Source organism: Mycolicibacterium arcueilense, assembly GCF_058536225.1.
This window is the reverse complement of sequence record NZ_JBZTYL010000005.1, coordinates 112834-221769: the sequence shown is the minus strand read 5'-3', so window position 1 is coordinate 221769 and position 108936 is coordinate 112834. Positions and strand designations below refer to the sequence as shown.

Annotated in this window: 118 protein-coding genes, 4 tRNA genes and 1 pseudogene (2 of these 123 cut by a window edge); 55 read left to right on the top strand and 68 right to left on the bottom strand. The window is 66.9% G+C overall.

What is annotated here, in order from left to right; genetic code table 11:
• Both AC4LGL_RS02115 and AC4LGL_RS02110 read left to right on the top strand, forming a co-directional pair.
• Positions 1 to 486: the 3' portion of a DNA repair helicase XPB gene (locus AC4LGL_RS02115; protein WP_491837399.1), read on the top strand. 1164 nt of this gene lie to the left of the window's left edge; only the last 486 of its 1650 coding nucleotides appear in the window; the start codon falls outside the window, past its left edge; it ends in the stop codon at positions 484 to 486.
• The gene (locus AC4LGL_RS02110) at positions 483 to 830 is read left to right on the top strand and encodes a VOC family protein (protein WP_491837398.1); all 348 of its coding nucleotides are present in this window, start codon (positions 483 to 485) and stop codon (positions 828 to 830) included. Before AC4LGL_RS02115 ends, AC4LGL_RS02110 begins: the two co-directional genes overlap by 4 nt.
• 1 nt (position 831) lies before the next feature.
• Here the strand turns inward: AC4LGL_RS02110 and AC4LGL_RS02105 are convergent, their stop codons facing one another.
• The 5 genes from AC4LGL_RS02105 to AC4LGL_RS02085 all read right to left on the bottom strand — a co-directional run bounded on the left by AC4LGL_RS02105 (position 832) and on the right by AC4LGL_RS02085 (position 5477).
• A complete protein-coding gene (locus AC4LGL_RS02105) occupies positions 832 to 1176 on the bottom strand; it encodes a cupin domain-containing protein (RefSeq protein WP_064885597.1) in 345 nt (114 codons plus the stop codon).
• A 65-nt stretch (positions 1177 to 1241) separates the two neighbouring features.
• Positions 1242 to 2189 carry an LLM class flavin-dependent oxidoreductase gene (locus AC4LGL_RS02100; protein WP_491837397.1) on the bottom strand — a complete coding sequence of 316 codons (948 nt, stop codon included), beginning with the start codon at positions 2187 to 2189 and terminating at the stop codon, positions 1242 to 1244.
• A 3-nt stretch (positions 2190 to 2192) separates the two neighbouring features.
• Positions 2193 to 2942 carry an SDR family NAD(P)-dependent oxidoreductase gene (locus tag AC4LGL_RS02095; RefSeq protein ID WP_491837396.1) on the bottom strand — a complete coding sequence of 250 codons (750 nt, stop codon included), beginning with the start codon at positions 2940 to 2942 and terminating at the stop codon, positions 2193 to 2195.
• Positions 2939 to 4201 carry an MBL fold metallo-hydrolase gene (locus tag AC4LGL_RS02090; RefSeq protein ID WP_491837395.1) on the bottom strand — a complete coding sequence of 421 codons (1263 nt, stop codon included), beginning with the start codon at positions 4199 to 4201 and terminating at the stop codon, positions 2939 to 2941. Before AC4LGL_RS02090 ends, AC4LGL_RS02095 begins: the two co-directional genes overlap by 4 nt.
• A gap of 13 nt (positions 4202 to 4214) precedes the next feature.
• A complete protein-coding gene (locus AC4LGL_RS02085) occupies positions 4215 to 5477 on the bottom strand; it encodes a sulfotransferase family protein (protein WP_491837394.1) in 1263 nt (420 codons plus the stop codon).
• A 58-nt stretch (positions 5478 to 5535) separates the two neighbouring features.
• Here AC4LGL_RS02085 and AC4LGL_RS02080 point away from each other — a divergent pair, with 58 nt between their 5' ends.
• The gene (locus AC4LGL_RS02080; protein WP_491837393.1) at positions 5536 to 6435 is read left to right on the top strand and encodes an IclR family transcriptional regulator; all 900 of its coding nucleotides are present in this window, start codon (positions 5536 to 5538) and stop codon (positions 6433 to 6435) included.
• On the top strand, positions 6432 to 7442 hold the full coding sequence (locus tag AC4LGL_RS02075) for a zinc-dependent alcohol dehydrogenase (protein WP_491837392.1): 1011 nt from the start codon (positions 6432 to 6434) through the stop codon (positions 7440 to 7442). Before AC4LGL_RS02080 ends, AC4LGL_RS02075 begins: the two co-directional genes overlap by 4 nt.
• A gap of 43 nt (positions 7443 to 7485) precedes the next feature.
• Here the strand turns inward: AC4LGL_RS02075 and AC4LGL_RS02070 are convergent, their stop codons facing one another.
• A complete protein-coding gene (locus AC4LGL_RS02070) occupies positions 7486 to 7836 on the bottom strand; it encodes a hypothetical protein (protein WP_491837391.1) in 351 nt (116 codons plus the stop codon).
• 243 nt (positions 7837 to 8079) lie between these two features.
• Between AC4LGL_RS02070 and AC4LGL_RS02065 the strand changes: the two are divergent.
• A pseudogene (locus AC4LGL_RS02065) lies at positions 8080 to 9111 on the top strand (YbfB/YjiJ family MFS transporter); the annotation flags it as partial.
• A gap of 45 nt (positions 9112 to 9156) precedes the next feature.
• On the opposite strand, the gene AC4LGL_RS02060 reads toward AC4LGL_RS02065, so the two are convergent.
• Together AC4LGL_RS02060 and AC4LGL_RS02055 are read right to left on the bottom strand one after the other, a co-directional pair.
• A complete protein-coding gene (locus tag AC4LGL_RS02060) occupies positions 9157 to 10089 on the bottom strand; it encodes a LysR family transcriptional regulator (RefSeq protein ID WP_491837390.1) in 933 nt (310 codons plus the stop codon).
• 64 nt (positions 10090 to 10153) lie between these two features.
• Positions 10154 to 11143: an LLM class F420-dependent oxidoreductase gene (locus AC4LGL_RS02055; protein WP_491837389.1), complete on the bottom strand. Its 990-nt coding sequence runs from the start codon at positions 11141 to 11143 to the stop codon at positions 10154 to 10156.
• A gap of 148 nt (positions 11144 to 11291) precedes the next feature.
• Between AC4LGL_RS02055 and AC4LGL_RS02050 the strand changes: the two genes are divergently transcribed.
• The 6 genes from AC4LGL_RS02050 to AC4LGL_RS02025 all read left to right on the top strand — a co-directional run bounded on the left by AC4LGL_RS02050 (position 11292) and on the right by AC4LGL_RS02025 (position 16150).
• On the top strand, positions 11292 to 11717 hold the full coding sequence (locus AC4LGL_RS02050) for a pyridoxamine 5'-phosphate oxidase family protein (protein ID WP_491837388.1): 426 nt from the start codon (positions 11292 to 11294) through the stop codon (positions 11715 to 11717).
• A gap of 4 nt (positions 11718 to 11721) precedes the next feature.
• Positions 11722 to 12318, top strand: coding sequence for a class I SAM-dependent methyltransferase (locus AC4LGL_RS02045; protein WP_491837387.1), 597 nt, complete (start codon positions 11722 to 11724; stop codon positions 12316 to 12318).
• A gap of 141 nt (positions 12319 to 12459) precedes the next feature.
• Entirely contained in the window at positions 12460 to 13284 is an 825-nt protein-coding gene (locus AC4LGL_RS02040; protein ID WP_491837386.1) for a type VII secretion target, read from the top strand.
• An 18-nt stretch (positions 13285 to 13302) separates the two neighbouring features.
• On the top strand, positions 13303 to 14064 hold the full coding sequence (locus AC4LGL_RS02035) for a hypothetical protein (protein ID WP_491837385.1): 762 nt from the start codon (positions 13303 to 13305) through the stop codon (positions 14062 to 14064).
• 12 nt (positions 14065 to 14076) lie between these two features.
• Positions 14077 to 15420 (top strand): bifunctional WXG100 family type VII secretion target/C40 family peptidase, encoded by a 1344-nt coding sequence (locus AC4LGL_RS02030; protein ID WP_491837384.1) that lies wholly within the window; start codon positions 14077 to 14079, stop codon positions 15418 to 15420.
• 103 nt (positions 15421 to 15523) lie between these two features.
• The gene (locus tag AC4LGL_RS02025) at positions 15524 to 16150 is read left to right on the top strand and encodes a hypothetical protein (RefSeq protein ID WP_491837383.1); all 627 of its coding nucleotides are present in this window, start codon (positions 15524 to 15526) and stop codon (positions 16148 to 16150) included.
• 1 nt (position 16151) lies between these two features.
• On the opposite strand, the gene AC4LGL_RS02020 is transcribed toward AC4LGL_RS02025, so the two are convergent.
• Positions 16152 to 16697 (bottom strand): TetR/AcrR family transcriptional regulator, encoded by a 546-nt coding sequence (locus tag AC4LGL_RS02020; RefSeq protein ID WP_491837382.1) that lies wholly within the window; start codon positions 16695 to 16697, stop codon positions 16152 to 16154.
• Positions 16698 to 16773: 76 nt separating this feature from the next.
• Here AC4LGL_RS02020 and AC4LGL_RS02015 point away from each other — a divergent pair, with 76 nt between their 5' ends.
• Genes AC4LGL_RS02015 through AC4LGL_RS02005 form a run of 3 tightly spaced genes read left to right on the top strand, consistent with a single transcriptional unit; the run spans position 16774 to position 18886 of the window.
• Positions 16774 to 17979, top strand: coding sequence for an FAD-dependent monooxygenase (locus AC4LGL_RS02015; protein ID WP_491837381.1), 1206 nt, complete (start codon positions 16774 to 16776; stop codon positions 17977 to 17979).
• Positions 17980 to 18005: 26 nt separating this feature from the next.
• Positions 18006 to 18428 carry a PPOX class F420-dependent oxidoreductase gene (locus tag AC4LGL_RS02010; protein ID WP_491837380.1) on the top strand — a complete coding sequence of 141 codons (423 nt, stop codon included), beginning with the start codon at positions 18006 to 18008 and terminating at the stop codon, positions 18426 to 18428.
• 11 nt (positions 18429 to 18439) lie between these two features.
• Positions 18440 to 18886, top strand: coding sequence for a TIGR03618 family F420-dependent PPOX class oxidoreductase (locus AC4LGL_RS02005; protein ID WP_491837379.1), 447 nt, complete (start codon positions 18440 to 18442; stop codon positions 18884 to 18886).
• 13 nt (positions 18887 to 18899) lie between these two features.
• Here AC4LGL_RS02005 and AC4LGL_RS02000 read toward each other — a convergent pair whose 3' ends face one another.
• From AC4LGL_RS02000 to AC4LGL_RS01980, 5 genes are all read right to left on the bottom strand, one after another.
• Positions 18900 to 19007 carry a hypothetical protein gene (locus tag AC4LGL_RS02000; protein WP_491837378.1) on the bottom strand — a complete coding sequence of 36 codons (108 nt, stop codon included), beginning with the start codon at positions 19005 to 19007 and terminating at the stop codon, positions 18900 to 18902.
• The gene (locus AC4LGL_RS01995; protein ID WP_491837377.1) at positions 19000 to 20724 is read right to left on the bottom strand and encodes a S9 family peptidase; all 1725 of its coding nucleotides are present in this window, start codon (positions 20722 to 20724) and stop codon (positions 19000 to 19002) included. Before AC4LGL_RS01995 ends, AC4LGL_RS02000 begins: the two co-directional genes overlap by 8 nt.
• 103 nt (positions 20725 to 20827) lie before the next feature.
• Positions 20828 to 22987, bottom strand: a complete 2160-nt coding sequence (locus AC4LGL_RS01990; RefSeq protein ID WP_491837376.1) for a 3-hydroxyacyl-CoA dehydrogenase NAD-binding domain-containing protein — start codon at positions 22985 to 22987, stop codon at positions 20828 to 20830.
• 15 nt (positions 22988 to 23002) lie between these two features.
• Entirely contained in the window at positions 23003 to 24214 is a 1212-nt protein-coding gene (locus tag AC4LGL_RS01985; RefSeq protein ID WP_491837375.1) for an acetyl-CoA C-acetyltransferase, read from the bottom strand.
• 446 nt (positions 24215 to 24660) lie between these two features.
• A complete protein-coding gene (locus AC4LGL_RS01980) occupies positions 24661 to 25767 on the bottom strand; it encodes an alkene reductase (protein ID WP_491837374.1) in 1107 nt (368 codons plus the stop codon).
• 55 nt (positions 25768 to 25822) lie between these two features.
• On the opposite strand from AC4LGL_RS01980, the gene AC4LGL_RS01975 reads away from it, so the two are divergent.
• The gene (locus tag AC4LGL_RS01975) at positions 25823 to 26989 is read left to right on the top strand and encodes a pyridoxal phosphate-dependent aminotransferase (RefSeq protein ID WP_491837373.1); all 1167 of its coding nucleotides are present in this window, start codon (positions 25823 to 25825) and stop codon (positions 26987 to 26989) included.
• On the opposite strand, the gene AC4LGL_RS01970 is transcribed toward AC4LGL_RS01975, so the two are convergent.
• A complete protein-coding gene (locus AC4LGL_RS01970; RefSeq protein WP_491837372.1) occupies positions 26986 to 27357 on the bottom strand; it encodes a WhiB family transcriptional regulator in 372 nt (123 codons plus the stop codon). The two genes, AC4LGL_RS01975 and AC4LGL_RS01970, sit on opposite strands and share 4 nt — an antisense overlap.
• Positions 27358 to 27606: 249 nt before the next feature.
• On the opposite strand from AC4LGL_RS01970, the gene AC4LGL_RS01965 reads away from it, so the two are divergent.
• A complete protein-coding gene (locus tag AC4LGL_RS01965; RefSeq protein WP_491837371.1) occupies positions 27607 to 27981 on the top strand; it encodes a hypothetical protein in 375 nt (124 codons plus the stop codon).
• Positions 27978 to 29534, top strand: a complete 1557-nt coding sequence (locus tag AC4LGL_RS01960; RefSeq protein WP_491837370.1) for a sensor domain-containing protein — start codon at positions 27978 to 27980, stop codon at positions 29532 to 29534. The genes AC4LGL_RS01965 and AC4LGL_RS01960 overlap by 4 nt, the downstream gene beginning before the upstream one ends.
• On the opposite strand, the gene AC4LGL_RS01955 is transcribed toward AC4LGL_RS01960, so the two are convergent.
• The 5 genes from AC4LGL_RS01955 to AC4LGL_RS01935 form a co-directional block, all read right to left on the bottom strand.
• Positions 29531 to 30448 (bottom strand): LLM class F420-dependent oxidoreductase, encoded by a 918-nt coding sequence (locus AC4LGL_RS01955; protein WP_491837369.1) that lies wholly within the window; start codon positions 30446 to 30448, stop codon positions 29531 to 29533. The two genes, AC4LGL_RS01960 and AC4LGL_RS01955, sit on opposite strands and share 4 nt — an antisense overlap.
• Before the next feature lie 91 nt (positions 30449 to 30539).
• Positions 30540 to 30983 (bottom strand): SRPBCC family protein, encoded by a 444-nt coding sequence (locus AC4LGL_RS01950; RefSeq protein WP_491837368.1) that lies wholly within the window; start codon positions 30981 to 30983, stop codon positions 30540 to 30542.
• 62 nt (positions 30984 to 31045) lie between these two features.
• Positions 31046 to 31921: a universal stress protein gene (locus AC4LGL_RS01945; protein WP_491837367.1), complete on the bottom strand. Its 876-nt coding sequence runs from the start codon at positions 31919 to 31921 to the stop codon at positions 31046 to 31048.
• Positions 31914 to 32813: a universal stress protein gene (locus tag AC4LGL_RS01940; protein WP_491837366.1), complete on the bottom strand. Its 900-nt coding sequence runs from the start codon at positions 32811 to 32813 to the stop codon at positions 31914 to 31916. Before AC4LGL_RS01940 ends, AC4LGL_RS01945 begins: the two co-directional genes overlap by 8 nt.
• Before the next feature lie 59 nt (positions 32814 to 32872).
• Entirely contained in the window at positions 32873 to 33955 is a 1083-nt protein-coding gene (locus tag AC4LGL_RS01935) for a CaiB/BaiF CoA transferase family protein (protein WP_491837365.1), read from the bottom strand.
• A gap of 17 nt (positions 33956 to 33972) precedes the next feature.
• Between AC4LGL_RS01935 and AC4LGL_RS01930 the strand changes: the two genes are divergently transcribed.
• Complete coding sequence (locus AC4LGL_RS01930; RefSeq protein ID WP_491837364.1) at positions 33973 to 35640, top strand: alpha-keto acid decarboxylase family protein; 1668 nt, start codon at positions 33973 to 33975, stop codon at positions 35638 to 35640.
• A 115-nt stretch (positions 35641 to 35755) separates the two neighbouring features.
• Positions 35756 to 36232 (top strand): Hcp family type VI secretion system effector, encoded by a 477-nt coding sequence (locus tag AC4LGL_RS01925; protein WP_491837363.1) that lies wholly within the window; start codon positions 35756 to 35758, stop codon positions 36230 to 36232.
• A gap of 15 nt (positions 36233 to 36247) precedes the next feature.
• On the opposite strand, the gene AC4LGL_RS01920 is transcribed toward AC4LGL_RS01925, so the two are convergent.
• Complete coding sequence (locus AC4LGL_RS01920; RefSeq protein ID WP_077740406.1) at positions 36248 to 36688, bottom strand: SRPBCC family protein; 441 nt, start codon at positions 36686 to 36688, stop codon at positions 36248 to 36250.
• Between the two features lie 33 nt (positions 36689 to 36721).
• Between AC4LGL_RS01920 and AC4LGL_RS01915 the strand changes: the two genes are divergently transcribed.
• Positions 36722 to 37069 carry a UBP-type zinc finger domain-containing protein gene (locus AC4LGL_RS01915; RefSeq protein WP_491837362.1) on the top strand — a complete coding sequence of 116 codons (348 nt, stop codon included), beginning with the start codon at positions 36722 to 36724 and terminating at the stop codon, positions 37067 to 37069.
• On the opposite strand, the gene AC4LGL_RS01910 is transcribed toward AC4LGL_RS01915, so the two are convergent.
• Both AC4LGL_RS01910 and AC4LGL_RS01905 read right to left on the bottom strand, forming a co-directional pair.
• Complete coding sequence (locus AC4LGL_RS01910) at positions 37066 to 38622, bottom strand: phytoene desaturase family protein (protein WP_491837361.1); 1557 nt, start codon at positions 38620 to 38622, stop codon at positions 37066 to 37068. The two genes, AC4LGL_RS01915 and AC4LGL_RS01910, sit on opposite strands and share 4 nt — an antisense overlap.
• 76 nt (positions 38623 to 38698) lie before the next feature.
• On the bottom strand, positions 38699 to 39304 hold the full coding sequence (locus tag AC4LGL_RS01905; protein ID WP_491837360.1) for a TetR/AcrR family transcriptional regulator: 606 nt from the start codon (positions 39302 to 39304) through the stop codon (positions 38699 to 38701).
• Positions 39305 to 39394: 90 nt separating this feature from the next.
• Between AC4LGL_RS01905 and AC4LGL_RS01900 the strand changes: the two genes are divergently transcribed.
• The gene (locus AC4LGL_RS01900) at positions 39395 to 39871 is read left to right on the top strand and encodes a DUF2834 domain-containing protein (RefSeq protein WP_491837359.1); all 477 of its coding nucleotides are present in this window, start codon (positions 39395 to 39397) and stop codon (positions 39869 to 39871) included.
• Here AC4LGL_RS01900 and AC4LGL_RS01895 read toward each other — a convergent pair.
• From AC4LGL_RS01895 to AC4LGL_RS01885, 3 genes are read right to left on the bottom strand one after another with little or no spacing between them, the layout of a single operon-like run.
• On the bottom strand, positions 39864 to 40463 hold the full coding sequence (locus tag AC4LGL_RS01895; RefSeq protein ID WP_064933278.1) for a TetR/AcrR family transcriptional regulator: 600 nt from the start codon (positions 40461 to 40463) through the stop codon (positions 39864 to 39866). The two genes, AC4LGL_RS01900 and AC4LGL_RS01895, sit on opposite strands and share 8 nt — an antisense overlap.
• A 24-nt stretch (positions 40464 to 40487) precedes the next feature.
• Positions 40488 to 40730, bottom strand: a complete 243-nt coding sequence (locus AC4LGL_RS01890) for a hypothetical protein (protein WP_491837358.1) — start codon at positions 40728 to 40730, stop codon at positions 40488 to 40490.
• A 22-nt stretch (positions 40731 to 40752) separates the two neighbouring features.
• Positions 40753 to 41319 (bottom strand): YdcF family protein, encoded by a 567-nt coding sequence (locus AC4LGL_RS01885; protein WP_064884867.1) that lies wholly within the window; start codon positions 41317 to 41319, stop codon positions 40753 to 40755.
• A 334-nt stretch (positions 41320 to 41653) separates the two neighbouring features.
• On the opposite strand from AC4LGL_RS01885, the gene AC4LGL_RS01880 reads away from it, so the two are divergent.
• The 5 genes from AC4LGL_RS01880 to AC4LGL_RS01860 are packed head-to-tail and all read left to right on the top strand — an operon-like array spanning position 41654 to position 45683.
• The gene (locus AC4LGL_RS01880) at positions 41654 to 42571 is read left to right on the top strand and encodes a TIGR04222 domain-containing membrane protein (protein ID WP_491837357.1); all 918 of its coding nucleotides are present in this window, start codon (positions 41654 to 41656) and stop codon (positions 42569 to 42571) included.
• Positions 42568 to 43434: an MbnB/TglH/ChrH family RiPP precursor modification enzyme gene (locus AC4LGL_RS01875; protein ID WP_491837356.1), complete on the top strand. Its 867-nt coding sequence runs from the start codon at positions 42568 to 42570 to the stop codon at positions 43432 to 43434. Before AC4LGL_RS01880 ends, AC4LGL_RS01875 begins: the two co-directional genes overlap by 4 nt.
• A complete protein-coding gene (locus tag AC4LGL_RS01870; RefSeq protein ID WP_491837355.1) occupies positions 43431 to 43613 on the top strand; it encodes an SCO6045 C-terminal-like domain-containing protein in 183 nt (60 codons plus the stop codon). Before AC4LGL_RS01875 ends, AC4LGL_RS01870 begins: the two co-directional genes overlap by 4 nt.
• Before the next feature lie 38 nt (positions 43614 to 43651).
• The gene (locus tag AC4LGL_RS01865; protein ID WP_491837354.1) at positions 43652 to 44470 is read left to right on the top strand and encodes a L,D-transpeptidase; all 819 of its coding nucleotides are present in this window, start codon (positions 43652 to 43654) and stop codon (positions 44468 to 44470) included.
• 55 nt (positions 44471 to 44525) lie between these two features.
• Positions 44526 to 45683 carry a hypothetical protein gene (locus AC4LGL_RS01860; protein WP_491837353.1) on the top strand — a complete coding sequence of 386 codons (1158 nt, stop codon included), beginning with the start codon at positions 44526 to 44528 and terminating at the stop codon, positions 45681 to 45683.
• Positions 45684 to 45699: 16 nt separating this feature from the next.
• Here the strand turns inward: AC4LGL_RS01860 and AC4LGL_RS01855 are convergent, their stop codons facing one another.
• From AC4LGL_RS01855 to AC4LGL_RS01840, 4 genes are all read right to left on the bottom strand, one after another.
• Positions 45700 to 46224 (bottom strand): hypothetical protein, encoded by a 525-nt coding sequence (locus AC4LGL_RS01855; protein WP_491837352.1) that lies wholly within the window; start codon positions 46222 to 46224, stop codon positions 45700 to 45702.
• Between the two features lie 241 nt (positions 46225 to 46465).
• Positions 46466 to 46539: transfer RNA gene (locus tag AC4LGL_RS01850), tRNA-Phe, on the bottom strand.
• A gap of 39 nt (positions 46540 to 46578) precedes the next feature.
• Positions 46579 to 46655 (bottom strand) — tRNA-Asp (locus AC4LGL_RS01845).
• Positions 46656 to 46691: 36 nt separating this feature from the next.
• Positions 46692 to 46764 (bottom strand) — tRNA-Glu (locus tag AC4LGL_RS01840).
• Between the two features lie 133 nt (positions 46765 to 46897).
• Between AC4LGL_RS01840 and AC4LGL_RS01835 the strand changes: the two genes are divergently transcribed.
• A tRNA-Lys gene (locus tag AC4LGL_RS01835) sits at positions 46898 to 46973 on the top strand.
• 32 nt (positions 46974 to 47005) lie between these two features.
• Here the strand turns inward: AC4LGL_RS01835 and AC4LGL_RS01830 are convergent.
• Positions 47006 to 47371 carry a group I truncated hemoglobin gene (locus tag AC4LGL_RS01830; RefSeq protein ID WP_491837351.1) on the bottom strand — a complete coding sequence of 122 codons (366 nt, stop codon included), beginning with the start codon at positions 47369 to 47371 and terminating at the stop codon, positions 47006 to 47008.
• Between the two features lie 262 nt (positions 47372 to 47633).
• Here AC4LGL_RS01830 and AC4LGL_RS01825 point away from each other — a divergent pair, with 262 nt between their 5' ends.
• The gene (locus AC4LGL_RS01825; RefSeq protein ID WP_236734814.1) at positions 47634 to 47960 is read left to right on the top strand and encodes a DUF732 domain-containing protein; all 327 of its coding nucleotides are present in this window, start codon (positions 47634 to 47636) and stop codon (positions 47958 to 47960) included.
• Between the two features lie 10 nt (positions 47961 to 47970).
• Here AC4LGL_RS01825 and AC4LGL_RS01820 read toward each other — a convergent pair whose 3' ends face one another.
• Complete coding sequence (locus AC4LGL_RS01820) at positions 47971 to 48981, bottom strand: oxygenase MpaB family protein (protein ID WP_491837350.1); 1011 nt, start codon at positions 48979 to 48981, stop codon at positions 47971 to 47973.
• A gap of 80 nt (positions 48982 to 49061) precedes the next feature.
• Here AC4LGL_RS01820 and AC4LGL_RS01815 point away from each other — a divergent pair, with 80 nt between their 5' ends.
• Complete coding sequence (locus AC4LGL_RS01815; protein WP_491837349.1) at positions 49062 to 49646, top strand: TetR/AcrR family transcriptional regulator; 585 nt, start codon at positions 49062 to 49064, stop codon at positions 49644 to 49646.
• 21 nt (positions 49647 to 49667) lie between these two features.
• Here AC4LGL_RS01815 and AC4LGL_RS01810 read toward each other — a convergent pair whose 3' ends face one another.
• Positions 49668 to 50108, bottom strand: coding sequence for a hypothetical protein (locus tag AC4LGL_RS01810; protein WP_491837348.1), 441 nt, complete (start codon positions 50106 to 50108; stop codon positions 49668 to 49670).
• A 170-nt stretch (positions 50109 to 50278) separates the two neighbouring features.
• Entirely contained in the window at positions 50279 to 50725 is a 447-nt protein-coding gene (locus AC4LGL_RS01805) for a hypothetical protein (RefSeq protein ID WP_491837560.1), read from the bottom strand.
• A 210-nt stretch (positions 50726 to 50935) separates the two neighbouring features.
• On the opposite strand from AC4LGL_RS01805, the gene AC4LGL_RS01800 reads away from it, so the two are divergent.
• The 4 genes from AC4LGL_RS01800 (at position 50936) to phoU (ending at position 56466) form a co-directional block, all read left to right on the top strand.
• Positions 50936 to 51940 (top strand): acyl-ACP desaturase, encoded by a 1005-nt coding sequence (locus tag AC4LGL_RS01800; RefSeq protein WP_491837347.1) that lies wholly within the window; start codon positions 50936 to 50938, stop codon positions 51938 to 51940.
• 47 nt (positions 51941 to 51987) lie between these two features.
• A complete protein-coding gene (gene dusB / locus AC4LGL_RS01795) occupies positions 51988 to 53121 on the top strand; it encodes a tRNA dihydrouridine synthase DusB (protein WP_491837559.1) in 1134 nt (377 codons plus the stop codon).
• Positions 53122 to 53358: 237 nt separating this feature from the next.
• Positions 53359 to 55716, top strand: a complete 2358-nt coding sequence (locus AC4LGL_RS01790) for an LCP family protein (protein WP_491837346.1) — start codon at positions 53359 to 53361, stop codon at positions 55714 to 55716.
• 84 nt (positions 55717 to 55800) lie between these two features.
• Positions 55801 to 56466, top strand: a complete 666-nt coding sequence (gene phoU / locus AC4LGL_RS01785; protein ID WP_064884804.1) for a phosphate signaling complex protein PhoU — start codon at positions 55801 to 55803, stop codon at positions 56464 to 56466.
• Between the two features lie 3 nt (positions 56467 to 56469).
• Here the strand turns inward: phoU and AC4LGL_RS01780 are convergent, their stop codons facing one another.
• Complete coding sequence (locus AC4LGL_RS01780; protein ID WP_491837345.1) at positions 56470 to 56988, bottom strand: MarR family winged helix-turn-helix transcriptional regulator; 519 nt, start codon at positions 56986 to 56988, stop codon at positions 56470 to 56472.
• Between the two features lie 81 nt (positions 56989 to 57069).
• On the opposite strand from AC4LGL_RS01780, the gene AC4LGL_RS01775 reads away from it, so the two are divergent.
• Complete coding sequence (locus tag AC4LGL_RS01775; RefSeq protein ID WP_491837344.1) at positions 57070 to 58044, top strand: quinone oxidoreductase family protein; 975 nt, start codon at positions 57070 to 57072, stop codon at positions 58042 to 58044.
• A 78-nt stretch (positions 58045 to 58122) separates the two neighbouring features.
• Here the strand turns inward: AC4LGL_RS01775 and pstB are convergent, their stop codons facing one another.
• The 6 genes from pstB to AC4LGL_RS01745 form a co-directional block, all read right to left on the bottom strand.
• A complete protein-coding gene (gene pstB, locus AC4LGL_RS01770) occupies positions 58123 to 58899 on the bottom strand; it encodes a phosphate ABC transporter ATP-binding protein PstB (protein WP_055117691.1) in 777 nt (258 codons plus the stop codon).
• 9 nt (positions 58900 to 58908) lie between these two features.
• Positions 58909 to 59823, bottom strand: a complete 915-nt coding sequence (gene pstA / locus AC4LGL_RS01765) for a phosphate ABC transporter permease PstA (RefSeq protein ID WP_491837343.1) — start codon at positions 59821 to 59823, stop codon at positions 58909 to 58911.
• The gene (pstC, locus tag AC4LGL_RS01760; RefSeq protein WP_491837342.1) at positions 59820 to 60875 is read right to left on the bottom strand and encodes a phosphate ABC transporter permease subunit PstC; all 1056 of its coding nucleotides are present in this window, start codon (positions 60873 to 60875) and stop codon (positions 59820 to 59822) included. Before pstC ends, pstA begins: the two co-directional genes overlap by 4 nt.
• A 54-nt stretch (positions 60876 to 60929) precedes the next feature.
• On the bottom strand, positions 60930 to 62057 hold the full coding sequence (gene pstS, locus AC4LGL_RS01755) for a phosphate ABC transporter substrate-binding protein PstS (RefSeq protein ID WP_491837341.1): 1128 nt from the start codon (positions 62055 to 62057) through the stop codon (positions 60930 to 60932).
• A 121-nt stretch (positions 62058 to 62178) separates the two neighbouring features.
• A complete protein-coding gene (gene mshD / locus AC4LGL_RS01750) occupies positions 62179 to 63057 on the bottom strand; it encodes a mycothiol synthase (protein ID WP_491837340.1) in 879 nt (292 codons plus the stop codon).
• Positions 63054 to 63854 (bottom strand): winged helix-turn-helix transcriptional regulator, encoded by an 801-nt coding sequence (locus AC4LGL_RS01745; RefSeq protein WP_491837339.1) that lies wholly within the window; start codon positions 63852 to 63854, stop codon positions 63054 to 63056. The genes mshD and AC4LGL_RS01745 overlap by 4 nt, the downstream gene beginning before the upstream one ends.
• 165 nt (positions 63855 to 64019) lie before the next feature.
• On the opposite strand from AC4LGL_RS01745, the gene lmeA reads away from it, so the two are divergent.
• The 8 genes from lmeA to AC4LGL_RS01705 all read left to right on the top strand — a co-directional run bounded on the left by lmeA (position 64020) and on the right by AC4LGL_RS01705 (position 68297).
• The gene (gene lmeA, locus AC4LGL_RS01740) at positions 64020 to 64835 is read left to right on the top strand and encodes a mannan chain length control protein LmeA (RefSeq protein WP_491837558.1); all 816 of its coding nucleotides are present in this window, start codon (positions 64020 to 64022) and stop codon (positions 64833 to 64835) included.
• Positions 64832 to 65254 carry a thioredoxin family protein gene (locus AC4LGL_RS01735; protein WP_491837338.1) on the top strand — a complete coding sequence of 141 codons (423 nt, stop codon included), beginning with the start codon at positions 64832 to 64834 and terminating at the stop codon, positions 65252 to 65254. Before lmeA ends, AC4LGL_RS01735 begins: the two co-directional genes overlap by 4 nt.
• A gap of 29 nt (positions 65255 to 65283) precedes the next feature.
• Positions 65284 to 65373 carry an Ms5788A family Cys-rich leader peptide gene (locus AC4LGL_RS01730; RefSeq protein WP_350222965.1) on the top strand — a complete coding sequence of 30 codons (90 nt, stop codon included), beginning with the start codon at positions 65284 to 65286 and terminating at the stop codon, positions 65371 to 65373.
• A 90-nt stretch (positions 65374 to 65463) separates the two neighbouring features.
• A complete protein-coding gene (locus tag AC4LGL_RS01725) occupies positions 65464 to 65946 on the top strand; it encodes a DUF4395 domain-containing protein (protein ID WP_491837337.1) in 483 nt (160 codons plus the stop codon).
• Positions 65947 to 65993: 47 nt separating this feature from the next.
• Complete coding sequence (locus AC4LGL_RS01720; RefSeq protein ID WP_491837336.1) at positions 65994 to 66830, top strand: sulfurtransferase; 837 nt, start codon at positions 65994 to 65996, stop codon at positions 66828 to 66830.
• A 1-nt stretch (position 66831) separates the two neighbouring features.
• Positions 66832 to 67134 carry a DUF1416 domain-containing protein gene (locus AC4LGL_RS01715; RefSeq protein WP_003884652.1) on the top strand — a complete coding sequence of 101 codons (303 nt, stop codon included), beginning with the start codon at positions 66832 to 66834 and terminating at the stop codon, positions 67132 to 67134.
• A gap of 231 nt (positions 67135 to 67365) precedes the next feature.
• Positions 67366 to 68049: a heme-binding beta-barrel domain-containing protein gene (locus tag AC4LGL_RS01710; RefSeq protein WP_491837335.1), complete on the top strand. Its 684-nt coding sequence runs from the start codon at positions 67366 to 67368 to the stop codon at positions 68047 to 68049.
• On the top strand, positions 68049 to 68297 hold the full coding sequence (locus tag AC4LGL_RS01705) for a hypothetical protein (RefSeq protein WP_491837334.1): 249 nt from the start codon (positions 68049 to 68051) through the stop codon (positions 68295 to 68297). The genes AC4LGL_RS01710 and AC4LGL_RS01705 overlap by 1 nt, the downstream gene beginning before the upstream one ends.
• Before the next feature lie 265 nt (positions 68298 to 68562).
• Here AC4LGL_RS01705 and AC4LGL_RS01700 read toward each other — a convergent pair whose 3' ends face one another.
• The gene (locus AC4LGL_RS01700; RefSeq protein ID WP_491837333.1) at positions 68563 to 69441 is read right to left on the bottom strand and encodes an aminodeoxychorismate lyase; all 879 of its coding nucleotides are present in this window, start codon (positions 69439 to 69441) and stop codon (positions 68563 to 68565) included.
• Positions 69442 to 69507: 66 nt separating this feature from the next.
• Between AC4LGL_RS01700 and ygfZ the strand changes: the two genes are divergently transcribed.
• The gene (gene ygfZ / locus AC4LGL_RS01695; RefSeq protein ID WP_491837332.1) at positions 69508 to 70602 is read left to right on the top strand and encodes a CAF17-like 4Fe-4S cluster assembly/insertion protein YgfZ; all 1095 of its coding nucleotides are present in this window, start codon (positions 69508 to 69510) and stop codon (positions 70600 to 70602) included.
• A gap of 263 nt (positions 70603 to 70865) precedes the next feature.
• On the top strand, positions 70866 to 71039 hold the full coding sequence (locus AC4LGL_RS01690; RefSeq protein ID WP_082449106.1) for a DUF3073 domain-containing protein: 174 nt from the start codon (positions 70866 to 70868) through the stop codon (positions 71037 to 71039).
• 83 nt (positions 71040 to 71122) lie between these two features.
• On the opposite strand, the gene purM is transcribed toward AC4LGL_RS01690, so the two are convergent.
• On the bottom strand, positions 71123 to 72214 hold the full coding sequence (purM, locus tag AC4LGL_RS01685) for a phosphoribosylformylglycinamidine cyclo-ligase (protein WP_055117713.1): 1092 nt from the start codon (positions 72212 to 72214) through the stop codon (positions 71123 to 71125).
• A gap of 102 nt (positions 72215 to 72316) precedes the next feature.
• The gene (gene purF / locus AC4LGL_RS01680) at positions 72317 to 73867 is read right to left on the bottom strand and encodes an amidophosphoribosyltransferase (protein ID WP_491837331.1); all 1551 of its coding nucleotides are present in this window, start codon (positions 73865 to 73867) and stop codon (positions 72317 to 72319) included.
• 211 nt (positions 73868 to 74078) lie between these two features.
• Between purF and AC4LGL_RS01675 the strand changes: the two genes are divergently transcribed.
• The gene (locus tag AC4LGL_RS01675; protein WP_491837330.1) at positions 74079 to 75431 is read left to right on the top strand and encodes a DoxX family protein; all 1353 of its coding nucleotides are present in this window, start codon (positions 74079 to 74081) and stop codon (positions 75429 to 75431) included.
• Position 75432: 1 nt separating this feature from the next.
• Here AC4LGL_RS01675 and AC4LGL_RS01670 read toward each other — a convergent pair whose 3' ends face one another.
• On the bottom strand, positions 75433 to 75828 hold the full coding sequence (locus AC4LGL_RS01670) for a sterol carrier family protein (protein ID WP_491837329.1): 396 nt from the start codon (positions 75826 to 75828) through the stop codon (positions 75433 to 75435).
• Between the two features lie 18 nt (positions 75829 to 75846).
• Here AC4LGL_RS01670 and AC4LGL_RS01665 point away from each other — a divergent pair, with 18 nt between their 5' ends.
• Both AC4LGL_RS01665 and AC4LGL_RS01660 read left to right on the top strand, forming a co-directional pair.
• Positions 75847 to 77052: an MCE family protein gene (locus tag AC4LGL_RS01665; RefSeq protein WP_491837328.1), complete on the top strand. Its 1206-nt coding sequence runs from the start codon at positions 75847 to 75849 to the stop codon at positions 77050 to 77052.
• Positions 77053 to 77114: 62 nt separating this feature from the next.
• Positions 77115 to 78380, top strand: coding sequence for a hypothetical protein (locus tag AC4LGL_RS01660; protein ID WP_491837327.1), 1266 nt, complete (start codon positions 77115 to 77117; stop codon positions 78378 to 78380).
• Here the strand turns inward: AC4LGL_RS01660 and AC4LGL_RS01655 are convergent.
• Genes AC4LGL_RS01655 through purL form a run of 3 tightly spaced genes read right to left on the bottom strand, consistent with a single transcriptional unit; the run spans position 78301 to position 82969 of the window.
• Complete coding sequence (locus AC4LGL_RS01655; RefSeq protein WP_055117726.1) at positions 78301 to 78951, bottom strand: Rv0804 family intramembrane glutamic endopeptidase; 651 nt, start codon at positions 78949 to 78951, stop codon at positions 78301 to 78303. The genes AC4LGL_RS01660 and AC4LGL_RS01655 overlap by 80 nt on opposite strands.
• The gene (locus AC4LGL_RS01650; protein WP_491837326.1) at positions 78951 to 80678 is read right to left on the bottom strand and encodes an alpha/beta hydrolase; all 1728 of its coding nucleotides are present in this window, start codon (positions 80676 to 80678) and stop codon (positions 78951 to 78953) included. The genes AC4LGL_RS01655 and AC4LGL_RS01650 overlap by 1 nt, the downstream gene beginning before the upstream one ends.
• Positions 80675 to 82969 carry a phosphoribosylformylglycinamidine synthase subunit PurL gene (gene purL, locus AC4LGL_RS01645; RefSeq protein WP_491837325.1) on the bottom strand — a complete coding sequence of 765 codons (2295 nt, stop codon included), beginning with the start codon at positions 82967 to 82969 and terminating at the stop codon, positions 80675 to 80677. Before purL ends, AC4LGL_RS01650 begins: the two co-directional genes overlap by 4 nt.
• 91 nt (positions 82970 to 83060) lie before the next feature.
• Between purL and AC4LGL_RS01640 the strand changes: the two genes are divergently transcribed.
• A complete protein-coding gene (locus tag AC4LGL_RS01640) occupies positions 83061 to 84041 on the top strand; it encodes a hypothetical protein (RefSeq protein WP_491837324.1) in 981 nt (326 codons plus the stop codon).
• A gap of 24 nt (positions 84042 to 84065) precedes the next feature.
• Here the strand turns inward: AC4LGL_RS01640 and AC4LGL_RS01635 are convergent, their stop codons facing one another.
• From AC4LGL_RS01635 to AC4LGL_RS01625, 3 genes are read right to left on the bottom strand one after another with little or no spacing between them, the layout of a single operon-like run.
• On the bottom strand, positions 84066 to 85274 hold the full coding sequence (locus AC4LGL_RS01635; protein WP_491837323.1) for a cation:proton antiporter domain-containing protein: 1209 nt from the start codon (positions 85272 to 85274) through the stop codon (positions 84066 to 84068).
• Between the two features lie 27 nt (positions 85275 to 85301).
• On the bottom strand, positions 85302 to 85649 hold the full coding sequence (locus AC4LGL_RS01630) for a VOC family protein (protein ID WP_055117733.1): 348 nt from the start codon (positions 85647 to 85649) through the stop codon (positions 85302 to 85304).
• A 15-nt stretch (positions 85650 to 85664) separates the two neighbouring features.
• Entirely contained in the window at positions 85665 to 86924 is a 1260-nt protein-coding gene (locus AC4LGL_RS01625; RefSeq protein WP_491837322.1) for a M18 family aminopeptidase, read from the bottom strand.
• A gap of 50 nt (positions 86925 to 86974) precedes the next feature.
• Between AC4LGL_RS01625 and AC4LGL_RS01620 the strand changes: the two genes are divergently transcribed.
• Both AC4LGL_RS01620 and AC4LGL_RS01615 read left to right on the top strand, forming a co-directional pair.
• A complete protein-coding gene (locus AC4LGL_RS01620; RefSeq protein ID WP_491837321.1) occupies positions 86975 to 87985 on the top strand; it encodes a Dyp-type peroxidase in 1011 nt (336 codons plus the stop codon).
• Entirely contained in the window at positions 87982 to 88779 is a 798-nt protein-coding gene (locus AC4LGL_RS01615) for a family 1 encapsulin nanocompartment shell protein (protein WP_064884745.1), read from the top strand. Before AC4LGL_RS01620 ends, AC4LGL_RS01615 begins: the two co-directional genes overlap by 4 nt.
• Before the next feature lie 57 nt (positions 88780 to 88836).
• Here AC4LGL_RS01615 and AC4LGL_RS01610 read toward each other — a convergent pair whose 3' ends face one another.
• The 6 genes from AC4LGL_RS01610 to AC4LGL_RS01585 form a co-directional block, all read right to left on the bottom strand.
• On the bottom strand, positions 88837 to 89586 hold the full coding sequence (locus AC4LGL_RS01610) for a hypothetical protein (protein WP_491837320.1): 750 nt from the start codon (positions 89584 to 89586) through the stop codon (positions 88837 to 88839).
• Positions 89574 to 90671, bottom strand: a complete 1098-nt coding sequence (locus AC4LGL_RS01605) for a hypothetical protein (RefSeq protein ID WP_491837319.1) — start codon at positions 90669 to 90671, stop codon at positions 89574 to 89576. The genes AC4LGL_RS01610 and AC4LGL_RS01605 overlap by 13 nt, the downstream gene beginning before the upstream one ends.
• Positions 90672 to 90917: 246 nt before the next feature.
• The gene (locus AC4LGL_RS01600) at positions 90918 to 91205 is read right to left on the bottom strand and encodes a WXG100 family type VII secretion target (RefSeq protein WP_491837318.1); all 288 of its coding nucleotides are present in this window, start codon (positions 91203 to 91205) and stop codon (positions 90918 to 90920) included.
• Between the two features lie 106 nt (positions 91206 to 91311).
• Complete coding sequence (purQ, locus tag AC4LGL_RS01595) at positions 91312 to 91986, bottom strand: phosphoribosylformylglycinamidine synthase subunit PurQ (RefSeq protein ID WP_064884738.1); 675 nt, start codon at positions 91984 to 91986, stop codon at positions 91312 to 91314.
• A complete protein-coding gene (gene purS, locus AC4LGL_RS01590; RefSeq protein ID WP_054603966.1) occupies positions 91983 to 92222 on the bottom strand; it encodes a phosphoribosylformylglycinamidine synthase subunit PurS in 240 nt (79 codons plus the stop codon). Before purS ends, purQ begins: the two co-directional genes overlap by 4 nt.
• Before the next feature lie 10 nt (positions 92223 to 92232).
• Positions 92233 to 92868, bottom strand: a complete 636-nt coding sequence (locus AC4LGL_RS01585; RefSeq protein ID WP_491837557.1) for an ATPase — start codon at positions 92866 to 92868, stop codon at positions 92233 to 92235.
• 46 nt (positions 92869 to 92914) lie between these two features.
• Between AC4LGL_RS01585 and AC4LGL_RS01580 the strand changes: the two genes are divergently transcribed.
• Entirely contained in the window at positions 92915 to 93553 is a 639-nt protein-coding gene (locus tag AC4LGL_RS01580; RefSeq protein WP_491837317.1) for an MBL fold metallo-hydrolase, read from the top strand.
• 10 nt (positions 93554 to 93563) lie between these two features.
• Here the strand turns inward: AC4LGL_RS01580 and AC4LGL_RS01575 are convergent, their stop codons facing one another.
• From AC4LGL_RS01575 to AC4LGL_RS01560, 4 genes are all read right to left on the bottom strand, one after another.
• The gene (locus tag AC4LGL_RS01575) at positions 93564 to 95207 is read right to left on the bottom strand and encodes an FAD-binding dehydrogenase (RefSeq protein WP_491837316.1); all 1644 of its coding nucleotides are present in this window, start codon (positions 95205 to 95207) and stop codon (positions 93564 to 93566) included.
• Between the two features lie 21 nt (positions 95208 to 95228).
• Positions 95229 to 95933: a DUF2334 domain-containing protein gene (locus AC4LGL_RS01570; RefSeq protein WP_491837315.1), complete on the bottom strand. Its 705-nt coding sequence runs from the start codon at positions 95931 to 95933 to the stop codon at positions 95229 to 95231.
• A gap of 79 nt (positions 95934 to 96012) precedes the next feature.
• Positions 96013 to 96501: a glutathione peroxidase gene (locus AC4LGL_RS01565; protein WP_491837314.1), complete on the bottom strand. Its 489-nt coding sequence runs from the start codon at positions 96499 to 96501 to the stop codon at positions 96013 to 96015.
• A 32-nt stretch (positions 96502 to 96533) separates the two neighbouring features.
• Complete coding sequence (locus AC4LGL_RS01560; protein WP_491837313.1) at positions 96534 to 97079, bottom strand: TetR/AcrR family transcriptional regulator; 546 nt, start codon at positions 97077 to 97079, stop codon at positions 96534 to 96536.
• Positions 97080 to 97164: 85 nt separating this feature from the next.
• Here AC4LGL_RS01560 and AC4LGL_RS01555 point away from each other — a divergent pair, with 85 nt between their 5' ends.
• Positions 97165 to 97611, top strand: a complete 447-nt coding sequence (locus AC4LGL_RS01555; protein WP_491837312.1) for a DoxX family protein — start codon at positions 97165 to 97167, stop codon at positions 97609 to 97611.
• On the opposite strand, the gene AC4LGL_RS01550 is transcribed toward AC4LGL_RS01555, so the two are convergent.
• Complete coding sequence (locus AC4LGL_RS01550) at positions 97540 to 99687, bottom strand: S9 family peptidase (protein ID WP_491837311.1); 2148 nt, start codon at positions 99685 to 99687, stop codon at positions 97540 to 97542. The genes AC4LGL_RS01555 and AC4LGL_RS01550 overlap by 72 nt on opposite strands.
• Positions 99684 to 100571 carry a phosphoribosylaminoimidazolesuccinocarboxamide synthase gene (locus AC4LGL_RS01545; RefSeq protein ID WP_491837310.1) on the bottom strand — a complete coding sequence of 296 codons (888 nt, stop codon included), beginning with the start codon at positions 100569 to 100571 and terminating at the stop codon, positions 99684 to 99686. Before AC4LGL_RS01545 ends, AC4LGL_RS01550 begins: the two co-directional genes overlap by 4 nt.
• A 30-nt stretch (positions 100572 to 100601) precedes the next feature.
• On the opposite strand from AC4LGL_RS01545, the gene AC4LGL_RS01540 reads away from it, so the two are divergent.
• Together AC4LGL_RS01540 and AC4LGL_RS01535 are read left to right on the top strand one after the other, a co-directional pair.
• Entirely contained in the window at positions 100602 to 101225 is a 624-nt protein-coding gene (locus tag AC4LGL_RS01540) for a hypothetical protein (RefSeq protein ID WP_491837309.1), read from the top strand.
• A gap of 104 nt (positions 101226 to 101329) precedes the next feature.
• Positions 101330 to 102229: a PDDEXK-like endonuclease domain-containing protein gene (locus AC4LGL_RS01535; RefSeq protein WP_491837308.1), complete on the top strand. Its 900-nt coding sequence runs from the start codon at positions 101330 to 101332 to the stop codon at positions 102227 to 102229.
• On the opposite strand, the gene AC4LGL_RS01530 is transcribed toward AC4LGL_RS01535, so the two are convergent.
• The 4 genes from AC4LGL_RS01530 to purB are packed head-to-tail and all read right to left on the bottom strand — an operon-like array spanning position 102174 to position 106279.
• A complete protein-coding gene (locus AC4LGL_RS01530; protein WP_135358707.1) occupies positions 102174 to 102761 on the bottom strand; it encodes a DUF1707 SHOCT-like domain-containing protein in 588 nt (195 codons plus the stop codon). The genes AC4LGL_RS01535 and AC4LGL_RS01530 overlap by 56 nt on opposite strands.
• Complete coding sequence (locus AC4LGL_RS01525) at positions 102742 to 103656, bottom strand: tellurite resistance/C4-dicarboxylate transporter family protein (RefSeq protein WP_491837307.1); 915 nt, start codon at positions 103654 to 103656, stop codon at positions 102742 to 102744. Before AC4LGL_RS01525 ends, AC4LGL_RS01530 begins: the two co-directional genes overlap by 20 nt.
• Complete coding sequence (locus tag AC4LGL_RS01520; RefSeq protein WP_491837556.1) at positions 103653 to 104858, bottom strand: cytochrome P450; 1206 nt, start codon at positions 104856 to 104858, stop codon at positions 103653 to 103655. The genes AC4LGL_RS01525 and AC4LGL_RS01520 overlap by 4 nt, the downstream gene beginning before the upstream one ends.
• A 2-nt stretch (positions 104859 to 104860) precedes the next feature.
• Positions 104861 to 106279 (bottom strand): adenylosuccinate lyase, encoded by a 1419-nt coding sequence (gene purB, locus AC4LGL_RS01515; RefSeq protein ID WP_491837306.1) that lies wholly within the window; start codon positions 106277 to 106279, stop codon positions 104861 to 104863.
• Between the two features lie 50 nt (positions 106280 to 106329).
• On the opposite strand from purB, the gene relZ reads away from it, so the two are divergent.
• Entirely contained in the window at positions 106330 to 108054 is a 1725-nt protein-coding gene (gene relZ, locus AC4LGL_RS01510) for a bifunctional ribonuclease/(p)ppGpp synthase (RefSeq protein WP_491837305.1), read from the top strand.
• Here relZ and AC4LGL_RS01505 read toward each other — a convergent pair.
• Positions 108051 to 108936, bottom strand: partial view of an APC family permease gene (locus AC4LGL_RS01505; RefSeq protein ID WP_491837304.1) — the 3' portion only. 569 nt of this gene lie beyond the right edge of the window; the window shows 886 of its 1455 coding nt (coding positions 570-1455); its start codon lies beyond the right edge, outside the window; its stop codon occupies positions 108051 to 108053. The two genes, relZ and AC4LGL_RS01505, sit on opposite strands and share 4 nt — an antisense overlap.

The window sequence follows — 108936 nt, the reverse complement described above, 5'->3', positions numbered from 1 at the left end:
CTGTGCTCGACGGTGCACACCAAGATCGCGGTGGTCCGCTCGATCCTGGAACGCCACCCGGGCGAGCCGACCCTGGTGATCGGCGCGTACCTGGATCAGCTGGAGGAACTGGGCGAGGAACTGGACGCGCCGGTGATCCAGGGGTCGACGAAGAACTCCGAGCGCGAGGCCCTGTTCGACGCGTTCCGCCGCGGCGAGATCTCCACGCTGGTGGTCAGCAAGGTGGCGAACTTCTCCATCGACCTGCCGGAAGCCTCTGTCGCCGTTCAGGTTTCAGGCACCTTCGGTTCCCGCCAGGAAGAGGCGCAGCGGTTGGGCCGGTTGCTGAGGCCCAAGGCCAACGGCGGCGGCGCGGTGTTCTACTCCGTGGTGTCACGCGATTCGTTGGACGCGGAGTACGCCGCCCACCGCCAGCGCTTCCTGGCCGAGCAGGGCTACGGCTACGTCATCAAGGACGCCGACGACCTGCTGGGGCCGGCGATATGACCGTGCGGCGGGTGATGCCGGTGCTCACGGTGTCCGACCTCGCCGCGACCGCCGCTGCCTACACCCAGACGCTGGGGCTGACCGAGGTGATGAACCACGGCTGGATCGTCACCCTGGCCGACGCGGAACTCCGTCATCAGGTGAGTCTGATGACCAAGGACGCGACGGCACCGGTCAACCCGTCCGTCTCCATCGAGGTCGACGACGTCGACGCGGCGTATGCCGCCGCGGTCGAGGCCGGCTTGAAGATCGTGCATCCTCTCAGCGACGAGGAGTGGGGTGTACGGCGGTTCTTCTTCGCCGATCAGTCGGGCAACGTGGTCAACGTGCTCAGCCACCGCTGAGTCAGGTGTGCGGCCCCATGGCCTTGACGACGGTCAGCAGCACCACCGAATCGGTGAGCGCATGCAGGCTGTGACGCGTACGCGGGATCACGATGTGATCGCCGGGCGATCCTTCCCAGCTGGCGTCGGAATTGGCCAACTTCACCCGGCCCTCGATCACCTGCAGCGTGGCCTCACCGGGGCTCTCGTGCTCGTCGAGCCCGGTGCCCTCGGTCATCGCGATCAGAGTCTGGCGCAGCTGGTGTTCATGCCCGCCGTAGACGGTGTGTGCACTGCGTCCACTGTTGGCCGTGCGGGCTGAGGCCAACTGCTGACGGGCAATCGCGGTGAGCGAGATCTTCTCCATACCCAAATCGTGCCACCTCCGGCGGTCGCATAGGCGTGGGTCGGGATATGTGATCGGACACGGGATCAGCCGAGCGCGGGCAGCACCTTGTCGGTGAGCAACTCGACCGACTTCCACGCCTCGTCGACGGGCATGCCACCGACCAGCGGGTGCATGACGAGCGGCCCGTACTGGTCGGCGCCGCGGATCTCGGCGATGAGCTGTTCGGGCGTCAGGATCCGGTACCGGCCCGACACCTTGACCTCCTCCAGCGTGCGGACTCCCGGCAGATGCATGAGCGAGCGCTGATCGACCGACCAGCCGCCGTAGGTGACCGCCTCCCACAGGATGTGCTCGCCGAGTTCGGCCCACGCCCGGTCCGGGTCTTCGTGCAGGTAGACCATGCCGCGGTTGACCGGCCCGGGCATCAGGACTGCCGGTTTGACGCCCTGCTGCGCACACAGTTCCCGGTAGTGATCGGCGATGTCGGGCAGGTGGTCGACCAGGCTCAGCGGCAGACCGAATCGCGCCGCCCGCCGCGCGGTGGCCCGCACTCCACCGCCGACGAACAGCGTGGGATGTGGCCGGGTCCAGGTACCCGTTTCGGCCCAGACCGCGAGCATCCGGGTGATCAGGTCGTCCATCAGAGCGCCACGCCCACTGAAATCTACTCCGAGCGCGTCGTATTCGACTTCGCGATAACCGAGGCCCACCGTGGTGAACAGCCGCCCGCGGCTCATGTTGTCCACCAGTGCGATGTCCTCGGCGAGCCGGACCGGATTCCACAGCGGGCCGAGTGCACAGTCCACACTGGCGATCAGCCGCTCGGTACGGGCCAGGAACATCGCGGCCGCCATGATCGGATTGGAGCTCCAGCCATGCCCGGTGGCGTGGTGCTCATCGACGCTGACCGACGTGATGCCTTTGGATTCACCCCACTGCGCCAGTTCCAGCGCGGCCGACAACAGCCGGCTCTGGGTGCGTGGGTCTCCTTGCGGGGAGGCGAAATTGAACCGCAGTACCGTCAGCGCCATGGCTTACGCGCAGTCCGAAGCACCGTCGACGACGAGGACCGTCCCCGAGGTGTAGGCGCTCTGCTCGGTGCACAGGAAGGCGATCGCGGGGGCGATCTCGCCGACGGATCCGAAGCGGTGCAGCGGGATATGGGACAGTTCGGACTCCACCAGTTCCGGGGCGAACTGCATGGGGGCGGTCATCGGGGTGTCGATCGCCCCCGGCGCGACGGCGTTGACCCGGATACCTTTGTCGGCCCACTTGACGGCGAGATTGCGGGTGACGCAGATGATCCCGGCCTTCGCCGCTCCGTAGCCGGGAACCAGCGGCACCGCCCGCAGGGCCGACATGGATGCCAGGTTCACGACACTGGCGCCGCCCGCTGCGGTGGACGCCCTCAGCGCCCGGTACAGCCCTACCGTCAGCCGGTAGGGGCCCGTGAGGTTCACCGCCACCGACGCGTCGAACCCGTCCGGCTTCGACTCGTCCAGTCCCCCGGGAAAATTCGCGCCGGCGTTGTTGACCAGCACGTCGAGGCTCCCGAAGCTCTCGGCCACGGCATCCACCGACTCGTGGTCGGTGATCACCAGTTGCCGGTAGGCCATGCCGGTCAGGTCGGTGTCGTAATCCGTCGCGGCTGCCCTGGTACCGGTGATCGTCACCTCGGCTCCGGAATCGCGGAACAACGTCGCGGTGGCGTGCCCGATCCCGCTGGTGCCGCCGGTGATCAACGCGGTGGTCCCGGTGAAGTCGAAGTTGACGCGTGCGGTCATGAGTTCCTCGCTGTCAGCCGGCTCAGCTGATTTGTGAGCCAGGCGGTTTCCCAGAAGTTCGTGCTCTCGGCCAGCAGGCGTTCATGGGCCTGCCGCAGGACGTCGCGAGCCCCCGGATGGCCCGGTCCGACAAGCTCGGCCAGATGGATGGCATGCACCGGGCGGCCCGCGTCCAGGTGTGTCCGGGCCCGGTCGACCACCGCTTCGGCGCCGGCCAGTTCGACGATGTCCGCGGTGACGGCGTCGAGCCCCACCGGATACAACTCGGTGGTCGAGCGGTGGTGAAACCAGCCCGAGTAGTTCTCCCAGACGGCCCGCACATCCCAGGCGACTTTTCCGTAGCCCTGCCCGACCTCGTACTCGGCGGGCAGCGTGATCTCCCGCATCAGCGTCCCGACGTCCTTGCCTGCGTTCATCCCGGCGACGGTCTCGTCGTGGATGTGCTGGATGGCGCCGCGCAGTCGGGTGAGTTCGGTGTCGATGCGCTCAGCTCCGGCGATCGGGGCGAAGTGGCCAGTGACCAGGAGTTCGGGCTGCAACGCACGCACCGTCTCCACCGACGCGATCGCGGTGAGCGCGTCGCGGTACCGGTCACCGCGCATCGTCACCAGGTTGGGAATGTGCCCGAAGATCGGTCCGAAGGTATTTCCGCACAGGCAGATTCGTTCGTCCGGCAGCCAGACCACCAGCGAGTCGGTGGTCTCTCCGCCGGGCACCGAGATGAGCTCGATCCGGCGCCCGCCGACCTCCAAGGTCAGGGTCTCGTCGAAGTCGATGTCGACGGTGGGCACGCTCTGGGCGGCCAGGCGCTGAGTCCCGAGACGCTGCTGGATCGCCTGGATGCCGGTGGCCAGCTTCTCACTGAAGGCGAAGGCACTACGGCTCGCTCGGTACGGGATCAGCCGCTCGTTGTCGTCCCGCCAGACGGTCCAGTTCGCTTGCGCGACAACCTGAGTGTCCGGGTCGCGCACGCTGTCCAGACCTCCGACGTGGTCCACGTGACCCTGGGTGAAGATGATGTAGCGCACCGGTGAGTGATCGACAGCGTCGAAGTTGGCCCGGTGCACGGGGCCCTCGAAACCCATACCGGTGTTGATGATCACGCGGCCGTCGGCGGTGGTCAGCAGGTAGGAGTTCGACAGGCCCGGAGAACACCACAGCCCGGGCGCGACCTGCTCGGCGGCTGCGGCGGAGGCGGGTGCCATCGCCCCGGCTCCTGGCCTGCTGCGGTAGATCGGTTCGACAGTTTCGCCGCTCATCGTGGACGTCTCCTCAACTCTCGGGCCGCACGTCGAACCGGTCGAAGTAGAAGTCGAAACGGCCCCGCAGGTCCTCGGCCGAGACGCCGAAGTGCCGTTGCAGGTCGTAGCGGATGTGACCGTGCTTGCCGCGCGGATTGCTGTCGAGATACTGCTCGAAGCGTTTGCGCACCTTCGACGTCAGCTCGACTCCCCCGCGGGCGTAAAGCTGTTCCAGCAACGGCAGTTCGTTGCCGCCCAGGTGGTGGAAGGCGACGTCGATGCTGCGGTCGCTCGCCACCAGTTCACGATCGCGCACGCACGCGCTGAGCAGCCGGTGTACGCGATCACTCCAGTAGTCCAGGAGCCAGTCGGGGTCGATGCTGGTGCGGCGCATCCGGTCGCCGTAGGCCATCATCGTGATGGCCGACTGGATCACCGCCACGGGGTCACGGTGCGTGAACGCCACCGTCGCATCCGGGAAGGTCGCCATCAGGGGGCCGAGCTGCTCGCAGTGCTGGGGGCTCTTGAGCACCCAGGTCCGCGGGCCGCGCAGGAATGTCAGTGCCTGCAGCACCTTCTTGAGGTAGGCGTAGTGCCGGGTCTGATCCAGCCCCAGGTAGTAGTCCCGCCAATCCGGCACGCGCGCATGCCATTCCAGGACATACGAAGCCAGGTCGAGGTCGAGGATCTCGACCTCCTCCTCGATCGCCTCCGGATACCTGTCGTGCATGGCGGCCACCAGCGGGGTGCTGGCCATCAGCGCGTCGTGTTCGGCTTTCACCCGGGCATAGCGCGGGTCGACGCCATAGATGTCGGGACCGCGCCCGAGCGCCGGAATCGGCTCCTGGCTCTCCCAGTACGGCAGTGCGCGGCGGCGCGGATCGGCGGCGATGAGGTTCACCAGATGCGTCGTGCCCGACCGCGGCATGCCGACGACGATGAAGGGCTTCTCGATCGGAATCGACTCGATCTCGGGGTATCGCTTGATCAGATCGGTCAGCGACAGCCGGTTGCGCAGCAGGCGAACCACCCTGGCGCGCAAGGTCATCCTGGCCAGCTGGGTCAGGCCGGTGTCGGCCTCGATCGCGGCGACATGGGCGGCCAGTCGGTCACCGAAGCCGTCGGTGTCGTCGAGGTCATCGACTCCGGCCTGCGTCCGCGCCTCGGCCAGCATCGTCGCGATGTCCAGATCGACCGGGCGGGACTCGGTGTAGTCGAGGATCTGCCGCTGCGCCTCGGTGAGCCGCGGCGCCGCCAGGTCGTCGAACTCGATGACATCGGAGGCGCTGCTCATGGATGACTCCCCGGGCGTGACTTGTGCGTGTCGAATATTCGACGTAGCGTTCGAAAATATGACGCTGAACGTAGACCGGCAGAACACCGCCAGTCAAGTGCCGTCGCCGCCGACCGAGCGGGTGATCGCCGTGATGCAGCTGCTGGCTGCCGAGCCCGACCGAACGTTCACCCTCGCCGACATCTCCCGCCGGCTCGACATAAGCCGGGCCACCGGCCATGCCATCCTGACCACCCTCGCCGCACATCGATGGGTCGTGCGCGACGACAACAGTGCGGGCTACTCCTGCGGGCCGGCCATCGCCGCCCTCGGCCGCCCGGCGAATCACCGCGGGTTCCGGCCGGTGCTGCAACACCTCTCCGAATCGGTTGGCGCACAGGTACTTCTGGCCCATCGCGACGGGGCAAACCTGCAGATCGTCGAAACAGTGGGCGAGACGCTCACCGCCCCGCGTATCGGCACCGACTTCCGGATCCCGCTGGTCGCACCGTTCGGGCGCGACTACGTCGCATGGGCCCCCGAGCCGGCTCAGCAGGCCTGGCTGGACGGCGTCGGGCAACCGTCGCCGAGGCTGCGCAAGCGCCTGGCGGCGGTCCTCGGAGAGGTGCGCCGGCGCGGATACGTCGTCGAACGGCTCAGTCCCGAGTACGTCCGGGTCTACTCCGCTCTGCGCGCCCTGGCCGGCGAGGGCGAGCCCGACGCCATCACCAGGCGCCTGGCCTGGTCGTTCGCCGATCTCACCCTCGTCGACTACCTGCCGGGCGAACTCGACGACTCGGGTCCCCACCGCGTCGCCACCATCTCGGCGCCGGTCCGGGACACGGACGGACTGGTGACGATGTCGGTGACCGCAGCGCCGTTCGCCGCGCTCACCGCCGACCAGGTGCATGAACTGGGCGCACGCGTCTGCGACGCCGCGCGCCGAATCGAAGAACGTCTACAAGGAGTGAGCGCATGAAGGTGGCGATGGTGACCGGCCCCGGAACCACGGGTGTCGTCGAGGTGGACCGGCCCGAGGTCGGGCCGCGCGACGTGCTGGTGAAGATCCGTGCGTGCGGGATCTGCGGCAGCGACGCGCTCTACATCGCGATCGGCGGGCTGCCACCGCACCAGGGCCGAATGCCGCTGGGGCATGAACCCGCCGGTGAGGTCATCGCCGCGGGCGCCGACGTCACCGGATTGAAGGTCGGCGACCACGTCGTCGTCGACCCGATGGCCTCTCCCCACGACATCATCGGCAACGGCGGCGGCCGGGGCGCGCTGGCCGAGTATCTGCTCATCACCGACGCCGTGCGGGGAACCCACGTCGAGGTGATCCCCGATCACATCCCGTTCGAGGTGGCCGCGCTCAACGAGCCCATGGCCGTCGCACGTCACGCGGTCAACCGGTGTGCGCCCAAACCCGCCGACAAAGTGCTCATCTTCGGCGCCGGGCCGATCGGGCTCGGAGCCACGCTGGCCTTCAAAGCACTTGGCGTGCAACACATCGTGGTCGCCGACCTCATCGCCGCCCGGCTGGACACCGCACTGGAGATCGGCGCGGACGCCGTCATCCACTCCGGGAAGGAGAACGTGGTCGAGCGCCTCATCGAACTGCACGGGCCGGGCGAAGCCATGTTCGGAGGCAAGTCCGACACCGACATCTACCTCGACGCCGCGGGCGTGCCGGCCGTCATCCAGACCGCGGTGACCGCGGCCAAGAAAGGCGCCACGGTCGGCGTCGTGGCCGTCCACAAAGAGCCGGTGCCCGTCGACTTCCTCTCGGTGATGAGCAACGAGATCACGTTCGTCGGCTCGATGGGCTACCCGGACGAGATCTTCGAGGTGACCAGGGATCTCAGCGCCAACTGGCAGAAGTACGCCCGCATCGTCAGCCACACCATCCCGTTCGACCGCGTCGACGAAGCACTCACCACCGCCTCGACGCCCGGCGCCGCCGACAAGATCGTCGTGACATTCGACTGACCTCGCCGACGGCGCCGGCACGTCCTGAGCGCACCCGCGGAATTCAAATCACGCGGAGTGAATCTCCCTCGTAACCGAACCGGCACCGAAGTTGGACGAGCAACCGCTCGGCCTCGGCGATGCGTCCGTGCAGCCGGACCAGCGCTTCGGGCATCGGCGCCTCGGCCACCCGGCTGCGTTCCCGAAGCCGCCGCCACCGCAGTTCGGTCGCGGCGAGAAGGTCTCGAAGCTCGGCGATTTCGCCGATCAGAATGTCCTCGAACAGGCGCGATTGGGCGACGTCAGCGCTGTGCACGGGCCGGGAACAGTCAATCGGGGTGGCCACGCGGGAAGCCATGCGCGGCAAGGGGTTGAGCACCGCGGCCACATCGGCCCCGACTGTTGGGGCGGACACGCTTCCGCTCCCGAACTCCCGTGATATCAGCGTCACGTGGGGATCATGGAACACATCACGGCGCCGATCCACCGCACGTTTCACCCGACATACCTTTTGCGGCCATCTGCCAGTCACGCGATGTACGTTTGACGACCTTTAAGCGCGGCCGCCGTCAATGGACCAGCAGTGGGAGGTTGGGCCTCACAGCTGTAAGGCGATGACACGTGGCAGGTGCGGCCGCACCTGGGACACCATGAGGCAATGCCCACCGCCCCCTGGATGCACGTCGCCCGTACGGCCGCTGTGCTGGCCGCCGCGATGGGGATCGGACGTTTCGTCTACACCCCGATCCTGCCGCTGATGACCGCGCAGGCCGGACTCAGCCCGCAGACGGCCGGACACCTGGCCACCGCCAACTACATCGGCTATCTGGTGGGTGCGGTCGCCGGAGCGTTCTCGCCCCGGCTGTCCCGTTCGATGTCGGCGTGCCGGGTCTCGCTCATCGTGTTGGTGGTCAGCCTGGCAGCAATGCCGTTGACCGACAATGCCGCCGGCTGGATGGTGCTGCGGCTGGCCGCCGGCGTGGCCAGCGCCCTGGTGTTCGTGATCGCCATCAACACGGTGCTGGACCATCTCCACGGACACCCTGCCCATCTGCCCGGCTGGGCGTTCGGCGGAGTCGGCATCGGGATCGCCCTGTCGGCCGCCCTGGTGTTCGGCCTGCCGCCCCGGGCGGGATGGCAGGGTGCGTGGTGGCTGGCCGCCGGGTGCACCGCGGCGTTGAGCGTGGCCGCGTGGTTCATCCGCCCGGGCACCACCCCGAGCGACGGGAAAGCCCACGCCGACCACCGCAAAACCGCCCGGCGCCCCTTCGCCCTGCTCTTCGGTAGCTACACCTTGGAGGGCATCGGCTACATCATCGCCGGAACTTTTCTGGTGGCTGCCATCTCACAGCACTCGCCGGGCCGGCTGGGCACTGCCGCCTGGCTGGTGGTGGGACTGGCCGCGATACCGTCAGCCGCGTTGTGGGCGCGGCTGAGTTCCCGCTTCTCGCATCCGGTGCTGCTCACCGGGGCATTGCTGTTGCAGGCCGGCGGAATCGGGCTGGCCTGCACCGGAAGCGGCGTCGCGGCCGTCCTCGGTGCGGTTCTGTTCGGCGGGACCTTCATCGGAATCAGCACGCTGGCGCTGGCGGCGGGGCGGCAGCTGCAGTTCCCGGGCGCGGTGGCGCTGCTGACCGCTGGTTACTCCGTCGGCCAGATCCTCGGGCCGGTCGCGGTTTCACCCTTGGTTCACAACGGGTTTCGGGCCGCACTCGGCGTCGGGGCCGTCGTGGGGCTACTCGCCGCGGTGACCGCGATCGCGATACGGGTCGTCGGCGGGCAACCAGACTCCCTGATTGCGGACACCCAAGTCCCCGACGTCGCGGGTGAACGCGTCGATCACGGCCCGGACGGCCGCACTGTCCTCGTCGCGGCGCCAGACCAATGACCACGTCCACAGCGGCACCGGGTCCAGCACCGGACGGCGGACCAGGTCCTTGGGCAGCGTCGCATTCTGCCCCTTGGGGTTGTTGAGCACCGGTCGCCGCAGTTCACGGACGTGTTCGAAGAAGGTCGGCCCGGTCACGCCGCCGTCGTCGGTGCGCATGACGCGCGCCTCGGTGTCGGCAGCGAACTGTTCCCCGTATCGGTTCCACGAGGACCAGCTCGCGGCGTCGGCATCCACCAGCACCAACACGTCGGCGGCGTTCACCGGCGTAACGTCCGATCCGGTGGACAGCGCGTACAGCCGGTCGACACCCATCAACCGGGCATCGAGTCCCAATGCGTCGAGGTCGGAATTCTGCACCCAGCAGATCGCCAGGTCCAGGGTGCCGTCGGCGACCCGCGCTGCCTGCGCATGCGACGGCATCACCCAGGTGTCCACCCGCAACCGGGCCGCCCCGGCGGCTCGCTCGGCCAAATCAGTCGGGCGCCAGTTCACATACCCGATCCGCACCGGCTCGGACATCGCCAAACCTTGTGCCCGCCCGCGTAGTTCGTCGGCCTGCTGGATCAGGTCCCGGGCGCCGGGCAGCAGTGCGACACCGGCCTGGGTCAGCGCAACTGAGCGCCGGTCACGGTCGAACAGCTGCACCTTGAGGTCGCGCTCCAGTGCCTTGATCTGCTGGGACAACGACGGTCCGGCGATGCGCAGCCGCTCGGCGGCACGGCCGAAGTTCAGCTCCTCGGCGACGGTCACGAAGTACCGCAACTGACGCAGTTCCACCGTCCGAGCCTATTAGGCGAAACCTCCCGGCATCGAGCTAACCCGGCACATCGCGTTCCATCAGTCAGCCCAGCGCAGGGATGACCTCACGCTCGAACAACTCGATACCGGACCGGTCGTACGCGGCCTCGGGGAAGTACAGAATGGCGTACTCACACCCGAGGTCGCGCAGCCGCTTGAGCTTCTCGATGACTTGTTCAGGTGTGCCACTTGCCGATTCGGGTGCCGTGACGTTCGCCAGCATGGCGTCGACGACGGCCTCTCCGGCCACCGGGACCTGCCGGGCCCGCAGCCGCGCCACACGTTCGGCTACGTCGGCCTCAGATTCGCCGATGACGGCGTTGAAGTTGGCCGACCGCACGATCGCGGCGTAGTCGGTGCCGACGTCGCGGCAGTGCCCAGCCAGCACCTCGGACTTGTGCGCGAATCCCTCGGGTTCGGAGGTGAAGTTGGTGTACTGCGCATACTTGGCCGCGATGCGCAGCGTGACCTTCTCCCCGCCGCCGGCAATCCACATCGGAATACCGTTGTCCTGCAGTGGCTTCGGGGCCACAATCGCACCGTCGACCTGATAGTGCTTACCGTCGAAGCTGACCCGCCCGTCCCGCCAGGCGTCGCGCATGATCTGCACGCCTTCGTCGAGCCGGCCCAGCCGCACCCCGGCCGACGGGAATCCGTAGCCGTACGCACGCCACTCGTGCTCGTACCAGCCGCCGCCGATACCCATCTGCACACGGCCACCCGAGATGATGTCGGTGGTGGCGGCGACCTTCGCCAGGTAGGCGGGGTTGCGGTAGGACATCGCGGTGCACATCTGGCCGAGTTTGATGCGCGACGTCGTCGCCGCGTACGCAGCCATCAGCGACCAGGCCTCATGGGTGGCCTCGTCGGTCGGTACCGGAACGGTGTGGAAGTGGTCGTACACCCACAGCGAGTCCCAGGCGCCCGCATCGGCGTAGGCGGCCAGGTCACGCATCACCGACCAGTGGTTTTCGGTGGGAATGTCGACGAGATCGAGACGCCAGCCCTGCGGGATGAAGAGTCCAAAGCGCATGGATCCCGACTTTACGACTCCAGGCGCCCAGTGGCCAGTACTCACACGCAATTTGACCAGGACCGGGCAGAAACTGGCCGCCGAGCGTCCGCAATAATCTGAAAACGTTGTCCGGCAAGTTTTTTCAAACTCGGTCTAGGCTGTCACCATGCCCCTTTCCAAGGATGAACGCGAGCAATTTCTGGCCGAACCGCACATCGCCGCCCTGTCGGTGTACGCAGGAGACAAGCGCGGTCCGCTGACCGTCCCGATCTGGTACCAGTACACGCCAGGCGGGCAGCCATGGCTGCTGACCGGTAACGGGTCCCGCAAGCACCGACTGATCGAGGCGGCCGGCCATCTGAGCTTGATGGTCGAGCGGCTCGAGCCGACGGTGCGTTACGTGGCCGTCGACGGTGCCATCGACCGCATCGAGCCCGGCACCGACGAGCAACTCGTCGAGATGACCAAGCGCTACCTGGCCCCGGAGAAGGTGGAGCCGTATCTGGAATTCGCCCGCCGCGAGCAGGGCGACAGCGTGGCAGTGTTCCTCAAGCCCGAGCACTGGCTGTCGTCCGACCTGGGTTCGCTCTAACTCGGTGAGTTCGCGCCAACGCTTGTTCCGGTGGCTGTACCGGGTGGGGTTCACCCCCTGGGACGGCCACCCGTTGGCGCACAGCCTGATGACGATCGTCGAAGGCACCACACACGCGTTGTCGGCTCCCGGGACCGCGCTCGACGTGGGCTGCGGCACCGGGGACAACGCGGTGTACCTGGCCAGACACGGCTGGCGGGTCACCGGTGTCGACTACGTGGCCAAACCGCTGAAGAAAGCACGGGCCAAGGCCGCCGGACTACCTGCGGTCTTCGCCAAAGCCGATGTGACACAACTGAGTTGGTCAGGTATCGGAGGCGGATTCGATCTCATCGTCGACAGTGGCTGTCTGCACGGCATGAACGCCGAGGACCGCGACGCCTACGTCCGGGAGGTCAGTGCAGTGGCCGCCCCCGATGCACAACTGCTGATCGTGGCGTTCATCCCGGGCGCATCCATGGGTGTGCCCGGGATCGGGTTCGATGAAGTGCTCCGGCGCTTCAGCACGGACTGGACGCTGCTGTCCAGCGGGGACGAGCTGGCGATGGACCACAACGGGGCGAACGCAGCGCGGTTCTATCTGTTCCGCCGCACCGCATAAGGTCACCCAAGACCAGACCGCGATACAGCCGGCGGCCACAATCCGCAGCGTTCCGCAGTAAATCCACAGCTACTTCACAGGCGTTCTGCCGCAACGGAATTCGTGTCATAACCGGCCCCGCAGTGCCATTAGGCTTCCGATATGACCTCGCCGCTGCGCGTGAATCCCGCCACTCTCCGATCGGCCGCGAGCGATTTCGACCACCTGGGCACCGACAGCGCCGGCACCGGTACCGATCTGCAATTCTCCGCACTGCCCGCCCAACTTCCCGGTTTGAGCAGCGGTGACGCCTGCCAACAGGCCGGAACCGCCGTTGACACGGCCTGCCGGCGGGTTGCCGACCAGTACGCCAAACTCTCGACCAATCTGAACTCTGCAGCCGACACCTACGAGAAGACCGACGCCGAACTCGGCAAGAAGGTGAAGAAGGCCGGTGAGGGCACGGGTGGGCCGGACGACGGAGGCGACGGCACCACTCCCCCACCGGCGGCCCAACACGGGCCCGAGGCCATTCCGGTGGATCAGGTGACTTACGACAAGGGGTCGTGGCCAGCGGGCCAGGACGCCACCCGCACCTACATCAACCAGGCGTTGGACCAACGCGGCGTCACCGATCCCGCGGCCAGGCAACGCTGGATGGACGCCTACCTGACCTTGACCGAGCACGAATCGTCCTACAACCCGATGTCGGTCAATGACTGGGACGTCAACGCGAAACCGCCGAACTCGACCTACAACGTGTCCGACGGCTACGGCAACGGGTGCTCACGCGGACTCGCCCAATGCGTCCCGGGAACCTTCGCGCAGTACCACCAGCCTGGGACGTCGAACAATATCTACGATCCAGCCGCCAACATCGCCGCGTCGATGAATTATCTGGTCGGGGAGTACGGCGTGAATCCCGACGGATCCGACATCCGGGCGAAGATTCCGCAGACGAATCCCGGCACCCATCAGGGCTACTGACCGATGACAGGAGAATTGGTGAAGCTCACGCGCGCAGTCTCGATCGTCCTGACCGCAGGCGCCATGGTGGCGGGGCTGACGGCATGTCAGAACACCCCGGTCGTCGGTACCCCCAGCGCCGACGGCTCTTCCGCGACCACTGGCATGGCGCACCCTGCGCCGAGTCCTTCGGCCAGTCCGGTGTCGACGACGGCACCGAACGCCACGGCCGCGCCTTCCGCCGCATGGGTCCACTCCAACCGCCTGCCACTCAACGACTCTCAGCACTGGCCGAATCTGGCTGATTCGGCACAACCCCTGGGCAACAACACTTTTCAGATCGACAGCCTCTGCGGGGGCTCACCGGCGCAACTCGGCGGCGGCGACAATGCGCGCTCCCTCATCGATCGTGGCGACAACAACTGGTCGGTTCAACAGGTGATCGTGCACTATCCCGGCGATCCGTGGACCATGGGCCAGACCGCGCACGCGTTGTTCACCACCGTGCAGAACACGCTGGCCGGATGTCAGTCAGCATCGCCGACAGCACAAGTGACCATGACAACTCCGAAGCAGTTCTGCCCCAGCGTGCAACGCGGTGGCTGCAATCAGGTGGCAGCCGAAATTCGCCTGCCGGACAAGCACATAACGGCACATCTGTATCTCGCGGTCGTCGGAAGCACGGTGACCGAACTGAGCCTGTGGTCCACCGGAACACCCACCGCACAGTGGCCGGCATCTGCCGATGAGGACGTGTTCGCCGCCATGAACCCGCAGCTGTGCTCGGTGTGGGAATGCTGAGGAACTGACACCATGACGATGACCATCTCGGGGGTGAGCAATTCTCACCCTGAGCAGTTGATCGACGCCGGGCGCCGTGCGGCGGACTCCGCCGGCAAGGTGTCCCAGCAGATCGCCGAGGGGCACGGCACCCTGAAACGCCTGGACGACGGGTGGAAGGGCTCGGCCGCCGATGCCGCAAATGCCAGCGCAAACCGCACTTTCACCGATCAGCAGAAGGTGGCCGACACGCTGCAGCGGCTGCAATCGGTGCTCGGCGACGGCGGGAGCCAGTTGTCGGGGACCAAGAACAGCGTCACCGCAGGGGTGGACACCCTCAAGCAGCAAGGCTTTCAAATAGCCGACGACGGCACAGTATCCGTCCGGCCCGACAGCGCACTGGACGTGATGTCGAAGAAGAACCCCGTCATCGCGATGCAGCTGCGCCAACTCACCGCCGCCAACTCGGTGAAGCTCAAGACCTTGCTGGCCCAATTCGACAGCCAGGACCGCGAACTCGCCGACGCGATACGCAAGGCCACTGACGGCCTGAACCACGCCGAGGACAAACCCAAGGACCCGAACACCCCGCAGCCACCCCCTCCCGACCAGCCGAAGCCCACGACCGACGACACCAATGGGCCCGTTCCCGGTCCGGACGCCAAACCGGGTGACCCCGGGTACAAGGTGCCCCACGCCCCCGGCGACCCAGCTGACTACCCGCCGGAGCCCGGCTGGAAGACCGATGCGAAGGGTATGACGAACCCGCCCGGGTTCCCGCCCCAACCGCCGGGCGAGGCGCGCGACCAGAACTGGCGTGATTACCTCAACGGTAAGAACGGCGACGGAACCCAACGTCCGTCGGGACAGCCCCCCGCCGCATTCCCGCTGCCTGAGGCGGTCACCGACAAGAAACTCAAGATCGTCGGAGCGGCAGAGAACCAGCAGGGCACCCGCTATGTGTGGGGCGGCGGAAGCAAGGACGGCACGACGCAGGGACAGGATGGCCCGGACGAGGCACACACCCGTCAGGACTGGAAGTACAAGGGATTCGATTGCAGCGGCCTTTCCGAATATGCGATCTACCAGGCCACCGGGTACGACCCCGGCAAAGGCACCTCGGTGCAGTACGGGAACATGACCGAGGGCGCCGGGGCGTTCGGATCAGTGGTGCAGACCGGGCCCAAGCTGGATACCTCACAGCTGCAGCCCGGCGACGTCATCTACTACGACGGCGGCCAGGGTGTCGCGGGCGCGCACGTCGCGATCTACATGGGTAACGGCGTCACGGTGGAGACCAGTGAGTCCGGCACACCCGCACACTCACAGGCAGTGACAACGTCCGACGGCACCGTCCGCGTCGTGCGGCCCAACTGATTTCCCGGACCGCCTCGTTTCAATTAGGTTCAGCACCAACAATACTCGGAAGAGAACCATGAAAACTGTCACCGTTTCCACACTGTGTGCGACCATTCTCTTCATGAGCGCCTGCTCATCGCAGCACCCCTCACCAACGGCGTCATCGGTGTCCACGCCAGGTGCAGCTGTCACGGCGACGCCCGTCGACACCACGACAACCCCGATCAAGCCGGCCGCGCTCGTACTCAGTGTCGACGAAATCAATGCGGTGATACGGCAAGCCGACCCCGACGGAACGCAGTTCAGCAGAGCCGATCCTGCCGAGACCACACCTCGGAATCCAGCGGAATACCCAAGCGGCGCGGATGATCCGTGCAACCGGGTAGCGCCCATCGACTTCGCGGGAGCAGCACCCGTCCCCGTTGACTTCGTGGCGGTGCCGATGTTTGCCCCACGACAGAAGTCGCTGACACAGGCGATCGCCGTCTACGACAGCGCCGCGAGCGCTCAGAAGGTGTTCGTCCGGATCGGCAGCGATATCTCGGCGTGCGCTGGCACCCCGAGTACGGACAAGACCTATGCGCTGATCCCAGGAACATCGAGCGCAGAGACAATCCGATACACCCGAGGGAGCCTGGAAACCACCGAATACCGGCTGGCAGGCGCCGCGATCGTCGGCACTTCCTCGACGGCACCGGCGGCCGTCGTCACCGCAGTCGTCGACAAGCTCGTCGGCAAGCTCGGCTGATTCACAACCCGAGCGCGGCCATCGCCCCGTCGACGGTTGCGGTGCGCAGCTGATCTCCGGGGACGTCGGGGAACTGCAGGCAGCAGTCCTGCAGGCCGCCGAAGGCGATGACTGCGCGGGTGGATTGTTCGAGAGTCGGCTTGCGGCCGAACACCAGCACCCCGAGCCGGGCGCGCCAGGCCAGCAGTTGGTCGATCAATCCCAGATCGACCAACGTGGTCAGCTCGGAAACGATCAGGATGAGATCGGCGCGGTGCCGGTAGTGAAAGTCGAAGTAGCCCTCCAGAAGTTCCCGAGCTGAGGCCCGGGCGGCTCCGCGCTTGCGTTCCTGCTCGGCGATGAAGGCCTCGCCCTCGTCGATGAGGGGCTGCAGAATGCTGCGGACCAGGTCCTCGCGTGACCGGAAGTGGTAGTACAAGGCCGGTTTGGTGATGCCGAGGCGGTCGGCGATGTCCTGCAGACTGGTGCGCACCACGCCCTTCTCGGCGAACAATTCACGCGCCACGTCTTGGATGCGCTGGCGGGTATCCAATGCAGGCTTGGCCACGTAGCCACCCTAACTTACTTAACGATCGGTAAGCTGACGAACGAAGTACTTACCGACCGTTAAGTAAGGAGGCATCGTGAAGGTACTCATCTCCGGCGCCAGCATCGCCGGGCCGGTTCTCGCCTACTGGCTGTCACGGCATGGATTCGACGTCACCGTGGTGGAACGCTCACCCGCGCTGCGCAAAACCGGTGGCCACGCCGTCGACCTGTTCCGGCCCGCCATGGAGATCTCCGAACGCATGGGCGTGCTGTCCGACATCGAGGCGCACGCCACCGGCACCACCGAGATGCTCATCCATCGGCCAGGCACATCGCGCCCCGCCCGTCTGGACTACCTGAAGATCATCGGCGCCATGTCCGACCGGCACGTCGAGATCATGCGGGACGACCTCAGCGAGATCTACTTCAACGCGAGCCGCGACGACGTCGAATACCTCTTCGGCGACACCATCACCTCGATCTCACCCGACGGGAGCGTAACTTTCGAGCACAACGCACCCCGGCGCTTCGACGTGGTGGTGGGAGCCGACGGGCTGCACTCCGGTGTGCGCCGTCTGACGTTCGGCGACAACGTTTCCGAGAGATTCCTCGGCGGCTACCTGTCGGTGGTGTCGGTGCCGAAGGACCTGGCCCGCGACGGCGAGATGACCGGGTATTTCAAGCCCGGCCACATGGCAGGCATCTACACCGCCGACCATCTCGATGATGCCCGCGCGGTGTTCATCTTCCGCCCGGGTCAACGGCTGGATTACGACTACCGCGACGTGGAACGTCAAAAGGCGCAACTTTGCGCCGCATTCGCGCAGACGGCGCCCGAGGTTGACCGCTGGCTCGACGAGGTGCCCCGGACGCCGACGTTCTACTTCGACGCCATCACGCAGCTGCAGATGACGACGTGGTCGCGGGGCCGGGTGACTCTCGTCGGCGATGCGGGTTACTGCCCCGGCCCGGCCGTCGGAGGCAGCACCAGCCTGGCGGTCTACGGCGCCTACGTCCTGGCCGCCGAGATGGTCCGGGCCGGTGACGATTACGCCGCTGCCTTCGCCGCATATGAACGCACGATGCTGGCATCTGTTCAGGGCAGCCGGAAGCTGGCACGCGTCAACGCGAAAACCGTGGTGCCCATGACTGGTCTGGGCATCCGCGCACTGGTGGGTGCCGGGCAGTTGATCTCGCTCCTGCCACTGGGCGTGACCCAGGCGCTGGCCCGGCTCAACGCCAAAGGGGTACGGCTCTACGACACCATGCCGCTGCCTGCCTGGCCGGCCACACTCCCGTAACCAGCAGGCGGGCGTAGCGTGGCCGCATGGGCGAACTTTCCGAGGATGTGATCGCATTTCTGTCCGAAGGCACTCGCACTGCCGTACTGAGCTGGGTGGCAGCTGACGGCCGGCCGTTGTCGGCACCCGTGTGGTTCGTGGTGGACGACGGCGAACTCGTCTTCAACACCGGTAAGAACACCGCCAAGGGACGGGCTCTGGGCCGGGATTCGCGGGTCGTGCTGTTGATCCACGACGACACCCCGCCGTTCGCGTTCGTCCAGGTGCAGGGCGTCGCCGCGGTCAGCGAGGATCCCGACGAGTTGCTCGCCACCGCCACCCGCATCGGCGGCCGCTACATGGGTGCCGACCGCGCCGGGGAATTCGGCCGACGCAACGGGGTCCCAGGAGAACTCGTGGTGCGGGTCAAGCCGACGAAAGTCCATGCCGCATTCGATGTGGCGGACTGAGGGGAGCCAGAGTGACTGAGATAGCCCAGTTCGCCGACATGTTGTCCGGCGATCACGGCCTCTGCGTGCTGAGTACCTTGCGCGGCGACGGCAGCATTCAGTCCTCGATGGTGAATGCCGGCGTGATGGCACACCCCCGGACTGGCGAACCGGTGGTCGCGCTCGTGGCGATCGGCGGAGCGCGCAAGCTGCGGCACCTCCGCGCCGACCCCCGGGCCACCGTCGTCGCCCGCTCAGGCTGGCAGTGGGTGACGGTCGAGGGCACCGCCGAGATCATCGGGCCCGACGACCCGGATCCCGACACCGACGCCGAGGGGTTGCGTCTGCTCCTTCGTGCCATCTTCCAAGCCGCCGGCGGCACCCACGACGACTGGGACACCTACGACCGCGTCATGCGCGAAGAGCGTCGCACCGCGGTATTGATCGCGCCCACCCGGGTGTACTCCAACCCTGGCTGAGATCAGCGCCGCCCTACTCCGCGCGACCACCCAGATGCTTGGCCAGGAAGCGGTCGGCGCGGTGATAGAAGTCCAGCCGGTTCTCGGGCTTGGCGAAGCCGTGCCCCTCGTTCTCATACATCACGTATTTCGTGGTCGATGCCGTGCTCGGCCATCGCCGCGACGATCTGCTCGGATTCAGCCCGCTTGACTCGGGGGTCGTTCTCCCCCTGCGCAATCAGCATCGGGATCTTGATCGCGTCCACCCGGGACAGCGGCGAACGGGACCACAGGAAGTCGGGGTCATCCCCAACTCGCTTGTGCCACAACTGGATCATCGGCTTCCAGTACTCCGGGAACGACGCGATCAGCGTGTTCAGGTTGGACGGACCGACCATCGAGACCGCGCAGGCGAACACGTCGGGCGTGAACGTCGCCCCGATCAGTGCCGCGTAGCCCCCGTAGGAGCCGCCGTAGATGGCGACCCGTGCGGCGTCGATGTAGCCCTTGCCCACCAGATGCGCGACCGCGTCGAGCAGGTCGTCGTGCATCTTGGCGCCCCATTCGCGGTTGCCCGCGTTGAGGAACTCCTTGCCGTAGCCGGCGGAGCCGCGAAAGTTCACCGACACGACGACATAGCCGCGGTTGGCCAGCCACTGCGCCTCAGGGTCGAAGCCCCAGCCGACGCGGGCCCACGGCCCGCCGTGCACCGTGAGCACGGCGGGTAACCCGGAGCGCTCCACGCCGGGCGGGAACGACAGATAGCCGTGCACGGTCAGGCCGTCGCGGCTGGTGAAGCGGAACGGCTCCATCGCCACCAGCGGGTAGTCGTTGAGCTCCGGGCGATGGTCGAACAGGAACGTCGGGGTCTGCGACGTCCGGTCCCAGGAGTAGAACTTCACCGGCCCGGCGTCCTGGTCGAAGGCGACCAGCCAGGTGCCGTCGTCGTGGCTACGGTCGGTGATCGACAGGTCGCCCGGACTCACCCGCATGAGCGCCTCGATGTCGCCGCGGATCGACTCGTCGAAGATGCGGTATTCCAACCGTTCGCCATACACGGTCGCGGCCTGGATTTCACGGGTGTCCGGGTGCAAGACGACATTGCTGACGCCGTACACCGGATCCTCGGCGAGCACCTCGACGGTCCCGGTCGCAATGTCCATCGTGACCAGGCGAGTGGTGTTCGAGCCGACCGACAACAGCAGGTACATCGCCGTGCCGTCACCGTTGAAGGCGAGCGGGGCCGTCGTCTCGGCATCCTCGGGCGCAACGTCCAACAGGGTTCGCCAGTCAGAGTGTTCGTCGTCGCGCACCAGGATCGTCATCCCGCCCTCGGCGGTCGGCTGCATCGCGCCGCGGACCCGCAGATCGTCGTCGACCAGCCAGCCCACGAAACCCGGGTTTTCCACCACCTTGCGCAACTCCCCGGTGGTCAGGTCGAGGTGGTAGACGTCGTGCAGTTGCGGGTTGTCCTTGTTGATCCCGACCAGCACATCGTTGGGAAACTTCTTGGGAAGCCTGATGATTCGGCACTGCACATCGTCGAACGGGGTGAGGTCACGTTCGACGCCGGTTTCCACGTCGACGTCGTAGAGCCGGAAGTTCTCACTGCCGTCGCGGTCGCGCACATAGAGGATGTGCCGATTGTCGTGCGCCCACACATAGTTGGGGACCCCCCGATCGGTGTCGTGCGTGACCGGCCGATCGTCACCCGCCCCGATGACGCCGACGAACACATTGAGCACGCCGTCGAGCGGGGCCACGTACGACAGCCGCGTCCCGTCCGGCGAGATCTGTGCGCCCGCGCGCTCCGGATTGCCGAGCAGCACTTCGAGCGGGATCAACGTCGCGTCCGCCATTACGCCCCCTTGTCGTCGGTATTTCTCAATACTGCCGCACCGTGGGCCGACGACCAGACGCAAAAGCCCCCGACTTGCGCCGGGGGCTTTTGACGTTTGGTGCTTAGGACTCGAGCGAGGCCGGGGGCAGGAAGCGGTCGCCGTAGCGGGCGGCCAGTTCCTTGGCGCGGGCGACGAACGCCGCCTTGCCGACGCCGAGCTCACCCTGGTAGCCGACGATGAACTGGGCCGAACCACCGGTGTACGGCGGGAAGCCGATACCCATGATCGAGCCGATGTTCGCGTCAGCGGTCGAGGTGAGCACACCTTCGTCGATGCACTTCTGGGTCTCCAGTGCCTCGGCGAACAGCATGCGGTCGATCATGTCCTGCAGCGGGATCTGGGCGGATCCGGAGTTGAACGTCTCCTTCAGGCCGGGCCACAGCTGGGTCCGCTTGCCGTCGACGTACTCGTAGAAGCCGGCGCCCTTCAGACGCGACGGGCGGCCGAGCTCGATCATCTTCTCCACGACGGCCTCGGCCGGGTGCGGCACGTGGGTGCCACCGGCGGCCTCGACACCTTCCTTGGTGGCGACGGCGATCTTGTGCATGAGCTCCAGGTTCAGCTCATCCGACAGCTGCAGCGGCGCCGCCGGGTAGCCGGCCTGCGAACCCGCCTGCTCGATCGACGCGGGCTCGACGCCCTCGCCCAGCATGGCCAGCGCCTCGTTGACGAAGGTGCCGATCACGCGGCTGGTGAAGAAGCCGCGGCTGTCGTTGACCACGATCGGGGTCTTGCGGATCGCGAGGGTGTAGTCGAACACCCGGGCCAGGGCCTCGTCAGAGGTCTTCTCACCCTTGATGATCTCCACCAGCGGCATCTTGTCGACCGGCGAGAAGAAGTGGATCCCGATGAAGTCCTCCTGGCGCTTCACGCCGGTCGCCAGACCGGTGATCGGCAGCGTGGAGGTGTTCGAGCCGAGCAGCGCGTTGGGCTCGACGATGTCCTCGATCTCCTGGAACACCTTGTGCTTGAGTTCCTGGTTCTCGAACACGGCCTCGATCACGAAGTCGACGCCCTTGAGATCCTGCGGATCGGCGGTCGGGGTGATCTTGGCGAGCAGCGCGGCCGACTTCTCTTCGGTGGTCTTGCCACGCTTGAGCGCCTTGGCCTCGATGCCCTCCGAGTACGCCTTGCCCTTGTCAGCGGCTTCCTGCGTGACGTCCTTGAGCACGACGTCGTAGCCGGCCTTGGCCGACACGTAGGCGATCCCGGCGCCCATCATGCCCGCGCCCAGCACACCGATCTTCTTGATCTCCTGCTTGGCGATGCCCTCGGGGCGCGACGCGCCGCCGTTGATGGCCTGCAGGTCCAGGAAGAACGCCTGAATCATGTTCTTGGCGGTCTGGCCGGTGACCAGCGAGACGAAGTAGCGGCTCTCGATGCGGCTGGCGGTGTCGAAGTCGACCTGCGCACCCTCGACAGCGGCGTCCAGGATGGCCCGCGGTGCCGGCATCGGGGCGCCCTTGAGCTGCTTCTTGAGCAGGGCCGGGAAGGACGGCAGGATCGCGGCGAGCGCCGGGCTGGACGGGGTGCCACCGGGAATCTTGTAGCCCTTGACGTCCCACGGCTGGGTGTGGGCCTCGGGGTTGGCCTTGATCCACGCCTTGGCGGCCGGAATCAGTTCGTCGACCGAACCGACGAGCTCGTCGACCAGGCCGGTGTCCTTGGCCTTGGCGGGGTTGAAGCGGGTGCCCTGCGAGAGGACCTCCATGAAGGCCTTCTGGATGCCGAACATGCGCACGGTGCGGGCCACGCCGCCACCGCCGGGCAGCAGGCCCAGGGTGACCTCGGGCAGACCGATCTGGCTGCCCTTGACGTCGGCGGCGATGCGGTGGTTGGTGGCCAGCGCGATCTCCAGGCCGCCGCCGAGCGCGGCACCGTTGATGGCGGCCACGACGGGCTTGGGCAGGGTCTCCAGCTTGCGCAGGTCGGCCTTGATGGTCTCGACCATCTCGAACGCCTCGGCGGCGTCGTCGGGCCCGATGCTCATCATGCCCTTGAGGTCGCCACCGGCGAAGAAGGTCTTCTTCGCACTGGTGATGACCACGCCGGTGATCGAATCAGGGTCTTCTGCTACAAGCCGTGCTAGCTCTTCTACGGCGTTATGCATCGATACCTTGTAGTGCTCGTTCATCACGTTGGCCGAACCGGTCGGGTCGTCCAACGTCAGGGTGACGATGCCGTCGGCATCCTTGTCCCACTGAATGGTGTTCTCAGCCATTGTTGTTCAGCCCTCTCAGACGCGCTCGATGATGGTGGCCACGCCCATGCCGCCGCCGATACACAGCGTGATCAGGGCACGCCGAGCGCCACGACGCTCGAGCTCGTCGACCATGGTTCCGGTGATCATGGCGCCGGTGGCGCCCAGCGGGTGGCCCATCGCGATGGCGCCACCGTTGACGTTGAGCTTCTCGTCGGGGATGTTGAGGTCCTTCTGGAACTTCAGGACGACGGAGGCGAAGGCCTCGTTGAGCTCGAACAGGTCGATGTCATCGACGGTCAGACCGGCACGGTCCAGCACCTTCTGGGTGGCCGGGGTGGGGCCGGTGAGCATGATGACCGGGTCGGCACCGCTGGTGGCGGTGGCCACGACGCGGGCGCGCGGCGTCAGGCCCTGGCTCTGACCGGCCTTCTCTGAACCGATCAGCAGCAGGCCGGCGCCGTCGACGATGCCCGAGCTGTTGCCGCCGGTGTGGACGTGGTTGATCTTCTCGACGTAGTGGTACTTCTGCAGCGCCACGTCGTCGAAGCCGCCCATGGCGCCCAGGCCCTCGAAGGCCGACTTGAGCTTGCCGAGGCTCTCCACGGTGGTACCGGGACGCATGTGCTCGTCGTTGTCGAGGACGACGAGGCCGTTCTGGTCCTTGACCGGGACGACGGACTTCGCGAAGTAGCCGCCGGACCAGGCCGCGGCGGCCTTCTCCTGCGAGCGCACCGCGTAGGCGTCGACGTCCTCGCGGGAGAAGCCCTCGATGGTGGCGATCAGGTCGGCACCGATGCCCTGCGGGACGAAGCCGATGCGGTAGTTGGTCTCCGGGTCACCGGCCCAGGCACCGCCGTCGGAGCCCATCGGGACGCGGCTCATCGACTCGACGCCACCGGCCAGCACCAGGTCGTCCCAGCCGGAACGGACCTTCTGGGCGGCCAGGTTGACGGCCTCCAGGCCTGAGGCGCAGAAGCGGTTGAGCTGGAAACCACCGGTGGTCTCCGGCAGGTTGGCCACCAGGCCGGCGGTGCGGGCGATGTCGCCGCCCTGGTCGCCGACCGGGGACACGCAGCCCAGGATGACGTCGCTGATCAGCGTCTCGTCCAGGTCGGGGTACCGCGCGCGGATCTCCTCGATCAGGCCGACAACCAGGTTGACCGGCTTGATCTCGTTGAGTGCGCCGCCGCGCTGCTTGCCACGGGGCGTACGGATCGCCTCGTAGATGAAGGCTTCTTCGGACATGTCTGCTCCCCTGCCGTATCGGCGTCCAGGTTCAGGTTGGGTTGTGGAACCGCCCAGCCAATGTGGGCAGTCCTCTGAACGGCAGCGTAGCAGCCTCGCCCAACCCGTTGGTTGGGCCTGTGCTCAGCATCTCCCTGAACCGGTGGTCGCGCGACTCGTCGTGGATCCTCGCGGCCTCGTCGCCGTCTCGTCGCGGCCTCGTCGCCGTCTCGTCGCGGCCTCGTCGCGGATTCGTCGCGGATTTCGACATGGGGGTTGTGGATCGCGTGGAGCGGCGACCCAGGCGTAGGAAACGACGCGCGCAGCCGCGGCACACCAGGCGTCCCCACGCCACACCCCACGCCCCCGTCGCCGTTTTCGACCTGGGGGCTGTACACCGCGCGCCGACACAACCCAGGTGTAGAAGACGACGCACACCCAAAGGCGCACGCCTCAAGGCGCACACCTCAGGCGGAGCGGGGCGCCTCGATCTCGATCAGCGAGGGGTAGTCGGTGTAACCGATCGGGCCGGGGGCGTAGAAGGTCGACACGTCGGGTTCGTTGAGTTCGGCGCCGAGGATCAGCCGATCGATCAGATCCGGGTTGGCGAGGAACGCCCGCCCCACCGCGGCCGCGCTGATCGCGCCCCACTCGGCGTAGCCCTCCAGCGCAGAGAAATCGGTGCCGGCGCCACGGCCGGTGTTGAGGACGAACGTCCCCGACCACAAGGCGCGGATGGCGCCGAACGTCCGAGTACCCGGGTCGATCACCACGTGCAGGTAGGCCAGGTCCAGCGGGGCGATCCGCTCCAACAGCGCCTCGTAGGTGCTGACGGGATCGTTCTCGTGCATATCGCCCGCGGAGTTTCCGGGCGAGATCCGCAGCCCGACCCGGCCGGCGCCGATCTCGTCGACGACAGCTTCGACCACCTCGGCGGTCAGCCGGGCACGGTTCTCGGGAGAACCGCCGTAGGCATCGGTGCGCTGGTTGACGACATCTGAGGCGAACTCGTGCAGCAGGTAACCGTTGGCGCCGTGGATCTCCACACCGTCCATGCCGGCGTCGATCGCCCGGCGTGCGGCGGCCCGGAACTGCTCGACGATCGCGGGGATCTCAGCGGTTTCGAGGGCTCGCGGGGTCTGCAGCGGCTTCTTACCGGTGGGTGTGTGGGTGACCATGTCGGCGGCGATCGCCGAGGGCGCGACGGGTTCGAACCCGCTGATGTCGGGGTGAGCCATCCGGCCGACGTGCCACAGCTGGACGAACATCTTGCCGCCGGCGTCGTGCACCGAATCGGCGATCTCGGCCCAGCCGTGCTGGTGGCGGTCGGTGTAGATGCCCGGGGTGTTCATGTAGGCGCCGTTGGCGGTCTCCGCGACGGCGGTGGCCTCGCTGATGATCACGCCCGCCCCGGCACGCTGCGTGTAGTACTGCGCGGCCAGCGGCGACGGGGTGCCGTCGGCATCGGCGCGCGAACGCGTCAGCGGTGCCATGAACAGACGGTTGGTAGCGACGGTGTCGCCGACCTGGATCGGCTGAAGCAGTGCGGCGTCGGCGTTCAGTTTGTAGCTCACGCCGCTCTAAAGCGTCGTGGGCGCGGCAATCATTCCCGCATTAGCCTCATGCAACATGACTGTCACACGGCTGCAGCCCTTCGCCGTCACCATCTTCGCGGAGATGTCTGCACTGGCCAGTCGGCTGGGCGCGGTCAACCTGGGCCAGGGTTTCCCGGACCAGGACGGCCCGGCCGAGATGCTCAAAGTGGCGCAGAACGCCATCGCTGAAGGTCACAACCAGTACCCACCAGGCCTCGGCATCCCCGAGTTGCGCCAGGCCATCGCGGCACAGCGCAAACGGCACTACGGGATCGACTACGACCCCGACACCGAGGTGCTGGTGACCGTCGGCGCCACCGAGGCCATCGCCGCGTCTGTCCTCGGCCTGGTCGAACCGGGCTCTGAGGTGTTGGTGATCGAGCCGTTCTACGACTCCTACTCCCCCGTGATCGCCATGGCCGGATGCATACGGAAGGCCGTGCCGCTGGTGGCCGACGGCGCCGGGTTCGCGATCGATACCGAGAGCCTGCGCCGCGCCATCACGCCCAAGACCCGGGCGCTGATCCTCAACTCGCCACACAATCCGACCGGTGCCGTGGCCTCCGACGCCGAGCTACGCGCCATCGCTGCGCTGGCCATCGAACACAACCTGCTGGTGATCACCGACGAGGTCTACGAGCAGTTGGTGTTCGGCGTTCCGCACCTTCCCCTGGCCGCCTACCCCGGTATGGCCGAGCACACCGTGACCATCTCCAGCGCGGCCAAGATGTTCAACGTGACCGGCTGGAAGATCGGCTGGGCCTGCGGGCCGGCCGAATTGATCGCCGGGGTGCGGGCCGCCAAGCAGTACCTGAGCTATGTGGGCGGCGGGCCGTTCCAACCCGCGGTGGCCCACGCACTCAATCACGAGGACGCCTGGGTGGCCGACCTGCGGGAGTCGTTCCAGGCCAAGCGGGATCGACTGGGCAACGCACTGGCCGACATCGGGTTCGAGGTGCACGCCAGTCACGGCACCTACTTCCTGTGCGCCGACCCACGGCCACTGGGCTATCCGGACAGCACTCAGTTCTGCGCCGAGCTACCACACAAGACCGGGGTGGCCGCCATCCCGATGTCCGCCTTTTGCGACTCTGAGGCTCCACACGCCGATCTGTGGAATCACTTGGTGCGCTTTGCTTTCTGCAAACGCGACGAGACCATGGAAGAGGCGATCCGCCGACTCGAGGCGTTGCGGGTCTAGCGTTCGGGGCTCAGCTTGATGGCACGCTCCCGGGCCGTCATCGCTCCCCAGATTCCGTAAGGCTCGGGAGCGGAGAGGGCGTGCGAGCGGCACCGGTCCAGCACCGGACAGGCCCGGCAGATCGCCTTGGCCGCATCCTCGCGTCTGCGCAGCGGGCGCCCCCGAAGCTCCTCCGGGAAGAACACCTCCGCCGGATGGTCCCGGCAGAGGCCGTGCAACTGCCAGCTCCACTCTTCGAACGCGGGTGGCGGCAGGTTGCGAGGTGAGCGGTAGACCGGAATCGCCGGACGGCTGACCGGGGTCTCGCGGTTCGCCTGTCGCGCAACGAATTCCAGCGGTGGCCGGTTGTCGAAAAGCGTGCGGGACAAGGCGTTCACCCCTTTGAACGAAGTGGCGTGTGGCCTGCCATGCTGCCAGCCTGCCCGGAGCCGACTGGTTGTCATCCTGTAAAGAATCGACCGCAGATCGCGACACTTTGCTTCGCCATTCCGGCACGCCGTGGACGATCGAGTGGTACGCCTGCGCCGCATCGGGCTACCCGGAATTCGAGTAGTTCGGTACTCGCGCGCAACCCCTCTGAATTTGCCACCATCGTAAAGACACTGGTGGGAGGCCTGATGAACATCGGATCGACGGTGGGGCGCGCGGCAGGGTTCGCGGCGGTCGCCGCGGCCGCCGCACTGGCGGTGGCTTGTAGCGGGGAGACCAAGAGCGACCCGCCGCCGCCACCGCCACCGGCGACTGGGAGCGCGACACTGCCGTCGACCACGACCACCACGCCGGGACCGGTCGCCACCTACCAGGCCCCGACAACCACCACGAACCCCGGTGGCTACACCAGCACCACGCCGTCGACGGGCACGACGCTTCCGCTGCCGACTTCGGAATCGCCGATCACGACGCTGCCCACCCCGACGTTCACTCTGACGCCGACGACGACGGAGCACCTTCCGGTGACGTCTGTTCCCACCACGCAGGCGCCGCCGGCGTGACCGACGATACGAAGTCACTGACCCAATCGGCGGAGCGGTGGTTGAGCCTGGTAGTCGTGTTCGTCGCGCCGACATCACTGATCACCGGGTTGTGCTACTTCTTCGGCCTACTTGCGATCCGCAATCGGCTGCACTACTTCGGCGTCGATCCAGGGACCGTGGGCTACACGTCGGCCGACTACGTCGTATCCACCATCGGCACATTCTTCTTCGCGTCGCTGCGGGTGCTGATCGTGCTCGCGGCACTGGTGCTGGCAGCTGCGGCTTTTCGGCACTGGTCGGGCACCGGGCGGCGAATCACCTTGCTACGCACCATCGCATGGCTCTTGGCGGCCCTGGGCGCAGTCGCCTTGGGTGTCGCCGTGGTGTGGCTGGTGTCCGATCGCAGCCTGATCAAATCGGTGTTCGACAATCCGCCCGACATGTACATGGCAGTGACGATCGCCGCCGGAATCGCGCTACTGGCCGCCGGCTATTGGACACTGAGACTCACCGGTGTCGGCCGGCTGTCCAGGACGGCCGAGCGGCTCCTGCTCGCACTGGCGGCCGTAGGCCTGGTGGGGGCGCTGTTCTGGGTTACCGACCTGTACGCCGTCGACCAGGGTAAACGCAACGGCGAGGATGCCGCGGGCAAGCTGTGGCCGGCCGACGGTGAATACACGGCGGTGCAGGTGGACACCACTGAGGCGCTGAACATTCCAGAGAATCTGGTGAAGATGACGATCCTGCCGAGCCAAGGGCCACCGACTGCGCCGGTCTACCGCTACGAATGTCTCCGCGTCCTGGACGCGCACGCAGGCCGCTACGTGCTGGTACCGGCCAGGTGGTCACGGGAGCAGGGCTACGCCATCACCGTGACTCCTGACGCGACACACCGCGTCACCGCGGTGGTGGACTCGACGCCCGTGGCGAAAGGGCCTGCCGTCGACGAGTTCTGGCAGTGCCCGGAAGTGGTGCGCACCTACCAGGAGCCCGACCTGGAGCAGATCCTGATCGGTGCTGAGAGAGCACAGACGCTGGTGGGCGCCGGCAGTCTCAGCGCTACCGGCCCTGACCTGAGCAGCGACACCGCACCCGCCAACGGCAATCCATCGTCATCGAAAGGTTGTGCAGCCGAGGAAGACCCATCTGCGCTCCCATCGTCTCTGCCGCCGTTCCCCGCAGGCATCGCAGCGATGCGGGAACGCGAGATCACCGGCGAAGGAGCATCCGGCCGCGTGCATTTGCAGCAGCGCGTCATGATCTTCCCCGACCCGGCGGCGGCCGATTCCTTCATGGTGACGGCGCAGGAGCATTGGGGGTACTGCGCGGGCAAGAGTGCCGCGGTATACCGCAACGGTGAGGCTCAGCAACGCACCCTCGGCAACCGCGTGGTGCAGAACAGTGTTCTGTCAGTGACTGATTCGGCATCACCAGGTTCCGTCTCCGACTGCGCCCAAGCCCTGGCGGCCAAATCCAATATCGTCGTTGCCGTCGACCTGTGTGGCGTGAAGGAGCCGTCTCAGGCGGCCGCTGTCGCCTTCGATGTGCGGAACCGGATTCCCACCGACTAGGGCAGTGTGGCGGCCACCGCCCACAGCGCGGCCAGATCCTCAGGTTCGGTCCGGATCGGGCTGAGCGCCACGTCGGTGGCGCCGGCGTCGAGATAGCGCTGCAACTGTGCCCGGACCTGCTCTGCCGACCCGACCGCGGCCAATTCCGCAACGCTGGAAACCTGTTCGCGGGCAATGATCTTTCGATACGACGGGATGGTCGCATAGAACTCCAGCCGCTGCGCGGCGGCGTCGCGGGCGGCATCGACGTCGTCGGCGACGAGCGCCGGAACCATGGCCACCACGCGAGGTCGGGGCCGGCCCGCCGCCGTGGCCGCCTCGGTGATCGTCGGCACGATGAAATCCCCCACCGTGCGCGGCCCGGCGAGGTACGGCAGTGTCCCGTCAGCCAGCTCACCGGTCACCCGAAGAGCTTTCGGCCCCATCGCAGCGACGTACACCGGGACCGGGGCACCACCGGGCACATGAACGGGCCACTCGGGGCTGGCGGTGAACTCCGTGCCGTGGAAATCGACCGCACCGTCGTGCAGGATCGCGTGGAGCACCTGGAGGTGCTCCCGCAACCGGCCGACCGGATCCGACCACACCGTGCCGAATGCCCGGTGCTCGGGCGCATGCGAGCCCAAGCCGAGACCCAGCGTGAAGTTTCCGTGCGTGCCGGCCTGCGCGGTCTGCGCGGCCGACGCCACCACCAGTGGGTGACGGGGATTGAGCGGCACCACCGAGGTGCCGACGCCGAGACCGGGCACCGCGGCCCCGATCAAAGCGGCCAGGGTGATGGCATCGATGTCGAACTGTTGGGCCACCCAGATCTGACGGACCCCGGCCGAATACGCGGTGCGGGCCTGTGAGATCGCGGCGTCGACAACATTGGGGGCGGACGGGTTCAGGGTGAGGACGACTCCGGTCGGCATATCCGCACCAACAGGCAGGGCGGGCGGGGCTATTCCGTTCCGATCACGCTGCGCCGGACTCTGGGAAGTTACGAATTCGGCTGGGCGACGCTCACCAGTGCCGTGAATTCCTCATGACGCGCTGACGCAACCGCTCGATGGCCACGTCGAGAACGAGGGTCTTTGCACGCTTGACCAGGAACTCCGGGATCGGCATGGCGAGGTCGACGATGATGTCGAACCGCACCCGCGTCCTGTCCACCTCGGGCGTCAGGTTGTATTCGACGTGCTGGCCACGCTGCTGCAGGTTGGGTTCGGCATCCCACACCATCCAGTTGTCGCCCCAGTGGAACTCGAGCACTTCCTTGTCGGTGATACCCATCAACCGCATCGTTGCCCTGACATGGTGCGGCCTGCCGTCGGGATAGCGGTCGATGATCTTGACGCGACGGTGGACCGCAGACCAGGTCGGCAGCGCGTCTACGTCGGCGAGCACATTCATGATCGCCTCCGGCGAGGCGTCGAAGACCGCCTCGCGTGATGCCTGTACGGCCACGCCCCAAATCTAGCGAACTGCGCCGCCCGATGCTGGGATTCTTCGCTTTGAAGCGCCGACAATCAGTTGGGTTGCCGCGCAACGATCACCGGCGCGGTGGATGAATGCACCACCGCGGAACTGACCGAGCCCAGCAGCATCCCGGCGAATCCGCCCCGACCTCGGTTGCCGACCACGACGAGCTGCGCGGTGTCGGCCTGCGCCAACAATTGACGAGCCGGCTCATCGGGCATGACCACCCGCCGGACCGCGACGTCCGGGTACCGCTCGCCCCATCCGGCCAGCTGTTCGGACAGCGCACGCTCGGCCTCGCTGCTCAGATCCTCCCACTTGACGGCGGGGAACTCGAAGTTCAAGTCCGTCCAGGTGTGCAGGACCACGAGCTCCACACCGCGCCGCGAGGCCTCGTCGAACGCGATCGCGGTGGCGAGCTCCGACGCGGGTGACCCGTCGACCCCGACCACCACGGGCGCCGTCGGCGGGCGTTCGTTGTGGGGGATCACCGCCATCGGACCGTGGGCATGGAGCGCCAGACTCGAACTCACCGATCCGAGCAACCGGCGTCCCCATTTACTCAGGCCGCGGGAACCCACGACCACCAGATCGGCGCGCCGCGAGTACTCGATCAGTGTGGCCACCGCATGCCCCGGAACAGCTTTGGCGACGAGTTGAAGCGGATGCGCCCCGGCAGCCTCCTGGGCGATCCGTTGGGCAGCATCGAGGACATCCTGACCCAGCTGGTCCTGGTAGTCCCAATAGTCCTGGGGCAGAGCCACATCCAACCAGACCGGCGACATGGCACCGGGCAGTGCGTGCACCAGGGTGAGCTCCACACCACGCAAGGCCGCATCCCGGGCCGCCCACGCCACTGCATTGTCCGATGCCGGCGACCCGTCAACCCCGACGACGATGCCGTACCGGGCGTCGTGCTCACTCATGCGAATCTCCTTGTGCCCGACAGATCATCACCGGTACCGGGCTGTGGTGCAGCAGGTTCAGGCTCGTCGAGCCCAGCAGCACGCCGGCCAGCGCGTTGCGGCCGCGTGACCCGACCACCACGAGCCCGGAATCGTCGACATGCTTCAGCAGTGCCTTGCCAGGCGAGTCCGGCTCGATGTAGCACTTGGCGGTGACAGCGGGGTGGCGTTTCTCGTGGGCGTCGACGGTCTCGGTCAGGGCCGCCAGTTCGGCGGACTCCACGCCATCCCAGTCGATCAGCAGGGGGATGGTGACACCGGTCTCGGCCGGAGCGGCCAGCGACAGCGACCGCACTGCGGTGATCGGCAGCCCGAACCGCTCCGCGAAATCGAATGCTGTCTCCAGCGCCGCCTGCGCCGCGGGGCTGTCGTCGACCCCGACGACGACCGGGCCGTCCCCCGGGGCGACCCGATCGCCGCGGAAGGCGACCACCGGGCAGGCGGCCCGGGTCGCGACGGCCAGCGCCGTCGACCCGATCAACAGGGCCGCCGCCGGGGTCACCGTCTTACCGCCGAGGACCACCAGGCGTGCCTCCCGGCTGGCCTCGATCAGCACCTGGTCGGCGGCTTCGTTGAACGAGACCGTGGATACCGACAGGTCGGGGTGATCGGCGCGCACGGCCTCGTCCGCTGCCTTGAGGAACGCCTGGGCCATGTCGCGCTGGTACGACATCATCGCCGCGGTCAGGGCGGCCGCGGTCTGGGTCAGATTGCGGCCGATCGACGGTAGGGCGTGCACGATGCGCAGCGGCGCGCCGAACCGGGCGGCGACGGCGCCCGCCCAGCGGGCCGCGTCGAGTGCGCCGTCGCTGCCGTTGATTCCGACTACTACTGGTGCGTCCGAGGAAGTCACACCCTCATCGTGGCTGCTTCTGAGCCCGATCGCCAGGGCACAAAGACCTCAGGTGCCGGTCAGGTCCAGCCGATGTCGGCGATGTCGGTGCTCGACTGCGGCGGACCGCCGGGCGTTGCCGGCGAGGTCCGAGAGAACCGCGGGGCTGGGGCCGCCTGGGTGACACCGTCCACGGTGACCAGCGTCGACCGGGCCTGCAGGTGCTCGCCCTCGGCAGCCTCACCCCAGGTGAGCACCGGCGTCACGCATGCGTCGGTGCCCGCGAAGATCTCGGTCCACTCGTCGCGGGTCTTGGTGGCGAACCGCTCGGTGAAGATGGCCCGCATCTCGTCATACCGGGTCAGTTCGAACTGCCCGGGGATCTCGGCGGCGTCCAGACCGAGACCGGCCACCAGCTGAGCGAAGAACTGCGGTTCGATCGAACCGACGGCCATGTAGCCGCCGTCCGACGTCTCGTAGGTCCGGTAGTAGGGAGCGCCGCCGTCGAGCAGAAACGACTCGCGTTCGTCGCGCAGCGATCCGGTGGCCCGCATCGTCCACATCATCTGCGCCAGCATGCTGACGCCATCGACCATCGCGGCGTCGATGACCTGGCCCTTACCGGACTTCTCGCGCTCGTACAGCGCGGTGACGATGCCGATCAGCACCAGCATCGAGCCGCCACCGAAATCGGCGACCAGGTTGAGCGGGGCCACCGGTGGGCGGTCGCGGTAGCCGATCGCGCTCAGCGCGCCGGTCTGCGACAGGTAGTTGATGTCGTGGCCCGCCGTGGTGGCCAGCGGCCCGTCCTGACCCCAGCCGGTGATCCGGGCGAAGATCAGCCGCGGGTTGACGGCCTCGCACTCGACCGGACCGATGCCGAGACGCTCGCAGGTGCCCGGACGGAAACAGTCCAGCAGCACATCGGCTTTGGCGACCAGGTCCAACAGCTTGCCGGGCTCGGACTTGACGTCCAGGTCCACGATCCGCTTGCCGCGGTGCATCAGGTCGACGTTCTCGGCGGGCATGGTCAGGCCACCGGGACGGCGTACCCGCACCACGTCGGCCCCCAGGTCGGCGAGCATCATCGCGGCGTGCGGTCCGGGGCCGATGCCCCCGAGTTCGATAACTCGCACTCCGGCGAGCGGTCCCGTGTTGGTCATGCGAGGCACACTAAGGCATGAGCGAAAACGGCTACACCGTCGGCGACTACCTGCTCGACCGGCTCGCCGAACTCGGTGTGACCGAGGTTTTCGGCGTCCCCGGCGATTACCAGCTGGAGTTCCTCGACCACATCCTCGCCCACCCGACGCTCCGCTGGGTGGGCGGCGCCAACGAGCTCAACGCCGGCTATGCCGCCGACGGCTACGGGCGGCTGCGCGGCATGGCCGCCCTGGTCACCACATTCGGGGTCGGTGAACTGTCGGCGGCGAATGCAATCGCGGGCAGTTACGCCGAACATGTGCCGGTGGTGCACATCGTCGGTGCGCCGTCCAAGGATTCCCAGGCGGCGCGTCGGATCGTGCACCACACCCTGGGCGACGGGGACTTCGATCACTTTCTACGGATCAGTCGCGAGATCACCTGCGCCCAGGCGAATCTGGTGCCGGCGACCGCGACGCGCGAGATCGACCGGGTGCTCTCGGAGGTACGCGAGCAGAAGCGGCCCGGCTACCTGTTGATCGCGACGGATGTGGCCCGGTTCCCCACCGAACCTCCCGCCGCACCGCTGCCCCGCTACACCGGCGGCACCAGTCCGCGCGCCCTCTCGATGTTCACCGCGGCCGCCGCGGAGTTGATCGGCGATCATCCGCTGACCGTGCTCGCCGATTTCCTGGTGCACCGCCTGGACTGCGTCGAAGAACTCAGTGCGCTGCTGTCGGCCGATACGGTCGGCCACGCCACCCTGATGTGGGGCAAGAGCCTGGTCGACGAGAGCTCACCCAACTATCTCGGCATCTATGCCGGTGCAGCCAGCGAACATTCGGTGCGCGAGGCGATCGAAGACGCTCCGGTGCTGGTGACCGCGGGCGTGTTGTTCACCGACATGGTTAGCGGCTTCTTCAGCCAACGCATCGACCCGGCCCGCACCATCGACATCGGCGCCAACCAGAGCGTGGTGGCCGGGCAGGTCTACGCCCCACTGGACATGTCGGCCGCGCTCGAGGCCGTCACGGCGATCCTCACCGAGCGCGGCATCACCTCACCCGCGCTGCCCTCGCTCCCCATCCGAACACACACCGACCCACCCGGGCGGGATACCGCGTTGACACAGGAAGCCTTGTGGGACCGGCTTTCTGAGGCCCTCACCCCCGGCAATGTGGTGCTGGCCGATCAGGGCACGTCGTTCTACGGCATGGCCGGACACCGGTTGGCGTCGGGGGTGACGTTCATCGGCCAACCACTGTGGGGATCGATCGGCTACACCCTGCCCGCCGCGCTCGGCGCCGGGGTGGCCGACCGGGGCCGCCGCACCGTGCTGCTCATCGGTGACGGCGCCGCCCAGCTGACCATCCAGGAGTTGGGCGCCTTCGGCCGTGAGGGCCTGACCCCGGTTGTCGTGGTGGTCAACAACGACGGCTACACCGTGGAACGCGCAATCCACGGTGTCACAGCCGAATACAACGACATCACCGGTTGGCGCTGGACCGAGCTGCCCGCCGCGCTCGGCGTCCCCGATGCGCTCACCTTCCGGGTCAGCACCTACGGCGAACTCGACGATGCGTTGACCGCCGCGGCAGCCACCCCGGAGCGGATGGTGTTTCTCGAGGTGATGCTGGGCCGGATGGACATCCCGCCACTGTTGACCGAGTTGGCGCAGTCCGCCTCGGACGCCAACTCGAACTAGGCGCTGTGGTTCGGCGACAAGCGGCGGCGAATCGAGTAGGCCACTACTCTATTCGCGGCGACTCCGCTCCGGTGCAATGGCAGTTGCAAGTACCGGCCGCACAGGGAGACATCCGATGTCCACAGAGATCTTCGCGAAAATCGGTGACATCAAAGGTGAATCGGTCGACGCCAGACACCCTGACGAGATCGACGTGGTGTCGTTCTCGTGGGGTGTGGCCAACAGCGGCTCAGCACCATCCGGTGGCGGCGGGGGTGCGGGCAAGCCGACGTTTCAGGATCTGCTGATCGTCCACACCATCGACAGCGCGACCCCTGCGCTGCTGCTGACCTGCGCCACCGGACGGCATCTGGCGCAAGCGACGATCAGTCACCGCAAGCCCGGGGAAACCCAGGACTATCTGACCGTCAAGCTTTCCGACGTAACCATCACCGCCGTCAACCAGAACGGCACGGAGGTTCAGCCGTACACCGAAACGGTGACCCTGCGGTTCGGCAAGGTTGACCCGCTGTATCGACGGAGGCGTCTGGACGGATCCTTCGACGAGGGCCAGCATTTCATCTTCGATGTGCGAACCAACCAGCCAGGCTGACCGCTCCCCGCAGGTTCAGCCCTTCTTGACCTTGAGCACCTGTTTGCGCAGGCCCTCGGTGGCGGTCTCCACGCCGCCCTTCATGGTCCGCTTGAGGATGAAGCCCGGCAGCGGCACCGACAGGTCGATCGTGATGTCGAACCGCACCTTGGTCTTGTCACCTTCGGGCGTCAGGGTGTAGCTGGCGTCCTGGGCCTTGAGCTGGCCGGCGCTCACCAGCGTCCAGCTGACCTTGTTCTCGCTCCAGGTGTATTCGATGACCTGCTCGTCGGTCAGCCCGGCGGCCTTGACCGTCATCTTCACCTGCTTGGGCCGGCCGTCGTCGTAGGACTCGAGGATCTCGGCACGCTGGTATTGCGGCGACCAGCTCGGCGTCGCCTCGACATCGGCAACGACGTCGAGGATCTCCTGGGGCGTCGCCTCGATCACTACTTCACGGGAATCGCTGGTTGCCATGCGGCGAGATTACCCGGGGCTACGCTCAGCGATATGACTAATCCGGTCGATCCGACCGCCCGCCCCAGCGGACCCGGATGTGCGGAGTGCACCGCCGATGGAGGCTGGTGGGTCCATCTGCGGCGCTGCGCGGCATGCGGCCATATCGGGTGCTGCGATGATTCGCTGGCCCGTCATGCCTCGGCGCACTGGCGGGAAAGCGGGCACCCCATCATCCGCTCGTTCGAACCGGGCGAGGACTGGTTCTGGAACTTCGAGACCAACCAGTACTACGACGGGCCCGAGCTCGCGCAGCCGCAGCATCATCCGATCGATCAGCCCGCGCCGGGCCCGAAGGGGCGGGTACCCAAGGACTGGGCCGAACAACTGCGCAATCGCTAGTCGCCCAGCGCCGCCTTGGCCGCGTTGTAGCCGGGGATGAAGGTGATGCCCGGCCCGCCGTGGCAGCCCGCGCTGGCCAGATACAGGCCGTCGATCGGAATCGGCTGACCGACATACCCTTTGGGACCGGGGCGATTGGGCCCCATCTGCTCCGGATGGATCAGTCCGTGACAGTAATCGCCGCCCGGTGCGCCGAACATGGTGCCCATGTGGCGAGGTGTGAACGTGGTGTGCCGAATGATCCGCCGCTCAAAATCCGGTGCCAGCCGGGTGATCTTCTCGATGACCCGCCGCCCCATCTCATCCTTGAGTTCGCCGTAACCGGATGCCGACTCCTCGACCGGGAACCACAGCGCGAACGCCGAGGCGGCATGCTTGCCCGCGGGGGCCAGCGTCGGATCGTGCGCCGACGGGATCTGGAAGGCGATGGCGGGATCGGCGGGCACGATCCCGCAGCGAGCGTCCTGCCACTGCTGCTGCAGTTCCTCCGGAGTGCTGAAAAGGCCGATGGCAGCCTGCATTTCAGGGTCGTTGAGCATCTCGTACGGAGCGCCGAAGGTGGGGGCTCCGTCGAGGGCGAAATGCATCTGCAGGTAGCTGCCACGATGGTCGATCCGGGTGAACCGCTCGCGGACCTCGGCCGGCAGTACTTCGGGATCGAGCAGCTTGGTCACCGTGGTGTCCGGGGCGATCGCCGACACCACGACGGGCGCGGTGACCGTCGTACCGTCGGCCAGGCGCACGCCGGTGATCCGTCCGTCGTCGACCGATATCCGGTCGACGCTGCTGCGCAACCGCAGCTCACCCCCGGCGGCGGTCAGCAGGGCATGCAGATGTTCGGTCAGAGCGCCGATTCCGCCGGCCAGCTTCTTCATCAGCACGGCGTTCTCGTCGGGCACCGCCAGGCCATAGGCCAGGGCGGCCGCGCTGCCCGGCGTCTCGGGCCCGCGGTAGGTGGTGTTGACCGCGAGAAAGGCAAGCATGCCGCGCAGCGCCCCGTGCTTGTCCTTGTCCGGCAGGTAACGGTCCAGGACGTCGCTGACCGACCCGAACAGCAGGTCATCGATGGCTGCCCGCTCGGATTCTGTTGCCGCGCAGGCATACATCTCGTCGAGCGTGCGGGGCGGGCGACCCGCGTCGAACCGGCCCAGCGCCCGGGTGGGTGCCAGACTCCAGCCCATCAGGCCCGCCATGCCGGCCACCGCGTCGGCGCCGTGAACCTCACCCAGGTGACCGAGCATCTTCATCGGGTCGGCGTAGTAGACCACCGGAGGGTCGCCGATTCCACGTAGTGACACCGACATGACCTCGAGGTCCACGGTCGGCAAGGAGTCCAGCCCCAACTCAGCGCTGACCACGGCCGAGGTCGGGAACTGCAGTGACCCGGCGATCTCGAAGCGGTAGCCGTCGAAAAGCTCCACGGTCGAGGCCATCCCGCCGGCATACCGCTTGGCCTCCAGACACAGGGTGCGCCTTCCGGCCCGCGCCAACAGGGCCGCCGCGGCCAACCCGTTGTGCCCGGCGCCGATCACGATCGCGTCGTAGTCCGCCATCGCTTGAGGCTGGCACCGACCCCAATGTTTTGTCAATAATGACAAAACATTGGATGGGCCGGTGGCGAGCTCGGACTCAAGCCAGCCCGGAGCGCAACGCTTCCAGCGCGGTCCGGCACATCCGCGCCAGCTCGGGCAGTGACCGCTCCCCCGCCTCGTTGCCGACCATCCACAACTCCATGGCCCCGAACACCGAGGCCGCGACGCATCGGGCGGTCACCACGATCCGCAGCCGGTCATCACCCTCCGGCACCTGACCCCGACGTGCCACGAGCAGTTCGGCCACCGCGTCGGCGAAGTCCGCTTCGACCTGGCGGATGTGGCGCACGATCCGGTCGGGGTCGAGTTCCACCGCGCGCATGCTGGCGATTTTCGTCACCGCATCGACGTCGTAAGGGAACGCCAGGATGGCCGACTGCACGGAGTCGAGGACGGATTCGGACGCCGGGCGTTCGGCCAGCGCGGCGCGAAACCAGTGCAGGCCGGCGTCGTAGTCCGCGAACAGCAGGTCGTGTTTGGACGTGAAATGCCGGTAGAACGTGCGCAGGGAGACCCCGGCGTCCGCGGCGATCTGTTCGGCCGAGGTGTCCTCGACCCCTTGGGCGAGGAATCGGACCAACGCGGCCTGCCGCAGCGCCTCGCGCGTGCGCTCACTGCGCGCGGTCTGCGCGGGCCTGGCCATGGCAGTGAAATTACCGCATCGCCGGGCCGTCCCCCGACGATGCGAAATGTCAATATTGACAAAACTTCGGATCGCGAGTGTGCTCACGCCATGGTGTCGCTCATCGTTCATGCAATTCTGGGCGTGGCCGTCGTCGCGCTCGTGATCCGACTCAACCCCGGGATCTTCGCCCGCCCGCCGGGACCGGCGCTGTCCCGCGTCGAACTGGCCTTCTACGTCGTCGGCCTCGCATCGATCCCGATCTGCTGGTACTTCAACATGCGGTTTGTCGCGCACTACGCCGTACCGGGCGGCAACCCGATCTGGGGGCCCGGAAGTTGGGCCGAGTTCATCGCACTCGGGTACACCAACCCCGCCGCCGGCTCGGCCAGCGCCGACTACACGATCGCGAACGTCATTCTGCTGCCGCTGTTTACGATCATCGACGGGCTACGACGCGGCATCCGCCATCCCTGGCTGTTCTTTGTCTCGAGCCTGTTCACCAGCTTCGCATTCGCGTTCGCCTTCTACTTCGCCACCATCGAACGGCAGCGCCGCCACCAGCAGGCCGAGGTCGCCGTCAGCTGAGCGGGGTCAGCATCGCGGTGCAGGCCTGTACCGCGTCCTCGATGATCTCGCCCACCTCGCCGCCGCTCTCGACGGTCATCGCGGTGAGCTCGCGCAACCCGCCGATCATCATGATCGTGCGGCGCCGCGAGATCGACACCCCGGCCGCGCGGAACGCCTCGGAGCTGGTCATCACCTGCACCATCGCGACGAAGTTCTCCATCGACTCGCGTTGCAGCGTCCGCGCCGCGGTCCCCATGGTCGGCAGATCGCGAATCCAGGCCAGCATCAACTCGGGGTGAGCCTGATATGAGCCGATCCACGCCTCGACTGCCTGGCGGACCTGAGCCTGCCATGGCGCATCGCGGTCGACCACCCGGGCGATCTCCCGCACATGCCTGGTGTTGACCGTGGTCAACAACGCAACGAAACACTCCTCACGGCTGGCGAAGTGCTCATAGAACGTGCGGCGCGACGTCTTGGCCCGCCGCACGATATCGGCGACCGTGGTGTTCTGATAGCCGTCCTCGACGACCGACTGAATCATGGCATCGAGCAGCCGCGACCGGAACGCGCTCTTGTCGGCCTCAACCGACGTCGTAGGACTGTTCATCTCGGGCTGCCATGGTAGTGCCGGTCAACGACGCACGGTGGGGCTATGGCCGACGCTGGACCGCGCCCCCGGGCTGGCGGCGGGTGGCCGGTTCTGCCGGAAGCTGAGACAGACACCGAGATTGCCGCCCACACACGGCACACCGTTGACCGTCGGAACGGGCCCCCCGGAACGGTTGCCGGTCGGATCCAACGCGGCCGGTTCAGCGGCGGCAGGCGGCGCGAGCACCACCACCAGCGCGACGACAGCCAAGACGATCCGACCCATTCCGGCAGCGTAACCCCGCAGGTCAGCCGATCGGCGTTATCGGGCTCAGGACGTCGCGCACGAACTGCGCGATGTTCACCGACGGGTTTCCGTCCGGGAAGCTCACGGTGGCCAGCACAGTGCCGCCGGCGTCCGCGAAGTTCTGATCCGCGCGGCCCTGATGCGTCGACGAGGTCACCACGATGATCCCGGTGGCACCGGCCTTCTTGGCCAGCGGCACCGAGAACTGCGCGTTCTGCACGGTGCTGTTGGCCTTGTCCTCGACGATGATCCGGTTGGCCGGGAAACCCAGCATGAGAAGCAGATTGCGCATCTGCGCCGCCTCGGTCTGACCGTTCTGCGGGTTGCCGCCGGTGACGATGACGGGCGACTGCGGGAACGACTGGGCGATCGCCAGCCCCGTGAGCACACGGTGATACAGGATGGCCCGCATCGACCCGTCCGGCTTCAGCCCGTAGCCCAGGATGACGATCGCGGGCTTGGTGAAATCCTTGCCGGCCACCGGCGGGACTGCCTGGGCGACGGGCGCGCTCAGCCCGCCGAACACCACCGTCACGGCCAGGACAGTTGCCGCCAACCCTCGGCGCACAGGTTCACCCCCGAAAAATTTGCGACACGCGTGATTATCGATGCCTCTGAGGGTGATGTTACAGATATGGTCCGTGAGGCGCAGTGTGCCTACTGTGACTTTTCCGGTATTCCGTCACTTCCGCGCCCGAAATCACGGGCTTCGGAACACCCGCTGACGCAACGGATTTTCCTCATTCAACGGCCAATGAGCCCTCACCAACTCCTGTCCCCCGCCGTGCACGCTGGCTGGTTCAGCCGGGGCCGTGCGCCACAGTGACCCGACTGAAAGTTGTGACCGGTAGCCGGCACAACCCGGCACGGTGGTCGAAACCGAACACCAGGAGGTGACTGTGATGTCGATCCACGAAGTGCTTGATTTCTATGCGTCAGCCATGACCGCAGAGGCGAAATGGTATTTGGCCGCACTGGTCGCAGCGGCGGTCTTCGCGGTTCTCTGGCGGGCCGCCACTGCCCCGCAACGACCGGCAAGCCAGGAACCCATCAGCCCGACCGAGCTCGCACTGCTGCGATCGGAGGTCGCACCGGTGGTCGCCGCCCTGGCCGGACTGCGCGCCAGTGGACGAATCACCGGCAACGGACGAGTGGACCACGCGGTGCCGGCCGGCCCGGAGGACGACCGGTTCACCGAACAGACCCTCGCGCGGGTCGCCGCCGATCCGGGGCACACCGTACCGGGCCTGTTCACCGATTCCCAGGCCGATCTGGCCGCGCTGGAACTACAGCTGGCCGAACGTGGTCTGCTCCGCAGCCAGTCGGAGCGGACGCGGATGCGGTGGGGCGCGGCACCGTCGTTTCCCGTGCTGGCGATCGGCATCGGCTACTGCGTCTACCTGGCGATCCACGCCGACGAGGAGCCGCGCTACGTGATGTCGCTGGTGATGCTGATCATGGCGACCGTCTTCTACACCGCTGTGGTGCTGCCCCGCCTGCTCACGGTCAACCGGCTGACGCGGGCGGGCCGGCAACGGCTGGCCGCCGAGCAGGGACGGCTGTCCTACCTGAATCCGGCCGAGCGCCCGGCCTACGAAACGTATGGGCCGGCAGCGGTGGCCCTTTCGGTGGCGTTGTTCGGCACCGCAGCACTGTGGGCGGTGGACTCCGACTACTCCAGTTCCGTGCAACTGGCCGGGGATTCCTCCGGCGGCGCTGACGGTGGCGGCTGCGGCGCCTCCTGCGGCGGCGACGGCGGCGGGGGTGGTTGCGGAAGCGGATGTGGTGGGTGCGGCGGCTGCGGAGGGTGCGGCGGATGACCGCCGCGACCCGCACCGTGCCCGCGCTGGGCGACGTGGGGCTGGGGTGGCGCCGCGAGATCGCCGGGCTGATAGCCGACCTCACCCCCGGCTTCTGCGAGGTGATCGCCGAGGCGGTGCCGATACGGCGCCGCCGGGCCCGGCCCGATCCGATGCTCGCCGGGCTCGCGGCCGCCGGGGTCCCGGTGATCCCGCACGGGGTCGCCCTGTCCCTGGGCGGTGTGGAACCGGTGCAGCCGGCCCGGGTCCGTCGGTTGGCGGCCTGCGCCGAGGCATTGGGATCCCCTTTGGTCAGCGAGCACATCGCCTTCGTGCGGGCCGGTGGGATCGAGGCGGGGCACCTACTGCCGGTGCCCCGCACCCGGGAGGCACTGGATGTATTGGTGCACAACATCATCCGCACCTCCGCGCAGCTGCCCGTACCACTGGCGGTGGAGAACATCGCCTCGTTCGTGGAGTGGCCGGAGTCGGACCTCAGCGAGTCGGAGTTCCTCACCGAACTGGTGGAGCGCACCGACGTGCTGCTGGTGCTCGACGTGGCGAATGTCTATGCCAATGCCCGGAATCGGGGCCTCGATCCGCAACGCGAGCTCGCCCGGCTCCCCGTCGAGCGGGTCGCCTACAGCCACGTCGCGGGTGGCCGCCAGGGTGACGACTTCTATCACGACACCCACACCGAACGGACGCCACCGGAGGTGCTGGACCTGGTCACCGTGCTGCGTGAGCGGGTGGACACCCCCTTCATGCTCGAGCGCGACGGGCGCTACCCGCCGGCGGCGGAATTGTTCGACGAACTGGACGCGATCGCCACGGCCGCGGGAGCCGCGTCGATCACCCCCGGCGCACGAAAGGTGTGGGCATGAGCGAAAGCCTGGCTCAGCGGCAGGAAGCCCTGGTGCGGGCATTGGTGGCCGATGGCCCGGTACCGCCCGGTTTCGATCCGGCGGCCGTGGCTGCGGCAGGCGAGGTGTGTCGTCACAAGCGCGACGCGCACTCGGTCGCCGCCCCTCGGCGGCGCCGGTGGTGGTCGGTGTGGCGCTGAAATACCGGACAGTCCGGGCAGCGTGACACGATGGTCCGATGAGTGACTGGACGAGGGGAAGACTTTTCGGCGCCTTGAGGGCGGCCGGAGCGGCTTCGATGGTGGGCTGTGCGTTGGCGTTGGGCGCCGGTGCCGCGCAGGCAGATCCGGCTCCGTTCGAGCCGCCGAGGCTCGTGCCGGCCGACGGAGCGACCGTCGGCGTGGCCCAGCCGGTCATCATCAACTTCCCGGGACCCGTCGACGATGCCGGTGCCACCGAAAACGCCATCCACATCTCGTCGGTCCCCGAAGTGCCCGGCAAGTTCTATTGGATCACCCCCACACAACTGCGCTGGCGTCCACTGAGCTTCTGGCCCGCCCACACCACGGTCACCGTCGACGCCGGCGGCACGGTGTCCAACTTCAACATCGGGGACGCGTTGGTGGCCACGGCCAACGACGCCACCCACCAACTGACCGTCACCCGCAACGGGACCGTCGAGAAAACCATCCCGATGTCGATGGGCATGGCATCCGGCGGCCACCAGACTCCGAACGGCACCTTCTACGTTCAGGAGAAGATGCCGTCGGTGGTGATGGATTCGTCGACCTACGGTGTTCCGGTCAACTCGCCGAACGGATACAAGCTGAACGTCGATCTGGCCGTCCGGTTCGACGACAGCGGCGACTTCGTGCACAGCGCCCCATGGTCGGTGGCCGATCAAGGCAAGCGCAACGTCAGTCACGGCTGCATCAACATCAGCCCGTCGAACGCGCAGTGGTTCTTCGACACCGTCCGCCCTGGCGATCCCATCATCGTTCAGAACTCGACCGGCACCTACACCCGGTACGACGGCTCCAACGACTGGCAGATCTAGGTCTCGCGACGGTCAGCACGCGGTAGCGGTCGCCGGAGCGCGGTAAGGGGGAACCGTGGCGAAAGCATCACCGATCCTTCAGGCGTGGAACGACGCCTTCAAACCTGCATGCCGACGCCGCGGGATGCGGTTCGTCACCGCGGCCGGGTTCCTCCTCGACGACGTCTACGTCACCGAACTCTTTTACCCGCAGGCGTTCCACCCGGACAAGGACCCGGACCGGCTGCGGATCAGCTGGACCGTCGACATCAAGCCGCTAGCCGTCGACGAGATCCTGTGGGCCGCTTTCATGCCCGACGTGGTGATGGGGCGGCAGATGCAGATCAACCGCCGCATCAACGGCGCCTTCAAGGTGCAACCGCTGCGGATCGGCAGTGGTCACCGGGACGTTCCGGTCACCAGCGAACCAGACTGGGATCCGATACTCGACGAGTTCGACCGGGTCCGTGCCGAGTTCATCGCCGCGCACCCGACTGTGGCCGATTACGCAGCGGCGGTGGAGCAACACCCGGACGGCATCGCCCCCAACCGGGCCTTGACCCGCACGGTCACCGCACTGATCGCCGCCGGCCGGACCTCTGACGCGGCACAAGTGGCCGACACCGCGATCGCCCGCGGCGAGCGGGGTGGGATGTCCTCGACGGTCGACGTGCTCAAGTACCTGACCGCCTACGCGAAAGGCCCTGCGGCGTATGCAGAATTCACGACGAGCCTGATCCCCACCCACGACTACACCGTGCACTACGAGTCACGCGCGAGCAGACAGACAGGTCTGTGTCGGGAACATCACCCCGGCAGCATGCGCCGAACGCTCGCCGAGATGGACGGCGCCGACCCCTGGGCCATCGTGGTCAGCGCCCGCCCGCCGGCGGGAACACCAGCCGACTTCTCCACATCGCTGTACCTGCAGGCGGCCGGCACAGCCGAGGCCATGCAGATCGAGTTCTGCCGACCCGGCGGTGCCGATATCGGCGCGGTGTCGGTGCGGTCGGTCGTGGGCCACCCACACCCTGGCACAGCCGAGCTCGATGTCGACATCGTGCTGCCGCGCAGCGTCGAGGCGATCAGCCGCCACGAGGTCTTCACTGCGCAGGAGGCGGCGGACATGTTCGAGCGCTTCTACCGGACCGACACCATCGGTGACGGCTACACACTGCGGCCCGTCGAGGGGTACACCGCCGACGGCGGCCACATCGACCTCCGAGGGTTCTGACACCGATCCTGCCTGGCTACTTCCGGCCGCCTGCGAACCGCACGAACTGGATGTCGTCCAGGTCGTCAGGATCGTGGTTGGTGTGGCGAAAGACCACGACCTGCCCCACCTGCACGTCAGCGTCTGCCGGGTAATCCCTGCTGTACAACCGCCGGTGGAGTTTCTCCCGCCCGGACACGTCGGCGCTGATCACGAGCGTGAACGTATCGAATCCGCCAATTTCCGTGGATGGTTCCTCGTTCCGGAACTCGACCATGCCGGCGGACTTGTAGCCGGCGGCGAACCTCGCCTCGCGGACCCGGTCCTGCGCTTCGCTCTCCAGGAATGCACCGACGACCAGGAGCGCGAGGCCTCCCCAGATCATCCAGATGAGAACGGGGAAGACGCTGTCGTCGCCGGTGACCTGGTGCACCAGAAGTGCGATCCCGAATGTGGCGAACGGGAGCGCGATACCGACGAGTGCCATCGCGCCGGCCAGGTTCTGTATTCGTGACCACCGGCGAATGCGTGCCTGGAGCTCCTGGGAGTTCGCAGTGCTCATGATCTGGACCCCCGGCTTCGAGTCAGCACCTGGGAACCGTCGAACAGGACGTCATGGAAGATGTCGGGTCGACGAAGGTGTGTGACATCCCTTCCGCCAGACATCGTCTCCCGCGACCGCTGCTACCGATCACAAGAACGTCGGCCCAAGCTCGTCGGGGTCGGCGCTCGCCTCTGCGGTGGGGAGATTCTCGTAGCCCTCAGAAACAGAAAAACCCACTGTCGCCAGTGGGTTCTCTCAGTGGCCAGGGCCGGGATCGAACCGGCGACCTTCCGCTTTTCAGGCGGACGCTCGTACCAACTGAGCTACCTGGCCGGAAGGCCGTCGGCCTTAGACCGAAGTGCCTCGCCGTGATGGCGACCCTGACGGGACTCGAACCCGCGACCTCCGCCGTGACAGGGCGGCGCGCTAACCAACTGCGCCACAGGGCCTTACTTTTCCAGCATGCTCCACGTTTCCGTGTTGCGTACCCCCAACGGGATTCGAACCCGTGCTACCGCCGTGAAAGGGCGGCGTCCTAGGCCACTAGACGATGGGGGCCTAATCCGAATCTCTCCGGGGTGTTCACAACGTGTCCGTTGGGAGCTTCGATAGCTTAGGGTACGGATGCCCAAATCTTCAAACCAGGTGGTCGCAGCACCAATTTCGGTCATCTTGTACCCTGTCTTCTCGCGCCCCTATAGCTCAGTTGGTAGAGCTACGGACTTTTAATCCGCAGGTCGTAGGTTCGAGCCCTACTGGGGGCACCACACACCCGCCGCAAGGCGGGTCACGGTGCGTTTCACGCGCTCCGCGCGGTCGCGATCTCGTCGGCGAGCGGAGCAATCGCGGCGATGATCTGGCCCACGATCGGTTCGGGCACCCCGGCACCGGCGAGGCTGTCGGCGAGGTGGCCGGCCACCAGCTTGAAGTGATGCATCGTGATGCCGCGGCCTTGATGGACCTGACGCATCGGTGCGCCGCTGTACTGCACGGGGCCGCCCAGTGCCGCGGCGAAGAATTCGACCTGCCTGCCCTTGAGCCTGGACATGTTGGTTCCGGTGAAGAAACCGGCCAGCTCGTCGTCCGCAAGTACCCGCCGATAGAAGTCCTCGACGACGGTCTCGAGTGCCTCGCCCCCGCCGATCTGGTCATAGATGGTCGCCATGGGGGCCAGTCTCACCTGGCGTCGTTGCCACCCAATTTCGGACGCGTAGCCGAACCGCTACGGCCGCCTCACGGGCACGAGACGTCGACGCGGCCTGCGCAGCGCGGGCCGGGGCCGTTTATCGTGGTGCACTGAGGTCGGACGGCCCAACGTAACGAAGACCGCGAGATTTTGGATAGATTTCGCGACCCGTGTTCACGTTCGGGGTCGACAGCATGAAGGAGTCAGCAGCATGTTCTCCCGGCGCCTACGCACTCGAGCCATGGCGACCGCGATCGGCGCGGCCGCGCTCGCGGCAAGCGCCGCATTCGGGGTCGCACCGGCCCACGCGGACACTCAGGACGACCAGTTCTTCACCATCGTCAACGACCTGAAAATTCCCACCACGTCCGCCGAGGAGGCCGGCCAGGTCGGTCGCGGCGTCTGCGATGCCCTGACGAAGGGCAAGATCGAGCCCGCCCGCACGGTGCGTGGAGTGATCAGCCAGCTGATGAACCAGGCAGGCATCGACAAGCACCAGGCCGCAAACCTGGTCCGGGGTGCGGTCAAGGTCTACTGCCCGCAGAACGCCCCGTTCGTCGGGCGCTGAGGCGGTCCGCTCAGACCTTCGGGCAGTAGTGCATCCCGTTGTCGCGGTGGCCGATTGGCGGCAGGTTGCGGGCCGGGGTGTGCACCAGCGGCGCGTCTGCCGGGAGCCGGCCGCTGACGCGATCCCACGCAGTGCGCGCCCGCGGATGCATGCGGCGCCGACGCGGCACCACTGCGAACACCTTGCCAATCACCTTGCCCAACAGGCGATGTACTTTCTCGTCGCGCTCCGACCAGGTGTAGCCCATCAGCTCGCGCACCGCCGGGTGATACAGCCCGACGGTGAACCAGACGAACAACGGGTGGACCACATACTTGCGCTGCAGCGCCCACATCCAATCGGGCATCTTCGACGCGAACGGCGGCTTGGGCAGCTCGGACAGATCCAAGACCTCACGGGCCGCGGTGTTGTTCTCCAACACGTTGCGGCACATGTGTTCCCAGTAGACCTGGAAGTCCTCCCAGGTCTCCGGTACGGGGCGCATGCTCATCCCGTACATCGAGTACCACTGCTTGTGCTCCTCGAAGAGCTGCCGCTTCTCGGCCTCGGAGATCCCGCCCGCGAGCCGATCGGCAACGATGATCGTGCCGACGAAAAACGTCGAATGCGCCCAGTAGAAGACCTCGGGGTTCAACGCGTGATAGCGGCGCCCCTGAGCATCCACGCCCTTGATGTTGACGTGGTAGTCGCGCACCTCGGCGCCGGTCTGCGGCGCCCGATCGCCGTCGAACACGACGCCGCCGATCGGGTACAGCGAGCGCAGCAGCCGGGGCCAGCGCTCCTGAAAGAAGATCGAGTGCTCCTCGACCGCGGCACCGAGTTGCGGATGCATGTTCTGCATCGAACCGGCCCACGGGCCCTGCAGCATGCCGCGCCAGTCACCGAAGTACTTCCACGTCAGCGAATCCGGCCCGAGGGGTATCGGCGGCGCCTCGTACCCGCCCGGGGCGGCTGGGCAACCCGCCGCCACCGCATCGGAACCGCTGGTCACCGGGCATGTCTCAGAAGTATCTTGTGTCACAGGTGCGCTTTCTGCCGGCAGAACGAAGGTGCTGTTTCAATTGTGACTACACACGTTGTCATCAGAGCTTAGGAGTAGATGTGCCATCCGGTCAACGACGCGGCCGATGGTCGGGCGTTCCGCTGCAGGAACGCGCGGCCCGTCGTCGCGACGAACTGATCGCAGCAGGGGTCGGCCTACTCGGCAAAGCCGAGGGCCCGGCCCTGACGGTCCGCGCTGTCTGCCGCGCAGCCGAACTCACCGAACGCTACTTCTACGAGAGCTTCAGCGACCGCGACACGTTCGTCCGGGCCGTCTACGACGACGTCTGCGCCCGGGCGATGTCGGCCCTCACCACGGCGGCCACGCCCCGCGACGCGGTCGAGCGATTCGTCGCACTGATGGTGGACGACCCCACCCAGGGCCGCGTGCTGCTGCTGGCCCCGGAATCCGAACCGGTGCTGACCCGCTCGGGCGCGGAATGGATGCCCAACTTCATCGGACTACTGCAGCGCAAATTGACCCGCATCGCCGACCCGGTGCGCCAGGCCATGGTCGCCACCAGTCTGATCGGAGCACTGACCGCGCTGTTCAGCGCCTACCTCGACGAGAGGCTGCCAGCCAGCCGCGAACAGTTCATCGACTACTGCGTCGACATGCTGCTCGGGCGCATCGCCAGTTTCTGAGCGAACTCCCCGAAGCCCCCGTTATTCGTCGGGGGTACTGGCCTCGGCGATCGGCTGCTGCTCGGCGGCGGCGGCCTCATCTTCGGCGGCCTTGGCCTCACGGCCCGCCGGGCTGCCGACGGACGCGCCCGGATGGGTCTCGGTGGCATGGTCGCCGTCGCAGTTCAGCGCCACCTGGGTCACGTCTTCTTTGTATTCGAAGTAGGTGTCGGACGTCTGCGGCACCAACTGCCGAACGGTCCAGGCATTGGTGACGATGCACTCGTCGCGCGGCAACCGGCTACCCACGCTGACGGCGACATGCGCCGTGCCGCCACCATCCTCGATGGCGCTGACCGCATCACTGTATGTCTGTCCCACGACGTCCGGCGCCGCCTGAGCCGCCCCCGCCCCCATCACCGCGAACGCAAAACCCGCCGCGGACATGCCGATAGCGCTTCCGAACCCGATCGCGATCTTCATATGGCCCGACCTTCCCCGTCCGGCGATCTCTCCCGGAGAGGTGGGGCGACGGCGCTTCGGGCCGTACGTATCAGCAACCCCGCGGTCCGCGACAAGGTGTCACGGCAACACTCTTTGGGAGCTGACCAGGATTTTAGTCGGCAGCGGGGCTCACATCGAGTAATTAACCCTTACTCGTCGGGGGTGCTGGCCTCGGCAAGGCCTTCCTGCTCGGCGAGCTGGGCCTGCTGCTCGGCATACGCCTGCTTCGCTTCCTCGAGATCGTCTGCAGCCTTGGCCTCGCGGCCTGCCGGGCTGGCGACCGAAGCGCCCGGATGGTTGGCAGTGGCGTGCGCACCGTCGCAGTTCAAAGCAACCATGACCTCGCCGGAGGCGTGACTACCGTCACGCACGAACGGCGCGTCCCACGCGTTGGTGACGATGCAATCCCCCTGGGACAGCTTGCTTCCCACAGTGACCGCCACCTTGGCGCTGGAACCGCTATCCTCGATCGCGCTCGAGGCGTCCGAGTAGGTCTGACCCACCACGTCAGGAGCTGCGGCTGCCACGCCGGCACCGAACAGCAGGGATACGGCCGCACCGGAGGCGAACACGGCTCCGGCACCGACGACAGACATTTTCACGTGTGCCCAACCTCCGAGCGTGGGTATCCGACAGATGTTCGTGCGGATCCTACCGGTGCACCGCGCGCGGCGCAGGGCTCGCGAAACAGGGCTCGCACGACACCAGCGGGGCAACTTGATGTCACCGAGTTACACAGATATATTGACTGCTACCAACAGGTACAGATAACTGAGCGTCCCCGAGACGCGAGGAGGGTGGAGCACATGTCGCAGGAATACACCGACCTGCAGCTCCTGCATGAACTTGAGCCTGTCGTAGAGACCAGCATCAACCGCCACATGCGGATGCGTAAGGACTGGAATCCGCACGACTTCATTCCGTGGTCGGATGGCAAGAACTACTACGCACTCGGCGGGCAGGACTGGGATCCCGAGCAGTCCAAGCTGTCAGAGGTCGCCAAGACCGCGATGATTCAGAACCTGCTCACCGAGGACAACCTGCCCTCGTATCACCGCGAGATCGCGATGAACATGGGCATGGACGGCGCCTGGGGCAACTGGGTCAACCGCTGGACCGCCGAGGAGAACCGCCACGGCATCGCCCTGCGCGACTACCTCGTGGTGACCCGCGCCGTGGACCCCGTCGAGCTGGAGGAACTGCGCGTCGAGCAGGTCACCCGCGGCTTCTCGCCCGGCCAGAACCAGCAGGGCGATCTGTTCGCCGAGAGCCTGTTCGACTCGGTGATGTATGTGTCGTTCCAGGAACTCGCGACCCGCGTCAGCCACCGCAACACCGGCAAGGCCTGCGACGACCCGATCGCCGACCAACTGCTGCAGCGCATCTCGGCCGACGAGAACCTGCACATGATCTTCTACCGGGACGTCTCGGCGGCCGGGCTCGACATCGCCCCCAACCAGGGCATGGCCTCGCTGCACCGGGTGCTGGACAACTTCAAGATGCCCGGATACACGGTGCCCGACTTCCGCCGTAAGGCCGTCATCATCGCCGTCGGCGGCGTCTACGACCCGCGCATCCACCTGGACGACGTGGTGATGCCGGTCCTGCGCAAGTGGCGGATCTTCGAGCGTGAAGACTTCACCGGCGAGGGCGCCCGACTGCGTGACGATATCGGCCGCATCGTCGAGGAGCTCGAGGACGCCTGCGACAAGTTCGAGGTCGCCAAGGAGCGTCGCCTCGAGCGTGAGCGCAAGGTCGCCGAGAAGAAGGCCATGAAGAACCTGCTGGTGTCGTCCTCGTCGCCTGCATGACGCTGACGGCCCCACCCCCTGCAACAGCAGCGTCGGCCCGATCCCAACTGCGGATCGGGCCGTTCGCGTTGCCCAGTCCCGTTGTGCTCGCCCCGATGGCCGGGGTGACCAATGTGGCGTTCCGCACACTGTGCCGCGAGCTCGAGATCGCCCGCGCCGGAACCGTCAGCGGGCTGTACGTGTGCGAGATGGTCACGGCGCGGGCCCTGGTCGAGCGCCATCCGGTGACCCTGCACATGACGACGTTCGGGCCCGACGAGTCACCACGGTCGCTGCAGCTCTACACCGTCGATCCGGAGACCACCTACCTCGCTGCCAAGATGATCGCCGACGAGGGCATGGCCGATCACATCGACATGAATTTCGGCTGCCCGGTACCCAAGGTCACCAAGCGTGGTGGCGGCTCGGCCCTCCCGTACAAGCGTCGCCTGTTCGGCCAGATCGTGGCGGCCGCGGTCCGTGGTGTCGCGGGCACCGATATTCCGGTGACGGTGAAGTTCCGGATCGGCATCGACGACGCCCACCACACCCACCTGGACGCGGGACGGATCGCCGCCGAGGAGGGCGCGGCAGCCGTCGCACTGCACGCTCGCACTGCGGCACAACGTTATTCGGGTACCGCCGACTGGGATCAGATCGCGGCACTGAAAGCCCATGTCACCGGTATCCCGGTGCTGGGCAACGGCGACATCTTCGAGGCCGACGACGCGCTGGCGATGATGGCCGCAACCGGCTGCGACGGCGTGGTGATCGGCCGCGGCTGCCTGGGCCGGCCATGGCTGTTCGCCGAACTCTCGGCAGCCTTCAACGGGCGCCCCGCTGCCACCCCGCCGAATCTGGGCGAGGTGGCCGACATCGTGCGCCGCCACGGCGAGCTGCTGAGCGAGCACTTCGGCGAAGACAAGGGCATGCGCGATATCCGAAAGCACGTGGCCTGGTACATGCACGGGTTCCCCGCCGGCGCCGACCTCCGGCGCGGGCTGGCACTCGTCAAGACCCGGGCCGAACTCGACGCACTGCTCGACCAACTGGACGGCGACGCCCCGTTCCCGCCCGCGGCCACCGGTCCGCGCGGGCGCCAGGGCTCGGCCGCCTCGGTATCTTTGCCCGAGGGGTGGCTCGACGATCCCGACGACTGCGCGGTGCCGGCCGGAGCCGACGTGATGCATTCCGGAGGCTGAGCTGCGCTCGCTCCGAGACGACATCGAGACGGCACTGTCACCGGGTTGGGTCTAGCTCAGCCTCAGGGTGGCTCAGTACGATGAAAACCTTGCCGCGGCCGGCTCAGGTAGCCAGTCCGGCACAGTGCTGCTAGAAGAGATGAGGAGAAAACCTCAGCAGCACCCATTCACACAACGCAGGAACGATGCGCACCGACGCGCACGGGCAAGTTCGAAGAGTCGGAGGCCGGTAACGACATGAGTGACGGTGATAACGCCACTCCCGGCCGTCGGCGCCGCTCCCCGGAGGATTCGTCGGACAACCAATGGATTACCCGATCCCGTGAGCCTTTGCCAGGCGCCGCGCCGTGGGAACGCCAGGATGCGCCGTCACCCGATGATTCGCCCCTCGATGAACCCACCGGCAGTCACGCCGACGGGGTAACTGTCGCCGATCTGATCGCCAAGGTCGCCGGAACCGGGTACACACCGAGCCGTCACCGGCTGGAACCCGACGAGCCCGAGCCCGAGCCAGACCTGGAGCCGGCCCACGCCTGGGATCCCGAGCCCGAACCGGACCTGGAGCCGGCCCACGCCTGGGACCCGGAACCCGAACACGACCAGGAGCCCGCCCACGCCTGGGACCCGGAACCCGAGGTCGAAGCCGAACCCGAACCCGAACCTGCGTATGCACCGGCGTATGTCCGCCCGCCGGTACCCGACCCGACCGACGTGATCGAAGCGGTGCGGATCGACGCCGAACTCGACGAACCCCGGGATTCACCAGAGGCCGAGGAGTACCCGGAGCCTTTCGAGGAACACTTCGAGGACTCGCCGGATCACCGCGAGATCGACGTCGAGAACACCGACGTATTGCCGGCCCTGGCGGTCTATGAGTACGACGTGCCCAAAGCGCGCCCGTCGTGGCGGGTCCGCCCGACGTCGGCGGACGAGCACGATTCGGAGGACGATCGCGCCGACACCGACGAGATCGAACGGGTGCGGCCACCGATCAACCGCCGCGTGATGCTGGCCGGCCGAGCCGCCGCGGCGATACTCGCGGTCCTCACCCTGGTACTGACCGGCGGGGCCTGGCAGTGGCAGAGCTCGAAGAACAACAGCCTCAACAAGGTGGCTGCACTCGACCTCAATTCGCGCGACATCGTCGACCCCAACGCCCAGTTCGGTGACGAGAACTTCCTGATCGTGGGCACTGACAGCCGGTTCGGCGAAAACGGCGGCATGGGCGCTGGCGGCACCGAGGACGCCGGCGGTGCCCGGTCGGACACGATCATGCTGGTGAACATCCCCGCCGACCGGCGGCGTGTGGTCGCCGTGTCGTTCCCGCGTGACCTCTCGATCACTCCGATGAAGTGCGAGCCCTGGAACGCCGAGTCCGCGACATACGGTCCGCTGTACGACGAGGAGACCGAGACCTACGGCCCGGACGAGGTCTACACCGAAACCAAACTGAACTCGGCCTTCGCCTTCGGCGGTCCGAAATGCCTGGTGAAGGTGATCCAGAAGCTGTCCGGCCTCTCCATCAACCGGTTCATGGCCGTCGACTTCGCCGGCTTCTCGAAGATGGTCGACGCACTCGGCGGGATAGAGGTGTGCAGCACCACGCCGCTTGAGGACTACGAGCTGGGCACCGTGCTGGCCAACGCCGGTCGTCAGACGATCGACGGCCACACCGCGCTGAACTACGTGCGGGCCCGCCAGGTCACCACCGAGTACAACGGGGACTACGGCCGCATCAAACGACAGCAGCTGTTCCTCTCGTCGCTGCTGCGCACGCTGATCTCCCGGGATACCTTCTTCTCGCTGAACAAGCTGAACAACGTGGTCAACATGTTCATCAGCGACAGCTTCGTCGACAACATCAGAACCAGGGACCTCGTGGACCTCGGGCAGTCGGTCCAGGGGGTCAACGCGGGCCGGATCACGTTCGTGACGGTGCCGACCGTGGGTTACGCCGACGAGTACGGCAACGAGGTCCCGCGAACAGACGACATGCGTTCCCTGTTCGACGCGATCATCAACGACGATCCGCTCCCCGGCGAGAAGAACCCGGACAACACCCCGGTACCCGGCACTCCCGAATCGGCGACGTCGTCCGTCCAGGCTGCCGCTCCCCCCGAAGCATCAGCGACGCCCTCGTCGGTTCCGGCGCCTGCCCCGGCCACCGACAGCGGTGAGATGGTCAACGCCATCACCACCGAACCGCAGCAGGTCACGGTGCAGGTGTCCAACTCGACGGGCCAGAGCGGCCTGGCCTCCACCGCGGCCACCGAACTGCAGGAACACGGCTTCAACGTCAATACCCCCGATGACTACCCGAGCACGCTTCCGGCGACCACGGTGTTCTTCTCCCCCGGGAACGAGGAGGCGGCCGCGACCGTGGCCAGCTCCTTCACCAACCCGACCATCGAGCGGGTGACGGGCATGGGCAGCGTGGTGCAGGTAGTGCTGGGCTCTGATTTCTACACGGTGAACGCCCCGACCCCGAGCGGGTCGGAAGTACAGGTGCACGTGCTCAAAGGCACCGGCGCCAGCCCGACGCATCTGCCCGAGGACCTGACCGTCACCAACGCCGCGGACACCACCTGCGAATAGGCCGGTGACCCGCATGGACGGCATTCACCGTTCGTTCACCGTTGCATCGTGACGACACGGCCGCTGACCGCCTAATCTTGCAGCATGCGTACCCAATACCACGAGCAGCTACATTCACTCACGGACCAACTCGGAGCCATGTGCGAGTTGGCGGGTACCGCGATGGAGCGCGCCACCCAGGCGCTGCTGCAGGCCGATCTGGCACTTGCCGAACAGGTGATCAGCGATCACGACCAGATGAGCACGCTGAGCACCCAGGCCGAAGAGTCTGCGTTCGTGTTGCTCGCGCTGCAGGCGCCGGTTGCCGGTGATCTGCGCTCGGTGGTGGGTTCGATTCAGATCGTCGCCGACGTGGACCGGATGGGCGCGCTGGCGCTGCATGTGGCCAAGATCGCGCGCCGGCGCCACCCGCAGCACGTGCTGCCGGAGGAAGTGAACGGCTACTTCGCCGAGATGGGCCGGGTGGCGGTCGAATTGGGGCACGCTGCCCGTGAGGTGCTGCTCACCCAGGATCCGGAGAAGGCCGCGCGGATCCAGGAGGAAGACGATGCGATGGACGACCTGCATCGCCACCTGTTCTCCGTGCTGATGGACCGGGAGTGGAAGCACGGCGTGACCGCTGCCGTCGACGTGACGTTGCTGAGCCGCTTCTACGAGCGCTTCGCCGATCACGCCGTCGAGGTGGCCCGTCGGGTCATCTTCCAGGTCACCGGCTCCTACCCGGAAGACGACTCCGTCTCCTCGAAGTAGAACTCAGGTCCGGTCGGTGGGCGGCACGAGGCGGACCCCGTCCTTGTGCGCCCCGGCCAGGTCCCCCAGGACCTTCGTCAATACCTGCAGTTCAGCGCCGCTGTAGCGCAGCAGGAACTCGCGCGTCCCGCGGTTCATCTCGTCATGCAGTTGCCGGTGCACGTCGGCGAGGAGTTCACCGTCGGCGGTCAGACCCAGTTCGATCTCCTTGCGGTTACCCGGTACCGGCGTGCGTGCCACGAGGCCGGCCTCGACCAGCCGCTGTACGTGCTTGGACACCGTGCCCTTGAGCCGGCCCGAGCGCGCCGCCAACCCGACCACACTGACCGGACCCTCGGCGATCTCGGCCAGCAGGTGCATCGACGACGTCGGTAGCGTCCGCACCGCCTGCTCCAGGTGCTGCGGGCATCGGGCGGCCATGAAGTCGCGCTCCGCGTCGCCGTCCCCGTCGTTACCGAGCCGATCGCCCACGGTGGCCACCAGTGCCGTGATGGCGTCGATCAGCTCGAGTTTGGTTTTCACGGAAACTATCTTGCCACCCACCGCCGCGGTGCGTAGATTGTTTCCATAGAAACCATATCTGCAGAAACCAAAGGAGTCGCCATGTTGGCTGCCCTGGTCACCGAGTGGGGCCGACACCCCGTCTACACCGAGGTTCCCGAACCCGAACCGCACGATGGCGCCGAGGTGGCCGAGGTCGAGGCGTCGGCCCTGACCAACCTGACCCGAGCCCTGGTTTCAGGAAAGCACTACGCCAGCAAGGAGATTCGACTCCCGGCCATTCCCGGCGTCGACGGCGTGGTCCGGCTCGCCGACGGCCGTCGGATCTACACCGGGGCGCTGGGGCCCTCCGGCATGATGGCGCAGCGCGCGCCGGTCCATCCAGACAGTGGCGTCGAGATCCCCGAGCACGTCGACTCAGTGACTGCCGCCGCCCTGCCCAACCCGGGTATCTCGGCCTGGACCGCACTGGCGTACGCCGCGGCCGTCAAGCCCGGCGATCACGTGCTGGTGCTGGGCGCCACCGGCGTAACCGGTTCGATGGCAGTTCAATTGGCCACTGCCATGTTCGGCGCCGGGAACGTGGTGGCGGCCGGACGCAACACGGAACGCCTGGCCTGGCTGCGGTCGGCCGGGGCACACGCGACCATCGCCATGGGTGAGCAGGACCTGGGTGCCGTGGTCGCTCAGATGCACGCCGAGCGCCCGTTCGACGCCGTACTCGACTACCTGTGGGGCGGGCCCGCCGCGGATGTGCTCACTGCCCTGGCCGGCAGCCATCCGGCCGCGCACTACCACCCGACCCGGTTCGTGCAGATCGGGTCGATGGCGGGGCCGACGCTGCCCCTGGACGCCGGGGTGCTGCGCGGCACCGGGATCACCCTCGGCGGGGTCGGCATCGGCAGTGTCCCGCCCGAGGTCCTGATCAAGGCCCGTACCGAGGCGCTGCCGGAGTTGTTTCAGATGGTCGCCGACGGCCGGCTCGAATTACGCACCCAGCCAAGGGCATTGGCCGACGTCGCCAGGGTGTGGGACGCCGGCGAACCGTCGGGAACCCGGGTGGTGCTGACGCCCTGATTTCGGATCGCGAGCAGACGCGCAGGTACCCGGTTTCTTTGGAAACACGGCACCTGCGCGTCTGCTCGCGGAAAAAACTCAGCCGAAGCGGCCCGAGATGTAGTCCTCGGTGGCCTTCTGGGTGGGGTTGGAGAAGATCTTCTCGGTGTCGTCGATCTCGATCAGCTTGCCGGGCTTACCGGTGGCCTCGAGGTTGAAGAACGCGGTCTGATCGCTCACCCGGGCGGCCTGCTGCATGTTGTGAGTGACGATGACGATCGTGAAATCCTGCTTGAGCGTGGAGATCAGGTCCTCGATGGCCAGCGTCGAGATCGGGTCGAGAGCCGAGCATGGCTCATCCATCAGCAGGACATCGGGCTGGACCGCGATCGCGCGGGCGATGCACAACCGCTGCTGCTGACCACCGGAGAGGCCACCGCCGGGCTTGTCGAGGCGGTCCTTGACCTCATTCCACAGGTTCGCGCCGCGCAGAGAGCGCTCCGCCACCTCGTCCAGGGTCTTCTTGTTGCGCACGCCCTGCAGCTTCAGACCGGCCACCACGTTGTCACGAATCGACATGGTGGGGAACGGGTTCGGACGCTGGAACACCATGCCGATGGTCTTGCGCACGCCCACCGGATCCACCCCGGCGCCGTAGATGTCCTCACCGTCGAGCAGCACCGAGCCCTCGACGCGGGCGCCGGGGATCACCTCGTGCATCCGGTTCAGCGTCCGCAGCACCGTCGACTTACCGCAGCCCGACGGGCCGATGAAAGCCATCACGCTGCGCGGCTGCACCGACAGCGAAACCTCGGCAACCGCATGGAACGCGCCGTAATAGATGTTGACGTCCTTGAGATCCAGCCGCTTGGCCATGGATATTTCCTACACCTTCTTGGGGGAAAAGAGTTTGGCAACCGCGCGAGCGCCGACGTTGAGCAATGCGATCAGCAGGATCAGCGTCAGCGCCGCACCCCACAGCCGGTCGGTGGGCACCGGATTGGCGCCTGCCCCCGCCGAGATCTGGTCGTACATCATGCCCGGCAGCGATCCCATGAACCCGCCGAACATGTCGAAGTTCATCGCCTGCGCATAGCCGACGAGGATCAGCAGCGGCGCGGTCTCACCCATCACCCGGGCCAGTGACAGCATGACCCCGGTGACGATGCCCGACAACGCCGTCGGGATCACGATGCGGACGATGGTCTTCCATTTCGGCACGCCCAGCGCATAACTCGCCTCGCGCAGATCCATCGGGACGATGCGCAGCATCTCCTCGGTGGCCCGCACGATAACCGGAATCATCAACAGCACCAACGACAGTGACACCGCGAACCCGGATCGGCCGAATCCCAACGTGGCCACCCACAACGCGTAGATGAACAGTGCGGCGACGATCGAGGGCACACCGGTGAGGATGTCCACCATGAACGTGGTGACCTTGCCCAGGCGGGTACCTCCGCCGTACTCGACCAGGTACACGCCCACCATCACGCCGATCGGAATGGAGATCAGCGAACACACGATGCCTTGCAGCAGGGTGCCGACGATCGCGTGGTAGGCGCCGCCGCCTGCGGTGAACGTCGTCATCCCGGCCTGGGAGTTGGTGAACCACGTGGCTGAGGTCAATGCGCTCCAGCCGCGGACGATCACCGAGTACAGCACCCAGGCCAGCGGCACCAGGGCGACGAGCAACGACAGGGTCACCAGCACTGTGGCGACGTGGTTGGTCAGCTTGCGGCGCAGACTCACGCCCTGGAACACAGGCGCCTTGACCGGCCGCTCAAGCGTGGAGGTCACGAGCGCCCCTTCCCGGACACCGCAGCGCGGGCCAGCGAGTTCACCACGAAGGTGAGGATGAACAGCACCAGGCCGGCGGCAATGTAGGCGCCCGCCTTGTACTGATCGTTGAATTCGCTTGCAGTGGCGGCGATCTTGCTTGCGAAGGTGTAGCCGCCGTCGAACAGCGACCAACTGAACGCGGTCTGGGTGCCGCGCAGGATGATCAAGAGCGCAATGGTCTCACCGAGCGCGCGACCCAGACCGAGCATCGCGCCACTGACGTAGCCGGACAACCCGAATGGCAGCACCGTCGTGCGCACCACTTCCCAGCGGGTGGCGCCGAGCGCCAGCGCGGCCTCGATCTGGCCGCGCGGGGTCTGGGTGAACACCTCGCGAGTCACCGCGGTGATGATCGGCAGGATCATCACCGCCAGCACGATGCCTGCGGTGAAGATGGTGCCGCCACCGGCCACCGAGGCGTTGCCCGTCTTGAACAGAAACAGCCAGTCCAAGTTCGTATTGAGCCACACGGCAAAGGGTTTGATCGCCGGCGCCAGTACGTACAGGCCCCAGACGCCGTAGACGATCGAGGGCACCGCCGCGAGCAGGTCCACCAGATAGGCCAGCGGACCCGCCAGCCGTCGCGACGAGTACTGGGTCAGGTAGATCGCGATGCCCAGGGCCACCGGCATCGCCAGCACCAGGGCGAACAGGGAGACGAAGACCGTCACCTGCAGCAGGTCGAAGATGCCGAAGTGCATCGCGGAGGTGTCGGTGGTGATCCAGTTGCCGCCGTAGAGGAAGAAGTTCTCCTCGTTACGGACCAGCGCCGGAACCGCGCGCCAGAGCAGGAACACCCCGATCGCCGCGATCAACGCAACGATCAGGATGCCCGAACCTTCGGCGAGGCCACGGAAAATTCGGTCGCCAAGGCGAACCTTGGCTCCCTTGGACGGATTGGTGGATATAGGCGCCGGCTCGGGGTGGGGGGAGGCGAGCGTCTCCCCCGACCCCGAATCAGCTGGATTCGGCGTTGTCACTGTCGTCCCGTCGGGGCCCCTGGTTGTCATGCGGTTGGTAAATCCATCCTCGCCCAAATCCGTCCTCTAAAGCCAGTCCGGCTACTAAGCGATGGCCTCGACCGAGGTCAGCAGGCGCTGCTTGAACTCGTCAGGCAGCGCGATGTATCCGGCCTGCGACAGGCTGGCCTGGCCCTCGTTGGCGGCCACGGTGAGGAAGGACTTCACGGCCGCCGCGGTCTCGGCGTCGTAGCCCTTGGAGCAAACGATCTCGTAGGTGGCCAGCACCAGCGGGTAGACACCGGCTTCCTTGGAGGCGTACAGCGCGTTCAGGTCGAGCACGAGGTCCTTGCCCTCACCCTTGAAGGTGGCGGCGCCGACGGCCTTGGTGGTCGACTGGTCGTCCAGCGCGACCGCACCGGCGCCACTGTCGATCTGGGCGTAGGGCAGGCCGGCGGCGGCGGCCGGGCTCTTCTCGACGTAGCCGATCGAGCCGGGGGTGGCCTGGACGGCCTGCACGACGCCGGAGGACTTCTGCGCACCCTCGCCGGCACCGCCCTGGAACTCCTTGCCCGCGCCCTTGGTCCAGGTCTGCGGAGCGGCGGCGGCCAGGTACTTCTGGAAGTTGTCGGTGGTGCCCGAGGAATCCGACCGGTAGATCGGCTTGATGTCCAGGTCGGGCAGGGTGGTGCCGGCGTTCAGCGCGGCCACCGCCGGATCGTTCCACTTCTTGATCTGGCCCTGGAAGATCTTGGCGAGCACGTCGGGGTTCACCACGAGCTTGTCGACGCCTTCGACGTTGTAGGCCAGCGCGACCGGGCCGAACACCAGCGGCAGGTTCCAGGCCTCGTTGCCGCCGCAGCGCTCGGCGGCCTTGGCGACCTGATCGTCCTTGAGCGCCGAGTCGGAGCCCGCGAAGTCGACCTGCTTGGCGATGAACTGATCCACGCCTGCGCCCGAACCGGTCGGGTTGTAGGACAGGTTCTTGCCGGAGCAGACCTGGCCCCAGACCTTGTTGAACTCAGCAATGGCGTTCTGCTGCGCCGTCGAGCCCTCGCCCGTCAGAGCGTTCTTGCCGCCGCACTCGGCCGACGACGCCGAGGTGCTGCCCGCGGCCGAGGAGCTGGTTCCTGCAGCGTTGTTGTCGCTGCCACAGGCGGTCAGCGTGAGTGCCGCGATCGCCGTCGCGGAAAGCGCGACACCGAACGGCTTGCCAATGCTCATGAGCTTCACTTGTCCCACTTTCAGTTGACGGCTTCGAACTCTCCGGCAACGTATTCGGCCGCAGTGGACGGCTCGCGGACAACAGGTGAATCAGCAGTGAATAGGTTCAGCGTGTTCACAGCTAAACGGGTTAACCGGCGGCGTACGCCGCGTCGACACCGAACACCTCGAAACCCAAGTTTCGGTAGGTCGCCACGGCCGCCGAGTTATCTGCCTCGACGTAAAGTAGCACCGTCGGCAGGGACCGCTCGGCGAGGTGGTGCAGACCGAGCAGGGTGAGTACCGAGCCCAGGCCTCTGCCCTGCGCGGCAGGGTCGACGCCGACGATGTAGACCTCGCCGAGACCCTCGTCGTGCACTTTCGTCCAGTGGAAGCCCAGCAGTGCGCCGGTGCGCTCGTCGAACGCCTCGAACAGACCGTCGGGGTCGAACCACGGCTCGCGTCGCCGTTCGTCGATCTCCTGTTCGGTCCAGCCGCCCTGTTCGGGATGCCAGGAGAAGGCAGCGTTGTTGACCCGCAGGATCTCGGCGTCGTCCTGGGGACCGGCATAGGTACCGATCCGCACGCCCTCGGCGGTGCGCAGCGGCGGCAGGTCGCTCAGCGGGCGACGCATCTGCAGCAGTTCGCGAGCCACCTTGAGGTCGAGCGTGGCCGCCAGGGCGCGGGCCGCCTCGAGGTTGCCGTGCGCCCAGATGCGGGTGCCGGCCCCGCCCTCGGCGAGCCCGGCACGGGCCAGCGCCGCACCGATACCGCGCCGTCGGGCGTCCGGATGCACCACCAGTTCGGCCATCGCCGGGTCGTCGGCGCCGGCCGGGGCCAGGTTCAGGTACCCGACGAGTTTTGTCCCGTCGGTCGCCAGCAGGTGACGGGTCCGGTCGAGGCCAAGCTCGCGCAACACCTGATCTCCGACCGGGGCCACGCCGTCGACCGCGGTGGCTGCGCCGATGAGTTCCTGGATCCGAGCCTGTTCGGCATCTGACAGCCCGGTTCGCCAGTCGAGTTCGGTCACTGGCTGGGCAACCGCCCGGCGAGCGGCTCGTCCGCATCGTCCGTTGCCGGCTCGAAGTCGTCGTCGCCGTGATCGTCGTCGGGGGCCGCTTCTCCGGTCCCGGCTGCCCCGCCTGCGGGGGTGCGGCCGCGCGACGGGCGTACCGCTTTGTACCCGACGTTGCGGACGGTGCCGATCAGCGCTTCGTACTCGGGGCCGAGCTTGGCGCGGAGACGACGGACGTGCACATCCACGGTGCGGGTGCCGCCGAAGAAGTCGTAGCCCCAGACCTCCTGCAGCAGCTGCGCACGGGTGAAGACCCGTCCGGCGTGCTGCGCGAGGTACTTGAGCAGCTCGAACTCCTTGTAGGTGAGATCGAGGGGACGTCCACGCAGCCGGGCCGTGTAGGTGCCCTCGTCGATCGCGAGCTCACCCAGGGTGATCTTGCCGGCGTTCTCCTGGCTGGCACCCCCACCACGCCGGCCGACCAGGAGCCGCAGCCGGGCGTCGATCTCGGCCGGGCCGGTGCTGGGCAGCAGGATCTCGTCCAGGCCCCATTCGTGGTTCACCGCGACCAACCCGCCCTCGTTGATCACCGCGACGACCGGGACCGAGGTGCCCGTCGTTCCCAGCAGTCGGCACAGACCGCGAGCGGCCGCGAGATCGGTCCGCGCGTCGACGATCGCCACATCGGCACTGCCCGCCTCCAGCAGCGACGACACCTCGGTCGGCGCCGTGCGCACAGTGTGGGCCAGCAGCGTCAGGGAGGGCAGCACCGACTCCGGATGCGGGTCGACGGTCAGTAGCAGTAGATCCAACGGGGTCCTCCGGCGCGCCGGGCAATCACTTCCTGCGATCGCCCGGACCCCGATGTCCACACGGTCGGATTCATGACTGACATGTAGCCGTTACCGGCCCTTTGTGTTCTAACGATAACGCCTCACCTGCTGATCAGCCGCGCCGAACGCTTCCATCCGATGGACGTGGGCGACAATGTGCCGGTGCGCAAACTGCTGATCGGGCTCACCGCGACCGTGACCGCGCTTGTCGTCGGCGTCGTCGGCACGGATTTCGGTTCGGCGATCTACGCCGAGTACCGACTGGCCCGCAACGTACGCAGCGCGGCCGACCTCAGCTGGGATCCGTGGGTCGCGATCTTGGGTTTCCCGTTCCTGACCCAGGTCCGCAACCACCGTTACAGAGAGATCGAGATCCGTGCCGCCGGCGTCGACCACCCCGTGGTCGGCAGAGCCTCGCTCGAGGCCACCCTGCACGGCATCGATATCAGCGGCTCGTCGTGGCTGATCCCGCCGGACGCGAAACTGCCGGTCAAGAAGGCCGAGAGCCGCATCATCATCGACTCCACGCACATCGGCCGGTTCATGGGCATCGACGACCTGCTGGTGGAGGCTCCGGCGCGGGAGACCAACGACGCCACCGGGGGCACCACCGAGTCCGGCATCTCCAGCAGTCAGGGGCTGGTGTTCACCGGGACCCCGAAGGGTTCGGGACTGGACAAGCGGGTCAGCGTCTCGGTGGACCTGTCGTTCGCCGACCGGGACGACACCACCCTGGTGCTGACCGCGACCGGGATCCTGACCGGCCCAGGAACCGCCGACGAGCCCGTACCCGACGAGAAGACCGCGGCGGTGCTGGCCGAGTTCAGCCACACCATCACCGGGCAGAAGCTGCCGTTCGGCATCGCCCCGACCACCGCGGGCGCCCGGGGCTCGGACGTGATCATCGAGGGCATCGCCTCGGGAGTAACCATCGACCTGGCGGGGTTCAGACAGCCATGAGCTCTTCGATGGTGCTGGCGATCGTGGTGCTGATCGCCGCCCTCGGGGTGGCCTACGTGGTCGGTCGCCTCATCACGCTGCGGGCCGGCCTCATCAGGGCGGGCAAGGAGGCCGCCGACATCGACACCAGCGACCTGGGCTTGTCCGACACCGGCCCGACGGTGCTGCACTTCACAGCCGAATGGTGCGGACCCTGCGCCGGGGTACGACGCGTCGTCGACCAGGTCTGCGCCGAGCTGCCCGAGGTTGCCCACGTCGAAATCGACATGGACACCAATCCCGAAGCCGCCAGGCGGCTTTCGGTCCTGTCGTTGCCCACGACCATCATCTTCGACCGGGACGGGCGGCCCCGATACCGCACCAGTGGGGTTCCCAAGGCCGCTGACCTGCGCTCGGCGCTGGAGCCACTGTTGGCCTGACCCGACGGTTATTGGGTAAGCTGTCGGTCGTGTCAGCCCGCCTTGAGCTTGTGCTCACCAAGCGCCGCGCAGTCGATCTGTGCCGCGTCGCGGGTTGCTGCTGTTGTTGTTGCTGTTGAGCGCAGCCGCGCGCTTTCGCGCGCCCGCTCGGGCCTTGTGCCCTGAGCCTGCACACAACCGGACCTTCGACAACAACAGGAGTTCGTTCCATGTCTTCGACATCAACCCGCCCCACCGCTGGTGTACAGCCTGCTCAGGTGGACGTGCGGGGGCCGCGGTTCGCCGCCTGGGTCACCACCGCGGTCCTGATCGGCACGCTGCTCGTCGCCGGGGTGAGTGAGCCCGCGGCCGCGGTGCTGCTGGGCGCACAGGCGGTGGTGTTCGCGATCGGCGCGGCCCGCGGCCCGCGCCAGCATCCCTACGGCCGGCTGTTCGCCACGCTCATCGCGCCGCGCCTGGCACCGGTCACCGAACGCGAGCCGGTTCCGCCACTGAAGTTCGCCCAGTTGGTCGGCTTCGCGTTCGCGGTCGTGGGTACCGCGGGGTTCGCCTTCGGCATCACCGCACTCGGCCTGACCGCCACCGCTTTCGCGTTGGTGGCAGCCTTTCTCAACGCCGCCTTCGGCATCTGCCTGGGCTGCCAGATCTACCCGCTGGTGGCGCGGTTCCGTCACGTCCCCAGTCCTGCATGACGCCCACCTGACAACTCAAATCTGAAGCAATCGAAAGGAATTCGTACATGGCACGTTCCGACGTCCTGGTCTCGACCGAATGGGCCGGGAACAACCTCGATACCCCTGGCGTGGTGTTCGTCGAGGTCGACGAGAACACCAGCGCCTACGACGACGAGGGCCACATCCCCGGCGCCGTCAAGCTGGACTGGAAAGACGATCTGCAGGACGCCGTCAAGCGTGACTTCGTCGACCAGCAGCAGTTCTCGAAGCTGTTGTCCGACAAGGGCATCAGCAACGACGACACGGTGATCCTGTACGGCGGCAACAACAACTGGTTCGCGGCCTACGCGTACTGGTACTTCAAGCTGTACGGCCACAACGACGTCAAGCTGCTCGACGGCGGCCGCAAGCGCTGGGAGCTCGACGCCCGGCCGCTGGTGAAAGAGGCGCCCCACCGTGCCTCTACGTCGTACGCCGCCCTGCCCCTGGACAACAACATCCGGGCCTACCGCGACGACGTCATCGCCGCGATCGGCGAGAAGAACCTGGTCGACGTGCGTTCGCCTGACGAGTTCTCCGGCAAGATCCTGGCGCCGGCGCACCTGCCGCAGGAGCAGAGCCAGCGGCCCGGGCATATCCCCGGCGCCATCAACGTTCCGTGGAGCAAGGCAGCCAACGAGGACGGCACCTTCAAGTCCGACGAGGATCTGGCCAAGCTCTACGCCGCGGCCGGTCTCGACGGCGAGAAGGAGACCATCGCCTACTGCCGGATCGGTGAGCGTTCCTCGCACACCTGGTTCGTGCTTCAGGAACTGCTGGGACACCAGAACGTCAAGAACTACGACGGCAGTTGGACGGAATACGGCTCCCTGGTGGGCGCCCCGATCGAGTTGGGAAGTTGATATGTGCTCTGCACCGAAGCAAGGACTGACGTTGCCCGCCGGCGTCGACCTGGAGAAGGAAACCGTCATCACCGGTCGCGTGGTGGACGGCTCCGGCCAGGCGGTCGGCGGCGCCTTCGTGCGCCTGCTGGACTCCAGCGACGAGTTCACCGCTGAGGTCGTCGCGTCGGCCACCGGTGACTTCCGGTTCTTCGCCGCTCCGGGCACCTGGACGCTGCGCGCCCTGTCCCCCGCGGGCAACGGCGACGCCAGCGTGGCCCCGACGGGCGCAGGCATCCACGAGGTCGACGTCAAGGTCGCTTGATCGCTTGATCCCGCTCGAACGTGGGCTTGTGTACGAGGATTTGCACGTATCTCGCACACAAGCCCACGTTCGACGTGTATAGGGGCGTCCCGACCCGGGGCGCCGACACCTTCGACAAGGAACTAGACTCACTCCCGTGGTGCTCTTCTTCGAGATAATGCTCGTCGCGGCCGTCGTGGTGATCACGTGGTTCGCGTTGTACGCGCTGTACCGCCTCGTCACTGACGAGTCGTGACCTCCGACCGAGACATTCCAGCCGAGGCCTCCGTCCGTGAGCCCGGCTCAGGTGACCGAGCCATAGCGGCCGCCGCTGAACGGGCCAAGGCCACGGCCGCCCGTAACATTCCGGTCTTCGATGACCTCCCGGTTCCCGCCGATACCGCCAATCTGCGCGACGGCGTCGAACTGAACGACGCGCTACTGGCACTGTTGCCGTTGGTCGGCGTCTGGCGCGGTGAAGGCGAAGGTCGCGACACCCACGGCGACTACCGGTTCGGCCAGCAGATCATCGTTTCCCATGACGGCGGCGACTACCTGAACTGGGACTCCCGGTCGTGGCGACTGAACGAATCGGGTGAGTACGACTCTCCTGGCCTGCGTGAGACCGGCTACTGGCGATTCGTGACCGATCCCGAGGATCCCGCCGGCCGCGACGAATCACAGGCCATCGAACTGCTGCTGGCCCATTCGGCCGGCTACGTCGAACTTTTCTACGGCAAGCCCCTGACGCAGGCCTCCTGGGAACTGGTCACCGATGCACTGGCCCGCAGCAAGTCCGGGCTGCTGGTGGGGGGCGCCAAACGGTTGTACGGCATCGTCGAAGGCGGGGATTTGGGCTACGTGGAAGAACGTGTAGACGCCGACGGAGGCCTGGTGCCGCACCTGTCGGCCCGACTGTCCCGGTACGTCGGCTGATGCGCCGGCCGATCATCGCGGCAGGTCTGCTTGCCGCGGCAGCGATTCTCGGAGCGTGTTCGTCAGAGGGGCCACAACCGGCTCCCACCGAGCCGCCAGCCGAGCACGGCAACTACGCGCACTGCTTGTCCGAGCACGGCGTGCCCGTTGCGCCTGGCCCGGTCGCCGGGCCACCGGACGGTGTCGACCAACAGACCTGGCAGCAGGCCGTCAAGGCATGTTCGACGCTGGCGCCCGGCCCTAGCTAGTTCGCGCCACCGCGGTACCGGTTTCAGCCGCCCCCAGATATGGGGCGGCCCCCGAGCCTTGGTACCTGGTTGGACAGACCGAGGGGCTCGGGGGCCGGGTGGCTGCGGGGAATTCGCCAGCGCGCGCAGGCAATATCCCCGGCGCTGCTAGCGGGCAGCCACCTCACATGTCCATAAGTCACTCAATTTGTCGGACCACCTCCTTCCCTGTGTGATCACGAAGCTACCCCCGTCCGCTCACGCCGACAAGCGATTTACGCACAGCTCAGCGGTCACTGAGAATCGCCGCGTCTACCAGGCCGGAGATGTCGGCGGCCAGTGGCGCATCGGGCAGCGGTCGGCCGTCCAAAGTGTGCACCCGAGCTGCGAGGGTGATGCTGGAGATCAGCCAAACCCCTTGTGCGGTAAGCAGGTCCGCAGGCTTGAGGGCACGGAAGTCGCAGTCGTAACCCTTGTTGCGGGCCACCTCGAACAGTGCCTGCTGGGTGGTGCCGCGCAGGATCGGATACCAGGGCGGCGGGGTGAGCAGCAGGGGCTGGCCATCGTTGTCCTCGGTCGCGATGACAACGGTCGACCGAGGACCTTCCAGCAGATAGCCGTCTGAGCTCACGAAGATCACGTCGCCGGCGCCCTGACGTTCGGCGTGCCGCAGCGCGGCCATGTTCACCGCGTAGGACAGGGTCTTGGCACCCGCGGCCAGCCACGGCATGTCGCCGGCACCCAGCGGCAACCCGCGGTCCAGGGTGATCGCCGCCAAGCCGTCGCGCCGCACGCCGGCCACCCGATCGGCCAGGGCACCGATGGTGACGAACGCGGTCGCCGGGCCACCGCTTTCGCGCCCTCGGCTGTACACCAGGCGCAGTACGCCGTCGTCGTCGTGGTCGGCGATCCAGCACTCGGTCGCCAGCGCCACCGCCGCCCGCCAGGCGTCCAGATCCGGAACGGGCAGATCCAACATCTTGGCGGATTGGGACAGTCGGGCCAGGTGCGGCTCCAGGAGGCACGGCCTGCCGTCACGCACCAGCAGCGTCTCGAAGACCCCGTCTCCGCGCACCGCGGCCAGGTCGTCGGCGTGCAGCAGCGGGGCGTTGGGGTCGTGGATCTGCCCGTCAAGGGTGACCAGCACGGCTGGTGGGCTCGCCATGGGGTCCCAGCGTAGTTTGCGCCTGCGAGCAGCTTGGGCGAAGAGCGACAAACGTACAGTTGGGCTATGACTGCACTTCCGTCAGCGGTTCCGGCGCCCGAGGCAGGTCCCGACGCCGGCGCCGTCTGGCATTACGGTGATCCGCTCGGTGAACAGCGCGCAGCGGCAAGCGCCGCGGTCCTGGTGGATCGGTCGCACCGGCCGGTCCTCACACTGACCGGTAAGGACCGGCAGACGTGGCTGCACAGCATCTCCAGCCAGCACGTCAGCGCATTGCCGGACGGTGCGGTCACCGAAAACCTGAGCCTGGATCTGCAGGGCCGTGTCGAAGATCACTGGATCCAGACCGAGCTCGCGGGCACCACCTATCTGGACACCGAGCCGTGGCGGGGCGAGCCGCTGCTGGCCTACCTGCGCAAGATGGTGTTCTGGGCCGACGTGCAGATCGAGCCGGCCGACCTGGCGGTGTTGTCACTGCTGGGGCCCGGGTTGGCCGACGAGAAGGTACTCAAGGCCGTGGGTGTCGAGGAGCTGCCGCAGGAGTCGACAGCGGTGGCGCTGCCCGGCGGCGGTTTCCTGCGCCGGTTGCCCGCACCCGGCATCGAACTGGACCTGGTGGTGCCACGGGAGTCCATCACGGACTACACCCGGCTGCTCGCCGATGCCGGGGTCCGGCCGGCCGGGGTGTGGGCCTATGAGGCACACCGGGTGGCGACCGCACGGCCGCGGCTCGGCGTCGACACCGACGAGCGGACCATCCCGCACGAGGTCGGTTGGATCGGCGGACCCGGCGTCGGGGCCGTGCACCTGGACAAGGGCTGCTACCGCGGCCAGGAGACCGTCGCCCGCGTGCACAACCTGGGCAAACCACCCCGGATGTTGGTGATCCTGCAGCTCGACGGTTCCTCGGACCGCCCGGTCACCGGCGATGTAGTGACCGCGGGCGGCCGCAATGTCGGCCGCATCGGCACGGTCGTCGAGCACGCTGACGAGGGCCCGATCGCATTGGCCCTGGTCAAGCGGGGAATACCGGCGGACACCGAGCTGGTCGCCGGGGAGCAGGCGCAGGCACCGGCCGTGATCGACCCCGATTCCATGCCGGAGGCCGACGCCACCGCCGGGGCGGGCCGCGCGGCAGTCGACCGACTCCGGGGCCGTTAGGCCGTGAAACTGCTCACCAGCACGTAAACTCACCCGGTCAACGACGACGTGACGACCGTCTCATCGCCCCTTCGGCGAACCTGGTGACGGTCGCCCAGCCGTGCAACGACGCAGGGCAGCCGGGCCCCGGCCACTCGATGTGCGGCAGGGCCTGACAGCACTTCTCGAACGGGCACGGTAAAGTGTTGGCAGGACAATAAAGACACACAGATCGGAGCCGCCTAGCTATTGGGCCGCTCCGTTATTGCGCGAGGGGGTCCCCCATGGGCCGCGGCCGGGCGAAGGCAAAGCAGACCAAGGTTGCACGTGACCTGAAGTACAGCTCGCCGAATACCGACTTCAGTCAGCTCCAACGTGAGCTGTCGGGATCTCCCGATTCCGGTGACGCGAATGACGACGCCGAAGACTGGTCGGGCGAGGATGACTGGCGGCGCTGAGCCGTCGACAACTCCGTTGTAGAACCTAGACACAGGTCGCGCTGATAGCGCACGTCGCTTATCAGCGCGACCTTGTCTAATGCCTAGAACCGCGGATGCTGTCCAACCAGTTGGGCGCGCACACTGTCCTTGCCGCCCTTCTTCACGGTTCCCAGCGTCCAGCAGTCCAGGTGACGTGCGGTCAGAATGGCCAGCGCGCGATCGGTGTCCTCAGGGGCCACGACCGCGACCATCCCGACACCCATGTTGAACGTCTTCTCCATCTCGGCACGCTCGATGCGTCCGCGCTGGGCGATCATCTGGAACACCGGCGCCGGCGTCCACGTGCCGCGATCCAGTTCTGCGGTGAGACCGTGCGGCACCACGCGCTCCAGGTTGCCCGCCAGGCCGCCACCGGTGACGTGGCAGAACGTGCGGACCTGGGTCTCGGCGGCCAGCGCCAGACAGTCCTTGGCGTAGATGCGTGTCGGTTCCAGCAGTTCCTCGCCGAGCGTGCGACCGAACTCCTCGACGTGGCCGGCCAGGTTCATCCGGTCGATCTCCAGCAGCACCTTGCGGGCCAGGGAGTAGCCGTTGGAGTGCAGTCCGCTGGACTTCATGGCGATGATCACGTCGCCGGGGCGGACGCGGTCGGGTCCGAGCACGTTGTCGGCCTCGACGACGCCGACGCCCGTCGCGGAGATGTCGTAGTGGTCGGGTTCCATCAGGCCGGGATGTTCGGCCGTCTCACCGCCCAGCAGCGCGCAGCCGGCCTGGACACAGCCCTCGGCGATGCCGGACACGATCGCGCTGACCCGCTCCGGCACGGTGCGGCCGACGGCGATGTAGTCCTGCAGGAACAACGGTTCGGCGCCGCACACCACGAGGTCGTCGACCACCATGGCGACCAGGTCCAGCCCGACGGTGTCGTGCTTGTCCATGGCCTGCGCGACGGCGAGCTTGGTGCCCACCCCGTCGGTCGAGGCAGCCAGCACCGGCTCGCGGTATCCGCCCCGCAAGGCGAACAACCCGGCAAAGCCGCCCAGGCCACCCCTGACCTCCGGACGGGTCGCCTTCGCGGCGAGGGGTTTGAAGAGTTCGACGGCGCGGTCACCGGCTTCGATGTCCACTCCGGCCGAAGCATAGGAAATGTTGCTGTGTTCGGCGATGCCGTGCTGTTCGGCGCCCTTAGTCATCGCAAGCAAGGCTACCGCCCCGCTGTTACGGGGGTACAGCGCAGGAGGCGTTAAGGACACCTCAAGGCCGTGGCGCCGTCGGGGCTCACGACATCGGAGACGTCAAGGCCTGCGCAGTGCCGATGCGTTGTCGTTGTCGTTGTCGGGTTGCAGTGGGACACCGGTGCGCGCCGCGGTGGCCAGCATCTGCTCGACGACGTTCTTGCCCAGCGCGGTCTCGCCGGGCAACTCGATCGGGTAGTTCCCGTCGAAGCAGGCCGAACACAACCGGGTGGGGGGCTGCTCGGTGGCCGCGATCATGCCCTGCTGGGAGATGTAACCCAGGCTGTCGGCGCCGATGGCATGCCGGACGGCCTCGAGCATCTCGCCCTGGTGCTCCGCAGGCGCGGCGTTGGCGATCAGCTCGGCCGGGGTGGCGAAGTCGATGCCGTAGAAGCAGGGCCATCTCACCGGTGGCGAGGCGATCCGGACGTGGACCTCCAGCGCTCCGGCCTCCCGCAGCATGCGAACCAGTGCGCGCTGGGTGTTGCCGCGCACGATCGAATCGTCGACGACGATGAGCCGCTTGCCGCGGATCACCTCCCGCAGCGGGTTGAGCTTGAGCCGGATACCCAGCTGCCGGATGGTCTGCGAGGGCTGGATGAACGTGCGCCCCACGTAGGCGTTCTTCATCAGGCCCTGCCCGAACGGGATGCCCGATTCCTGCGCGTAACCGACCGCTGCGGGCGTTCCCGACTCCGGGACGCCGATCACCAGGTCGGCATCGATCGGGTGCTCGCGGGCCAGCCGCCTGCCGATGTCGACGCGGGTGGCGTGCACCGAGCGGCCCACCAGAGTGCTGTCGGGGCGGGCCAGGTAGACGTACTCGAAGACGCAGCCCTTGGGTTCAGGGTTGGCGAACCGGGTGGAGCGCACGCCGTCGGCGTCGATGGCCAGCAGTTCACCGGGTTCGATGTCGCGGACGAACGAGGCGCCCACGATGTCGAGCGCGGCGGTCTCGGAGGCCACCACCCAACCCCGGTCGAGGCGGCCCAGCGCCAGCGGACGCACGCCGTGCGGATCGCGTGCGGCGTAGAGGGTGTTCTCGTCCATGAAGGTCAGACAGAAGGCGCCGCGCACGGTGGGCAGTAGCTCGAGGGCGGCCTGTTCCAGCGTCGCATCGGCGGCGCCGTGGGCCAGCAGGGCACCCAGGATGTCGGAGTCCGTTGTCGCTGGAGCGGCGGCGCTCCCCCGGATCGTCATGTCGATCAGTCCGGCGGCGCGGGCCCTCGTGGCCAGTTCGGCGGTGTTGACCAGGTTGCCGTTGTGGCCGAGTGCGACGCCGGTTCCGGCAGCCGTGTTGCGGAACACCGGCTGGGCGTTCTCCCAGGTCGTAGAGCCGGTGGTGGAGTACCGGCAGTGCCCGACGGCGACGTGGCCCGGCATCGCGGCCAGGGTCTGCTCGTCGAACACCTGGCTGACCAGGCCGAGATCTTTGAACACCAGGATCTGTGAACCGTCGGACACCGCGATGCCCGCAGCTTCCTGGCCACGGTGCTGTAGCGCGTACAAGCCGTAGTAGGTGAGCTTGGCGACGTCCTCGCCGGGAGCCCAGACTCCGAATACACCGCACTCTTCGCGCGGTTCGTTTTCGTCGAGTTGCTGACCAGTCACGATAGGGCTGCTCCCGGGGCGGCGGTTGGTGACATAACCGAGTCTACGGTCCAGGCGGGCCAACAAAAGAATCGAATGGCCGGTCTGGCACCGGCTTTTGCAACAACAGGCGCCACCATCGCCATTCCCCCACCCGTTCGCCGGGGTGTGATCAGCCGGAGCCGGAACCGTCGGGTTAACCCCATCGACCCACTACATGCCAACGGCAAGGATGGATTTCGTGACGCGCCAACTCTCCGACAAGCCGGCAACCGATCCCCTCGATTCCGACGACCCGGCTCAGCCGCAACCCTGGCCGGAGGTGACGAAGATCGCATTCCGGTTCTGCTTCCTGTACTTCGGCCTGTTCTGTCTGTTGTTCGCGCAAATCACCTTCGCCTTACTGGGGATCGTGGGCCACTGGCTGCCGGATCGGGCGGTGATGTGGCAGATGACCGTCCTGGGCCCGGTGGTGACCTGGGTCGGCCGTCACGTCTTCGGCGTCGAGGCGGTGCTGCATCAGGACTCGGGCAGCGGGGACCAGGCCGCGATCTGGGTGATGATCTTCTGCCTGCTCGTGTTCTCGGTCGTCGGCGCGGCGGTGTGGTCGTGGGTGGACCGGCAGCGGCAGGACTACTCGAGGTTGTGGGTGTGGTTCCTGACGTTTGTGCGGTTGTGCGTGGCCGGGCAGATGCTGTTCTACGGATTCGCCAAGCTCATCCCGACGCAGATGCCGGCTCCGCCGCTGGCGGCGTTGCTACGCCCGTACGGCGAATTCAGCCCGGCGTCGGTGCTGTGGCTGCAGGTGGGCAGCTCCTATCCGTACGAGATGGCACTGGGTGCGGTCGAGGTTCTCGCCGGCTTGCTGCTGTTCGTGCCCCGGACCGCAACACTGGGCGCGCTGCTCGCCCTGGCCAGCATGGTCCAGGTCTTTCTGCTGAACATGACGTTCGACGTGCCGGTCAAGATTCTGTCCGGGCATCTCATGTTGATGGGCCTGGTTCTGCTGGCGCCGCAGTACCGGCGGCTGGCCGACTTCCTGGTGCTGCAACGCAACACCGAACCGGCCGCGCAACCGGAACTGTTCGCCGATGCCCGGGCCAACACCATCGCGACCCGGGTCCAGGCCGTACTCGGCATCTGGATGGTGGCCGGCTGTGTCCTGACCGGATGGCAGAGCTGGAGCGAGTACGGCGGTGGACGCGCCAAACCCGAGTTGTACGGGATCTGGACGGTGAGCCGGTTCGACGTCGACGGCAGGACGGCACCGCCCCTGATCACCGACCAGTACCGTTGGCAGCGAGTCGTTTTCGACCTGCCCGAGGTCGTGACCTATCAGCGGATGAGCGGCGAATTGGTGGACGCGCCGGTCAAGGTCGACGGAAACAACCTCACGGTGTCGGGGCCGGACGGCTCACCCCTGGCCACGCTCGCCTCATCCCGGCCGACCTCCGATCAGCTGCAACTGACTGGCACGTTGTCCGGCCGCGACGTGGCGATCTGGCTGGACCGCCTGGATCTCGACCAATTCACCCTGCGCAACCGCGGTTTCCACTGGGTGCAGGAGTATCCCTACTTCCGATGAGTCAGTCGGGTCGGTCTGCCAGCGGCACCAGCGGCAGCCACCGCGCCACTTCACCCGCCCGCGATCCCGACATCTGCACCGCGGAACCGGCTGCGTCGAGATCGAGCAGTCCGGTGGCCAGCAGCAGCCAGGTCCGCGGGTCGGTTTCCACGACGTTGGGCGGATTGCCGCGGGTGTGCCGCGGCCCTTCGATGCACTGCACCGCCACGAAGGGCGGGACCCTGACCTCGACGCTGGCACCCGGCGCCATCGCGGCCAGGGTGCGAGCGGTCAACCTGACCGCCTCGGCCAGTTCGGTGCGGGTGGGCTCCGGCTGAGTGGGTGCGCGCAGCCAGCCGGCCACGAGGGCGACCGCCGCCCTGGTCTTCTGCGGATCGACACTGCCTCGCGCGGCCATGCCATAGAGTCTCGCAAAATGTCTGCCGATCACCGAAATCCGCCGTACCGCTTGGCCGGTGCAGTGTTTCTCGCGATCATCGCGCTGCTACTGGGGTTGATCGTGGCGCAGTTCCGGGGTGCTTTCGAGCCCAGTGCCCCGCTGACGCTGCTGGCCTCGCGCGCGGGGCTGGTGCTCGATCCGGGTTCGAAGGTGACCTTCAACGGGGTTCCGATCGGGCGGGTGGGCTCGGTGAACGCCGACTCCGATCCGGTCCGGGCTCTGGTGCATCTCGACATCAACCCGAAATATCTGGACCTACTCCCGGCCAACGTACAGACCTCGATCCAGGCAACCACGGTGTTCGGCAACAAATACGTGGCCTTCACCTCACCGGAACATCCCAGCCCGCAACGTGTTTCGACCTCGACCCCGCTCGACGTCACGGCGGTCACCACCGAATTCAACACGTTGTTCGAGACGATCACCGCGATCACCGAACAGGTCGACCCGATCAAGCTGAACCAGACCTTGTCTGCCACGGCCCAGGCGTTGAGTGGGCTGGGCAGCGCCTTCGGCCAGTCACTGGCCGACGGCAACACCATCCTCGACGATCTGAACCCGCGCATGCCCGCGCTGCGCCACGACATCGCGGCACTGGCCGATCTCGGCGAACGCTATGCGGCGGCCGGCCCTGACCTGTTCGACGGCCTGGGCGACGCCGCGCGCAGTGCCGCCACCTTCAACTCCCAGCGCGGCAACCTCGATGCCGCGCTGGTCGCGGCGATCGGTTTCGCCGGAACCGGTTCGGACATCCTCGAGCGCGGCGGTCCGTATCTGCAGCGCGGTGCGCAGGACCTGATCCCGACGTCGAAGCTGTTCGACAAGTACCAGGGACAGCTGTTCTGCACCATCCGCAACTACCACGACGTCGCGCCCGCCTTCTATGCGACGTTCGGCGGCGACAACGGATATTCCTTCGAAAGCACGGGGACCTTGTCGAGCATCGGCGTGGGCAACACCTACGTGTATCCGGACAACCTGCCGCGGGTGAACGCCAAGGGCGGCCCCGAAGGTAAGCCCGGCTGTTGGAAGCCGATCACGGCCGATCTGTGGCCTGCGCCGTATCTGGTGATGGACACCGGTTTGTCGATCGCGCCGTACAACCATGTCGAGCTGGGCTCGCCGATCTTCGTCGACTACGTCTGGGGCCGTCAGATCGGTGAGCCCACGATCAATCCGTGACGGCCTTACGATCTTGATCCAGGGGATTCGGGTGAGAGGGGACTTTGTGAACGGCAGTGCGAATGCCTAAACGCGCAGTACCGGCGAGCCCCGAACCGTCCGCAACCTGGCCGCCCCCTCTGCCCGCGTGGCGCGCCCTCGGACTGTCCCTCGCACCGATCGGCGCCGCGATCTTCAACGGGGTGGCCGGCCTGTGCGCCGCGGCGATCGCGGCGGTGTTGGTCGTCGCGTTCGCCCGCCTGCACCGGTACGCGCCGCAGGCGGTGTCGACGGGTGATCTGGTCGCCGCCACCGTCGGTCCGGCGGCCGGGCGGTTCACCAGCCTCGTCCAACTGGCCGCGTATGGACTTCTGGGGGTGGGCGCCGCGCTGACTCTCGCACTGCAGCCGCTGACCGGCGCACCGGACCTGGAGACCGCGCTGGCCGGCTGGTGGTGGCCCGGTTGGTCGGTGGCCGTGGTGGTGATCGCGGGTGCGGTGGTGGCCTACCTGCCGACCCGCGCGGTGGGTGCGACGGCTGCCGCCCTGGCCGGCGTGGGCCTGCTGGTCTTCGGCTATCTGGCGCTGGCGATCATGGCCCGGGTGGCGGCGGGTACACCGCCGATGATGATGGGGAGCTCCCACGTCGATTCGGTCCTGCTGGCCACCGCGGCGGCCATCCCGCTCGGCCTCGGCCTGGTCGGTTTCGAGGCGGCGACCGTGGTGAGCGGCCGTCTGGAGTCGGTGGCGCGGCCGGTGGGCACCGCGGTGGGCGTTACGGCACTGGGCGCGGTGGTCCTGCTGGCAGCCGCCAACATCGGCGCGACCGGCGGGTTTCACAGCACCGCCGTGAACCTCTCACTGATCATCTCCGAGTACTTCGCCGATGCCGGTTTCTACTGGTTCACCACCGGAGCATTGTGCCTGGGCTCGGCTGCGTTGCTGGCCCTGATGTGGGCGGCCACCCGGGTCGCGGGACGGTTGTTCGGGTCGGGCCCGGAGGTGGCGCTCCTGGTGCCCGCGGTGATGTGTGTTCTGGCCGTGACCTTCTCCCGGTTCCAGGATTACGTCGGCAGACTGCCGGTGGTGGTCCCCGCACTGCTCCTGGTGGCGGTCTATGTGCTTGTCGCCGAGGCCAATTCGCGGGTGGATGGTTCGGCCGCGGCACAGCAGGCACCGCGGTTGATCCTGGTCGTGGTGGCGGTCTGTGTGGTGTTGATCCCGCTGCGGGTCACCGATTTCTCGATGCACACCTTGTGGCCGCTGATCGTCACGGCCGCGATCCTCGCGGTGGCAGCCCTGCTGGCACGGCTTGGCAGGCCAGTGCAGCCAGCGCGCCCGCCTCATTGATCGCCAGGTGCGCCAGCATCGGCGCGACCAGGCTCGCCGACCGCTGCGCGAGCCGGCCGAACACCCACCCGGCGACGCCGGTGACCAGCACGGTCGGAATCACGGGCTGGGCCGCGGCGCGCGCGTCGGCGATATGGGACAGCCCGAACGCGGTGGCCTGCAGCACCTGACCGCCGGCCGGGCCGAACGCTTCGGCACCGACCTTGCCGAGTGCGGCGCGGAAAGCCGCCTCCTCCGGCCAGACGGTCCCGAGCGGGATCCGCAGCAGCAACCAGCTGCCGGGCGCTGCAGGCAGGGTCTTTTCGCGCATCCCGGTGCGGACGATCGGCACCGCGGAGGTCGCGGCCACACCGGCGCTCACCGCGGTGGCGGCCGCCGCACCGAGGCGCACACCCGACCACAACGCCGGTGGCCGCAAACCTGGCCGGGCCCCGGTCCCGAACATCAACGCACTGCCGAGGACCGCGCGCACCAGCGGTTGCCACCGAGCCGGCAGCCTCGGATCGACCAGACCGTTCCATGCCACCAGGCCGGCCGCCAGCGTCACGGCGCGAACCCGACTCGCCGCCATCAGTATTCGGGGCCGTCGTCGGCCGCGGTCTTCTCCAGCGCCAGCCGGATGCGTTCGGTGTCGTCGCGCGTCCAGCCGTCCGGTGCGGCCACCGCAGCCCAGCCGTCGAGCACCGATTCGCCATAGTTGTGCCCGTGTCCGTTGGGCACGCTGGAGGCGTTGGTGATGTCGGCGGCCACCTGCCAGAACGTGATGATCGGGTACCACCGCATCGAGGCGGTGCGATCCGTCCCGGGCGGTTCGACCAGCCAATCCGGTTCGGAGAACAGCAGATCCGTCGACCACCAGATGATCGGGTCGGAAGGGTGTTGCAGGAACAGGACCCTGGTGCCCTCCCACGGCTCGGCGGCGTCGGCGGCGATCTCGGCGGCGTCGGCGGCCTCGGAGAACCGGACGGTGCGCCCGTTGTCGTAGCGGGGACGCACCTGCGGGGTGCCCGGGTCACGGCGCACGGTCAGGCCGCGCCACAGCGGGCTCGCGTTGGGCGGGCCGACCCACAGCACCGAGGAGAAGCCCATCCTGGAGATGTCGGGCAGCCAGCTGAAGGCGCCCTGCCCGGCCATGGATCCCAGGCTCTCCCCGTAGAGCACCAGCTTGGGCCGGCGCTCGGGCGGCAGTTGTTCCCAGCGGGCGTGGATCGCGTCGATCATCAACCGGCCGTTGTTCATCGACTTCTCGCGGTCGCCCATGAACGAGATCCAGCTCGGCAGATAGGAATACTGCATGCCGACCATCGCGGTGTCCCCGTTGTACATCAGTTCCAGCGCGCGGGCGGCCATCGGGTTGACCCAACCGGTGCCGGTGGTGGGGACGATCACCAGCAGCTTGCGGTCGAAGGCGTGGGTGCGCTCAAGTTCGCTGAGCAACACCGCGATCCGCTGATCGTCGGAGTCCGCGGTATGCAGGCCGGCGTACACCCGGATGGGTTCCCGCGCGGGCGCACCGTTGAGTTTCTCGAGCTCGGCGGCACGCGGGCCGGTCGCGACGAAGTTGCGGCCCTGGAATCCCAGAGAATCCCAGGCTGCGAATGACGCTGGGCTGCCCGATCTTTCGGGTTCGGAAGGTTGGCTGACGCCTTCACGGGTGGTGGAGTTCTGCGGCTGGAACACCCGACTGGCCCCGGCCAGGAACCCACGGTAGAGCACACCGTTGACGAGCGTGACGACCAGCACCACCACGATGGCGGTACCGATGAACTGGGCCACCTCCCGGTGCAGATGCCAGCGGCGGATGAACACCTTGGCCAGCAGTCGCACGAAGTCACGCAGCATCCGCGCCGTGGCGATCAACCCCGCCGCCACCGCGACCGCGATGATCAGGGTCCGCAGATAGCCCGCCGTGGCCGGGCCTTCCATGCCCATCAGAGCCGAGACCTGTCGTTGCCAGGCCGCCGCGGGAATCAGCATCAGGATCGATGCCGTGATCGCCCCGGTCACGACAACCACCTTGAGGCCGAGCAGCACCCGCTTACCCGGGGGCCACCATGCCCTGCGCCGTAACACGAAGCGGTACAGCGCTTTCCCCAACAGGACCCCGATGCCGTAGCCGATCGCGGCGTTGATGCCGCCGATCAATCCGGCGAACAGCCAATCGCGCGGCAGCAGCGACGGAGTCAGCGAGAGACAGAAGAACAGGGCTCCGACGGCGATGCCGGTGAAGTCCAGTCGCACCAGGCTCCAGGCCCAGCGCAGCAGAGGATGACGTTCGTCGAGGGTTTCCCCCGTCACCCGAACAGCCCGGGCAGCACGCCCTCCGACGTGCTCCGTAGCTCCGCGAGCGAAATACTGAACTGTCCTTGGACCTCGATCGAATCGCTTCCCTGGTCCACCACGCCGACCCGGGTCACCGGCAGGTCCCTGGCCTCACACATAGACCGGAACCGGCTCTCCTCGGTGCGGGGCACGGCCACCAAGACCCGGCCGGCGGACTCGGAGAACAGTGTCACAAAAGGATCGGCGCCTTCCGGAAGGATTACCCGGCAACCGGTTTCACCGGCCAGCGCAGCCTCGACCACGGCCTGGATCAGCCCGCCCTCGGACAGATCGTGGGCGGCCGAGATCAGGCCGTCGCGCGAGGCCGCGGTCAGCACCTCGGCGAGCAGCTTCTCGCGGGCCAGGTCCACCTTCGGCGGAACCCCGCCCAGATGATCGGCGGTGACCTGCGCCCAGACCGAGCCGTCGAACTCGTCGTGGGTGTCTCCGAGCAGCAGCAGCGTCTCGCCCGGTTCGGTACCCAGGCCGGTGGGGATGCGTCGCTTGACGTCGTCGATCACGCCGAGCACGCCGACCACCGGGGTCGGCAGGATGGCGGTCGAACCGGTCTGGTTGTAGAAGCTGACGTTGCCACCCGTGACCGGAATGCCAAGGGCCGCACAGCCATCAGCCAGCCCCCGGACGGCCTGGCTGAACTGCCACATCACCCCCGGGTCCTCGGGGGACCCGAAGTTGAGGCAGTTGGTCACCGCGACCGGGGTGGCCCCGGTAACCGCGACGTTGCGGTAGGCCTCGGCCAGCGCCAGCTGCGCGCCGGTGTACGGATCGAGCTGGGTGTAGCGGCCCGACGCGTCGGTGGAGACCGCGATGCCGCGGCCGGTGGTCTCGTCGATGCGCAGCACGCCACCGTCGGCATGCTCGGCCAGCACGGTGTTGCCGCGGACGTAGCGGTCGTACTGCTCGGTGATGAACGCCCGGCTGCACAGGTGCGGGCTGCCGATCAGCGCCAGCAGGGTGGCTTTGAGCTCGTCGCCGGTCTTGGGCCGCGGCAGGTTCGCCGAGGTGTCGGCGACCAGGGCGTCCTGGGTGTCGGGGCGGGCCACCGGCCGCTGGTAGACGGGGCCTTCGTGGGCCACGGTGCGCGGCGGGACGTCCACCACGGTGTCACCGTGCCAGGTGATCTCCAGCCGGTCCCCGTCGGTGACCTCGCCGATCACCGTGGCCAGCACGTCCCACTTACGGCAGACGGCCATGAACGCCTCGACATTCTCCGGCGTCACCACGGCGCACATGCGTTCCTGCGACTCACTGGAGAGCACCTCGGCCGGGGTCATGTCCTTGGCCCGCAGCGGCACCTGATCCAGCTCGATGCGCATGCCGCCATCACCGGCAGACGCGAGTTCGGATGTGGCACAGGACAATCCGGCTCCGCCGAGGTCCTGGATACCGACCACCAGGCCGGCGGAGTACAGCTCAAGGCAACACTCGATGAGCACCTTCTCGGTGAACGGGTCGCCCACCTGAACGCTCGGCAGCTTCTTGCGGCCACTGCCGCTCTCGTCACCGGAGAAGGTGTCCGATGCCAGCACCGAGACACCGCCGATGCCGTCCAGGCCGGTGCGCGCACCGAACAGGATGATCTTGTTGCCGGTACCCGAGGCGAACGCCAGGTGCAGGTCTTCCTTGCGCAGCGCACCGACACACAGCGCGTTGACCAGCGGATTGCCCGCGTAGGAGGGGTCGAAGATCGTCTCGCCGCCGATGTTCGGCAGGCCCAGCGAGTTGCCGTAGCCGCCGACCCCGCGGACCACACCGTCGAGCACGCGGCGGGTGTCCGGCGCGTCGGCCGCACCGAAGCGCAGCTGATCCATGACCGCCACCGGCCGGGCGCCCATCGCCATGATGTCGCGGACGATGCCGCCGACGCCGGTCGCGGCGCCCTGGTAGGGCTCGACGTAGGACGGATGGTTGTGCGATTCGACCTTGAAGGTGACCGCCCAGCCGTCGCCGATGTCGACGACGCCGGCGTTCTCGCCGATGCCGGCCAGCATGCCGGCGCGCATCTCGTCGGTGGTCGTCTCGCCGAAGTAGCGCAGGTGCACCTTGGAGGACTTGTAGGAGCAGTGTTCGCTCCACATCACCGAGTACATGGCCAGCTCGGCATCAGTGGGGCGGCGACCCAGGATCTCGCGAATCCGCTCGTACTCGTCGTCCTTGAGACCGAGTTCGCGGTACGGCTGGGGCTGATCAGGGGTGGCGGCTGCCCGCTGCACCGTGTCGATAGCGTGGGTGAGCTCAGACGTCACGCCCATAAGTCTATCGTTGCCGCTCGCGCACGCCCGACCAGGCGATTGCCGGCTGCGCCTCGACCCGCCCCCGCGGCGGCATACTCAGCGCATGCGAAAGCTCGGGCCGAAGGTGTGGCTAGCCATTCTCGGTGTCGTGTTGGCGCTCGGCATCACGTGTTGCCAGTTCAGGGGCTCGTGGTCGGCCGGCTTGATCGACAATGTCTTGAAAAGTCAGCCCGGCGTCACGTTCGTCACACACACCGTCTCGAGCAACAGCGGGTTCGGGGTCCGCACCGCCAGCTTCGAGGTCTACGTCAGCGCCGATGCCACCACTGACCAACTGTCGGTGCTCGGTCGCACCATCGCCGACCAGATCCACGGATCGCTGGTGTACGGCGGGCTGGGCGCCAGCGTCTATGTGAGACGTTCAGCCCCGTCCTTCCCTACCCAATCAGGCTCCACGATGTATCTGAGCTTCGCACCGTCGAAGACCACCCCGGAACCGCCGTGGCAGGACTGGCTCAAACTCTCGCGGGGCGACTACGCGCACGAGATCACCGGATCGGCATCCCCCGACGGCGCCCGGCGACCGGCGAACACCAGCCTGACGGTGACCCTGCGCAGTCTCGACCACTGGTCTACGCCGCTGAGCGCTACGGAGTTCGCCGCCTCGGTTCGGAGGCTGATGACCGATTTTCCGGACTCGACCGCGGACTGGGCGGTCTTCGACGCGGACACGAACTCTGCACCGGGCATCCGTTCCGACCACGGCCTGCCCAGTCCGGAACAGCTGTCTCTGTGGGAGGCGCTCGATCAGCTGGCGCCGACCAAAGGGGGGTTCGACCTGAAACCGCCACGCGTGTCCATCAAGGACGTGCCTGCCGGCGCCGACGGGGATCGCGTTGCCATCGGCCAACTTCAGCTCATCAGGAACTCGGGACTGCCCGCGGTGTACGAAATCGATGACGCACAGATCACCGTCCGTCCCGGCGGTTGTTCCAAGGATGCCCGGGAACCCCAGCCGCGGACACCACCGCTGACGGAGCTGCAGACCAGGCTGCGCGCCCAGTTCGAGAGCTGCCCGCAATGACGCGGCGGCGAGTGGGTTCAGACCTCACGTGACCGGTTTCACCTGCGATTTCGCATAGGCGCGGGCAGCCGCCGGTGCGCCCGCTCCGTGCAGCACAACGCTGCCAAGGACCGCCACCACCAGTACCTGCGCGACCGTATGTTCCGCCACACCTTCGAGGGCATTGAAGGCCAGCAGTCCGAACACGATCGACGGAGTGCCACGCGGCCCGAGCCCGCCCAGCAACAGCCTCTCGCGCCAGCCCAGAGACGAGCCGACCATCGACAGCAGCACCGCGGTCATACGCACCAGGGTCAGAGCGAGCACGCAGAACACCACGATCCCCCACGGCACGCCGTAGCCGAGCGCCAGCACCGCCGTGAGCCCGAACACGAACCACATCACCGAGGCCAGCAGGAATCCGAGATCGTCGACGAGCTCGAGCTCGGCGGCGAAGGTCGGCGAGTTCCGGAAGTAGTTGAACGCGATGCCACAGACGAAAGCGGAGACGAAGCCGTTGCCACCCACGCCGAGACTGGCGCCGAACGACAACAGCGGAGCCGTCACCAGGATCAGTCGCTTGGCTTGACCGGTCATCAGGCTGCGGCGTTCGGCATTGTTGGTCGCGATGGCCAGAACGGCGCCGACGACCGCACCGACCAGCAGCGCCTTACCTGCGTCGGGAACGGCCCGGGCCAGGGCGTCGAGCGGGGTCTCGGCATCGGTGCGATCGGAGGCCAGCACCAGCGCGAAGATGAACACCGGCGACACGATGCCGTCGTTGTATCCGGCCTCGACGGTCAACAGGCCGCGGACCCGCTCGGGTATCCGGGTATCGCGCAGCAGCGACGACGTCGGCGCGAAATCGATCGGCACCACCACGCAGGCGATCACCAGCAGCACCGCCCACGACAGGCCCGGCATCAGCCACAACCCCAGTAGCACCGATGCGGCCAGACCCAGTGGCATCGCGATGAACAGCAGCCGCAGCGCCGACCGCGGATCGGCACCGAGATACCCGCCGCGGACATCGGTGGCGTCGACGAAAAGCAGTACCGCAAGGATGATCTCGGCGACGTGCTGGGCCGTGACGGCATTCAGCGTCGACGCCAACGCGTCCTGGGTGGTGAAGCCGACCGCGATCCCGACCAGTACCAGCACCATCGGCGCCGTCAGCCGTAGCCGCTCGAAGCCACGCGAGAAGAGCGACCACCCGGCCAGCACCACCGAGACCGCGACGAGCGACAACAGCATGGCCGGAATCCTGCCAGCTACCGGCGGTTAACCGCCCGCGATACAGAACGCGTTGCCGGCCGGGTCGCTGAGTACGACCCAGTTGAACTCCTCGCCGAAGTTGTGCCTGCCGGTTTCGGTGGCGCCGAGGCCCACCAGCCTGGCTACCTCGGCTTCCATGTCCGCGGCGTGGAAGTCGAGGTGTACGCGGTTCTTGCCCGGCGTCGGGTCGGGTACCCGCTGGAAGCCAAGATTCGGGCCACCGTCGCGCTGCACGAGCACGAATTCACCTGGCGCATAGGCATTCACAGAACCGCTGACGGCCCGCGCCCACCAATCGGCGAGTGTGTCCGGGTCCGCGCAGTCGAACGTGATCATTTCCACCGAGAGCGTCATGGCGCCGACCCTAGATCAGGCCGGTGACAAGAACCCCTGTAACGCCGCGGAGTACGCCGCGACGTCCCGGGCGCCCATGAACTCGCGCGCGGAGTGCATTGCCAACTGCGCCGCACCGACGTCGACGGTCGGGATCCCGGTACGTGCAGAAGTCATCGGCCCGATGGTCGACCCGCACGGCAGATCGGCGCGATGCTCGTAGCGCTGCAGGGGCACCCCGGCCTGCTCGCACGCCAGCGCGAACGCCGCCGCGGTACGACCGTCGGTGGCGTAGCGCAGATTGGGCTGCACTTTGAGCACGGGCCCGGCGTTGACCTCGATCAGGTGTCCGGGTTCGTGACGGTCCGGGTAGTTCGGGTGCGTCGCGTGTGCCATGTCGCCGGAGGCCACCATGGAGCCGGCCGTCCGGCGCAGGAAGTCTTCCCGGGAACCGTCCGCGGCGAGCACGATGCGCTCCAGCACGGTCGGCAGCAGCTCGGACTGGGCGCCGTGATCCGACGTCGAGCCGACCTCTTCGTGGTCGAACAACGCCAGCACCGGCACGTGCGCGCCGGCGTCCGCGGCCAGGAACGCCTCAAGCCCCGCGTAACAGGTGGCCTGGTTGTCCAGTCGCGGCGCGCTGACGAACTCGCGGTCGGCACCGGTGATCGCCGACGGCGCCAGGTCGTGGGTCATCAGATCAAATCCGAGCAGCCCATCCGGTTCGACCCCGGCACGCTCGGCGACGAATCGCAGGAACGACCCGGGCCGGTCCCCCAGCCCCCACACCGCGTTGACATGCCGCTGTGGGTCCGGGCTCACTCCCTTGCGGTCCTCGGAAAGGTGGATGGCGAGCTGTGGCACGCGCAAGATCGGATCGTCGACCCGCACCAACCGGTGGTCGATCCGGTTTCCGTCGCGGACCGAGAGCCGGCCGCTGATCCCGAGGTCGCGGTCGAGCCAGGAGTTCAGCCAGGCCCCGCCGTACGGCGCCAGCGCGACCACCTGCCAGCCCGCGACGACGCGGTCCGGGTGCTGCTTGACCCGCAGATTTGGGCTGTCGGTGTGGCCGCCGACCACCCGGAACGGTGCCGCTGCGTCGGCGCCCTCTGTGTTCCACGCCACCAGCGAGCCCGCTCGCACCGTGAAGAACTTCCCCGTGCCGGGCCACGCGTCCGTTTCGGCCAGCTCGGTGAATCCCGCGTCGCTCAGGCGTTGCGCCGCGGTGGCACACACGTGGAAAGGAGACGGCGACGCATCGATGAACTCGCACAGACCCTTGGCGCTTGCTGGCATCTTTTCATCTTGACCGGCGAACGCGCCGCGGGTGTCGGTAGGGTCGGTTTGTGCCCGATCCGATCCCGCAGCCGGTGCTGAACCTTCTGACGCGGGCGGCCATATTCCTGGTACTGACGATCGAGGACGACGGTGAGCAAGCCGTTCACGACGTGCTTCCCGACATATCGGGCATCGTTCGCTCGATCTGGTTCCGTGACCCGACCAAAGAGTTGTCACTCGTGGCGGGGATCGGTTCGGCCGCCTGGGACCGCTTGTTCGCCGGACCTCGCCCGGCGAAGCTGCATCCGTTCATCGCGCTGGACGGCGGTCGCCATCAGGCGCCGTCGACCCCGGGCGACGTGTTGCTGCACATCCGCGCCGACACCATGGACGTGTGCTTCCAGCTGGCCGACCGGATGCTGCAGGAGTTCGGCAGTGCCGTCAGGGTTGTCGACGAGGTGCACGGGTTCCAGTACTTCGACAATCGCGATCTGCTCGGCTTCGTCGACGGCACCGAGAACCCCAACGGGTCCACCGCGTCGGCCGCGGTTCGGATCGGCGGCGAGGACCCCGATTTTGCGGGAGCCAGCTACGTGCACATCCAGAAGTACGTGCACGCCATGACGGACTGGCGCTCCCTGTCGGTCGAGGAACAGCAGCGCGTGATCGGCCGCACCAAGCTCGACGACATCGAAATGTCCGACGATGTGAAACCTTCCAACTCCCACATCGCGCTGAACGTGATCACCGACGAAGACGGCAACGAGCTGAAGATCGTGCGCCGCAACATGCCGTTCGGTGAGCTCGGCAGCGGCGAGTTCGGCACGTACTTCATCGGATACTGTGCTGACCCGGACGTCACCGAACGCATGCTGACCAACATGTTCATCGGCGATCCGCCCGGCAACACAGACCGAATCCTGGATTTCTCGACCGCTGTGACAGGCGGCATGTTCTTCGTACCCACCATCGACTTCCTCGATGATCCACCGCCGCTTCCGGTTCCGGTCGAAGAACCCGCGACGGCCGAGCAAGACACCTCCCTGGCGATCGGCAGTCTGAAAGGAATCCCGCAATGAACAACCTGTACCGCGAGCTTGCTCCGATCACCGAGTCCGCCTGGGCCGAGATCGAACTCGAGGCCAGCCGAACCTTCAAGCGGCACATCGCCGGCCGGCGCGTGGTCGATGTCAGCGAGCCCGGCGGCCCGGTGACCGCGGCGGTCAGCACCGGCCATCTGCTCGACGTGAAATCGCCCGGTGACGGCGTGGTGGCCCACCTGCGCGACGCGCGGCCGCTGGTGCGGCTGCGGGTGCCGTTCACGGTGTCGCGCACCGCAATTGACGATGTCGAGCGCGGAGCTCAGGACTCCGACTGGGATCCGGTCAAGGAAGCCGCCAAGAAGCTGGCGTTCGTCGAGGACCGTGCGATCTTCGAGGGCTACCCGGCGGCCTCGATCGAAGGTATCCGCAGCTCGAGTTCCAACCCGGCGCTGGCCCTACCCGACGACGCCCGAGAGATTCCCGACGTGATCGCGCAGGCACTTTCGGAGCTGCGACTGGCCGGTGTCGACGGGCCGTACTCAGTGTTGCTCTCGGCGGCCACCTACACCAAGGTCAGCGAGACCACCGCGCACGGCTACCCGATCCGCGAGCACCTGAGCCGACTGGTGGACGGTGAGATCATCTGGGCGCCCGCGATCGACGGCGCCTTCGTATTGTCCACCCGCGGTGGTGATTTCGATCTACAGCTGGGCACCGATGTCTCGATCGGCTACCTGTCCCACGATGCGGAGAGCGTGCAGCTGTACCTGCAGGAGACCCTGACGTTCCTGGCCTACACCGCCGAGGCGTCCGTCGCCCTCACCGCGTAAGCGCTCTACGCTGCGGGCCTGCCTCCGCGCACGCCCGCAGCGTGAGGGCAGGCGGCGCTATCGATCAGCTGCAAAGTTCTTGTTCTGCAGCCTTTCCAGCGCCCGATCGTCAGTAAGCTCGTCCCGATAGCCTGGGTGCTGCCAATAGAAGCGGACCAACTCACGCAGATCCCGACCACCCGGCGTAATTGCACCCGCTGCGAGCACTGCAGCGGTGCCGTCAGATTTAGCCAGAACAAGAGCGTTCGGTAACTGGCGAATCGACTCAGGCACCACCCCCGTGACATCGATGATCTCGTCCCATCCGCCACTCTCCGGCTTGTAGCCCTCGGCAACCACATAGCCAGCCGGCGTCAGCCGCAGATACTTCGTACCACCACGATGAATCATCAGCCAGATAAATGGAACCCCCATCAGCGCTACCACTCCGGCCAGGAATGGGATCGAATATCGCAGAGAATGGGGCACTGGCATGTCTAGCATTCCGAGCGGCTGGAAAATAGCAAACATCACACATGAAAAAACGGCTGCGACGATCGCCGTGAAAGTTGCCACGTCAAAAATCAAGTCGGACTGTAACGTCGTTCCAAGGCCGTCACAGGAGACCCGCGGTTCGATTCTCGAAGTAATCGATCTCATCGACGGCACAGTCATGCTAATGAGCATCACCCCGAAACTGACAGATACGACAGCTGTCAAAAACTCATTGCGAGTCACGCAAATAATCGCCCAAACGGTAGCAAGGAGGCCTAGCGGAATGGCCAATACATAACCCGGCAATACCCTTCGCAATGTCATTTCGGACATACCACCTCGCCGATAACTGCGCCGAAATATCCGCCGACCCAACTACCCCCTATGTTTCCCACTCCCGCGGCAACGACCGCGCCTGGGCCGGACTCCACGAACATCGACCCGAGCGCCCAAGCGCCGACATCCCCGCCAGCGATGCCACCAGCTCCAGAAACCGCAGCGACACATGCTTTATGCCAAGTATCGGCAGTAACAGTGTCATATAGCGCGGTCGCAATACCGAGTCCGTATCCACCATACTTGGCACTTTTGCCAATGTCTTCCATGGATGCGGCCGTCATCATCGGTATTCCATTCTTTGCTTGTTTCTCAATACCAGTAAGCACACCACCCGCAACCGTTAAATCAGGATGAGTGAAAAATTCATCTGGGAGCTTCACACTCTGACCATTGGGCGGGGGCGTGGTGACTCCGCCTGTACAATTTCCGTTCGCGTCTTGCGTCATCGTTATTTCGGTGCCATCTCGCAGTGTGTACCTAGACATTTTTGTACCATCATATCTAGTTTTGTCCTGCGAGAAGGACGATGATACTAAATTTCCATTCTTATCATAATAATCGTCTGCTACAGAAGGGAGTTGCTCGCCCCATTCGTATATTTCATGCCTGCTCCCGTCCAACATCGTGATGGTTTTCCGACGCTGACCGTCCGATGTGTCCCACTCTCGTGATTCACGAACCGTTGTTGACATATCCTGTTGGCGGATCATTTGTTGTTGCAGTTGGCCTGCCGTCGAGAATGGGTTAGGAACCTCGTCTCCCGGACGCCCCAGGCCCGAAAGCGAGCCAAATACATTACCTCGCTGCAGCGGCACGAAGCCGTATGCCTTGGCTGCGTTCTGAATCGCATCGGCAGCTCCGTCGTCAGCTTCACCGACCGCAAGCAACAACTTGTTGATCTCACCCTGCTCCTGCATCGCCAACTTCTGCAGATTTTCTGCTTTCTCGGCAGACATTTGACCGGGTCTAATGAGAACCACCCATTGATCGGTGACGTGCAACTCACCCTGATCGATTTCGTCAGCCTTATTTAGCAACGGAGTCCTGGCCGCAGCAATGGATGAGCCGCCCGCCTGCATCGCCGCAGATACCTTCTCGGTGTAATCCTTGAAGCTCGACGCTGTGCGGGTTGCCCTGTCAAAACATTTGTGTCGAGGCGTCGTGCGCAGGCCCCCTCCAGGTTCGCACCTCGTCCAGTCGGTTCACACCATCGTCAAGGTTGCGCACCGCCTGGTACACCGATGCACCGCCGGCGTTGACTCCTGGCGCAGCCGAAGACAACGAATCCGGATTCCAACTCTGAAGCCGAGGACGGGAAGGGATCACTACTTGAACAATCCGTTGAAACTGCCAGCCAGAGAACCGTCTTCGACCTCATATTTATCGGCGGCACCGCGAACCGCCACACCGACGTCACCGACGCCATTGGCCATCTTCCCGACCTGCTCACTGATGTGCGCGCCTACGAGGTGAACAGCCCACTGAGTGGCCGATCCTGGAAGTCCGTCCGCAGCAGTGCTCGCCTTGTGGCCGACGTCAGCCGACTGGATGTCTCCTGAAGCAGTGCCTACTTCACTGGCAAAGCCACGCAACAGCTCGGGATTGACTAACACATGCCCCCCATACGGTGTTTCGATTCAATCGGTGCCGCTCAGGCACACAAACCATAGGTAATGAATCTAACATCGGGAGGATCGGGGCTGATGCAGAAAAATCTAGCTAGACCGAGAGAACCGCATCCAGCGCGGAGTAGAACAACCCGAGCCCGTCGTCGGACGGACCGGTCAGTGCCTCGGTGGCATGTTCGGGGTGCGGCATCAGGCCGACGACGCGACGGTTCTCCGAGCAGACGCCCGCGATTCCGCGCATCGAGCCGTTGAGGTTCTCGCGGTAGCGGAAGACCACGCGGCCCTCACCCTCGAGTTCATCGAGCACCGCCTCGGACGCGACGTACCGTCCCTCGCCCGACTTGAGCGGGATCAGCAGGTCGGCGCCGGCGTCATACCGGGTCGTCCACGCGGTGGTGTTGGAGGCAACCTCCAGCCACACGTCGCGGCAGATGAAATGCAGGCCGGCATTGCGGGTCAGTGCACCCGGGAGCAGCCCGGCCTCGCACAGCACCTGGAAGCCGTTGCAGATGCCGAGCACGGGCATGCCCTTGCCGGCCGCCTCGACAACCGAGCCCATGACGGGCGCGAACTTCGCGATCGCCCCGCAGCGCAGGTAGTCACCGTAGGAGAACCCGCCGGGGACGACGACCGCGTCGACGCCCTTCAGGTCGGCGTCGGCGTGCCACAGGTTGACCGCCTCGGCCCCGGCCAGACGGACGGCTCGGGCCGCGTCGACGTCGTCGAGCGTCCCGGGGAAGGTGATCACCCCGACACGGGTGCTCACGAGTCCTCCCGGCTCACCGAAAAGTCCTCGATAACCGTGTTGGCCAGCAGAGATTCAGCGATCTCGGCCAAGGTTTCGTCGGCTACGGAGTCATCGACTTCGAGCTCGAAACGCTTGCCTTGACGGACGTCTGCGATACCACCATGTCCGAGCCGACCAAGTGCCCCGACAATCGCCTGACCTTGCGGGTCGAGGATCTCTGCCTTGGGCATGACGTGCACAACCACCTTTGCCACGGCGCACACTCTACCGGCACGACCCTATGTAAGCCGTGCACAGTGGGTCGGCCAGCGCATCGAGCACCTGACGATCGGATGGAGCCGACCACGGAACCTGTGGTGGCGTGCTCGACCAGAGGGCCAACTCCACCACGGTGCTGTTGTCCGGATCGGCGAGCAGGTACTGGTGCAGCACCCTGGTGTTGCCGAAGTTGATCGCCGCCGCCAGCTGCCCGGGCCGGTCGGTGGTGATGGCCGTCCCAGCCCCCGGGCACGCCCGCAGCGCCGCGGCTGCCCCCTGCACCACCGCGAGCGCGGTCTCACCGCCCTGCCATGTCTCCCCGCGCCAATGCAGGACCTGGACCCGCAGTTGCCAGTGCCCGGCGGGCCGCGTCACCTCCGAGCGCGCCGCCACGGCGTAGCCGCGCGGATCCCCCGGCACGAGTGGCGACCCACATTCCTCCTCGAGCCGGAAGCGCGGTGCCACTGCGGTCACGGCCAGGCCGGCCAGTCCGGGCCAGCGGTATTCGCGGGCCAACGGGAGTTGCGACGCAGTCGCCCACGCCGAATCGGGGATGCGGTCACACAGCGGCGGGCAGTCGGCGCTGGGCTCTGACCAAGCGGAAGGGGGCGCTGCGGCCAGTCCGCAGAGCACCATCGACATCGCCACGATCACCCGCCATAGCCCCACCGAGCGCCACAATATAGGTATGCAACTCACGCATTTCGGACATTCGTGCCTACTGGCCAGCATTTCGGACACCACCGTGCTGTTCGATCCGGGTAACTTCTCTCACGGTTTCGAAGGCATCACCGGCTTGTCTGCCATCCTGATCACCCATCAGCACCCCGATCACGCCGATACCGCCCGGTTGCCGGCGCTGATCGACGCCAACCCCCAGGCCGCGCTGTATGCCGACCCGCAGACCGCCGCCCAGCTGGGTGAGCCGTGGCAGGCCGTGCATCCCGGCGACGAGTTCCGGGTCGGGTCACTGAACGTGCGCGGGACCGGCGGCAAGCATGCCGTGATCCACCCGGAAATCCCTGTGATCGACAACATTTCGTACCTGCTGGGCGACGACGAGCATCCGGCCCGGCTCATGCATCCGGGGGACGCGCTGTTCGTCCCCGGCGAACCGGTCGACGTGCTGGCCACCCCGGCGGCGGCTCCGTGGATGAAAATCTCGGAGGCCGTGGACTTCCTGCGCGCGGTCGGGCCGACGCGGGCGGTGCCGATCCATCAGGGCATCATCGAGCCGAATGCGCGGGGCATCTACTACGGACGGCTCTCCGAGATGACGAAGACCGACTTCCAGGTGCTCACCGAGGAAAACGGCACCACATTTTGACGGTTGCGGGTCAGGCGATGTCGGCTGCGGCGCCCCGTCCGGCCGCCCGGCCGGAGAAGATGCAGCCACCCAGGAAGGTGCCTTCCAGAGACCGGTAGCCGTGCACCCCGCCGCCGCCGAATCCGGCCGCCTCACCCGCGGCGTAGAGGCCGGCGAACGCGGTGCCGTCTTCCTTAAGCACCCGGGAATCCAGGTCGGTTTCCAAACCGCCCAAGGACTTTCGGGTGAGGATGTGCAGTTTGACGGCGATCATCGGACCCGCCTTGGGATCGGTGAGCCGGTGCGGCGCGACGACGCGGGTGAACCGGTCGCCGAGGTAATTTCGGGCCGCCCGGATCGCAGTCACCTGTCCGTCCTTGGTGAACTTGTTGACCACCTCGCGGTCGCGTGCGGTGACTTCTGCGGCCACGGTGGCGTAGTCGAGCTCGACCACGTCGGGCACGTCGTTCATCGCGGCCACCAGTTCGCGAAGCGAACGCGCGCTGACGAAGTCGACGCCACGGTCGACGAAGGCCTGTACCGGGGCCGGAGCGCCGGGTTTCACCCGGGCCAGCACCTCACGCACGCTGCGTGAGGTGAGGTCGGGGTTCTGTTCCTGGCCGGACAGCGCGAACTCCTTGGCGATGATCCGCGCGTCGAGGATGAACCAGGTGTAGTCCTGCCCGGTGCGGCAGATGTGTTCGAGCGTGCCCAAGGTGTCGAAGCCGGGGTACAGCGGACCTGGAAGTCGTTTTCCGTTGGCGTCCAACCACAATGACGACGGCCCGGGCAGGATGCGGATGCCGTGGTCCGGCCAGATCGGATCGTAGTTGGTGATGCCTTCGGTGTAGTGCCACATCCGGTCGCTGTTGATGACGTGCGCTCCGGCGGTCTCGGAGATACCGATCATCCGGCCGTCGACGTGCGCGGGTACGCCACTGAGCAATTGCTCGGGTACCCGGCCCATGCGGGCGGGCCAGTTCTTGCGCACCAGATCGTGGTTGCCCCCGATTCCGCCGCTGGCCACGATCACCGCAGAAGCACGGAACTCGAACTCCCCGACGGTGTTTCGCGACGAGGCCGCTCCTCGCGGCACGTCGGAGGGCTCCAGCACCGCACCCCGGACGCCGACGACGGCACCCTCGGAGACGATGAGCTCGTCGACGCGGTGCCGGTAGGCAAATCGCACCCGGGGCTCGTCCACCAGACGGCGGGCGAAGACGTCGACGATCGCCGGACCGGTGCCCCAGGTGATGTGGAAGCGAGGCACCGAGTTGCCGTGGCCCAACGCCCCGTAACCACCTCGCTCGGCCCACCCGACCAAGGGAAACGTCTGCAGACCTCGGGCCCGCAACCAACTGCGTTTCTCGCCGGCGGCGAAATCGACGTAGGCATGCGCCCACTCCCGGGGCCAGTGATCCTCGGGTCGGTCGAACCCCGCGGTGCCCAGCCAGTCCTGCAGTGCCAGCTCTTGACTGTCGCGGATGCCGAGCCTGCGCTGTTCGGGACTGTCGACGAAGAACAGGCCACCGAACGACCAGAAGGCCTGGCCACCCAGGTTTGCAGCGTTCTCCTGGTCGACGATCAGGACCCGCAAGCCCCGCTCGACGAGCTCGCATGCAGCGACCAGGCCGGCGAGACCCGCCCCCACGACAATGACATCGGCGTCTGCCATGAGACGCAAGAGTAGCCCTTGTCAGGCGGCGTCGGTCAGTACCTCAGACCCTCGCCATTGGTAGACGGTGGGCACGCACTGATGCAGCAAAGCGAGGTCGATTGCGTCCAGCATGGCCTGCCGGGGGCCGGGCCGTCGGAGGTGCCGCGCAGCGACGGCGACGCGCACCATTCCTTCGCGTCGGGCCGTCCGTTCGGCTGCGAGGACCACGGTCCGGCACCACCACGGCTCGGACAGGAATCCTTCCCCGATTCCGACCACGCGGGCGCGCGTCGTGGTCTGGCGGACCAGGTCGGTGATGCCGTTGAGGTCGGCGAGCAGACGAAAGCCGTTGCGCGGCAAAGCGGTCACCGTGCCCTGCGACACCGTCCAACCCGGGGCGGCAAACAGCCGGGTACGCAGGCCGAGGTGTTCGAGCACCCGGTCGGCACCCATCAGCCGCAGGTTGGCCTCGTGGGCGGGCAAAGAGGCGAACTCTCCGCGACGCTTCTTGGTCGCGGCCTCGTCATAGCCGTGGAGCACGATGGCGTCACCGCCGCTGCGCCGACGGGCCAGCCAGTCCACGGTGTCGGCATCGCGGTCCAACCGGTAGCCGCCCTTGAGGCGCGGCGCCACCATCATCGAGGCGGGTACGCCACGGGCATCGAGTTCGGCGCAGAACGACTCGACATCAGCCATCGTGCGATCGCTGATCTGCGATATCGAGACGATGAGTTGTCCGGTCACGCTGCCAGTGTGGCAACGTCACATGTCGGGACGGTGTCGAACACTCTGACGCCGAGTGTCCATTGGGATAGACCTGCGATCAGGCCGGCAGGACCGCTTCGATGGCCGCGATGACCTCGGGTGCATCCGGCTCGGTGCGGGGACGGAACCGGTTGGCCACCGTGCCGCCCGGGGCGAGCAGAAACTTTTCGAAGTTCCACTGGATGTCCCCGGCCTCGCCATCGGCGTCGGCGGCCTGGGTCAGCTCGGAGTACAACGGGTGACGGTCGGCACCGTTGACGTCCGTCTTGGCGAGCAAGGGGAACGTGACGCCGTAGGTGTTCGAGCAGAAGGTCTGGATCTCCTCCGCGCTGCCCGGCTCCTGGCCCATGAACTGGTTGCACGGGACGCCGACGACAGTCAGCCCGCGTCCTGCGTAGTCCTGCGCGAGCTTCTCCAGGGCGCTGTATTGCGGCGTCAGCCCGCACTTGGAGGCCACGTTGACCACCAGCGCTGCGCCGGTTGCCAACTCGGCCAACGTCGTCGGCTTGCCGTCGAGAGTGGTCAGGGGAATGTCGTTGAGGCTCATCGCAATGAGGTTAGCGGACGCCGCTCCGCCCCTTACCCGTCGAACAGGATTGCGGCCAGACTCTCCACTTTGGCGATCGGGTCTCCCCCGGTGTCGATCGCGTCGTTGAGCCACAACATCGAAAACCCGTGCACCAGGGACCATGCGGCGAGCGCCGCACCTTCCGGGTCGGCTGCGGCCTTGGGGTCGGCCAGGGTGCCCACGCCGCGGCTGAGTTCGGCGCCGGCCGCCGACGAGGCCGCAACCAGTTCGGGGTCGGTGTCGTCGTAGAGCGATTTGTCGAACATCACCTCGTAGTGGCCGGGGTGGTCGAGGGCGAACCGCACGTAGGCCTTCGCGGCGTCGATGAATTGCGGCCTGGCCCCGGTCAGCGCCGCCGCCAGCAACTGAAACCCTTCGGTGGCCAGGGCGGTGAACAGCCCGCGCCGGTCCGTGAAGTGGTGCGCTGGGGCCGCGTGGGAGACCCCGGCCGCCCGCGCGAGCTCGCGCAGCGAGATGCCGTCGGCGCCGCGTTCGGCGACCAGGGCGGCGGCCTGCGCGAGGATCGCGGCCTTGAGGTCGCCGTGGTGATAGCCCATGTGGTCCATCCTAATCCCGCATCTTGACAGCGGCTAGATCAGGCGTAGCGTGTCGATCTAGGCATTGACAAGATGGGAGCCCGCGATGGCCGTCTTTCTGACCCTGATTCTCGGCAGCGTGACAGCTCGGGTGATCGGACTCTTCGGCGTGCACTACCTCGACAGCTGGCCTGAGGCCATCGCCGTGGGACTGGCCGCGATGTTCGTCATGACCGGCGTCGCACACTTCGCCAACCCGTTGCGGCGCGACATGATCGCCATCGTGCCGCCCGCTCTCCCGGCGCCCGGCATCCTGGTGACGGCCACCGGCGTACTGGAGTTGGCCGGCGCCGTCGGCCTGCTCTACCCGCCCACCCGCACGGCGGCGGCAGTGTGCCTGTTCCTGCTCATGCTGGCCATGTTCCCGGCCAACGTCTATGCGGCCCGGATGCCCGACCCACCGAAGTCGATGACCTCGCGGTTAGGCGTCCGGACCGCCGAAGAGGCTGTCTACCTGGCCGCGGCCGTAGTTGTCGCCGTCGGCGGCGGCTAACAGCCAGGCGTACTGGAACGCGGCTTCCTTCCAGCGCTCGTAGCGTCCGGACAGTCCGCCGTGACCGGCCACCATCTCGGTCTTGAGCAGCACCGGATGACCGTCGGTCTTCGTGTGTCGCAGTGCGGCAACCCATTTGGCCGGTTCGACGTAGTACACCCGGGTGTCGTTGAGTGAGGTCATCGCCAGGATGGCCGGATAGTCCTGTGCCGCCACGTTCTCGTAGGGCGTGTAGGACTTCATATACCGGTACACCTCGGGGTCCTCCAACGGATTTCCCCACTCGTCCCACTCGGTCACAGTCAGCGGCAACGACGGATCCAGGATCGTCGTCAGCGCATCGACGAACGGCACCTGGGCCAGGATCCCCGCGAACAACTCCGGGGCCATGTTGGCCACCGCGCCCATCAACAAGCCACCGGCACTGCCGCCGAGGGCCACCAGATTCTGCGGACGGGTCACTCCGGTGTCGATGAGATGGCTTGCCGCCGCGATGAAATCGGTGAAGGTGTTGGTCTTCTCCAGCAGCTTGCCGTGCTCGTACCACGGCCGGCCCAACTCGCCGCCGCCGCGCACATGGGCGATCACGAACACCATGCCGCGGTCCAGCAGCGACAACCGGGCGATCGAGAACCGCGGATCCTCACACGACTCGTAGGCCCCGTAACCGTAGAGCAGCGCCGGTGCAGGGAACTGCAACCCGGCCCGGTGGATGATCGAGATGGGAACCCGGGCACCGTCGGGCGCCGTCGCCCAATCCCGGCGCTCCACATAGTCTTCCGGCCGGTAACCGCCCAGCACCGGCTGCTCCCGCAGCAGCGTGCGCTCGCCGGTGGCCAGGTCCAGGTCGTAGATCCGCGCCGGCGTGATGAACGAGGTGGCACCGATCCGCAACTTCGGGGTGGACCAGTTCGGATTGCCACCCATCCCCGCGGCGGTCAGCTCGGAGTCGAAGGTCAGCTCCTCGCGCGTGCCATAGCCGTCGGCGGTCAGCGGCCACAGCGCCATCTTCGGCAATGCGTCACTGCGGTAACTGATCACCAGAAATCCGTCGAACGCGTCGACGCCGTCCAGGCGGACATCGGACCGGTGCTCGATCAGGGGGCGCAGGTCACTGGGATCGCTGACCGGGGCGTCCACCAGCATGAAGTTCTCGGCGCCGTCGTTGTGCAGGATGAGGAACCGGTCCTCGCCCCCGACCACGGCGTGCTCGACGGAGTACTCCACCAGGTCGCGTCGCTCCCACACCGTGGTGAGCTCGGCGGTCGGGTCAGTCGCATCGACATAGCGGACCTCGGTGGTGACCGCGCTGCCCGACGCGACGAACAGGTATTTGTCGCTGCGGCTGCGACCGATCGCGACCCAGAACCGTTCGTCCGGTTCGTGATACACCTTCTCGGCGGGCAGGCCCGACGCCAGCCGGTGCCGCCACACGGTGTCAGGCCGCCAGGCGTCGTCCACCGTGGTGTAGTACAGGGTGCGACTGTCGGCCGCCCAGGTACCGCCCGCGCCGATCCCGGCGATCGTGTCGTCATAGAGCTCACCGGTGCGTAAGTCCTTGAACTTCAAGGTGTATCGCTCGTCGCCCAGGACGTCCACCGAGTAGGCCAGGATATTGCCGTCGAGACTCACCGTGGCTGCACCGAGCGAGAAGTACTCGTGGCCGTCGGCCTCGACATTCTCGTCCAGCAGGATCTGTTCGCCCGGGATCTTGGCACCCTCGTCGAGCTGGGGCGGCGTCCAGTCGTCGGGATCGCCGATCGGGCACCGGCAATGCACCGCGTACTGCTTGCCCTCGAAGCTGCGCGCGTAGTACCACCAACCGTTGCGGCGCATCGGCACCGAGAGGTCGGTTTCCTTGGTACGCGCCTTGATCTCGTCGAAGATCTTCTGCCGCAACGGCTCCAGATGCCCGGTGGCGTCCTCGGTGTAGGCGTTCTCGGCCTCCAGGTGCGCGATGACCTCGGGGTTGTCCTTGTCCCGCAACCACTCGTAGGGGTCGATGAACACATCACCGTGGTGCTCGCGGCGGTGGTTGCCCCGCTTGGCGACCGGCGGCTGAACAGACGGGGTCATGCGCCGATCCAATCCGCGAACCGCAGACCCGAAATCCGTTCGTACGCCTCGATGTACCGGTCTCGGGTGGCTGCCACGATCGCTTCGGGCAGCGGTGGCGGCGGGGTGTCGCCGTGCCGGTCCCAGCCAGAGTCCGGCCCGGTCAGCCAATTGCGGACGAACTGCTTGTCGAAGCTGTCCTGAACGACACCCTGCTGATAGGTCTCGGCGCGCCAGTACCGGGACGAATCCGGGGTGAACACCTCGTCGGCCAGCACCACGTTGCCGTGCGCATCGACGCCGAACTCGAACTTCGTGTCGGCGATGATGATGCCCTTCGTCAACGCATGGTCGGCGCCTTGCAGGTAGGTCTGCAGGGTGCGTTCCTTCAGCTGGTTGGCCAGCACCGGCCCGACCAGGTCGATCACCTGCGCGAACGAGATGTTCTCGTCATGCTCACCGATGTCGGCCTTGGTCGCCGGGGTGAACAGCGGCTCGTCGAACCTGCTCGCCTCCCCCAGGCCCGGCGGCAGCGGGATGCCGCACACCGACCCCGACGCCTGGTAGTCGATCAGCCCCGAACCGGTCAGGTAGCCCCGGGCCACACATTCCACCGGCAGCATCTTCAGTTGCTTCACCACCAGCGCGCGGCCAAGGACCTCGGCCGGGATGCGCTCGTCGTCCGGCGGCCCGGCGAGATGATTGGGCGCGCTGATCAGGTCGAAGAAGAACACGCTCATCGCCGTCAGGATCCGGCCCTTGTCCGGGATCTGCGAATCGAGGACATAGTCGTAGGCAGAGATGCGGTCGGACGCCACGAACAGCAGGTGCTCGTCGTCGATGCGGTACAACTCACGGACCTTGCCGCTTGCCAGGTGCTGGTAGTCGGACAGAGCAGGACGCATTGGGTCAGCCTATGTGTTGGGATCGGTCTCATGAGATCGCGGTACCTGCCCTATGCCAGCAGACCTGGCCGCTTGTTGGCCCAGTTGTTCAGCGACGTGGCCGTCATCACATGGACCGCAGTGTGGATATTGGTCGGGATGGCCGTGCATTCGGCGGTGGCGACCATCGCTGAGGTCGGCAGGCAGGTCGAAAGCGGCGCCAACGGGGTCGCCGACAACCTGGGCTCGGCCGGCGACAGCACCGACCACGTTCCGCTGGTCGGCGACACCCTGAGCAAGCCGTTGCGCGCCGCCAGCGAGGCCGCCCTCGACATCGCCGGCGCCGGTCACAACCTGGACAGCACCGCGAGCTGGCTGGCCTGGGTGTTGGCCCTGGCAGTGGCCGCCGCTCCGATCCTTTTCGTCGCCATGCCGTGGCTGTATCTGCGGGCACGGTTCTTCCGGCGCAAGTGGACCGCGATCACCCTGGCCTCGACGAGCGCCGGCGAACAGCTGCTGGCGCTGCGGGCCCTGGCCAACCGGCCGCTGGCCAAGCTGACCGCGGTGTCCGACGACCCTGTCGGCGCGTGGCGCAGTCAAGATCAGCGGGCCATTCGCGGCCTGGCCGCCCTCGAGCTGCGTTCCGCCGGCATGCGTCTGCGCCGCATCGAGTGACCCCCCGAGTGATTTCGGTGCGTTTAGTAACGCCCACCGTTACCAAACGCACCCAAATCGCAGGGGTTGGAACCGTTTGACCGGGACAGCGCGTCCAATCCCGTGTGATCGACGATTACCTGCGTGACCATGACGGCGTGATCACCCTTGCTCAGGCACAGCAAGCTGGTTTGAGCAAGCAGGCGGTCTACCGCAGGGTCCGCTCCGGAAAATGGCTCCGCTGCTCACCAGGGGTTTACTTCGCAGACGATCGACCGTTCACCGATTCAGCCCGGGTGAGGGCCGCGGTGTGGTCGGCAGGGCCGAACGCAGCAGCAAGCGGACTCGCCGCCGCCTGGTGGCATGAGGTCACGAAGTACGCGCCCGACACGGTCGAGGTGACGATCCCCAGAACCGGCCATCACCCACAGCGGCACGGCATCAAACTCCGGCGGCGGGATCTCGAACCCCGCGACATCGTGGAGCGCCGCGGTTTGCGGGTGACCGCGCTACCGCTGACAGTCGTGGAAGCCGCGGCCCGGCGAGGTGGCGGCGCCAAGCTCATGGACAGTGCGTTGCAGCGCCACACCAACCTGCATGATCTGTGGCGGGCGCATCTACGAAACAAGGGTAGGCACGGTTCGCCCGCCGCCCGCATCCTGCTCATCGCCGCGGCCGACGGCGCCCGCTCGGCAGCCGAACGCCTGCTGATCAAGCTCCTCAGAGAAGCCGGTATCACCGGCTGGAAGGCCAACTACCGACTGGGTCGCTACGTGATCGACGTGGCCTTTCCCTCCGCCAACCTAGCGATCGAAACCGACGGCTGGGCATTCCACAGCGATCAGGAGGACTTCCAGAAGGACCGGGTCAAGCAGAACGAAATCGCGCTGCTGGGCTGGCAGGTGCTGCGATTCACCTGGCTCGACCTCACCGAATACCCGCAGCGGGTCATCGCCGAGATCAGGTTCGCTATCCAGTGCCGCTCAAGCGCCGCAGCCAGCTTCCGAACGGGTGCCGCACGGTGACAGATCCCATCCGCACCCGGCCGCGCACCACGAGGTGCAGCTGGTCCGACGGTGGGCTGGTGCGCACCTTGACGGTGGCGCTGCCGGCGATGGCGTTGACGCCGTTGAGGTCGGCGGTGGCCGACGCAGGCACGATGAGCTCTGTCGAGCTGCAGTAATCGTCGAGGACGATGTCCACGACCGGACCGTTCAGGACGGCCGACGTGAAGTCCAAGGTGGTGCTGCACAGCCGGGTGGTCATGTGCAGGGCGGGCGGCACCGTCCACTGTCCGCGCCGCACGACCGAGGACATCCAGCCGCGCAGCTCCTCGGGTGCCGCGCCCGGGGTCTGTATGGCCGGCCGTCCCACCGGCAGGTCGGCCAAAACTGCATTCAGCTCGCCGCGGGTCCGGGCGGCCAGGGCGGCGTCGTAGCGCTCGCTGAACTCGTCGAGCGTGATCATGCCTTCGGCTACCGCGCGTTCGAGCAGTTGTCCCACCTTCGCGCGCTCGGCGTCTGAGACTCGCAGGTGGTCATTCTGGCCTGAGTCCATGCCCCGAGATTAGGCGAACGACGCGCCCGACCACCACGACGACGACTGCCAGCCACGCCACGAATGCGATCCAGAAGAACACCTGCGACACGACAGCCAGTGCATTCCAACCGGTTTCGAGGGCCAAGCCGAATGCGGCCACCGAGTACATGCCCAAGGGGAACACCGCGGGCCAGTCGAGCATCTGGCGCCAGCTCGTGATCGCCAGGGGCACGATCTGCACGGTGGCAACAACAAAGGTCGCGATGGTGAGGACGCGCACCGCATCGGCGATCGGGCCGGGGTGCAGCGCACCATAGATGTGTTCGCCGGCCAGCGTTGCGATTGCCAGGCCACCCATCAGAATCCAGTGATCGGGTGGGACATTGCGCCGAACGTCGGGCTCACCGAGTGCCCGCCACGCGATGAGCAAGGTCATCACGCCGTACAGGCACAGGGCGATACCCCAGAAGATGAACCCCCAGAACATGATTCCCTCAGCGACGAAGATGAGCGAAAGCGCGGACGTCCCGACGCTGGCCAGCTCCCAGGTGCCACGGGCACGATCCCGCAGGCCGGTCGGTCCCAGCCGCCGCATCTGGACCAGCAGCATCGGGGTCAGCGCCAGCCAGCCGGCAAGACCCATCCCTCCCAGGATCCACAGCGCGGGCCCATACCCGGCGAACCGGGCGGCCAGCACCGCGCATGCCGCCACATACGTGAACAAGCCGACGATCGCGTCGATGCTCTGCAGATCGAGGGATCGCCAACGGAGGACGGCGAGATACATCAGGACCGGCAGCCCGAGCGCCGCGAGCACCGCCAGGGGCCAGCTGATGACGCCGTAGCCGTGCTGCACCGCGGAGATCGACACGATGCCGGTCGCCATGACGGCGGCGAACGACTCGGGTTTCACGCCCCGAGCTCCACCACCAGATGTCGGATACCGGTATGACGGTTGCTGCGGGTCCATTCGACGGGCTTCACCAGGCGAGCCGACGAGAACCGGGTGAGGAGCTCCTCGAACAACACCCGCAATTCCAGCCGCGCCAGATTGGCGCCCAGGCAGTAGTGGATGCCGTAGCCGAAACCCAAGTGCGGATTGGGTTTACGGGTGATGTCGAAAACGTCCGGTTGCGCGAACACCAGCGAATCCCGGTTCGCCGACCCTTCCCACACCTGCACCTTCTGCCCGGGCTCGATGTCGCAGCCGCCGAGGGTCACCGCGCGGGTTGCGGTGCGGCGCTTGGACGGTGACGGCGAGGACCAGCGCACCATCTCTTCGATTGCCGTCGGCAGTTCACCCAGATCGTCCTGCAACAACGCCATCTGCGAAGGGTTTTCGATCAGCGCCAGCAGGCCGCCGGCCACCGAGTTGCGGGTGGTCTCGGCGCCCGCGCTGAACAGCAGGCTGAAGAACAGGTAGAGCTCCAAATCAGACAAAGAAGCATCCGTGGCGTTGGCCACCACCGACAGCATGTCGTCGGTGGGCTCGGCCCGCTTCGCCGCGATCAATTCGGAGCCGTAGGTGTACATCCGCGATCCGGCCTCTTCGGCCGACATCTGCGGCATGGCCGCCGACCGGGAACCTCCGAAGTCGAACTGGGGCTCGATCGCGTGGAACAGCCAATGCCGTTCGGATTCAGGCACTCCCAGCAGGATGCAGATCATCTGCATCGGCAGCTCGGCGGCGACGTCGACCAGGAAGTCGAACGGCTCACCCGGGGAGATCTCATCGAGCAGCCGGCGGGTTCGCGCCCTCAGGTCGTCTTCGACCCGGCGGATCATCCGCGGGGTCAGCCCGGAACTGACCAGTCGCCGGATCTCGGCATGCCGCGGGTCGTCCATCATGTTGAGCACCTGGCCCGCAATGGCCAGGTCCTGCAGCAGCGTGCCGCCGTAGGGCCGGGAGCCGCCGGTCACCGAGGAATAGGTCTCGGCGTCCCGCAGTACCGCAAGGGTTTCGGCGTGGGTGGCCACCGACCAGAAGCCCTCGCCGTCCGGGGTGTGCTCGGTCGGCTCGTGCCAGTACACCGGCGATTCGCGGCGGTGCGCGGCGAACAACTCGTGCGGAAAACCGGCAGCGAAGTTGTCCAGGTCGGTGAGGTCGGCCGCCAACGTCACAAGATGGCACCCGAGGTGTACTTGGCGGCCTCCGGGTAGCGGCTGACCAGTTCATCGACGGCTGAGACGACGCCGTCGACCTGGGCACCGGCGGCTCCGGTGAAGGCCTGCTTGTCGGCCAGCGCGGCCTCCAGGGCCGCCCGGTCCAGCGGCAGCCGGGGGTCGGCGGCCAGGCGGTCGAGCAGGTCGGGCTCCTGCCCCTGCTCACGCATGGCCAAAGCGACGGCGACAGCGTGTTCCTTGATCACCTCGTGGGCGGTCTCGCGGCCCACCCCGGCCCGCACCGCGGCGATCAGGATGCGCGTGGTGGCCAGGAACGGCAGATAGCGGTCCAGCTCGCGCTGGATCACTGCCGGGTAGGCACCGAACTCGTCGAGCACTGTCAGGAACGTCTCGGTCTGCCCGTCGACGGCGAAGAACCCGTCGGGCAGCGCGACGCGACGCACCACCGAGCAGAACACGTCGCCCTCGTTCCACTGCGCACCGGCCAGCTCGGCGGCCATCGAGGCATAGCCGCGGAGCACCACCTGCAGACCGTTGACCCGCTCACACGACCTGGTGTTCATCTTGTGCGGCATGGCCGAGGAGCCGACCTGCCCGGGCGCGAAGCCCTCGGTGACCAGTTCGTGGCCGGCCATCAGCCGGATGGTGTGCGCCAGCGACGACGGGCCTGCGCCCACCTGCACCAGCGCCGAGAGCACGTCATGGTCCAGCGAGCGCGGGTAGACCTGCCCCACGCTGGTGAAAACGTCTGTGAATCCCAGGAACTGGGCGACTCGGCGCTCCAGTTCGGCCAGTTTCTCGGTGTCCCCGTCGAACAGGTCGAGCATGTCCTGGGCAGTGCCCATCGGCCCCTTGATGCCGCGCAGCGGGTAGCGGTCGATCAGCTCGCGCAGGCGGGTCAACGCCAGCAGGGTTTCTTCGGCCGCCGAGGCGAACCGCTTGCCCAGCGTGGTGGCCTGCGCCGCCACGTTGTGCGACCGGCCCGCCATGACCACGTCGCGGTAGACGACGGAGCGCTCGGCCAGCCGGGCGACGACGGCGACGCCGTGGGCGAACACCAACTCCAGGGAGCGACGGATCTGCAGCTGCTCGACGTTCTCGGTGAGGTCGCGGCTGGTCATGCCCTTGTGCACGTGCTCGTGGCCGGCCAGCGCGTTGAACTCCTCGATGCGCGCCTTGACGTCGTGGCGGGTGACCCGCTCGCGGGCCGCGATCGAGGCCAGGTCGACGTTCTCCAGGACCCGCTCGTAGTCGTCGACCACGCCGTCGGGCACCGGGACGCCCAGCTCGGCCTGCGCACGCAGCACGGCGAGCCAGAGTCGGCGTTCGGCGACGATCTTGGCCTCCGGCGACCAGATCGCGACCATTTCGTCGCTGGCGTAGCGATTGGCCAGAACATTCGGGATCGTCACGAACACACAGCTTACGGCCCGGGCCGGACCACCAATGAGACAGTGGACGGATGTACTTCGTCGGGCTCGACCTCGCGTGGGGCGAGAAGAATCAGACGGGGGTCGCTGTCATCGACTCCAGTGGCCGGGTCCTTCACGTCGGGGTGGCACAGGACGACGACGACATAGGCGCGGCGATCGAGCCCTACATCAGTGGTGACTGCCTGGTTGCCATCGATGCGCCGCTCATCGTCAACAACCCGACGGGCCACCGGCCGTGCGAGCGCGATCTCAACCGGGACTTCCAGCGGTTCGACGCCGGGGCGCGCCCGGCGTTCACCGAGCGGCCCGAGTTCAAGCATCCGCGCGGCGCGCGTATCGCGACGGCCCTGGGCCTCGACATGGATCCGTCGTCGCAGTCGAACCGGCGCGCCATCGAGGTGTATCCGCATCCGGCGAGCGTGGTGCTGTTCGGGCTCGACAAGACCTTGAAGTACAAGCGCGGCGCCTTCGGCGACCGGCAGCGGGAACTGCTCAGGCTGATGACGTACATCGAGGAGCTCGATACGGCGACGCCCAGGCTGCGCGCCAATCGCAATGTCAATTGGGTGGAGCTGCGGCGGCGGATCGAGGCGGCCACCCGGCCGGGCCAGCTCGACCGGGACGAGGATCCCGTCGACGCGATGCTCTGTGCCTACATCGCGCTGTACTGGTACGACCGCCCGGAGGATGTGACGATCTACGGCGACTTCGCCTCGGGGTACATCGTCACCCCGTCTCTGCCTGCTGATCGGCTTCCCCGGCCGCGGCCGGCCCCGGTACGTGAGACCGCTCCGTCGACGGCGGTCGCCGAGTACGCGTCGCGGCGCCCGGACCTGGTGGCCGCCACCGAGCAGTACCTCAAGCTGGTCACCGGGCTGCTCGACGAGGCGGGCATCAACTACCTGAGCATCACGGCTCGCACCAAGAGCATCGATTCGTTCGCCGCGAAAGCCAACCGACGCGCCGGCGACGGCACTCCGCTGTACAGCGATCCGTTGGTGGAGATCACCGATCAGGTGGGCCTGCGCGTCATCACCTACCTGCGTGAGGATGTCGACGCGGTGGCCAATCTGCTGGCCGAGGAGATGCGGCTGCTCGACGACCAGGACATGGGCCTGCAGACCGCCCGCCAGGGCCGGTGGGGGTATGCGAGCCGGCATCTGCTGTTCGGGGTCGAGGGCGAACAGTATCCGGCGTCCATCCAGGTCCGTACCGTCCTGCAGCATGCGTGGGCCGAGTTCGAACACGATGTGCGGTACAAGGGTTCGATACCGGCCGAGCACGTGAGTGAGCTGGACCGTCGGTTCACGTTGGCCGCCGGGCTACTGGAACTCGCCGACCGTGAGTTCACCGAGATCCGGGAACGCCTGCGGCTGACCATGTCCGAAGAGGAGGAGGCCGAGACTTCGGGGTTTTCCAGGGATTCCCGTATCCCTACTCCGGTGCTCGCCACCTATCTGGGCAATCGCTTCGCGGACGCCGGCTGGTCGCGGACCGACCACTACGCCTGGATCTCGGGGCTGCTGCTCGAGCTGGGCATTACCACGTTGGAAGCGCTTACCGGCCTTCTGGATTCGGTGGACACCGACGAGATCAACCGGCTCATGGACTACCGGTATCCGCCCGGCGCGGTGCGTCGCCTCGACGACGCGTTGTTGGCGGTGTTCGACGACCGCTACATCGGGCTGGACGGTAATGCCCACCGGGTCGCGTTGCTGCAGAACCGGATTGCGAAGCTGCGCACCGACTCCTAGGGCGCGTCGGCCAGATGGGTCGGGTCGGTGATGCCGGGCCCGGTGATACCCAGTTGGCGGTTGATCATCTTGGTGATCAAGAACAGCACCACGCCGGTGGCGACCAGTGCGAGCGCCAGCACGTACTGCACGGCCGGCCGGCCCGACGTCGGCAGCACCAGGTACAACGACGCGATGAAACCGATGACGGGCAGCACCGTCGGTGTCCTGAAATGCCCGCCGCCTTTCTTCACATCGCGGCGCAGCACCAGGACCGCGACATTGACCACCGAGAAGACCGCGAGCAGCAGCAACGAGGTGGTTCCGCCGAGGATCGCGACGGTGTCCCCGCTCGCGAACGCCGAGACGTAGAAGATCAGGCCGAACGCGATGAGCGTGGTGAAAACGATTGCCACCCACGGTGTATGGCGTTTCGGGTGCACCACGCCGAGCATCGGGGGCAATACGTGCTGCCGCGCCATGCCGTAGATCAGTCGGCTGGCCATCAGCATGTTGATCAATGCGGTGTTCGAGACCGCGAACATCGAGATGACGGGCAAGATGTTCGAGAACGGGAGCCCGGGCGCGGCGGCTTCCATGACCTTCACCAGCGGCGACGAGTCCGACTCGGCGAGCGTTCCGACCGGCACCAGCGCCACCGCGATGACGGCCACGACGACGTAGACGAGCCCGGCGATACCCAACCCGGTCAACAAGACCTTCGGGAAGATCCGCACCGGATCCTTCGTCTCCTCGGCCATGTTGACCGAGTCCTCGAATCCGACCATGGCGAAGAAGGCCAGCGACGTCGCGGCGGTGACTGCGATGAAGGCGTTCTTCTCCCCCGAGGTATCGAATGCGACGACGCGGGAGAAGTCGACGTCCACGCCGCTGACAATCGCC

What these genes read in the sequence shown, in the direction of transcription:
- AC4LGL_RS02110 (WP_491837398.1), top strand. Translation starts at nt 483, where the DNA reads ATGACCGTGCGGCGGGTGATGCCGGTGCTCACGGTGTCCGACCTCGCC.
- AC4LGL_RS02105 (WP_064885597.1), bottom strand. Translation starts at nt 1,176, where the DNA reads ATGGAGAAGATCTCGCTCACCGCGATTGCCCGTCAGCAGTTGGCCTCA.
- AC4LGL_RS02100 (WP_491837397.1), bottom strand. Translation starts at nt 2,189, where the DNA reads ATGGCGCTGACGGTACTGCGGTTCAATTTCGCCTCCCCGCAAGGAGAC.
- AC4LGL_RS02095 (WP_491837396.1), bottom strand. Translation starts at nt 2,942, where the DNA reads ATGACCGCACGCGTCAACTTCGACTTCACCGGGACCACCGCGTTGATC.
- AC4LGL_RS02090 (WP_491837395.1), bottom strand. Translation starts at nt 4,201, where the DNA reads ATGAGCGGCGAAACTGTCGAACCGATCTACCGCAGCAGGCCAGGAGCC.
- AC4LGL_RS02085 (WP_491837394.1), bottom strand. Translation starts at nt 5,477, where the DNA reads ATGAGCAGCGCCTCCGATGTCATCGAGTTCGACGACCTGGCGGCGCCG.
- AC4LGL_RS02080 (WP_491837393.1), top strand. Translation starts at nt 5,536, where the DNA reads ATGACGCTGAACGTAGACCGGCAGAACACCGCCAGTCAAGTGCCGTCG.
- AC4LGL_RS02075 (WP_491837392.1), top strand. Translation starts at nt 6,432, where the DNA reads ATGAAGGTGGCGATGGTGACCGGCCCCGGAACCACGGGTGTCGTCGAG.
- AC4LGL_RS02055 (WP_491837389.1), bottom strand. Translation starts at nt 11,143, where the DNA reads ATGCGCTTTGGACTCTTCATCCCGCAGGGCTGGCGTCTCGATCTCGTC.
- AC4LGL_RS02050 (WP_491837388.1), top strand. Translation starts at nt 11,292, where the DNA reads ATGCCCCTTTCCAAGGATGAACGCGAGCAATTTCTGGCCGAACCGCAC.
- AC4LGL_RS02040 (WP_491837386.1), top strand. Translation starts at nt 12,460, where the DNA reads ATGACCTCGCCGCTGCGCGTGAATCCCGCCACTCTCCGATCGGCCGCG.
- AC4LGL_RS02030 (WP_491837384.1), top strand. Translation starts at nt 14,077, where the DNA reads ATGACGATGACCATCTCGGGGGTGAGCAATTCTCACCCTGAGCAGTTG.
- AC4LGL_RS02025 (WP_491837383.1), top strand. Translation starts at nt 15,524, where the DNA reads ATGAGCGCCTGCTCATCGCAGCACCCCTCACCAACGGCGTCATCGGTG.
- AC4LGL_RS02010 (WP_491837380.1), top strand. Translation starts at nt 18,006, where the DNA reads ATGGGCGAACTTTCCGAGGATGTGATCGCATTTCTGTCCGAAGGCACT.
- AC4LGL_RS02000 (WP_491837378.1), bottom strand. Translation starts at nt 19,007, where the DNA reads ATGTATGAGAACGAGGGGCACGGCTTCGCCAAGCCCGAGAACCGGCTG.
- AC4LGL_RS01995 (WP_491837377.1), bottom strand. Translation starts at nt 20,724, where the DNA reads ATGGCGGACGCGACGTTGATCCCGCTCGAAGTGCTGCTCGGCAATCCG.
- AC4LGL_RS01990 (WP_491837376.1), bottom strand. Translation starts at nt 22,987, where the DNA reads ATGGCTGAGAACACCATTCAGTGGGACAAGGATGCCGACGGCATCGTC.
- AC4LGL_RS01985 (WP_491837375.1), bottom strand. Translation starts at nt 24,214, where the DNA reads ATGTCCGAAGAAGCCTTCATCTACGAGGCGATCCGTACGCCCCGTGGC.
- AC4LGL_RS01975 (WP_491837373.1), top strand. Translation starts at nt 25,823, where the DNA reads ATGACTGTCACACGGCTGCAGCCCTTCGCCGTCACCATCTTCGCGGAG.
- AC4LGL_RS01965 (WP_491837371.1), top strand. Translation starts at nt 27,607, where the DNA reads ATGAACATCGGATCGACGGTGGGGCGCGCGGCAGGGTTCGCGGCGGTC.
- AC4LGL_RS01955 (WP_491837369.1), bottom strand. Translation starts at nt 30,448, where the DNA reads ATGCCGACCGGAGTCGTCCTCACCCTGAACCCGTCCGCCCCCAATGTT.
- AC4LGL_RS01945 (WP_491837367.1), bottom strand. Translation starts at nt 31,921, where the DNA reads ATGAGTGAGCACGACGCCCGGTACGGCATCGTCGTCGGGGTTGACGGG.
- AC4LGL_RS01935 (WP_491837365.1), bottom strand. Translation starts at nt 33,955, where the DNA reads ATGACCAACACGGGACCGCTCGCCGGAGTGCGAGTTATCGAACTCGGG.
- AC4LGL_RS01930 (WP_491837364.1), top strand. Translation starts at nt 33,973, where the DNA reads ATGAGCGAAAACGGCTACACCGTCGGCGACTACCTGCTCGACCGGCTC.
- AC4LGL_RS01925 (WP_491837363.1), top strand. Translation starts at nt 35,756, where the DNA reads ATGTCCACAGAGATCTTCGCGAAAATCGGTGACATCAAAGGTGAATCG.
- AC4LGL_RS01920 (WP_077740406.1), bottom strand. Translation starts at nt 36,688, where the DNA reads ATGGCAACCAGCGATTCCCGTGAAGTAGTGATCGAGGCGACGCCCCAG.
- AC4LGL_RS01915 (WP_491837362.1), top strand. Translation starts at nt 36,722, where the DNA reads ATGACTAATCCGGTCGATCCGACCGCCCGCCCCAGCGGACCCGGATGT.
- AC4LGL_RS01910 (WP_491837361.1), bottom strand. Translation starts at nt 38,622, where the DNA reads ATGGCGGACTACGACGCGATCGTGATCGGCGCCGGGCACAACGGGTTG.
- AC4LGL_RS01905 (WP_491837360.1), bottom strand. Translation starts at nt 39,304, where the DNA reads ATGGCCAGGCCCGCGCAGACCGCGCGCAGTGAGCGCACGCGCGAGGCG.
- AC4LGL_RS01900 (WP_491837359.1), top strand. Translation starts at nt 39,395, where the DNA reads ATGGTGTCGCTCATCGTTCATGCAATTCTGGGCGTGGCCGTCGTCGCG.
- AC4LGL_RS01895 (WP_064933278.1), bottom strand. Translation starts at nt 40,463, where the DNA reads ATGAACAGTCCTACGACGTCGGTTGAGGCCGACAAGAGCGCGTTCCGG.
- AC4LGL_RS01890 (WP_491837358.1), bottom strand. Translation starts at nt 40,730, where the DNA reads ATGGGTCGGATCGTCTTGGCTGTCGTCGCGCTGGTGGTGGTGCTCGCG.
- AC4LGL_RS01880 (WP_491837357.1), top strand. Translation starts at nt 41,654, where the DNA reads ATGTCGATCCACGAAGTGCTTGATTTCTATGCGTCAGCCATGACCGCA.
- AC4LGL_RS01875 (WP_491837356.1), top strand. Translation starts at nt 42,568, where the DNA reads ATGACCGCCGCGACCCGCACCGTGCCCGCGCTGGGCGACGTGGGGCTG.
- AC4LGL_RS01870 (WP_491837355.1), top strand. Translation starts at nt 43,431, where the DNA reads ATGAGCGAAAGCCTGGCTCAGCGGCAGGAAGCCCTGGTGCGGGCATTG.
- AC4LGL_RS01865 (WP_491837354.1), top strand. Translation starts at nt 43,652, where the DNA reads ATGAGTGACTGGACGAGGGGAAGACTTTTCGGCGCCTTGAGGGCGGCC.
- AC4LGL_RS01855 (WP_491837352.1), bottom strand. Translation starts at nt 46,224, where the DNA reads ATGAGCACTGCGAACTCCCAGGAGCTCCAGGCACGCATTCGCCGGTGG.
- AC4LGL_RS01830 (WP_491837351.1), bottom strand. Translation starts at nt 47,371, where the DNA reads ATGGCGACCATCTATGACCAGATCGGCGGGGGCGAGGCACTCGAGACC.
- AC4LGL_RS01825 (WP_236734814.1), top strand. Translation starts at nt 47,634, where the DNA reads ATGGCGACCGCGATCGGCGCGGCCGCGCTCGCGGCAAGCGCCGCATTC.
- AC4LGL_RS01810 (WP_491837348.1), bottom strand. Translation starts at nt 50,108, where the DNA reads ATGAAGATCGCGATCGGGTTCGGAAGCGCTATCGGCATGTCCGCGGCG.
- AC4LGL_RS01805 (WP_491837560.1), bottom strand. Translation starts at nt 50,725, where the DNA reads ATGTCTGTCGTCGGTGCCGGAGCCGTGTTCGCCTCCGGTGCGGCCGTA.
- AC4LGL_RS01800 (WP_491837347.1), top strand. Translation starts at nt 50,936, where the DNA reads ATGTCGCAGGAATACACCGACCTGCAGCTCCTGCATGAACTTGAGCCT.
- AC4LGL_RS01790 (WP_491837346.1), top strand. Translation starts at nt 53,359, where the DNA reads ATGAGTGACGGTGATAACGCCACTCCCGGCCGTCGGCGCCGCTCCCCG.
- phoU (WP_064884804.1), top strand. Translation starts at nt 55,801, where the DNA reads ATGCGTACCCAATACCACGAGCAGCTACATTCACTCACGGACCAACTC.
- AC4LGL_RS01775 (WP_491837344.1), top strand. Translation starts at nt 57,070, where the DNA reads ATGTTGGCTGCCCTGGTCACCGAGTGGGGCCGACACCCCGTCTACACC.
- pstB (WP_055117691.1), bottom strand. Translation starts at nt 58,899, where the DNA reads ATGGCCAAGCGGCTGGATCTCAAGGACGTCAACATCTATTACGGCGCG.
- pstC (WP_491837342.1), bottom strand. Translation starts at nt 60,875, where the DNA reads ATGACAACCAGGGGCCCCGACGGGACGACAGTGACAACGCCGAATCCA.
- AC4LGL_RS01735 (WP_491837338.1), top strand. Translation starts at nt 64,832, where the DNA reads ATGAGCTCTTCGATGGTGCTGGCGATCGTGGTGCTGATCGCCGCCCTC.
- AC4LGL_RS01725 (WP_491837337.1), top strand. Translation starts at nt 65,464, where the DNA reads ATGTCTTCGACATCAACCCGCCCCACCGCTGGTGTACAGCCTGCTCAG.
- AC4LGL_RS01720 (WP_491837336.1), top strand. Translation starts at nt 65,994, where the DNA reads ATGGCACGTTCCGACGTCCTGGTCTCGACCGAATGGGCCGGGAACAAC.
- AC4LGL_RS01715 (WP_003884652.1), top strand. Translation starts at nt 66,832, where the DNA reads ATGTGCTCTGCACCGAAGCAAGGACTGACGTTGCCCGCCGGCGTCGAC.
- AC4LGL_RS01705 (WP_491837334.1), top strand. Translation starts at nt 68,049, where the DNA reads ATGCGCCGGCCGATCATCGCGGCAGGTCTGCTTGCCGCGGCAGCGATT.
- AC4LGL_RS01700 (WP_491837333.1), bottom strand. Translation starts at nt 69,441, where the DNA reads ATGGCGAGCCCACCAGCCGTGCTGGTCACCCTTGACGGGCAGATCCAC.
- ygfZ (WP_491837332.1), top strand. Translation starts at nt 69,508, where the DNA reads ATGACTGCACTTCCGTCAGCGGTTCCGGCGCCCGAGGCAGGTCCCGAC.
- AC4LGL_RS01690 (WP_082449106.1), top strand. Translation starts at nt 70,866, where the DNA reads ATGGGCCGCGGCCGGGCGAAGGCAAAGCAGACCAAGGTTGCACGTGAC.
- purM (WP_055117713.1), bottom strand. Translation starts at nt 72,214, where the DNA reads ATGACTAAGGGCGCCGAACAGCACGGCATCGCCGAACACAGCAACATT.
- AC4LGL_RS01675 (WP_491837330.1), top strand. Translation starts at nt 74,079, where the DNA reads ATGGATTTCGTGACGCGCCAACTCTCCGACAAGCCGGCAACCGATCCC.
- AC4LGL_RS01670 (WP_491837329.1), bottom strand. Translation starts at nt 75,828, where the DNA reads ATGGCCGCGCGAGGCAGTGTCGATCCGCAGAAGACCAGGGCGGCGGTC.
- AC4LGL_RS01665 (WP_491837328.1), top strand. Translation starts at nt 75,847, where the DNA reads ATGTCTGCCGATCACCGAAATCCGCCGTACCGCTTGGCCGGTGCAGTG.
- AC4LGL_RS01660 (WP_491837327.1), top strand. Translation starts at nt 77,115, where the DNA reads ATGCCTAAACGCGCAGTACCGGCGAGCCCCGAACCGTCCGCAACCTGG.
- AC4LGL_RS01655 (WP_055117726.1), bottom strand. Translation starts at nt 78,951, where the DNA reads ATGGCGGCGAGTCGGGTTCGCGCCGTGACGCTGGCGGCCGGCCTGGTG.
- AC4LGL_RS01640 (WP_491837324.1), top strand. Translation starts at nt 83,061, where the DNA reads ATGCGAAAGCTCGGGCCGAAGGTGTGGCTAGCCATTCTCGGTGTCGTG.
- AC4LGL_RS01635 (WP_491837323.1), bottom strand. Translation starts at nt 85,274, where the DNA reads ATGCTGTTGTCGCTCGTCGCGGTCTCGGTGGTGCTGGCCGGGTGGTCG.
- AC4LGL_RS01630 (WP_055117733.1), bottom strand. Translation starts at nt 85,649, where the DNA reads ATGACGCTCTCGGTGGAAATGATCACGTTCGACTGCGCGGACCCGGAC.
- AC4LGL_RS01625 (WP_491837322.1), bottom strand. Translation starts at nt 86,924, where the DNA reads ATGCCAGCAAGCGCCAAGGGTCTGTGCGAGTTCATCGATGCGTCGCCG.
- AC4LGL_RS01615 (WP_064884745.1), top strand. Translation starts at nt 87,982, where the DNA reads ATGAACAACCTGTACCGCGAGCTTGCTCCGATCACCGAGTCCGCCTGG.
- AC4LGL_RS01610 (WP_491837320.1), bottom strand. Translation starts at nt 89,586, where the DNA reads ATGTCCGAAATGACATTGCGAAGGGTATTGCCGGGTTATGTATTGGCC.
- AC4LGL_RS01605 (WP_491837319.1), bottom strand. Translation starts at nt 90,671, where the DNA reads ATGCAGGCGGGCGGCTCATCCATTGCTGCGGCCAGGACTCCGTTGCTA.
- AC4LGL_RS01585 (WP_491837557.1), bottom strand. Translation starts at nt 92,868, where the DNA reads ATGTCGATGGTGCTCTGCGGACTGGCCGCAGCGCCCCCTTCCGCTTGG.
- AC4LGL_RS01580 (WP_491837317.1), top strand. Translation starts at nt 92,915, where the DNA reads ATGCAACTCACGCATTTCGGACATTCGTGCCTACTGGCCAGCATTTCG.
- AC4LGL_RS01575 (WP_491837316.1), bottom strand. Translation starts at nt 95,207, where the DNA reads ATGGCAGACGCCGATGTCATTGTCGTGGGGGCGGGTCTCGCCGGCCTG.
- AC4LGL_RS01565 (WP_491837314.1), bottom strand. Translation starts at nt 96,501, where the DNA reads ATGAGCCTCAACGACATTCCCCTGACCACTCTCGACGGCAAGCCGACG.
- AC4LGL_RS01560 (WP_491837313.1), bottom strand. Translation starts at nt 97,079, where the DNA reads ATGGGCTATCACCACGGCGACCTCAAGGCCGCGATCCTCGCGCAGGCC.
- AC4LGL_RS01555 (WP_491837312.1), top strand. Translation starts at nt 97,165, where the DNA reads ATGGCCGTCTTTCTGACCCTGATTCTCGGCAGCGTGACAGCTCGGGTG.
- AC4LGL_RS01550 (WP_491837311.1), bottom strand. Translation starts at nt 99,687, where the DNA reads ATGACCCCGTCTGTTCAGCCGCCGGTCGCCAAGCGGGGCAACCACCGC.
- AC4LGL_RS01545 (WP_491837310.1), bottom strand. Translation starts at nt 100,571, where the DNA reads ATGCGTCCTGCTCTGTCCGACTACCAGCACCTGGCAAGCGGCAAGGTC.
- AC4LGL_RS01540 (WP_491837309.1), top strand. Translation starts at nt 100,602, where the DNA reads ATGAGATCGCGGTACCTGCCCTATGCCAGCAGACCTGGCCGCTTGTTG.
- AC4LGL_RS01530 (WP_135358707.1), bottom strand. Translation starts at nt 102,761, where the DNA reads ATGGACTCAGGCCAGAATGACCACCTGCGAGTCTCAGACGCCGAGCGC.
- relZ (WP_491837305.1), top strand. Translation starts at nt 106,330, where the DNA reads ATGTACTTCGTCGGGCTCGACCTCGCGTGGGGCGAGAAGAATCAGACG.